Below are 81,014 nucleotides of genomic sequence, written 5' to 3'. Positions count from 1 at the left end.
AAATCATCGGCTATCTGCGGATGAAAATTGCAAAGCCGGCTCATCAATGCTTGATAGCGGCGGTTGACATGGCTCAACTTATGGCAATCGTCCTCGCTAAGTTGGGGATGGCGCCTCCATTCGAAAAATTGCAACGGGCACGGTTCTTGCTTTTAGCCAAGCTGCGTGTCACTTTCCTGTCGCACGAATTTGGTTTATGGCGCTATATCGGCCCGCAGGGGGAGAATCGCCATGTCCATCGAAATTTTGAATCGCGAAGCTCAGGGCGAAATGGTTCAGTCTTCAAAGGCAACGGTTGAGCCAGTTGCCAGCGATGTGCTTGGACGCATCGGAAATCTCGAAACGCGCCTTGCCCGCACGGCGCGCGAAATCGATGCCGCTCAGGCCGTCCGCTACCGCGTTTTCGTCGAGGAGATGAACGCGCAACTGCCGGCTGAGGCCATGCGTCGTCAGCGTGATGTCGACAGCTGGGACGACATTTGCGACCATCTTCTGGTGCTGGACCGCTCGCTTGAGGGCGATCCGGAAGACCAGATCGTCGGCACCTATCGCCTGCTGCGCCAGGAAGTGGCCATGGCCAATGGCGGCTTCTATTCCTCATCGGAATTCGACATCGATGCGCTGCTCGCCCGTCATCCCGATAAGCGCTTCATGGAGCTCGGCCGTTCCTGCGTGCTGCCGGATTACCGCAACAAGCGTACGGTGGAACTGCTCTGGCAGGGCAATTGGGCCTATGCGCTGAAGCATGGCATGGGCGCCATGTTCGGTTGCGCATCCTTCCCGGGCATTCTGCCGGAGCAGCATGCGCTGGCGCTTTCCTTCCTCTATCACAATGTTCTCGCCAAGGACGAATGGGCCGTCGGCGCGCTGCCATCGCTGGCACGCAACATGGATCTGATGCCGGTCGAGGCCGTCAATCCAAAGAAGGCGCTGATGTCGCTGCCGCCCTTGATCAAGGGCTATCTGCGTCTCGGCGCCATGGTCGGCTCGACCGCCGTGGTCGATCAGGCTTTCAACACGACGGACGTTCTGATCGTCCTGCCGATCGCCAGCATCTCCAACCGCTATGTGAACTATTACGGCGCGGATGCCGGTCGCTTCGCCAGCTGAGGACTATCAAGGGATCGCGAAAATATCGATCGCATCCGTGATGCCGCGCAGCGCGACATGATGTGATTGCGGCGTGAGGCCGCGCCTCGTCATCAGTTCGGCAGCGCGAGGATGATCGAGCACCGAGCTGGTGGCGAAGATCTCGCGTGACGTGGCGAGATGCTGGACGCGGGATGCGATATTGACCGTCTGCCCGAAATAATCCTGTCGTTCGTTCAGGCTCACGGCGATGCACGGCCCCTCATGGATGCCGATTTTCAGGAGAAGATCGTCATTGCCGCGCTCTTCATTGAGGCTGAGCATGGCCTCGCGCATCCGCATCGCCGCAGTGAGCGCCCGGTCCGGCGTCGGGAAGGTCGCCATGACCGCATCGCCGATCGTCTTGACGACCGCGCCCGCCTCCGCCGCCACGATCTCATGCAGGATACCGAAATGCGTCTTGACCAGATCGAAGGCCGCAAGATCGCCAACCCTTTCGTATAATTCCGTCGAACCGCGGAGGTCGGTGAACAGAAAAGTGAGGCTGGTGATCTTCAGCCGCTGATCGATGTCAATCGTGTCCGTCCGATAGATGTCACGGAAGGTCTGGTTGGAAAGCAGGCGCTTGGCGGTCAGAAATGGCCGGCGTTGTCCAAGCAGCGTGTGAAGGGCATCGTTGGCCACGCAGATCGATGGCAGCACGCGAAGGTCCGTGTGGTTCTCCATCTGGACGCGTAGCGGGCCGGGCCGCAATTCTATGGCCTCGCTATGGCGATGCATGCGATCGAAAACGAGCGAGAGAGCCTGCCGCTCCTTCGATGGTTCTCCCTTCACGTCGAGGAATTGCGCCGCATGCGTGACCGGCTCGAAGATGATGGTGAATTCCGCCGGCAATTGAAGCGATATGACCGCTTTCTCGCCCGGCGGCAGTTCCAGGGATTCCAAAACGAACTGATCGACTTTTTCTTCGTAACCCTCGTCGGGAAGGTCGATGCCTGAGCCCCAATAAATCTGGCGGAAATATTCGAGCGGCGGCAGGTCGTGCGGATTGTGCGCTTCTATGTGGCGCACGCGTGGACTGACGGTGAAGGTGACTTCGACCATCTCGTCGAGCGTCGGCTCGTATCCGGCTGCGCAAAGCGTGCAGTTATAGGTATCGCTCTGCACGGTTTTGAGTGAAGTATTAGCATCCAACACTCCGCCGCAGCCGGGGCAAAGAACATTCCACGACATCTCGAACAGGCCGAGGCGCGAGGCGTGCAGAAAGGCATTGACGGCCTGTTCTTCATCGAAGCCGTGGCCTGCCGCAAAGGCGAGCGCATTCACACGGTTGAGCTTGCGGTCGGGTGCCTCAAGAACGAGCCGCTCGATAGCATCGACAATGTCAGGCTGCGCTGAATGGCGCAGCACTCCGAACAGGACCTGAGCTTCACTCATCCCCCTATTTTACACCGAATTGATACGGCAGCCCATCACCTTTGTTGGGTCGCCGGCTCAGTCTTATGGGGTAGTGGTTACGAGCCCGCGCCATAAGCCGCGATGGCGGCCATGTTGACGATATCGGAATCCTTGGCGCCCATCGATGTGATCTGCACCGGCTTGTCGAGACCTACGAGCAGCGGCCCGATGACCGTCGAGCCGCCGAGCTCCTGCAGCATCTTGGTGGAGATCGCCGCAGAGTGGAAGGCGGGCATGACAAGCACGTTTGCCGGTCCGGAAAGTCGCGAGAAGGGATAGAGGTTTTCCATGAGCTTGCGGTCCAGCGCCACATCCGCCGCCATTTCGCCGTCGAATTCAAAATTGACGTATCGCTTGTCGAGAATATTAACCGCTTCACGCACCCGCTCGGAGCGTTCGCCTGGGGGATGGCCGAAGGTGGAATAAGCGAGCATGGCGACGCGCGGCTCATAGCCCATGCGCCGTGCGAAACCGGCAGCTTCCTCGGCGATATCGGCCAGTTCTTCGGAGGTCGGCATGTCATGCACGGCGGTATCGGCAACGAAGACGGTTCGGCCGCGGGCAAGCACGATCGATATGCCGATGACCCGGTGTCCCGGCTTGGCGTCGATGCAGCGGCGTACATCGCCGAGCGCAGTCGAATAGTTGCGCGTCACGCCCGTCACCATGCCGTCGGCATCGCCCAGTGCGACCATGCACGCGGCAAAATGATTGCGGTCGTTGTGGATCAGGCGCGTCACGTCACGATGCAGGTAGCCCTGGCGCTGCAGCCGGGCATAGAGATAATCGATATAGGCATCACCGCGCTTCGAGATGCGGGCATTGACGATCTCGAGGCCTGGGCGGTTGAGATCGATGCCGGCGCGCTCGGCGGTTGCCTGGATCAGGTCCTCGCGGCCGAGCAGGATTGCCGTGCCAAGCCCCTGATTGGCGTAGGAGAGGGCGGCGCGCATGACCTGCTCTTCTTCCGCCTCGGCAAAGACGATGCGCTTCTGGTGCCGGCGGACACGCTCGTAGAGCTGCGCCAGTGTTGAGGCGATCGGATCGCGCCGGGCAGAGAGTTCGCGCGCATAGGCGGCCATGTCGGCAATTTCGCGGCGTGCGACGCCGCTCTCGATCGCGGCTTTTGCGACAGCCACCGGGATTGCCGAGATGAGCCTCGGGTCGAAGGGCACGGGAATGATATATTGTGCGCCGAAGCGCGGCCGCGCGCCCTGATAGGCTGCCACGACATCGTCAGGCACGTCTTCGCGCGCAAGGCTCGCCAGCGCGTTGACGGCGGCGATCTTCATCTCGTCGTTGATGGTGGTGGCGCGCACGTCGAGGGCGCCACGGAAGATATAGGGGAAGCCGAGGACATTGTTGACCTGGTTCGGATAGTCCGAACGCCCCGTCGCCATGATGGCGTCGTCGCGGATGCGGGCGACTTCTTCCGGCGTGATTTCCGGATCCGGATTGGCCATGGCGAAAATGATCGGCCGGTCGGCCATAGAACGGATCATATCCTCGGAAAAGGCGCCCTTCTGCGAGAGGCCGAACACGACGTCGGCGCCCTTCATTGCTTCCGCTAGCGTGCGCTTGTCGGTCTTGACGGCGTGTGCCGACTTCCACTGGTTCATGCCTTCGCTGCGACCCTGGTAGATCACGCCCTTGGTGTCGCAAAGGACGATGTTGTCCGGGGCGAAGCCCATCGACTTGATCAGCTCGATGCAGGCGATGGCGGCAGCGCCGGCGCCGTTGCAGACGAGCTTGGTGGTCTTCAGGTCGCGGCCGGTCAGCTCCAGCGCGTTGATGAGGCCGGCAGCGGCGATGATGGCGGTGCCGTGCTGGTCGTCGTGGAACACGGGGATATCCATGAGCTCGCGCAGCCGCTGCTCGATGATGAAGCAGTCCGGCGCCTTGATGTCCTCGAGATTAATGCCACCGAAGGATGGGCCGAGATAGCGTACGCAATTGATGAATTCGTCGACATTCTCGGTGTCGATCTCGAGATCGATTGAATCGACGTCGGCGAAGCGCTTGAACAGCACCGATTTGCCTTCCATGACCGGCTTGGAGGCGAGTGCGCCGAGATTGCCGAGGCCGAGAATAGCTGTGCCGTTCGAAATGACGGCGACCATGTTGCCGCGCGAAGTATAGTCGTAGGCGGTGGCCGGATCTGCAGCGATCGCCTTTACGGGAACGGCGACACCGGGCGAATAAGCAAGGGAAAGATCGCGTTGTGTCGCCATCGGCTTGGTCGGATTGATCTCAAGCTTGCCGGGGCGCCCGTTCTTGTGGAAGTCCAGTGCTTCCTGATCGGTGATCCCCGTTCCCGGACGCGACTTGCTCTTGCTGTCAGCCATTGTTCCTCCAAACCTCCTGTGGGCGACCGGTCCCTCTTGTCCGATAGCTGTTGTCTTCTATAGCGGCGCGCGGATAGGGTGGCACCTCATTTTTTTGGAAAAACTGCACCTCCGTGAACGAACGTATTAACGCCAGCATCGATGCTTTCTCGGCCGCCGAGCTTGCCTCGGAGGAAAGCCGTGCCTCGGCCACTCCGATGATGGAGCAATATATCGAGATCAAGGCGAACAATCCCGGTTCGCTGCTGTTCTATCGCATGGGCGACTTCTACGAACTGTTCTTCGAAGACGCCATCGATGCGTCGCGTGCGCTCGGCATCACGCTGACGAAGCGCGGCCAGCACATGGGGCAGGACATCCCGATGTGCGGCGTTCCGGTTCACGCTGCCGATGATTATCTGCAGAAACTGATCGGTCTCGGCTTTCGCGTTGCTGTATGCGAGCAGGTGGAGGATCCTGCCGAAGCGAAAAAGCGCGGCGGCAAATCGGTGGTGCGGCGCGATGTCGTGCGCCTGGTGACGCCGGGTACGATCACCGAAGAAAAGCTGCTTTCGCCCTCGGAATCCAATTATCTGATGGCGCTCACCCGTATTCGCGGTGGCGCCGAGCCGCAGCTGGCGCTTGCCTGGATCGATATTTCGACAGGCGTCTTCCGTCTTGCAGAAACGGAGACGTCGCGGCTGCTCGCCGATATCCTGCGCATCGATCCGAGAGAACTGATCCTGCCGGATACGATGTTTCATGATCCGGAGCTGAAGCCCGTTTTCGATATCCTCGGCCGGACCGCTGTTCCGCAGCCGGCGGTGCTCTTCGACAGCGCCAGCGCCGAGGGACGGATCACGCGTTACTTCGGCGTGTCGACACTCGATGGTTTTGGCACGTTCAGCCGCGCCGAATTGGCTGCGGCTGCCGCTGCCATCGCCTATGTCGAAAAGACCCAGCTCGCCGAGCGGCCCCCGCTGGGGCTGCCGGAGCGCGAAAGCGGCGCCTCGACACTTTTCATCGATCCCGCCACGCGCGCCAATCTCGAACTGGTGCGCACGCTCTCCGGCGACCGCAACGGCTCGCTGCTGAAGGCGATCGATCGTACCGTGACCGGCGGCGGTGCCCGCCTTCTTGCCGAGCGGCTGATGTCGCCACTGACCGACCCTGCCCGTATCAACGAACGGTTGGATTCGATCGGCTTTCTGACCGAGGAGCCATCGCTCTGCAGCGATCTGCGTTCGGCATTGAAGCATGTGCCCGACATGCCGCGCGCCCTGTCGCGCCTTGCGCTCGATCGTGGCGGCCCGCGCGATCTCTGGGCGATCCGTCAGGGGCTGGCGGCGGCGGCCGATCTTGCCCGGCTTCTCGATGGCGCCTTGCTGCCGGAGGAGCTTGCCGCTGCATTGGCCGGGCTGAAAGCTTTGCCAGCCGATCTTGAAGCGATGCTGGCTGCCATGCTTGCCGACGAGCTGCCCCTGCTGAAGCGCGACGGAGGTTTCCTGCGGGAAGGTGCGAATGCCGAGCTGGACGAAGTGCGCGCACTGCGCGACCAGTCACGCCGCGTCATCGCCGGCCTGCAGCTGCAATATGCCGAGGAAACCGGCATCAAGTCGCTGAAGATCAAGCACAATAATGTGCTCGGCTACTTTATCGAGGTCACCGCCGGCAATGCCGGTCCGATGACGGACACCAGCGAAGCCAAGGCGCGCTTCATCCATCGCCAGACCATGGCGAATGCCATGCGCTTCACCACCACAGAACTTGCCGATCTTGAAAGCCGCATTGCCAATGCCGCCGACAAGGCGCTGGCGATCGAGCTCGAGGCCTTCGACCGCATGGTCGCAGCCGTGGTGGCTGCCGCCGAGGCCATCAAGACCGGCGCCCGCGCGTTGTCGGTGATCGATGTCGCGGCGGGGCTTGCACTGCTTGCCGAGGAGCAGGCCTATTGCCGGCCCGTCGTCGACGGCAGCCGCATGTTCGCGATCGAAGGCGGCCGTCATCCGGTCGTCGAACAGGCGCTGCGTCGCCAGGCCGGCGGGCCGTTCGTCGCCAACAATTGCGATCTCTCGCCGAAATCCGACGGCAAGGATGGCGCCATCTGGCTCCTGACCGGCCCGAACATGGGCGGTAAATCCACCTTCCTGCGCCAGAATGCTTTGATCGCTATTCTCGCGCAGATGGGTTCCTTCGTGCCCGCCGCTTCGGCTCATATCGGCATCGTCGACCGCCTCTTCTCGCGCGTCGGCGCTTCCGATGATCTGGCACGGGGACGCTCGACCTTCATGGTCGAAATGGTCGAGACGGCGGCGATCCTCAACCAGGCAACGGAACGCTCCCTCGTCATCCTCGACGAGATCGGTCGCGGCACCGCGACCTTCGACGGTCTTTCCATCGCATGGGCAGCCGTCGAGCATCTGCATGAAGCCAACCGATGCCGCGGTCTGTTCGCCACGCATTTCCACGAGCTGACCGTGCTCTCGGAGAAGCTCGGCCGACTTTCCAATGCCACCATGCGCGTCAAGGAATGGGATGGCGATGTCATCTTCCTGCACGAGGTTGGGCCGGGGGCTGCCGATCGCTCCTACGGTATCCAGGTGGCGCGACTCGCCGGTCTGCCGGCTTCCGTTGTGGCGCGCGCCCGCGATGTCCTGACGCGGCTCGAAGATGCCGACCGCAAGAATCCGGCAAGCCAGCTCATCGATGATCTGCCTCTCTTCCAGGTGGCCGTCCGCCGGGAGGACGCCGCTGGCCGGCGCGAGCCGTCCAAGGTCGAGGAACGGCTGAAAACGCTCGATCTTGACGATCTCACGCCGCGCGCCGCCCTGGATGTGCTCTATGAACTGAAGAAAACGCTTACCAAGACCAGTTGACCGCAGGCGATATTCCAAAGGCAATATGATGTATCTCGAAGTTCTTCTCGCCGAAGTCCGCACTCTGGGTGAGCGCTTCTCTCCGATCGCCGCGCGCGGCAAGATCTGCGGCGAGGGGGAGCCGCCGGATTGTGAATCCGATCGGGGCCTGCTCGATATCACGCTGTCCTGCAGCCGCATTTCCGATATCTGTTCGAAGATCGCCAAGGCCGGTTATTGGGAATGCGAGCGCGAAATGGTGACGCAGATCGGCGCTCAATCGCGAAACATACTATATAGTTTGAACGAGCTCAGACGGGCGCTTGAGCCGGCAAGGCCCTAAAACTGCCGATTTCTGCGTCGATGGCCGTCACGCTTCGTCAACCTTGGCCCGATAGAAATCTTGACGGATCATCGATTCGAGATGATCGGCTCCAGCTGGCTTTGGAGATGCGGGCGTAGAATGCCTGTGTCAATCGCTGGGCAAAGAGGCTATAGCGCATGCAGACGAAAAGACGGGCGCGCCGGCAACGGACCGCGGTCAGCGAAGAGAAAGCCGATCGGCAGAGCATGGAAACGCATCATATCGATTTTTCGACCATTCTCGATGTATCCGCGCTGAAGGCGGAGTGCGAGACCCTCGCCAAACGCGGCCTGGATAAGAATGAGGAGCGCTCCGCGCTGCTGGCGCTGTTGAAAAAGGCAAGCCAGGATGGACGGGAAGAAGCGCGGCGATTGCTGATCGCCGACGGCAGCGGGCTCAATTGCGCGCACCGGATTTCCTGGCTGCAGGACCAGATCATCACCGTCCTCTACGATTTCACCGTCCGTCACGTCTATGCGAAACAGGTAGGCGCTTTCTCCATCACCGCCGTCGGCGGTTATGGCCGCGATACCTTGGCGCCGGGCTCCGATATCGACCTTCTCTTCCTCTTCCAGCCAAAGCCGGCGAGCGAGACGCACAAGGCGGTCGAATTCATTCTCTATATGCTGTGGGACATGGGCTTCAAAGTCGGCCACGCCACGCGCACGGTCGAGGAATGCATCCGCGAGGCCAAGTCCGACATGACGGTGCGCACCGCCATTCTCGAGACCCGCTATATCTGCGGCAACATCGCGCTGGAGCGCGAGCTGCAAGCCCGCTTCGACAAGGAGATCGTCACCAATACCGGCCCGGAATTCATCGCCGCCAAGCTCGCCGAGCGTGACGAGCGCCACCGCAAGGCGGGCGACACCCGTTATCTGGTCGAGCCCAACGTCAAGGAAGGCAAGGGTGGCCTGCGCGACCTGCACACGCTGTTCTGGATCTCGAAATATTACTATCACGTCCGCGATCCAGCCGAGCTGGTGAAGCTCGGCGTGCTCTCGAAACAGGAATATCGTCTCTTTGAGAAGGCCGAGGATTTCCTCTGGGCCGTGCGCTGCCATATGCATTTCCTGACCGGCAAGGCGGAAGAGCGGCTTTCCTTTGATATCCAGCGCGATATCGCCGCAGCCCTCGACTATAACGCCCGCCCGGGCCTTTCGGCCGTCGAGCGCTTCATGAAGCACTATTTCCTTGTCGCCAAGGATGTCGGCGATCTCACCCGCATCCTCTGCGCCGCACTGGAGGACCAGCAGGCCAAGGCCACTCCGGGCCTCACCGGCGTCATCAGCCGCTTTGCCAACCGCTCGCGCAAGATCCCCGGCACCGTCGAATTCGTCGAAGACCGCGGCCGCATCGCGCTTGCCAATCCCGATGTCTTCAAGCGCGATCCGGTCAGCCTTATCCGGCTGTTCTTCGTTGCCGATATCAATGGGCTGGAATTCCATCCGGATGCGTTGAAGCGCGTCACCCGCTCGCTGAACCTCATCGACAACGATCTGCGCGAGAACGAAGAGGCGAACCGGCTCTTCCTCTCCATCCTCACCTCGAAGCGCGATCCTGCGCTGATCCTGCGCCGCATGAACGAAGCCGGCGTGCTCGGCCGCTTCATTCCGGAATTCGGCAAGATCGTCTCGATGATGCAGTTCAACATGTATCATCACTATACGGTGGACGAGCATCTGATCCGCGCCGTCGAGGTGCTATCGGAGATCGACAAGGGCAAGGCCGAGGATATTCATCCGCTGACCAACAAGCTGATGCCCGGCATCGAGGATCGCGACGCGCTCTATGTCGCCGTCCTGTTGCACGATATTGCCAAGGGCCGCGAGGAGGACCATTCGGAAGCCGGCGCCGCAGTTGCACGCAAGCTCTGCCCACGCTTTGGCCTTTCGCCCAAGCAGACGGAGCTGGTGGTCTGGCTGATCGCGGAACATCTGACCATGTCGATGGTCGCTCAGACGCGCGACCTGACCGACCGCAAGACCATTATCGATTTCGCCGACCGGGTGCAGTCGCTTGACCGGTTGAAGATGCTGCTGATCCTGACCGTCTGTGATATCCGCGCCGTTGGCCCCGGCGTCTGGAACGGCTGGAAAGGCCAGCTGTTGCGCACGCTCTATTATGAAACCGAGCTGCTGCTGTCAGGAGGTTTCTCCGAAGTCTCGCGCAAGGAACGCGCCGAAGCCGCTGCCGAAGCGCTGGAACACGCACTCGCGGATTGGAGCCAGAAGGAGCGCAAGGCCTACGTCAAGCTGCACTATCAGCCCTATCTGCTGTCCGTGCCGCTGGAAGATCAGGTCCGCCATACGCAGTTCATGCGTGAATCCGACAAGGCGGGCAAGGTCCTCGCCACCATGGTGCGCACCGACAGCTTCCACGCCATCACCGAGATCACCGTGCTCTCGCCTGACCATCCGCGTCTTTTGACCGTGATTGCCGGCGCGTGCGCTGCTGCGGGCGCTAATATCGCCGATGCGCAGATCTTCACGACATCGGATGGCCGCGCGCTCGACACCATCCATGTCAGCCGCGAATTTCCTGATGATGCCGACGAATTGCGCCGCGCCGGCACCATCGGCAAGATGATCGAGGATGTTCTAGCCGGCCGCAAGCGGTTGCCGGAGGTCATCGCGACGCGGACGAAGAACCGCCGCAAGAACAAGGCCTTCGTCATCCCGCCGTCGGTCATCATCACCAACAGCCTCTCCAACAAGTTCACGGTCATCGAGGTCGAATGCCTCGACCGCCCCGGCCTGCTGTCGGAAATCACGGCCGTTCTTTCGGACCTGTCGCTCGATATTCAGTCTGCCCGCATCACCACCTTCGGCGAAAAGGTCATCGATACCTTCTATGTCGCTGACCTGGTGGGTCAGAAGATTTCCAACGAGAACAGGCGAGCCTATATCACCGCACGCCTGAAAGCCGTCATGGCCGGCGAGGAAGATGAAATGCGTGAGCGCATGCCGTCAGGCATCATCGCGCCCGCCGCCACCCGCGGCGTCGCAGTCGAAAAGTCAGACACTGAGAAGAAAGCCGGTTCTGCCGCATGAGCCTAGTCAAGAAATTCATCACGGTCGGCGGCGCGACGCTCGGCAGCCGCATCTTCGGCTTCGCCCGCGAAACGCTGATGGCCGCCGCCCTCGGCACCGGGCCGATGGCCGACGTCTTCTACGCCGCGTTCCGCTTCCCGAACCTCTTCCGCCGTCTGTTTGCCGAAGGCGCCTTCAACGCCGCCTTCGTGCCGCTCTTTGCCAAGGAAATCGAGGCGAATGGCATCGACGGCGCCAAGCGGTTTTCCGAGGAAGTATTCGGTGTTCTCTTCTCGGTCCTGCTGCTGATCACTATCGTCATGGAACTAGCCATGCCGCTCCTGGTGCGTTGGGTCATCGCACCTGGTTTCGCCGACGATGCCGAGAAATTCGATCTGACGGTCCGGTTGGCCGCCGTGATGTTCCCTTATCTCATGTCGATGTCGCTGACGGCGATGATGAGCGGCATGCTGAATTCGCTGCATCATTTCTTCGCTGCCGCCGTGGCTCCGATCTTCCTAAACCTGGTGATGATCAGTGCGCTGTTCTATGCGATCTACTACGGCGCCGATCCGCTGAGCACGGCCTGGTATTTGTCCTGGTCGGTACTGGTGGCAGGCGTGCTGCAGCTGGCGGTCGTCTATATCGGCGTGCGTCATGCCGGCATCAGTATCGGACTGCGCTTTCCGCGCTTCACGCCCAATGTCAAACGGCTCCTGCTTCTTGCGATCCCGGCGGCCATCACCGGCGGCGTCACTCAGATCAATCTGGTGATCGGCCAGGCAATTGCCTCGGGCAAGGAAGGCGCGATCGCCGCCCTGCAATATGCAGACCGCATCTACCAGTTGCCGCTCGGCGTCGTCGGCGTCGCGGTCGGAATCGTGCTTCTGCCGGAACTAGCCCGCTCGCTGAAGTCAGGCCATATCAAGGAAGCTGCCAATATCCAGAACCGCTCGATCGAATTTGTGCTGTTCCTGACCCTGCCGGCCGCTATTGCCCTCTGGCTGCTCTCCGACGATATCATCCGCGTGCTTTATGAGCGCGGCGCCTTTAACTCGGAAAATACAAAGCTGGTCGGCTCCATCCTCGCAATCTTCGGCCTTGGCCTGCCGGCTTTCGTGCTGATTAAAGCACTGCAGCCCGGCTTTTATGCCCGCGAAGATACGAAATCGCCGATGCGCTACACGGCGGTCGCCGTCGCCGTCAATTCGGCGCTGTCCATCTTGCTTTTCCCGGTGCTGGCCGAACGCGGCATTGCGCTCGCTGAGGCGGTTGCCGGATGGTTGAACGCCGTGCAGCTCTTCGTCACGCTCTATCGCCGCGGACATCTCGCCTGGGAATGGTCGCTGGCGCGCCGCACTGTGATGCTGCTCGTATCCTCCGCCGTTATGGGCGGCGTTATCGTATATTTGTCTGATCGCTGGGAGCCGCTTCTGGGGGGGAGCTCGTCGCTGCTCATCAAAACCGGCATCCTGGGCTTGCTCATATTGATTGCGATGGCGGTGTATTTCATTGTCGCCTTCCTGATCGGTGGCGTGGATTTGGGCATGGTACGCCGCAATTTGAAGCGCAAGCGGGCAGCATCGGCGGCCCCGGATGCCGAGACGGTGAATGGGGAGTAGGGGCAAATCAGAGGGGGTAACGCACTCTCCGCATGCTCAAAATCTTTTTGCTCTCGGAGTTCTCCAATGCCCCAATCCCTCTTCCTCATCACCCTCGTCATCGATGATTACGACCGCGCCAAAGCCTTCTATTGCGATGCCCTCGGCTTCGAGTGCTTGGCCGACGAATTGCAGCCGGAGGGAAAGCGCTGGGTTGTCATCAAGCCGAAAGGCGGGGATGGAGCGGCACTCCTGCTCGCCCAGGCCGCCAGCGACAGCCAGCGCGCGGCGATCGGCAACCAGACCGGTGGCCGCGTCGGCTTCTTCCTCAAGACCGATGATTTCGCCTGCGATCATGCAGCTATGAAGGCAAAGGGCGTGCATTTTCTGGAGGAACCGCGCCATGAAGTCTATGGCACGGTCGCGGTCTTTGCCGATCCCTACGGCAACACCTGGGACCTGATCCAGCATTCTTCCTGAGACTGCCCATATAACCTCTTGATCCCAACCTATCCGCCGTGCATAAGCCGCTCGAAACCAGGGGTCGAGAGCCACTCGCCCAGGCCCTCCACAAGCCTTTTGAGGACGACATGACCGAATTCAAGCCGCTCGTATTCTCCGGCGTTCAGCCCACCGGCAACCTCCACCTCGGCAACTATCTCGGCGCAATCCGCAAGTTCGTGGCCCTGCAGGCCAATAACGACTGCATCTACTGCGTCGTCGACATGCATGCGCTGACGGCGCAGCTGGTCCATGAGGACATGCCGAACCAGACGCGTTCGATCACCGCGGCCTTCCTTGCCGCCGGCATCGATCCGGAAAAGCACATCGTCTTCAATCAATCGGCCGTGCCCGGCCATGCTGAGCTTGCCTGGATCTTCAACTGCGTCGCCCGTATCGGCTGGATGAACCGCATGACGCAGTTCAAGGACAAGGCCGGCAAGGACCGCGAGCAGGCTTCGCTCGGCCTTTACGCCTATCCGAGCCTGATGGCGGCGGACATTCTGCTCTATCGTGCCACCCATGTTCCGGTCGGCGACGACCAGAAGCAGCATCTGGAGCTGACCCGCGACATCGCCATGAAGTTCAATCTGGACTACATGGAGCATATTCGCCGCACGGGCTACGGCATCGACATCACCGTCGGCGACGAGCCAGTGCATGCTTATTTCCCGATGGTCGAGCCGCTGATCGATGGCCCGGCACCGCGCGTCATGTCGCTGCGTGACGGCACGAAGAAGATGTCGAAATCCGACGCATCGGACCTCTCGCGCATCAACCTGCTCGACGACGAGGAAAACATCTCGAAGAAGATCCGCAAGGCCAAGACCGATCCGGATGGCTTGCCGAGCGAAATCGCCGGTCTTGCCGGCCGGCCTGAAGCCGACAATCTGGTCGGCATCTATGCGGCGCTTGCCGACAAGTCGAAGGCTGACGTTCTCTCGGAATTCGGCGGTCAGCAATTCTCGGTCTTCAAGCCGGCACTCGTCGATCTCGCCGTGCATGTGCTTTCGCCGATCACGATGGAAATGCGCCGCTTGATGGCCGACCCTGGCCATATCGACGCCGTTCTGCGCGATGGCAGTGCCCGCGCCCGCGCCCGCGCCGACGTGACCATGAAGCAGATTCGCGACATTATCGGCTTTCTCTATTGATGATATCGTCATGCAAGCCTCTCGGTCCCAAACGGGGGCTTGCAAAACGCCGCCTTCGGGTGTCAGAGTCGCCGCATGGTTTCAAAACGTCTCTCACGGCTCGAAGGTCATCGCCGCAAGTTCATGGCGGTCATCGACGGCACGCCTGAATGCCAGCGTGCCGTCCATTATGCCGGCCGGCGCGCCAAGAATTCCAATGGCGGCCTCGTGCTGCTCTATGTGATCCCCGAGGGCGACTTCCAGCAATGGCTTGGGGTCGAGGAGATCATGCGGGCGGAAGCGCGCGAGGAGGCCGAGGCCGCAACCGCAAAGGCTGCGCAAACCGTGCGCGAAAACATCGGCATCGACGCGGAAATCGTCATCCGCGAGGGTGCTGCCGCCGAGCAGATCAATGCCGTGATTGAAGAGGATCGAGATATCGCTCTTCTCGTGCTTGCCGCCGGTTCCGCCAAGGAAGGTCCAGGCCCGCTCGTCTCGTCGATCGCCGGTCGTGCCGCTGCTTTCCCGATCCCGGTGACGGTGCTCCCGGATACGCTGAGCAATGAGGAAATCGACGCGCTGAGTTGATCGCGTGTGCCTTTTCTTGAGAAACACTCTCTTGAATAGAATGGCCAAAAGGCCTATTTTCTTTTGAAATATTCTAAAGTCGGAATCGGGTGTCTGCCCGCCGCATGGAGATCAAGATGTTCATTCAGACCGAAGCGACGCCGAACCCCGCGACCCTCAAGTTCCTGCCGGGCAGAGTGGTGATGGAAAACGGCACGGCCGAGTTCCGCAGCGCCGAGGAAGCCGAAGCTTCGCCGCTCGCTGCTCGCCTCTTCGAAATCCCGGGCGTGATCGGCGTTTACTTCGGCTATGACTTCATTTCCGTCTCCAAGGAAAATCAGGAATGGCAGCATCTGAAGCCCGCCATCCTCGGTTCGATCATGGAGCACTTCATGTCCGGCAAGCCGGTCATGGGCTCGGCATCCGTTCTCTCCGAAGTGCAGGATGCCGGTGGCGAATTCTTCGATGAAGGTGACGAGGCCATCGTGCTGACCATCAAGGAGCTGCTCGATACCCGCGTTCGTCCCGCTGTTGCCCAGGATGGCGGCGACATCACCTTCCGCGGCTTCCGTGACGGCAAGGTCTACCTCAACATGAAGGGATCGTGCTCGGGCTGCCCGTCCTCCACGGCAACTCTGAAGCATGGCGTGCAGAACCTGCTGCGCCATTTCGTCCCGGAAGTGCAGGAAGTCGAAGCCGTCTAATCCCGGCCTAGCGGAAAAATTGACATGATCGTACTGGCGCTCGACACGGCAGGTGTGGATTGCGCTGCCGCTGTGTATGATAGCGGCAGTGATTCTGTGATGGGGGAGGTCACGGAAACGATCGGAAGGGGGCATGCCGAGCATCTGATGCACGTTGTCGACGAGGCGCTGGCGAAAGCCGGTGTGGCGCTTTCGGCCATTGAGCGTGTTGTCGTGACCGTCGGCCCCGGTTCCTTCACCGGCATCCGCATTGGCGTTGCAGCCGCGCGCGGTTTTGCACTTTCCCTTAATGTTCCAGCGGTTGGCGTCACGACCCTCGAGGTCATGGCCGCGACCGCCAGAGCGCAGAATCCGGGCAAGTCGGTTCTGGCTGCCATCGATGCCAAGCGCGAGGAGATCTATCTCCAGAGCTTCGTTGCCGATGGCAACCCGCTGGACGAGGCTCGGGCCGTGACGATCGACGAAGCGCGGGCAATCGCCGGCGCATTCGATGGCGTCGTCACCGGAACGGCCGTCGCCCGGTTGAGCGACGCGCCGCCTGCGGAGCGGCCAGACGCATTTCCGATTGCCATCGTCGCCCGGCTGGGCGCTGGCAAGCCTGCTGGCGAAAAGCCGAAGCCGCTTTATCTTCGCGGACCCGATGCCAGACCGCAGGCCGGATACGCAGTTGCCAGGCAATAGACATGCTCGAATCCTATCTGACCTTGAAAGCCGAATACGAAATCGTCCCGATGGAACTGAAGGATTGCGCCGAAGTGGCGCTCCTGCATGGCGAACGCTTCCCGCGGGTATGGGACGAAACTGAATTTCAGGGTCTCCTTTCGCAGGAGACCACCTTCGGCTTCGTTGCCCGCCAGACCAATGCCATCCTCAAAAAGGCGCTTCCCGGCTTCGTGCTGGCCCGGCATGTGGCGGGCGAGGGCGAAATCCTGACAATCGCCGTCAATGCCAAACTCGGACGCTCCGGCCTTGGCTGGCGCCTCATGCAGGCGGCGTTGCGTGAAACTCGCAATCGCGGCGGCGAAACGATGTTTCTCGAAGTCGACGGCAGCAATCAGCCGGCCCTCGGCCTCTATCGCAAGCTCGGTTTCGAGACGGTCGGCGAGCGCAAGGCCTATTATGCCGGCGAAAACGGACAAAAATCGACGGCGCTTGTCATGCGCCGCGTTCTTCGCTAGTCCCTTGTCACAGTTCATTTGGACCGAAGACAGCGATTGATGGAAGACGCCGTAAAATCCCTGGAGGAGCTTTGCGCCGAGCGCGGCATGCGCATGACGGAGCAGCGCCGGGTCATTGCGCGCATCATCGAGAGCTCCGGCGATCACCCGGATGTCGAGGAGCTCTATCGCCGCTCGGTGGAAGTGGATGCGAAAATCTCGATCTCCACGGTGTACCGCACCGTCAAGCTGTTCGAGGACGCCGGCCTTCTTGCCCGCCACGATTTCCGCGATGGGCGCTCCCGCTACGAGACCGTGCCGGAAGAGCACCACGACCATCTGATCGATCTGAAGAGCGGTCAAGTGATCGAATTCCACTCGCCGGAGATCGAGGCGCTCCAGGAGCGCATCGCCCGCGAACACGGCTTCAAACTCGTCGACCACCGGCTGGAGCTTTACGGCATCCCGCTGAAGAAGGACGAAGGTTGACGTGAAGGCTTTCATGCAGGAGCGAGCGATTTGATGACCTGGCTGCGCATCGGCTGTGCCGCCGTGGTTATTTGTGTCGTCAGCGCGGTGATGCTGCCGCTGCAGATCCTCTGCCTGCGCTTTGACTGGAAGCTCCGGCGCTATCTGCCGCGCTACTGGCATCGCATCGTATGCTATTGGCTTGGTGTGCGCATTCATGTGATCGGCAAGATGGAGACGAGCCGGCCTCTCATGCTGGCCTCCAACCATTCGTCCTGGCTCGATATTCTCGTGCTTTCAGCAGTGGCCGATGTCTCCTTCATCGCCAAATCCGAAGTACGGGACTGGCCGATCTTCGGGCTTTTTGCGCAGTGGCAAAAGAGCGTCTTCGTCGAGCGCGAGCAGAAGCGCAAGACCGGTGAGCAGGTGAACGAAATCGCCGACCGTATGGCAGACGGCGAAATCATGGTGTTGTTCCCTGAAGGAACCACGTCCGACGGCAATCGCCTCCTCGAAGTCAAGTCCTCGCTGTTCGGCGCGGCCGCTGCCGCCCTGCCGAAAGCGCCCGACGCCGTCGTGCATGTCCAGCCGGTCGCGGTCGCCTATACCCGCGTCCATGGAACGCCGATGGGCCGCTATTATCGCCCGCTCACGGCATGGCCTGGCGATATCGAGCTCGTGCCGCACCTCAAGGGCATCATCCAGTGCGGTGCCATCGATGTCGACGTCTGCTTTGGCGAGGCGGTGGATTATCGCGCCGGCACCAATCGCAAGGAGGTCAGCGCCACCATCGCGCGGCGGATCCGCAATATGCTCGCAAGCCGCCTGCTCGGGCGCGAGATCGCCTGATTTCCAGGTGATTCCAACTTTTTCATTTTCTCCGAAAGCAAAAGCCACTACATAGCGGCCCATGACCAAGGACAGCCTAACCCTCGACGCCCCGGCGGCCGACGCTTTGCAGCTCGGTCCCCGCGATGGCTCCAACAGCCGCAAGGTTTTCATCAAGACCTACGGCTGCCAGATGAACGTCTATGATTCCACGCGGATGAGCGATGCGCTTTCCCGTGACGGCTATGAGCCGACGGAGGACATGGAAGAGGCCGATCTCGTCCTGTTGAACACCTGTCATATCCGCGAGAAGGCTGCCGAAAAGGTCTATTCCGCGCTCGGCCGACTGCGCGAAATGAAGAAGCGCAAAGCGGCCGATGGTCGCGAGATGATGATCGGCGTCACCGGCTGCGTCGCGCAAGCGGAGGGCGAGGAAATCCTGCGGCGCGCGCCTGCCGTCGATGTCGTCATCGGCCCGCAAACGTATCATCGCCTGCCGGATGCGCTTCGCCGCGCCAAGGAGGGCCAGCGCGTCGTCGACACGGAATATGCGATCGAGGACAAGTTCGAGCATCTGCCGATCGCCGAAAAGACGAAGATCCGCGCCCGCGGCGTCACTGCCTTTCTGACGGTGCAGGAAGGCTGTGACAAGTTCTGCACCTTCTGTGTCGTGCCATATACGCGCGGCTCCGAGGTCTCCCGCCCGGTCGCGCAGATCGTCGAAGAGGCCGAGAAACTGGTCGATGGCGGCGTGCGCGAAATCACGCTGCTCGGCCAGAACGTCAATGCCTGGCATGGCGCTGGCCCGAAGGGCAAGGCCTGGAGCCTCGGCGATCTCCTCTATCGTCTCGCCGAGATCCCCGGCCTCGCGCGCCTGCGTTACACCACCAGCCACCCGCGCGACATGGACGACCGCCTCATCGGCGCCCATCGCGACCTGCGGACGCTGATGCCCTATCTGCATCTGCCCGTTCAGGCGGGCTCCGACCGCATCCTGAAGGCGATGAACAGGCGGCATACGGCCGCGGAATATCTGACGCTCATCGAGAAGATCCGCACTGCACGCCCGGATATCGCTCTTTCGGGCGATTTCATCGTCGGCTTCCCGGGGGAGACAGACCAGGATTTTGAGGATACACTGAAGCTTATCGAGGAGGTGAATTATGCACAGGCCTTCTCGTTCAAATATTCCACGCGGCCGGGCACACCCGGCGCGGAATTGAAGGATCAGGTGCCCGAAGAGGTCAAGACCGAGCGGCTGGAGCGTTTGCAGGCATTGTTGCTGAAGCAGCAGCATGCGTTTGCCGAGGCCTGTGTGGGCAAAACAGTGGATATCCTTCTGGAAAAGCCGGGCCGGATGCCGGGCCAGTTGATTGGACGCTCTCCCTGGCTGCAGTCTGTGAATGTTGATGCAAAAGCATCGCAAATCGGTGACATTATTAACGTACGAATCACCGGAACCAGCACCAACAGCCTTTTTGCTGAATTGCTCTAGGTTCCGGACGGGCACAAGGAGCCGCACCGCTTGAACGGACAGGAATTGGTTTCTTCTTCATCGCGCCAGCCCCGCACCGCGAGCGACGCCAATCACTTCACCCTGACGTTCGAGAATAATCGGTTCGCCAGTGAGCTTTTCGGGCAGTTCGACCAGAATTTGAAGCTGCTTGAGGAGCGCCTCGGCATCGATGCGCGTGCTCGCGGCAATTCCGTCGTCATCACAGGCGATGTGCTGGCCACCAATCAGGCACGCCGCACACTCGATTATCTCTATGACAAGCTGCAAAAAGGCGGCAATGTGGAGCGTTCCGATGTGGAAGGGGCAATCCGCATGGCGGTTGCCGCCGACGATCAATTGACGCTGCCGACCATGGAGAGAAAAGCCAAGTTGACGATGGCGCAGATTTCAACGCGCAAGAAGACGATCATCGCGCGGACGCCGACCCAGGATGCCTATATGCGGGCGCTGGAGCGGTCCGAGCTCGTCCTCGGTGTCGGACCTGCCGGTACGGGCAAGACCTATCTCGCCGTCGCGCACGCCGCCCAGCTTCTGGAGCGCGGTGCCGTTGAAAAGATCATCCTGTCGCGCCCGGCCGTCGAAGCCGGCGAGCGCTTGGGCTTCCTGCCTGGCGACATGAAGGAAAAGGTCGATCCCTATCTGCGCCCGCTCTATGACGCGCTTTACGACATGATGCCCGGCGACAAGGTCGAGCGTGCTATCACTGCAGGCGTCATCGAGATCGCGCCGCTCGCTTTCATGCGTGGCCGCACGCTCTCCAATGCCGCCGTTATCCTCGATGAGGCGCAGAACACGACATCCATGCAGATGAAGATGTTCCTGACCCGTCTCGGCGAGAACTCGCGGATGATCGTGACTGGCGATCCGAGCCAGATCGACCTGCCGCGCGGCGTCAAATCCGGCTTGGTGGAAGCGCTGCAGCTGCTGGATGGCGTCGAGGGCATCACCATCGTCCGCTTCAAGGATACGGACGTCGTCCGCCATCCGCTGGTGGCGCGCATCGTCCGGGCCTACGATTCCACCTATGCCGCAAAGGCAGAGGAAAGCGATCCGCAGATCTGATCTGCGGTTACGAAAGATCATGGCCGAGCTCGATATACAGATCAGCGTGGAGGAAGGCGATTGGCCCTCCGAAGAGGTGTTGCAGTCGCTTGCCGAGCGGGTGCTGGGCGAAGCTGCAAATTATCTCAAGAAGCACGAGAAGCAGCCATTTCCAAAAATGGCCCCTGAATTGTCGCTGGTCTTTACCGACGACGCTTCGATCCGCGAGATCAATGCGGAATGGCGCTCTCAGGACAAGGCGACGAACGTTCTGTCCTTTCCGGCTTTCCCGCTGCAGCCCGGCGGCAAGCCCGGCCCGATGCTGGGCGATATCATCATCGCCAGGGAGACGGTGGAGCGTGAGGCGGTGGATCTCGAAAAAAGTTTTGACGACCATCTGACGCATTTGATGGTGCATGGTTTCTTGCATCTCTTCGGCTACGACCATATGAATAATAGCGAAGCCGAAAGAATGGAGGGGCTGGAGACTCGCATTTTGGCTAGTCTTGGCCTATCTGATCCCTATGCGGGACAAGACCCCATTTGATCTGAACCCTGTCTGACCAGGAACAATGAGCGACTTTACGACAAGATCGGCCCCCGAGGCCAAAGACGGAGCCGACGCAGCCTCCTCCGACGAGGTAGGCAGTAGTAGCAACGGCAAGCGATCCCACTCTTCATTCTGGGCACGTGCCGCGCGGATTCTGCGCCCGGCGCAGGACGCCGCCCGCTTGCGCGAGGACCTTGCCGACGCGTTGATGACCAACGCTGCCGGTGATGATGCCTTTTCGCCCGATGAGCGTGCAATGCTGCACAACATCCTGCGCTTCCGCGAGGTGCGCGTCGAGGATGTCATGGTGCCGCGCGCCGATATCGAGGCCGTGGATCAGAACATCACCATCGGCGAGCTGATGATCCTCTTCGAGGAAAGCGGCCGCTCGCGCATGCCCGTCTATGCCGACACGCTCGATGATCCGCGCGGCATGGTGCATATCCGCGACCTGCTGTCCTATGTCGCCAAACAGGCCCGCAACAAGCGCCGCAGCGGCAGTGCTAAGTCGGCGGCTGCTGCAACGGCTGCACCTGCAGCCGAAAAGCCGGCACGCTCGGCCAAGCCGAACTTCGATCTGTCGCGGGTCGATCTGCAGAAGACGCTGGTCGAGGCTGGTATCATCCGCAAGATCCTGTTCGTGCCGCCTTCGATGCTTGCCTCCGATCTCCTGCGCCGCATGCAGGTCAACCGAACGCAGATGGCCCTCGTGATCGATGAATACGGTGGCACGGACGGCCTGGCGTCGCATGAGGACATCGTCGAAATGGTCGTCGGCGATATCGATGACGAGCACGACGACGAAGAAGTGATGTTCAAGCGCGTCTCCGAGGATGTCTTCGTAGCCGACGCCCGTGTCGAGCTGGAGGAGATCGCAGCCGCGATCGGTCCGGATTTCGACATCGCCGAGCAGGTGGACGAGGTGGACACGCTCGGCGGCCTGATCTTCTCCGCGCTGGGCCGCATTCCGGTGCGTGGCGAGCTGGTGCAGGCGCTTCCAGGCTTCGAATTCCACATTCTCGATGCCGATCCGCGCCGCATCAAGCGGGTGCGCATCACGCGTAAGCGTCACGCCGCCCGTCGCCGCCCGACCGTCAAGCTGGAAGGCGATGCCGGTACGCCGGAGCGCGATTTGCCGGCACCGGAAACGATCGCCGAAGAAACGCGGGCCGAGCGTGACGCCGCCCGCCAATAAATGGCGTGAGAGCGGGACAAATCGCTGCATTTTTGAAAGACTGCGCCCAATTGATTCGCGATTGGACGGAGCTGACGCATGGAATGGCTTTCGGGCAGGGTGATCCTCGTCTGGGGTTTCAAACGTGCGTTGCTTACGATCTTGGCCGGTGCCATCGGCGTGCTGGCGCTGCCGCCCTTCGGCTTCTTCGCGGCAATGTTCGTCTCGTTCACGCTGCTCGTCTGGCTGTTGGATGGCGTTGCTGCCGGCCCGGATAGCGGTCTGCTCGGGCGCCTCTGGCCCGCCTTCTTCACCGGCTGGCTGTTCGGCTTCGGCTATTTTGTCGCCGGCCTCTGGTGGCTCGGCCATGCGCTGTTGATCGATGCCGATGAGTTCGCCTGGGCGCTGCCGCTGGCAATCCTCGGCCTGCCTGCCTTTCTGGCCGTCTTTTACGGCGTCGCGACCGTGCTTGCACGGATCCTGTGGTCCGACGGCATGGGGCGCATCGCCGCGCTTGCCTTCAGTTTCGGTATCCTGGAATGGCTGCGCAGCTTTCTTTTCACCGGCTTTCCCTGGAATGCAATCGGCTATGGCGCCATGCCCATTCCGCTGATGATGCAGTCGGCGCATGTCGTCGGCGTGCTCGGAGTGACCGTGCTTGCCGTCTTCGTCTTTGCGACACCTGCGCTGCTCGGCACGCGCCAGGGGCGGGTGCCGGCGATCGGCCTTGCTGTCCTCATCGCCGCCGCTCATTTTGGTTATGGTTATTACGCACTGGGCCAGCCGGAAGCGCCGTTGGCCGATGCCAAGACGGCACCTGTGGTACGTATCGTTCAGCCGTCCATCGACCAGGAAACCAAGATGGATACGGCCGCCGACCGTGCCGCCATCTTCGACAAGCATTTGGCGCTCTCGGTCCAGCCGCCTGCCAATGGCGGTAAACGGCCCGACATCATCGTCTGGCCGGAAACGGCCGTGCCCTTCATCCTCACCGATAACCGCGATGCGCTCGCCCGTATTGCCGATCAGCTCGAAGACGATCAGATCCTGATCACCGGCGCCGTCCGCGTCGAAGACATGGGGCCGGGAGTCGAGCCGCGCTATTACAATTCGATCTATGTCATCGACGGTCGCGGACAGATCATCGGTGCGTCCGACAAGACCCATCTCGTCCCCTTCGGCGAATACGTGCCCTTCGAGCACATTCTGAGCTATCTCGGTATCGAGAATGTCGTGGAACTGCCGGGAGGGTTTTCAGCGGCCGCCAAACGGGAATTGCTGAGCATGCCGGATGGCCTGAAATTCTATCCGCTGATCTGTTACGAGATCATTTTTCCGAACGAGATGACTCCGGAGATCTGGCAGGCCGACGCCATCTTAAACGTCACGAACGACGGCTGGTTCGGCGATACGCCTGGCCCATACCAGCATTTCCAGCAGGCAAGGGTGAGGGCGGTGGAGCAGGGGCTGCCGTTGATTCGAAGCGCCAATACCGGCATTTCAGCATTTGTTGATGCACACGGACGGGTGCTTTCCGGTATCGATTATAATCAGCAAGGCTTTATAGATACCACTTTGGGTGGCGCAACCGTATCGCGCATCGACGATAAAGCCAGAAAAACATACTTTTGGTTGATCATCGGAGCAGTCGGCATGATTGCCGTGATTTCGCGCATGGGTTTTATTTTCAGGGTGAATTGACCAAAAAACCCTAAAATTGCATAGTGCTAGATGTCCGCCTTTCGAACGTAGACTGGAGGCCTTGGGGGCGTCGGCTGCAACGTGGCGTTATAGGGGTGGTGAAGGGTACCGGGTGGCAGGTCCTGAATTCAACCTATGTTAGGGTAAAATGATGATTGAGAATAAAAAGAAGCCGAACCCCATCGACATTCATGTCGGTAGCCGCATACGCCTCCGCCGCACGATGCTTGGCATGAGCCAGGAGAAGCTCGGCGAAAGCCTCGGAATCACGTTTCAACAAATCCAGAAATACGAAAAAGGTACCAACCGCGTTGGCGCCAGCCGCCTCCAGAATATCTCCAGCATCCTCAATGTCCCGGTTTCCTTCTTTTTCGAGGATGCGCCGGGCGAGCACCCGGCCGGTGCGGGCGGCATGGCCGAGGCATCCAGCTCCAACTACGTCGTCGACTTTCTGTCGTCTTCCGAAGGATTGCAGCTCAACCGCGCCTTCGTGAAAATTTCCGATGGCAAGGTCCGACGCAAGGTTGTCGAGCTGGTCAAGGCGCTCGCGGCCGAGGCGGATGCCGAATAACCCTTCGAAGCGGGGTTAAACCGACAAAGTCGAGAGGCGGTCATTTTGGCCGCCTTTTCGCTATTTACGGCAAAATTTTATCACTTGAACGGGGATATAAAGATATATTTATGTCCTTGTGCGGCTTGTTTTTCGAGGCGGAGACGAATATCAAAAGCAGAGATTTGTTCTTTGAGGGGAATCCCGCATGCGCGCGAATTATCTGTTTACGAGTGAGTCTGTTGCCGAAGGTCACCCGGATAAAGTTTGTGACCGCATTTCCGATGAAATCGTCGATCTGGTTTACCGCGAGGCTGCAAAGACCGGCGTAAACCCATGGACCGTGCGCATTGCATGCGAGACCCTTGCCACCACCAATCGCGTCGTCATCGCCGGTGAAGTGCGTTTGCCGCCGAGCCTGATGAAGAAGGACAAGGATGGCAACGACGTCATCAATCCTTCGAAGTTCAAGGCTGCCGCACGCCGCGCCATTAAGGACATCGGCTACGAACAGGACGGCTTCCACTGGAAGAAGGCCCGCATCGACGTGCTCCTGCATTCGCAGTCTGCCGATATCGCCCAGGGCGTCGACAATGCCGCCGACCAGCAGGGCGACGAAGGTGCTGGCGACCAGGGCATCATGTTCGGCTACGCCTGCAAGGAAACGCCTGATCTCATGCCGGCGCCGATCTACTATTCGCACAAGATCCTGCAGCTGCTCGCTACCGCCCGCAAGAAGGGCGATGGTGAAGTTGCCAAGCTCGGCCCGGACGCCAAGAGCCAGGTGACGGTCCGTTACGTCGACGGCAAGCCGTCCGAAGTGACCTCGATCGTGCTTTCCACCCAGCATCTCGACGAGAGCTGGGATTCGAAGAAGGTTCGTGCCGTTGTCGAGCCCTATATCGTCGAAGCGCTCGGCGACCTGAAGATCGCTTCCGATTGCAAGTGGTACATCAATCCCACGGGCAAGTTCGTCATCGGCGGTCCGGACGGCGACGCCGGCCTCACCGGCCGCAAGATCATCGTTGATACCTATGGCGGCGCAGCCCCGCATGGCGGCGGTGCATTCTCCGGCAAGGACACGACCAAGGTCGACCGGTCCGCAGCCTATGCTGCCCGCTATCTGGCGAAGAACGTCGTTGCCGCCGGTCTTTCAGATCGCTGCACGATCCAGCTCTCCTACGCCATCGGCGTTGCTCAGCCGCTGTCGATCTATGTCGACCTGCACGGCACGGGCAAGGGCGTCACCGAGGATCAGGTCGAAGCGGCTATCCGCAAGAACATGGACCTCTCGCCAACAGGCATCCGCCGCCACCTCGACCTCAACAAGCCGATCTACGCCAAGACTTCGGCTTACGGTCACTTCGGCCGCAAGGCAGGCCGTGACGGCTCCTTCTCCTGGGAGCGTACGGACCTGGTGAAGGCCCTCAAGGAAGCCGTAAAGCTCCGGGAAGCCGCATGATCGATACCGAGCGCCGGTCGCGGGCGACGGAAGCATTCTTCGGCCGGCGCAAGGGTAAAGCCTTGCGCGGCCAGCAGGCTGAAAAGCTGGAAGCATTGCTGCCGCAATTCATCGTCGACCTTTCCGCCCCGGCGCCGCAGCCGCTGAACGACCTTTTCCCGGTGCCGACCGAGCGTCTGCGCCTTGAAATCGGTTTCGGCGGTGGAGAGCATCTGATTCACCGGGCGCTGGAGCAGCCAAAGACCGGCTTCATCGGCGTGGAACCTTTCGTCAACTCGATGCAGAAGTTGCTTGCTAGCGTCGACGACGCGGGTGCACGCAATATTCGCGTCTACAATGACGACGCGACGCAGGTACTGGATTGGCTGCCTGACGGCTGCCTAGATCAGATCGATCTGCTCTATCCTGATCCCTGGCCGAAGAAGAAGCACTGGAAGCGCCGTTTCGTCTCTCGGGTGAATCTTGCCCGCTTCCATCGCGTCCTGAAGCCGGGCGCGCTCTTCTGCTTCGCCTCCGATATCGACACCTACGTCAATTGGACGCTGCAGCATTGCCAGGCGCATGGCGGCTTCGAGTGGACCGCGCAGAACGCCGCCGACTGGCTGACGCCCTATGAGGGCTGGCCGAGCACGCGCTACGAAGCGAAGGCCAGGCGCGAAGGGCGCTCGTCGGCCTATCTGACCTTCAAGAGGGTCTGATCGCTCCAATTACGGGCGAGAATTTCAGATTGAAATATTCACACTATCCTGCGTGACGACCGCCGTTGGGCGGTCTGGATCATGCGCGCGCGTTGCCAGGTGGGGCCGGTTCGATGCGGTCCTTGCGGACGGTGACGTTCACCGTCGGGCGACGCTCATGGTCAGTGCAAGCTGACCGTCTTCAATTCGTCCTCGGCAGCACGATAGAAGGTGCTGGAGCGATTGTCCGTCAAGAGGATCGGGGTGCCGTCGGCGCCGAAAAGCGCCCAGAGATCGACATCCGGATCGATATCGGGCGCTTCCGGGAAGCAGCGGGATACTTCGGACCAATCCATTTTTCTGATGTAGGCGACCTCACCGGTGCCGATATTGGCAAGTTCGGATTGGGTCAGGCGGGCGGTGGCTTCTTTTAACAACATGCTCGTACCTCCAGTATGAGGGACCAACGGCTCCAGAGCATGATGACCAAAAGTGTGAGCGGCTTTTAGGTGACGTCGTGCTCTAGTTCTTTGATTCTAGAGCCGATTCAGACTTCGGACCGATTCGGCCTGAATCATGCGGCTCTAGGCCGTTGTTCTACTGTGAGACCGAAATGTTAATTTTCTTTACCACGCGGTCCGGTTCCGGCCGAATGAGATCGACGGAGAGCAGACCGTTCTTCAGCGTGGCGCCGAGCACCTGCATGCCATCGGCAAGGACGAAAACACGTTGGAATTGCCGGGCAGCGATGCCCCGGTAGAGATAGTCGCGCTCGCCCTGTTCCGTCTGGCGTCCGCGGATCAGCAGCTGGTTCTCTTCCGTGGTGACATCAAGCTCATCCTCGGAAAAGCCGGCGACCGCCAGCGTGATGCGCAGACGTCCCGGCTCGCCCGACAGGCGGTCCGCGCGCATTCTTTCGATATTATAGGGAGGGTAACCGTCGCTGACCTTGGCAATCCGCTCAAGCGTCTTTTCCATAGTATCAAAGCCCAGAAGCAGCGGGCTGGCAAAGGGAGTCGTCCGGCTCATCGTCTCAAAGTCCTTGTGTGTCAAGCGACCGTTCCGGACCTGATCTTCAGCACCCGGTTGTCCCTAATATGGGAGTACGCGTCTGGGAGTGCAAGCCATGAGGCCTTCGCATTTGCGAGATCGAAATCCGTGGTGAAAAATCGTTTTGTGACATGACGAGCGAGCGCTTGACAAAGCCGGACCGGACCCGCGACAAAGCCTGTCGATCTGCACCGGAGGAAAGTTGAAGACATGACCGAACCTAGAAAAATCATCATCGATACCGACCCCGGTCAGGATGACGCTGCGGCGATCTTTCTCGCCTTCGGCAGCCGCGAGGAGATCGAGGTGCTCGGCATCACGACGGTTGCCGGCAACGTGCCGTTGCGGCTGACCAGCCGCAACGCCCGCATCGTCTGCGAGCTCTGCAATCGCCGCGACGTCAAGGTGTTTGCCGGCGCTGATGCGCCGCTCAAACGCAAGCTGGTCACGGCCGAACATGTGCACGGCAAGACCGGACTTGACGGCCCCGAACTGTCCGAGCCGACAATGGAGCTGCAGCCGGGCCACGCCGTCGATTTCATCATCGACACGCTGCGCAAGGAACCGGAAGGCGCCGTGACCCTCTGCACGCTTGGGCCGCTGACCAATATCGCAATGGCTTTCCAAAAAGCGCCTGACATCGTCGGCCGCGTGCGCGAGCTCGTGATGATGGGCGGCGGCTTTTTCGAGGGCGGCAACATTACGCCGGCGGCCGAGTTCAACATCTATGTCGATCCGGAGGCGGCAGATGTCGTGTTCCGTTCGGGCGTTCCCATCGTCATGATGCCACTCGATGTCACCCACAAGCTGCTGACGCGAAAGGATCGCGTCGAGCGCATCGCCGCGGTCGGCACGCCTCCTGCCAAGGCCATGGTCGAAATGCTGCAATTCTTCGAGCGCTTCGATATCGAGAAATACGGTTCGGACGGCGGTCCGCTGCATGACCCGACCGTGATCGCCTACCTTCTGAAGCCTGAGCTCTTCAAGGGTCGCGAATGCAATGTCGAGATCGAAGTGACATCGGAACTGACCGTCGGCATGACCGTCGTCGACTGGTGGCACGTTACCGACCGCAAGCGCAACGCCAAGGTCATGCGCGATGTCGATGCCGATGGCTTCTTCGCGCTGCTGACGGAACGCTTCGCCCGGATCTGATCAGGATTCACGCAAAAGGCCGCCGGAGCGATCCGGCGGCCTTTGTATTTTATCCGCCCAAGGTGAGCTCAGAATTCTTCCCATTCGTCCTGGGCGAGCGCCGTGGCACCCTGTGTCTGCGGAATGGCCTTGCGTGCCGGTGCGGACGCGGGCGCGCGACGCGGCGTAACCGGAGCCCGCATCTGCTGAGCAGTCGCCCGCAATGCGCTGGCGTTGTCCTGGGCAGCACGGGCGGTGCGGAAGCGAGCAACGAGCGCTCTGAGCGATTGGGCTTCCTCGGCAAGCGCGACGCTCGAAGCGGTGGTTTCCTCGACCATCGCGGCATTCTGCTGAGTGACCTGATCCATCTGGTTCATGGCCGAGTTGATTTCCTTCAGGCCGATAGCCTGCTCGCTCGCGGAAGCCGAGATCTGACGGATCAAGCCGTTGATCTCCATGACCTGCTGGGCGATCTTGTGCAGGGCATCGCCCGTGCGGCCGACGAGATCGACACCTTCCTTCACCTGTCCCGCCGAGGCGTTGATCAAGGTCTTGATCTCCTTAGCGGCATTGGCCGAGCGCTGGGCCAGCTCGCGCACTTCCTGCGCGACAACGGCAAAGCCCTTGCCGGCCTCTCCGGCACGGGCCGCTTCCACGCCGGCGTTGAGCGCCAGGAGATTGGTCTGGAAAGCGATCTCGTCGATAACGCCGATGATGCGCGACACCTCCTGCGACGATTGCTCGATGCCGTGCATGGAGGCGATAGCCTTTTGCACGATCTCGCCGGAATGCTCGGCATCCTCTGATGCGGCATTGACGCTGCTGGCTGCCGTGCGTGCGTTTTCAGCGCTGGAATTGACCTGCGCGGTCAGCTCGTTGAGGGCTGCCGCAGTCTCTTCCAGGCTTGCCGCCTGCTGTTCGGTGCGGCGGGCGAGGTCCGAGGCACTGTTGCTGATTTCGCCCGTGCCACTGCCGATATTGCCGACGCTGACATTGACGGTATGAACCGTCTCCTCGAGGCTCGCCAGCGCGGAATTGAAGTCTTGCTTGAGCTGGGCATATTCGCCGGGGAAGTCGTCCGTGATCCGCTGAGTGAGGTTACCCCTGGAGAGCTCAGCGAGGCTTTGGCCGAGAATGCTGACGATATGGCGCTGCAGGGCGACGCTCTCGTTGCGTTCATTTTCCGAGCGGCGGCGTTCGCCCTCGGCAGCCAGGCGCTGGTCGTTGGCTTCACTTTCGAGACGCTTGGTGTCGGCAAGCGCAAAGCGGAAACCTTCCAGAGCCTTGGCGACCGAGCCAACTTCGTCTGCGCCGGCCTGGCCGGCGACCGGTTCGGCATAATTGCCGGTGCTGAGGCGATTGACGCTTGCGACAAGACCGGCAAGTGGCTTCTGAACGAAGCCGCGCACGGCGGCATAGAGCGCCAACATGACTGCAGCCAGCACGATGAAGCCGGAGACGATCATCATATAGGTCTGATCCCGGACCGGCGCTGCAATTGCGCTGTGCGGAACGTCGATCAGAACGACCCAGGTGGCGTTCAGGCCAGGAACGGCGAAGGGATAGACGACACGGTCGAATTCTTCGCTACCGTCTTCGGAGAGGTTTCTGAGGATGCTTGCGGACGAGGAGGTCAGCGCGGCCTTGATGGTGTCGGCGCCGGAACCATTATAGTCCTTCATCAGCAGGTTCGCGTTCGGCGCAACCAACCACTTGTTATCCTGCGAAACGAGCAGCACGCGGCCGGTGCCGAACGGCTGCAGCTTCTGAAGCTTAGTGGAAAGCGAAGCAAGGGAGATGTCGACACCTGCGACGCCGATCAGCTTGCCGCCCGACATGACGGGGTAGGCGATCGAGCTCATGGTCGTCGGAACGTCTGTGCCTTCGGCCATATAGGGCGGGGTGATTGCGCCCTTGCCGCTCGTGGCGGCGAGCTTCCACCAGGCAGCGGTATAATCATTGTCGAACGTGGAGAATTGGATGCCGCCATCCTTGGTCTTTGACCAATAGGGTGTAAAGGCGCCTTTGTCGTTGACACCCTGATCCTTGTTGTTGGCAAGCTCCGTCGTTTTACCGTCGAAGGTGCCGAGCTGTTCGCAGAACCAGCTGCCGAAGGCAAAAGCATTCTGTTCGACATTCGCCTTGAGGATATTGATGATGCCTTTGCGATCGAAGGTGTGACCTTCGTGACCGCGGCCGAGGATACCAGCCATGGAGCGGGCGGCGCTCGCCAGTTCGCCGACATTTGCCGCAATCTCATTGGAAATGGACTTGGCCTCGGTATTCGCCTGATCCATCGTCAGCGTCTCGACGCGATCGCGGGTTTGAGAAATCAGCAGAAAATTGGAAATCAGCAGAACGAGTGCGATCGCCAGTCCAGTGACCAAGATGAGTTTGGCCGCAAGCGACTTCATACGAAAGATGAACATCATTTCCTCGAAAAAGCGATGCGTCGGATACACATTATCCGAATGCAAGGTCGGCGCAGGATGGCCCTGTCATGGAGCCGCCGTGAGAATTCCTGCCGCGTGTGGAAGGTCATGCGCGCCAGGCCAGAGGAGAATGATGCGGAAGCGCAAAAATTTAATTAATTGCGCTTCGCAATGCTTATGGAATTTTAGCTTTAAAGCTTTTCGGCGACTTCGCTGGCAACCGGTATGGAAGGCTGTGCGCCCGGCTTCAGGCAGGCCAGCGAACCGGCAACGGCGGCACGGCGCAGGCTGGCGTGGAAATCCAGGCCCTGATCGAGGCTTGCGGCAAAATAGCCGCAAAAGGTGTCGCCGGCACCGACGGTGTCCACCGGCTCGATCACGAGACCCTTGGCGCGAGAAAGCTCGCCGTCGCGGATGGCGATGACGCCGTCGCCGCCGAGCGTGACGATTAGCGTCTGGCCGGTTTCGCCGTGCAGGCGAACGAGGGCAGCCTCGCGCTCGGATGCCGACATGTTGTCCTGGCCGGCCAGTCTCTCGAATTCGGTCTCGTTGGCGATGACGATATCGGCAAGGCGGCCGAGGCGGGCAGCCTCCGGGATCAGAGGAGCAAGATTGAGCACTGTGCGCACGCCCTTTGCCTTCGCGGCGTTGAGCGCGGTTTCGACGGCTGCGACCGGGATCTCAAACTGCAGCATCAACGTATCGCCGGGGTTCAGGGCCGCCACGGCGGCTGTTGCGTGTTCGGCCGTATTCGTGCCGTTGGCACCGGGAATGACAGCGATCATGTTCTCGCCGTCGCCGCCGACGAGAATGAGAGCAGTACCGGTCGGCTCGGACACCCGCCGGACAGTGGAAAGATCCGTGCCTGCCGCCTGAAGCAGGTCCAGTGCGGGCTCCGCAAAGCCGTCATTGCCGACGGCACCGCTCATGCGCACTGTCGCGCCGGCCCGCCGGGCAGCCAGCGCCTGATTGGCGCCCTTGCCGCCGGCGGCCGTGGAAAAGCCGTTGCCGGCAACCGTTTCGCCCGGCTTCGGCAAACGATCCGTGGTGGCGATGAGGTCCATGTTGATGGAGCCGAAAATAGTGATCATGCGATATCCTGCCCTGGGTGTTGCGTCTGCATGATCCTGCCCGAAGGCTGCCTTTGTCTTTTCGGATCATGCATCGATTGGGCGCGACACTGCCGAAGCGATCAGTCTTCGTCAACCACCCTGAGCTTGAGTTGGCTCGTGCGGTTGTCGACCGGCTTGGGCCGTTCTTCCGCGCGTGTCTTGGCAGGCTCTTTCGCCGTCTCGAATTCCAGCGCTTCTATGCGCTCTCCGCGCCTTGCCAGCTTGTCGGCCGAGGTGACGATCATGTCGACATCCTTCTGTGCCATGGCGAAATGACCCTGCAGCTTGCGCACGCGTTCATCCAGGCGCGAGAGGTCGTCCATCAAATGCGCCACTTCGCTCTGGATGACATGAGCCTGCTCGCGCATGCGCTGATCCTTCAGCACGGCTTGAATGACTTGGATCGACAGCATCAGCAGCGAGGGCGAGACGATGACGATGCGGGCGCGCTGGGCCTTCTGCACGATCGCCTCGAAATTCTCGTGGATCTCGGCGAAGATCGACTCGGACGGCACGAAGAGAAAGGCCGTATCCTGCGTCTCGCCGGGAATGAGGTATTTCTCGGCAATGTCGCGAATATGCAGCTCCAAATCCCTACGGAATTGCTGGGCTGCGATCCGGCCTTGATCGGGATTGGCGGCGGCACGAATGGCGTTCCAGGCCTCCAGCGGGAACTTGGCATCGATGACGAGCGGCGGCGAGCCATTGGGCATGCGAACAGTGCAGTCCGGCCGAGAGCCGTTCGATAGCGTCGCCTGGAATGCATAGGCGCCCATCGGCAGTCCATCGGCGATGATGGTTTCCATGCGTGCCTGGCCGAAGGCGCCACGCGTCTGCTTGTTGGAAAGGATGGCCTGCAGGCCGACGACATCCTTTGCCAATGTCTGGATATTGGTCTGCGCGGCATCGATGACGGCGAGCCGTTCCTGCAGGCGGCGCAGATTCTCATGGGTCGCGCGCGTCTGCTCGCCGATGGTCGCCGTCATCCGCTGCGACATCCCGTCGAGACGCTGGCCGATGGCCTGATTGAGCTCGGCCTGTCTGGAGCCGAAGACTTCCGCCATGGTGGCAAGCCGTCCCTGCATCTCCGCCTGCGACCGCAGCAGCGCCGCCATCGTATGCTCGGCATCGAGCTCATCGTCTTCCGCCTGCGCCCTGCCGCGGACGAAAAGGACGATGACTGCGATCGCAAGCAGGAAAACGAGGCCGGTCAGAAGCTGGACCGTGGAAATGGCTTGGCCGAAGATGATGAAAGACATGAAACCTGGCGCGCTGATGAAGTTCTTCGCGCAAGCATAGCAAAATCGTTGTGAATATCCAGATCAAACCGTGAACAAAATTTCGAGGCCATCCGTGGCCGTTTGGATCGCTGCCGTTGAAAAAACACTGCCTCACCGCCATCTTGGCGATTCCATCGCACAACAAGATGCGTTATGGGAAACGTCATGACGATCAAGCCACTTATCATTTTGCCCGACCCGCTGCTCCGCCAGGCTTCGAAGCCCATCGAGCAGATCGATACCGAAATTCAGCGCCTCGCCGACGACATGCTGGAAACCATGTATGACGCGCCGGGCATCGGCCTTGCGGCGATCCAGATCGGCGTTCCCCGCCGCATGCTCGTCATCGATGTCGCGCGCGAGGGCGAAGAGAAGAAGCCGCTGGTGTTCATCAATCCGGAGATCGTCGCGTCTTCGGACGAACGTTCAATTTACGAGGAAGGCTGCCTCTCGATTCCGGATTACTACGCCGAGGTGGAGCGCCCGGCACGCGTCACCGTCAAGCATCTGGACCGCGACGGCAAGGAGCAGCTCACCGAGGCCGATGGTCTGCTGGCGACCTGCGTGCAGCATGAGATCGACCACCTGAACGGTGTGCTCTTCATCGACTATATCTCGCGCTTGAAGCGTGAGATGGTGATCAAGAAGTTCACCAAGGCCGCCAAGTCGAAGGCTCTATAGTCCCCGGCCATTGAAAGATCGAGTTGAGACGCCTATGATATCATTGATATCAAATGGAGGCGCGAATGGGCGATCTGTTGTTGCGCGGCATCGAGGACAGCTTGAAGAAGCAGTTGCAGGCCAATGCCAGCAGGCATGGCCGCAGCCTCTCGGATGAGGCGATCGAACTGCTGCGTCAGTCGCTCGGGCGCGAGCGGGATGGAAGCGAGTCGGCGGGGCAGCGATTGAGAGTTGTTCTCGGCGTAGAAAAGCTGAGCGAAGAAGAAATTGAGGCGATCAACACGTTTCGAAATGCGCCGGATCGCGAACCGCCCCATTTCGACTAGCCCCGTGGCGTGCGCATGATCGTTCTGGACACGAATGTCGTATCGGAGCTGCAAGGGCGGCTGCATAGTGAACGCATATTGTCCTGGCTTGATAGCGTCGCCATCGAGGCCGTTTTTCTGACAACCATCACCATCGGCGAGATCCGGTTCGGACTGGAGCTCCTGGCTGACGGGAAGCGCAAGGCGGCGTTGATTGCGGAGCTGGACGCGATAGAGGCAGAGTTTTCGGGCCGCGTTCTGGGATTTTCGAGCAATGCTGCCCATCAATACGGAGTAATCTCCGCTCAGCGCCACAAGATTGGGCGAAGGATGGAAACGAAGGACGCCATGATCGCCGCCATCTGCCTTGCGAACGGCGCGACATTGGCGACGCGCAACACAAAAGACTTCGAGGGGCTTGATCTCAAGCTCATAAACCCGTTTGAAGGCGGCTAGCGTCTGACCCCGATGACGCGTGCCATCACCGCGGGGTCATTCGAAACCCGATATCTTAGCCGGATGGATCGCATGTCGCTCAATATCATCTTCATGGGAACGCCCGAATTCTCCGTGCCGACATTGCGGTCCCTGATCGATGCCGGACATAAGATTCGCGCCGTTTACACGCAGCCACCGCGCCCCGGCGGCCGGCGCGGGCTGGACCTGCAGAAATCGCCGGTGCATCAGGCGGCCGAATTGCTGGGCCTGCCGGTCTTTACGCCCGTCAACTTTAAGGATCCCGACGAACGCCAGCGCTTTCGCGATCTGAACGCCGATGTCGCCGTCGTCGTCGCCTATGGCCTGCTGCTGCCGGAGGCAATCCTGACCGGTACGCGCCTTGGCTGCTATAATGGTCATGCCTCCCTGTTGCCGCGCTGGCGTGGTGCGGCCCCCATCCAGCGGGCGATCATGGCTGGCGACGCCAAGACCGGCATGATGGTGATGAAGATGGACAAGGGGCTGGATACCGGCCCGGTCGCGCTGACACGCGAAGTCGAGATCGGTGACACCATGACCGCGGGTGAACTGCATGACAAGCTGATGCTCGTCGGCGCAAAAGCCATGGCCGAGGCCATGAACAAGCTGGAGCACGATGAACTGCCATTGACCGCGCAGCCATCCGAGGGTGTTCTTTACGCCGCAAAGATCGACAAGGGTGAAACGCGCATCGATTTCGGCAAGTCAGCAGCCGATGTTCACAATCATATTCGCGGCCTGTCGCCTTTTCCCGGCGCCTGGTTCGAGGCCGAAATCGCCGGTCGTCCCGAGCGCATCAAGGTGCTGGGTTCGGAATTGGCCGATGGTAATGGAGCGCCTGGCCAGGTGCTGACAGAGGATCTCGTCATTGCCTGCGCCTCCGGCGCCATCAGGCTCACGAAGTTGCAGAAGGCCGGCGGCAAGCCTTTGGCGGCGGCGGATTTCCTGCGCGGCACGCCGATCTCGCTGGGCACCGTGCTCGCCTCGGAGCAAGCCTGATGCCGCGTTACAAAATGACCGTCGAATATGACGGCGTTCCCTATGTCGGCTGGCAGCGCCAGGAAAACGGGTCCTCTGTGCAGGGCGCGATCGAAGGCGCCATCCTGTCCTTGACCGGCGAAACCGTTTCGATCCGCGGCGCAGGACGCACCGATTCCGGCGTCCATGCCATGGGTCAGGTCATGCATGCCGACCTCTCCAAGGAATGGAAGACGTATACGCTGCGCAATGCGCTCAATGCCCATCTGAGGATGGCCGGTGACCGCATCGCCATTCTCGATATCGTCGAGGTCGACCAAAGCTTCGATGCACGCTTCTCGGCCATCCGCCGCCACTATCTTTACCGTATCATCGCCCGCCGTGCGCCGCTTGCATTGGAAGCCGGACGCGCCTGGTGGGTGCCGAAGGATATGGATCATGAGGTCATGCACGCCGCGGCGCAGACCCTTGTGGGACGGCATGATTTCACCACCTTTCGCTCCGCGCATTGCCAGGCAAACAGCCCGGTGCGTACTCTCGACCGGCTGGACGTGATGCGCAGCGGCGAACTGATCGAGATCCGAGCCACGGCGCAAAGCTTCCTGCACAATCAGATTCGCTCCTTCGCCGGTACGCTGAAGCTTGCAGGCGAGGGCAAATGGACACCCGAGGATGTGCGCGCGGCGCTGGAAGCCAAGGATCGCAAAGCCTGTGGCCCTGTCGCCCCGCCGGATGGGCTCTATTTCATGCAGGTGGATTATCGTGACGGTGCCGGTTCGGCCGGCAACGAAGGGGAGGATATCGATGACGGTGACGATCTATCATAATCCCGCCTGCGGCACATCGCGCAACACGCTGGCGATGATCCACCAGTCCGGCGAAGAACCCGTCGTTACAGAATATCTGAAAACGCCGCCCAGCCGCGAACGGCTGTTGGAGCTCATTGCCGCCATGGGCCTAACGGCTCGCGATATTGTCAGGCAGAAGGGAACGCCCTATGACGAACTCGGTCTCGGCAATCCCGATCTCACCGACGATCAGCTGCTTGACGGGATGATCGAGCACCCGATCCTGATCAACCGCCCGATCGTGGTGACGGAGAAAGGCGTGCGTCTCTGCCGCCCCTCCGAACTCGTGCTCGATATCCTGCCGAACCCGGACATCGGCCCTTTTACCAAGGAAGATGGTGAGGTCGTCAACCGTTAGAACGCGACTGCCTCAGCCCGGCGGATAGACGCCGAGGAAGCGCTGCAGGAAGTCCGTCAGCAGCATGGTCGGAATGAGCAGCACCAGCGTCAGCGTGCCGATGAAGAGCGGATGCGTACCGCAGATCATTCTGAGCATGCGCGCCAGCGAAAAGATGATCGCCATCATCAGTGCCAGCCACAGCAGCGCCGCCAACCCGCTGGACCCGGGAACGAAGGCGATCAAGGCGATGAGCAGCGCATTGAGGTAGGATGTCGGCACGCCAAGCCAGTTCACGACGACAACGATCGGCGTGAACTTGTCGCCGAAGCGAAAAATCAGCAGCAACACGCCAGCAAGCACGAGCGGGATCAACCAGTTCGCAAATTCGACCAAGGCCAGGCGCAGAAAAAAAGCAAGGCCCGTCGATGTCTCCGGCGGCATGGCAGTTAAATAGGCCTTCTGCCACCACAGCCATGAAATGCCGATCGACGGCAAGCACCAGAGGATTGCCCAGAAGGAACGCATCATGCCGCGGTCCGATATGTCCAGATACTGGAAGCCGCGTGCATCCATCCGGATCAGCAGCCACAGGCCGGACAGGTAGTATTGGACTTCCTTAAAGCTCGGCATTCTCGAACCAGCGCTGGATGAAGGTCTGGTAGATCCCGGTCAGCGTTTCGAGATCCGAGAGCGCCACACGCTCGTCGATCATATGCATGGTCTGGCCGACAAGCCCGAATTCCACGACGGGGCAGTAGTCCTTGATGAAGCGGGCATCGGACGTGCCGCCGGTGGTCGACAGCGCCGGCCTTTGACCGGTGATGTTTTCGATGGCAGAGGAGAGCGAGGCGATTAGCGCATTGTTTCGCGTCAGGAAGACTTGGCTCGGGCGCTCCGACCAGACGATGTCGTATTTCGCCGGCGGACGCCCGGGCCGCAACGTCTGGTCGGCGGCGGCCGCATCCAGGCGCGCCAAGATTTCCGCCTTCAGCGTATCGGCGGTCCAGGTGTCGTTGAAACGGATGTTGAAGGCAGCAGTCGCCTTGGCGGGAATGACATTGGTGGCGGTATTGCCGACGTCGATCGTCGTCACTTCGAGGTTCGACGGCTGGAAATTGTCCGTGCCGGCATCGAAGGGGGGATCGAGCAGCGATTCCGTCAGCTTGATAATGCTTCGCACGGGATTGTCGGCAAGGTGCGGATAGGCGGCATGGCCCTGAACGCCGTGGACGGTGATGGTGCCGGAAATCGAGCCGCGGCGACCGATCTTGATCATGTCGCCGAGCCGGTCAGGATTGGTCGGCTCGCCGACGAGGGAGGCATCCCATGTCTCGCCGCGCTCGGCCGCCCATTGCAGCAGCTTCACGGTGCCGTTGATCGCGGGTCCTTCTTCGTCACCGGTAATCAAGAAGGAGATTGAGCCGGCGGATCTGCCATGCTTCTCGATGTGACGCGCAACCGCTGCCACGAAGCAGGCGATGCCGCCCTTCATGTCGACGGCGCCACGGCCGAAAAGCTCGCCATCGGCGATTTCAGCGGCAAAGGGCGGGTGGCTCCACGAAGCGGCATCGCCGACCGGCACCACATCCGTATGCCCGGCAAACATCAGATGCGGTCCGTCCGTGCCGAGCCGCGCATAGAGATTTTCGATATCGGGCGTTCCCGGCTCGCTCGCCGTCATGCGCTCGATCTTGAAGCCGAGTGGCTGCAGCATGCCGGCAAGCGCGGTCAGCGCGCCGCCCTCGGCTGGGGTGACGGAGGCGCAGCGGATCAGGGTCTGCAGGTTCGTAATGGGATTGGTAACAGTCATCGGAGGCAACTTATCCGGCGGGAAATGGCAAAGCGATGGCAAAGGATCGGTGACGACTCGAAAATCTTTGCCGCGATTCCAGCAATCGCACAGGCATGCTCACCCGGCAAGCATGAGGGAAGCGCGATATAGCAACCGCGCTTCCGAAATTTTGCGAGATTAGTCGCGCAGCAGCTCGTTGATGCCGGTCTTCGAGCGGGTCTTTTCATCGACGCGCTTGACGATGACGGCGCAATAGAGGCTCGGGGCCGGCTGGCCGTTTGCCATGGTGTTGCCGCTCGGCAGAGAGCCGGCGACGACGACCGAATATGGCGGAACTTCGCCATAGGTGATCTCGCCGGTGGCGCGATCGACGATCTTGGTGGACTTGCCGATGAACACGCCCATGCCAAGCACGGAGCCTTCGCGGATAATGCAGCCTTCGACGACTTCGGAGCGGGCGCCGATGAAGCAATTGTCTTCGATGATGGTCGGGCCGGCCTGCATCGGCTCCAGCACGCCGCCGATGCCGACGCCGCCGGAAAGATGCACATGCTTGCCGATCTGGGCGCAGGAGCCGACGGTTGCCCAGGTATCGACCATGGTGCCTTCGCCGACATAGGCGCCGAGATTGACGAAGGACGGCATCAGGATGGCGTTGGGGGCAATATAGGCGGAGTGACGCACGACGGCGTTCGGCACGGCGCGGAAGCCGGCTTCGCGGAAGCGGTTTTCACCCCAGCCTTCGAACTTCGAGGGAACCTTGTCCCACCAGGTGGCGCCGCCGGAGCCACCTTCGACAATCTTCATGTCGTTGAGGCGGAAGGAGAGCAGAACCGCTTTCTTGAGCCACTGGTTGACGATCCAGTTGCCATCGGCACCACGTTCGGCCACGCGAACCTTGCCGCTATCGAGGAGATTGAGCGCCGTTTCGACGGCATCGCGGACTTCGCCGCGCGTCGACGTGTTCACATTGTCGCGATTGTCGAAGGCAGCCTCGATGGACTTTTCGAGGGAGGCGAGATCGGTAGCGCTCATGGGAATTCCTTACAACGTCAGGGCCTATCGTGATTTCCGGATAAAGCTCCGGATGCGGTCGATTGGTCCTATAGCATGCATGCCGAAAATGGAATGTCTTTTCCGCGCCGATTGAGCTTGGATTCAAGGCGTTGTAGGGGCATATGCAAGAGCTTGGCTATTTCCGTTCGCGGACGGAAACTGCCCGTCATGATCGATTTGAAAGGCATGAATAGATGAGCAAGGCGAAGAATGGCAGGCTGAGGCGCAAGGACGGGGTTTGGGACCCGTTGAAGACGAGCTCGGCGGACAAGCAGCGGGCCGAGTCGGTGCCGCGCACGCCGCAGTCGATGTCGCCTTCCTACCGGCTTGCCTATGCCGATGAGGATTTCCTCTGCCGCGAGGAATTGCGGCCCATCCGCCTGCAGCTGGAATTGCTGAAGACCGAAATGTCGCTGACCGAGCGCGGCATCAAGTCGACTGTCGTGATGTTCGGCGGCGCACGTATTCCCGCCCCCGGCACCAATGCCTGGGCTGCCCGCAATGACGTGCAGCGCGCCAATCTCGAAGCCGCATCGGTCTATTACGAGGAGGCGCGCAAGTTCGCCCGACTCTGCTCCCGTTATTCCGCCGGCTTCGATTACCACGAATATGTCGTCGTCACCGGCGGCGGTCCAGGCGTCATGGAAGCAGGCAATCGCGGCGCGGCAGAAGAAGGCGCGCCCTCGATTGGCCTCAACATCGTGCTGCCGCACGAGCAGGCGCCGAACGCCTATGTGACGCCGGAGCTCAGCTTCAACTTCCATTATTTCGCGATCCGCAAGATGCACTTCATGGTGCGAGCCAAGGCGATCGCGGTGTTCCCGGGCGGCTTCGGCACGCTCGACGAACTGTTCGAATGCCTGACGCTCATCCAGACCGGCCGCATGGAGCGCCTGCCGCTCATTCTCTTCGGTGAAAAGTTCTGGCGCAGCATCATCAATTTCGATGCGCTGGCGGAGTTCGGCACCATCGCGCCAGACGATGTGAACCTCATCAGCTTCGTCGATACCGCCGACGAGGCCTGGAAGATCGTCGCCGATTTCTACGAGCACGACAACGGCCACCACGACAACGGGCACTGATAACGAAAGGCCCGCCGTCGCTTGGGCGAGGGCGGGCCTTTGTTCATGGGTTTGTTGCCGGAGCGATCGGCTTAGAGCAGCGGGCGGCCCGGCATGTCGTCAAGGTTGACGACGCCATCATGATTGCGATCCAGCCGGTCGAAGAGCTTGTTCATGGCGTCTTCGGCCTCCTTCTTGCTGATCTGGCCGCTTTGATCGGTATCGGCAAAGCGGAAGACCATAGCTTCGTGCATGAAGCGGCCATGCGGTCTGTGATGGCGATGGGCTTCGCCACCCTTGTCGTTGTCATTGTCGTTTTGAGCCTGATCGCTCTTGGACTGGTCGGCCGGAGCCTGATTGCTCTGCGCCTGATTGTCTTGGGTCTGATTACCCGGGGACTGATCGCCGCCCGAAGCCTGGCCATTTTGAGCCTGATTATCATCGGCTTTGGCATGCTCGGCTCGCCACTGCTTCATCTGCTCCTGGCGGTAGGCGCGATATTCGCCGGGGGTGATCTCACCGTCGTGGTTGACGTCGATCTGGTCGAAGATCTTGTCGACGCCAGCCTTGACCTCATCCTTGGTGAGCTTCGTGTCACCGGGATTGCCGAATTCCTTCAGCATGCGCACGTAAAGGACTTCGGGCGAAATATGCGGTCTGTGCCAGCGGCCGTGATGATGCCTGCCCCCACGGTCGCCATCATGCGAAGCGGCGAGCGCCACCTGTGCAGCACCGCCGAGAAGCAGGGTTGCGGAAAGTCCGGCCAGAAGAAGTTTTTTCCCGTTCATCGTTTTTCCTTTCGTGTCGAGGAATGATCAAACGATACGGTTGGCGGTCGAAAACGACCAATTAAACCTCTGTAAGGCGCATGAAACTTTGGTAACCACGTCCTAATGAACAGTTAAACCAGCGCTTTCAGAAAGGTAGTGAGGTCGTCGGTCACGTAGTCGATGTGGTCGTCTTCGCCGGTGGTCCGTTCCCACCATTCGACGACCGTCGTCTCGAGATTTTGCGGTACAAGAAGTACCGTCTTCATGCCGAGCGCTTTGGGTACCGTGAGATTGCGCGGCAGGTCCTCGAACATGACCGCCTTCTTCGTATCCACCCGATGAAGGCTCATGAACTTGTCATAGGTGCTGCCGGCGGGTTTTGGCACGTAGTCGGCCGCGACGATATCGAAAATATCGTCGAAGCCATCGAGGATGCCGAGTGCGCCGGCCGTTGCCTGGGCGTGTTTGACGCTGCCATTGGTGAAGATGAACTTGCGTCCCGGCAGTGCCTTGATGGCGGCGGCGAGCTCCGGCTGCGGCGTCAGCGCCGAATAGTCGATCGCGTGCGCTTTCTCCAGGAAGTCGTTGGGGTCGATGCCGTGATGGATCATCAAACCCTGCAGCGTCGTGCCGTGATCGAGATAATATTGCTTTTGCAGCTTGCGGGCCTCTTCGCGCTCCATGTGCAGAAGGGCGGAGACGTAAGCCGTCATGTTCTTATCGATCTGCGCGAAGAGATCGACATGATGCGGATAGAGCGTGTTGTCGAGATCGAATACCCAATCACGGATGTGGGAGAAATCGGCTGGCTCGGATAGCGTTTTTGTCTGGCTCATGCCTGTCTTATGGCACGCCCGCTCCGGACGGGGGAAGGGAAATATTCATGCTGCCGCATCTCAGCCATTTTGGGGAGATTGCCGTGCGATCTAATGCCGGCTATGATTTTACCATTGATTTCCGGGGTTTTACTCTATTTGCCATGTGAGGGAGAGCTTACGCTCTTTTGGGTCGCGGAGGAGAAATCACCCGGCCGGGCTTTTCGGAGGGGATGCGATGAGTCAGGTGGAAAAGGCGCAGGAATTCGCGCGGCTGCACAAGAAGGGTGAGCCGCTGATCCTTTTCAATATTTGGGATGCGGGTTCTGCCAAGGCGGTCACGGAGGCGGGCGCCAAGGCGCTGGCAACGGGGAGTTGGTCGGTCGCCGCTGCCAATGGTTTCGGGGACGGCCAGGCAATCCCGCTATCGCTGCTGGCGGTGACCGCCAGGCTGATTTCGGTGACGAGCCCGTTGCCTCTGTCGGTCGATTTCGAGGGCGGTTATGCCGTCGAGCCTGAGGAAGTCGCCGCCAATGTCGAAAAGATCATGGATCACGGCGCCATCGGCATCAATTTCGAAGATCAGGTGATCGGCGGCCAGGGTGTTCATCCTATCGAAACGCAGGCAGCACGCATCCGCGCCATCCGCGAGATGGCCGATCGCCGGGAAATGCCCTTGTTCATCAACGCTCGTACCGATCTTTTCCTGCAGGAAAGCGATACGGCGCATCATCAGCTGCTGCTGGACGATGCCTTTCAGCGCGCCGATGCTTTTGCCGAGGCCGGTGCCAGCGGTTTCTTCGCGCCGGGCCTGGTCGAACCGGATCTGATCGGCGCCCTCTGCGAACGCTCGCCTTTGCCTGTTAACATCATGGTGCGGCCGACCACGCCGGACAATGAGACCATGGCAAGACTGGGTGTCAGCCGCATCAGCTATGGGCCGGCTCCCTATCGTTCGGTCATGGGAATGCTGAAAAGCGAGGCTGAAGCGATCTATCGGCCGTCCTGACGAGCCCCTCGGCGCTTCGCAATCTCGTTTGCAGAGCGCCTGAATTTTCTCAATGAGTGTGCCCTATCAGGGAACGATCAACGTGCCCGCACCGCGCTCGGTGAAGATCTCGAGCAGCACGGAATGGGCCGTCTTGCCGTTGAGGATAACGACGCCCTGAACACCGGCCTTGATGGCGTCGATGCAGGTTTCGACCTTCGGAATCATGCCGCCGGAAATCGTGCCGTCGGCAATCAGCGCATGGGCCTGGGCGACGGACAATTCCTTGATGAGCTGGCCCTGCTTGTCGAGGACGCCGGGAACATCCGTGAGGAAAAGCAGGCGCGTGGCACTGAGCGCACCGGCGATCGCGCCGGCAAAGGTATCGGCGTTGATGTTATAGGTCGCGCCGTCGCGGCCGGGGGCGACCGGGGCAATGACCGGAATCATCTCGGACTTGGCAAGCAGATCGAGCAGCGTGCGATCGACTTCGACCACTTCGCCGACGAAACCGAGATCGAGTACGCGTTCGATGTTGGAATCGGGGTCCTTGATGGTCTTGCGCGCCTTTTCGGCGAAGACCATGTTACCGTCCTTGCCGCAAAGGCCGATCGCCCATTCGCCGGTTTGGTTGATCAGCGCGACGATTTCCTTGTTGATCGAGCCGGCGAGCACCATTTCGACGATCTCGACCGTCTTCTGGTCGGTGACGCGCAGCCCGCCTTCGAACTTCGATTCGATTCCCATCTTTGTCAGCATGGCACCGATCTGCGGGCCGCCGCCATGGACGACGATCGGATTGACGCCGGACTGCTTCAGGAGCGCGATATCGGCCGCAAAGGCCTTGCCAAGTTCGACATTGCCCATGGCATGACCACCATATTTCACGACGATGGTCTTGTTTTCGTAACGCTGCATATAGGGCAACGCCTGTGCGAGCAGGTTGGCTTGGAGTTCGCTTTGGGCTTCGGACATGGTGCACCCTTCGAAATTGATCGCGGCCTTTTATCTCAAGTTTTTGACAGAGGGAATAATGATCTCGGGATTAAAGCATGTCGCGCAAAGGTGTTCAGCGGTTTTGCGACAACGATATGCGAAAAATCAAAGACCTACAGCGCGAAAAGTGCATCTGAAAGATCGCACTGCACTTTCGTTGACGCTATGTCACATTAGCGTCGCCGAAATTGATGGTGCGGATGCGTTTGCCGAAGCGGAGTTTTCTTCTAAAGATGGTGCAGGCGTTTGTACCCCGGGGATTTGGATGGCGAGCGAGGAGACGGAAGCGCTAATCGGCCGCATTGCCATGCGCGACCAGAAAGCCTTTGCCGTACTCTACAAGCGTACCAGCCCGAAACTTCTCGGTGTTTGCCTGCGCATCGTTGGCAACAAGGCGGATGCTGAAGAGGTTTTGCAGGAGGTCTATATCAAGGTCTGGCAGCGGGCCGAGCAATTTGCTGTTGCGGAAGGGCCGGCAATGGCCTGGCTGATGACGATCGCGCGCAATCGCGCCATCGATTTCGTCCGTGCCCGCAAGCCCGTAGCTGACGAAATAGACAGCGCTTACGATCTCGCCGACCTGGAACCCGGCCCCGAAGAGCAAGCAATCGTGAAGGGAGAGGGAAGGCGGATTGACAGGTGCATGGAAGAGTTGGAAGCTGATCGTGCGCGGGCTGTTCGCAGCGCCTATGTCGAGGGCTTGAGCTACCAGCAGCTCGCCGACCAACACGCTGTGCCATTGAATACTATGCGCACCTGGCTGCGCCGAAGCCTAATCAGACTGAGAGAGTGCATGGACCGATGAGTACGCCCGATCAAAGCAAGGGAGGCCGCTCCCGCGATGAAGTCCTGGCCGGAGAATATGTGCTTGGCGTGCTTTCCCTGGAAGACCGGCAGAAGGTCGAGCGCCGCATGCGCAGCGACCGGCAGTTCGCCGCAATCGTCAGCCGCTGGGAGCAGAATCTCTCGGAATTCAACGAGGAATATGAGGCGGTGACGCCTGCGGCCGCCGTATTTCCGAAGATCGAAAAGCGGATTTTCGGCGAAGCGGCGTTCGGCGCCCATCTCTGGAATTCGCTGATGCTGTGGCGCTCGGTCGCCTTCGGCTCGCTGTTCTTGGCGGCCGGCGTACTCGTCTTCGCCATCACGAATGAAGGCGGCTTGCGCACGAGCCCGGGCAAGCAGCTCACCGCATCCCTTTCCGGCCAGAACAGTCCCTTCAATCTCCTCGCCAATTACGACGTCGCCAATGGGCGCCTGAAAATTACGCCGGTCGCCGCCGGCAAACCCGAGGAGAAATCGCTGGAGCTCTGGCTGATTCGCGGCAGCGATCCCGCCGAGGCGCTGGGCATACTGCCACCGACCGGCGATGGCGAAATCGTCTTGTCGCCGGAGCTTCACGCCAAATTGACTGAAGGCGCCATCATCGCCGTCAGTGTCGAGCCCTTTGGCGGCTCGCCGACCGGCAAACCAACGGGCGATGTGGTTGCTTCCGGCACGATCCATTTGCCCTGAGGAATTTCGCCTCCCGAAAAACGATCGCGGCTGAAACTCTCTGACAGCATGCTCCGTATCTTCTTCCGACCCCGCCTGATCGGGGCACCAGAGAGGAAGAGGTACGTTATGATCAAGACTGTGTTTCGCATTGCCGCCGCTGCCGCAATCCTGTCGGCCGCAAGCAGCCTAGCCTATGCCAAGGACCCGATGGTGGGCGGTGCTGCGATGTATGCCAGCAAGAACATCATCCAGAATGCCGTCAATTCCAAGGATCACACGACCCTGGTCGCAGCCGTCAAGGCGGCCGGCCTCGTCGATACCCTCGAAGGCAAAGGCCCATTCACCGTCTTTGCTCCGACCAATGAAGCGTTCAAGCAGCTGCCAGCAGGCACGGTCGAAACCCTGCTGAGGCCTGAGAACAAGGAGAAGCTGGTCAAGGTGCTGACCTGCCACGTCGTCGCCGGTGATGACATGGCCGCCGCCATCAAGAAATGGGCAATGAGCAAGGGCGGCGAATACGATCTGAAGACGGTCGGCGGCTGCACGATCAAGGCCGTGGACAAGGGCGGCAAGCTGACGTTGACCGACGAAGCCGGCGGCATTGCCCATATCCGCATCGCCGACGTCAAGCAGTCGAACGGTGTGATTCATGTCGTCGACAAGGTGTTGTTGCCGAAGATGTAATCCTTAGCGGCAACACGGTCGCCGTCGCCTTATGCGGGGTCGGGGGCGGCGGCCTCATTCGACCGGTCGGTCTTCAGACCTGGATGCCGACCGTCAGGCCAATGGCCTCGCGCAATTCCTGAAGGCCAGCGCCTTTTTCCGATGAGGTGGCGAGGATGCCGGGATAAGCGGCGGGGCGCTTGCGGATTTTTTCAGCGGTATCGGCTAGCAGCTTCGGTATGCCTGCTTCCTTGATCTTGTCGGTCTTGGTCAGCACGATCTGATAGGAAACGGCAGCTTTGTCGAGAAGGTCCAGGACCTCCGCATCGTTCTTCTTGATACCGTGGCGGCTGTCGATCAGCACATAGACGCGCTTCAGCGTCGTGCGCCCGCGCAGATAGTCGAAGACTAGCTTCGTCCAGGCGTCGACCTGATCCTTCGGCGCTTCGGCATAGCCGTAGCCCGGCATATCGACCAGAGCCATCGGCGGCAGATCGCCGCCCTCGCCGGAAAAGCCGTCGGGAACGAAATAGTTGAGCTCCTGCGTGCGCCCCGGCGTATTCGAGGTACGCGCCAGGCCCTTATGCCCGACCAGGGCATTGATCAGCGACGACTTGCCGACATTGGAGCGGCCGGCAAAGGCAATTTCCGGCGGCCCTTCCGGCGGCAGAAATTTCATCGACGGCACGCCGCGGATGAAAATCCACGGACGCCCGAAAAGCGGCTTGTCGTCTTTTGTCGTCTGATCTGCCATTTACTCAGTCTTTTGCTTGAATGAGTGGATTGGCTTCGAGGTTTTATCCGCGAAAGTCAAGTTTGGATCGGCATTTGGCTTCGTGCCGCCGGGCTTCGATGCCGCCTCAAAGAGTCGGTAATGGCTAACCGCAACACGTGACGGCATTTGCTGGGCCACAGCAAGCGGCCGCTTGAGCGACCAGCCACCGGTCACGTGGCTTGCAGCTAGCTGCGCGGGGAATGAGGTTGACATGCACCGCACCGTTACCGATAGCGGGAGTCGATGCGCAGTAGAGCTGCATCGGCTGCACCCCGTCGCTTACCTCAAAGGTCAGCCTTGCGGAACCGTCGAGCTGGACGTGCTCGGAAACTTTGCGGATGATAGCGGCGAATTTGCCCGCTGGCATATGCGTGCGGTTGCCTTCATCGATATCCCAAAGCTGCACGAAAATCTCCGCCCATGTTTCCGGATTGGCCCCGCAGTCCAGTGCCGAAAACTGCCCGGCTTTGACTTCTGTGACATGATAGCCTGGCCTCACCGGCCGTCCGTTATAGCGGAATACAAGGGGCAGATCGTGGGAAGCGGCCAAGGTCTCAAGCAGAAAGCCGATGCTGATATCCGAAGCTGGGGTCTTGTCGATCGCATTCATTTGAGGTACTCCATATTTCAACATTTCAAGGATTATTGAAATATGGATGAAGGTCAAGCCCTCGCTTCGTTCGGCGCTCTCTCTCAGGAGACCCGCCTGCAGATCGTCCGCATGCTCGTCGTTGCTGGACCTGACGGCATGGCTGCGGGCGCGATTGCGGAGAAGCTCGGCGTATCGCCCTCGAATGTCTCATTCCATCTGAAGGAACTGGAGCGGGCCGGCCTCATTGGCCAGCAACGGGAATCCCGCTCTATCGTCTACACCGCCAACTACCATGTGCTCGGAGGTCTCGTCCGCTTCCTGATGGAGGACTGTTGCGCGGGGCACCCGGAGGTCTGCGCGCCGGCGACGCAAGTCGCTGCCTGCTGCGCACCAGCTGCGAGAAACGTTCCATGAATATGCTGATCTCGGGCCTGAAACCATGACATCTTTTCCGCTTTCGCGCCGTCTTGTCTCTGAGGCCTTGGGCACGGGTCTTCTGGTCACGACGGTGGTCGGTTCGGGCATCATGGCGGACAGGCTGACGACCGATACGGCGCTTGCGCTGCTCACCAATACGCTGCCTACGGGTGCGATCCTCGTCGTGCTGATCACCGTCCTGGGGCCGATATCCGGCGCTCACTTCAACCCGGCCGTATCGCTGGTCTTTGCGATACGGCGCGAACTCACCGCGATGTCGGCTTTGGGCTATGTCGTCGCCCAGATCCTTGGCGGGATTTTCGGAACGATCCTTGCGCATGCCATGTTCGAACTGCCGTTGCTGCAGGCCTCGATCACCATTCGCAGCGGCGGCGCGCAATGGCTGGCCGAGGTGACGGCCACCTTCGGCCTTGTCTTCGTCATCCTCGCCGGCCTGCGGTTTCGCGCCGACGCCGTGGCATGGCTGGTCGGCCTCTACATCACGGCTGCCTACTGGTTCACCGCTTCCACCTCTTTCGCCAATCCGGCTGTCGCAATCGCCCGCTCGCTGACGAACACCTTCGCCGGCATCCGTCCTGTCGATCTGCCGGGTTTCATCGTCGCGGAAATCCTCGGCGCATTGCTGGCGGTGTTGCTCGCGAGCTGGCTGCTGATGGAAGCCCGCAATCCTCAAACTCTCGCTGAAACGGAACTTGCCCCATGACCATGGATGTCACGATCTACCACAATCCAGACTGCGGCACCTCGCGCAACACGCTGGCGATGATCCGTAATGCCGGCATCGAGCCCACCGTCATCGAATATCTGAGCAATCCCCCAAGTCGCGATGATCTCATCAAGATGATAGCCGATGCGGGTTTGACTGTCCGGCAGGCGATCCGCCAAAACGGCACGCCCTATGCCGAACTCGGCCTCGACAATCCGGACCTGACCGATGCCCAGTTGCTCGATGCCATGTTGAAGGATCCGATCCTGATCAACCGCCCGTTCGTCGTCACGCCCATGGGCACGCGTCTGGCCCGGCCTTCGGAAGTCGTCCTGGATATCCTGCCCGATACGCATAAAGGCCCGTTCGCCAAGGAAGATGGCGAACAGGTTCTCGATGCTGACGGCAAACGCCTTGTCTGAACGGGTGCCTCTTCTTGCAGTGCTTGCGCTCGGCATCACGCAGATCATCGGGTACGGCACTCTCTACTACAGCTTCAGCATCCTCGCGCCCGATATGGTCGCGCAGTTCGCGTGGTCGAGTGAATGGGTTTTCGGTGCGCTGTCGGTCGCGCTTCTGATCGGCGGCCTCACCGCACCGTGGCTCGGCGTGCTTTTCGACAGGCTCGGCGCCGCCCGGGTGATGACGATCGGCTCCCTCATGGCGGCTGTCGCCCTGGCCGCCTGTGCCTTTGCGCCCAACAAGGCAGCCTATGTCGCTGCACTTGTTGCGATCGAAGCTTCCGCCAACCTGGTCCAGTATGGCGCGGCCTTTGCGCTGCTCGTGCAAATCCGACCGCAGGTCGCCTCCCGCAGTATTACCTATCTGACGCTGATCGGCGGATTCGCCTCGACAATCTTCTGGCCGATGACCACGGCACTTCATGCGCATCTCACATGGCAGAACGTCTATTTGGCTTTCGCCGTGCTCAACCTCTGTATCTGCCTGCCAATCCACGCCTGGTTGTCGCGTCAGGGAACCACGCACGGGTCGAAGGCAGCGACCGTAGCCCCTCGCGTCGAGGGTGTGTTGCCACCTGCTCGCCGTCGCCTTGGCTTTGCAATCATGGTTACGGGTTTTTCGCTGATGTCGCTGGTCAGTTCGGCCGTTCTGGTGCATCTGGTGCCGCTGCTGTCCGGCCTTGGTCTTAGTGCGACCGCGGTTCTCGTAGGGACGCTCTTCGGCCCATCGCAGGTCGGCAGCCGCCTCACCAATATGATGTTCGGCAAGAACCTGCCAGCACTCCATCTGGCCGTGATCGCTTCGACGCTGATTCCGGGCGGGCTGCTGGTGCTTCTGCTTTCGGCTCCCTCCGTGCCCGGCGCAATGGCCTTCGCGATAATCTTCGGCATGGGCAACGGCCTCCTCAGCATCGTCACCGGGACGCTGCCTCTGCATCTTTTCGGCAGTGACGGCTACGGGAAGCTTCAGGGGAAGATGATGGCGGCGCGGCTGATCCTTTCAGCTCTTGCCCCGTTCGCTCTGGCCTTTGCGATGGAGAACATCGGCATCACGCCGTCACTCGCCGTCACGGCCGCTCTCGGCGGGCTTTCCATCGTTGCGCTATCTTCGATCGCAGCATTGCGATGACCATTATGGGCGGCGCATCGGTGCTGGGGGTGGCGTCGATCGCACCTGCCGCTGGATAAAGAAAAGCCCCACCGAAGCAGGGCTTTTGTCGTCATTTCGATGGTGCCGGTTTTCGTTTGAAGAGGCCCTTCAGATTGTCGAAGAGCTCCACCTTCACGCCGTGGCGCTTCATGATAATCGACTGCTGGATGACCGAGAGCGTGTTGTTCCAGGCCCAGTAGATCACGAGTCCGGCCGGGAAGCTTGCCAGCATGAACATGAATACCAGCGGCATCCAGTTGAAGATCATCGCCTGGGTCGGATCGGGAGGCGTCGGGTTCATGCGCATCTGCAGGAACATGGTGACGCCCATGATCAGCGGCCAGACGCCGAGATGCAGGAAGGTCGGAGCCGCGAACGGCAGCAGGCCGAACAGGTTGACGATCGAGGTCGGGTCCGGAGCCGAAAGATCCTGGATCCAGCCGAAGAACGGCGCATGGCGCATCTCGATGGTGATGTAGATCACCTTGTAGAGCGAGAAAAAGATCGGGATCTGCAAGAGCACCGGCCAGCAACCCGCGATCGGATTGATCTTCTCTTCCTTGTAGAGCTGCATGGTCGCCTGCTGCAGGGCCATGCGGTCGTCGCCGAATTTGGCCTTCAGCTCCTCCATCTTCGGCTGCACGCGCTTCATGTTCGCCATGGAGGCATACTGCCGGCTGGCGAGCGGGAAGAAGAGCGCCTTGACGACGATGGTCGTGCAGAGGATGGCGACGCCGAAATTGCCGAAGTAGCGGAAGAAGAAATCCATCAGCTTGAACATCGGCTTGGTGATGAAATAGAACCAACCCCAGTCGATCAGGCGGTCGAAGCGCGGGATCGAATAGCTGGTCTCATAGCGGTCGATGACCGGAACTTCCTTGGCGCCGGCGAAGACGAGGTTCTTCAGGTCAATCGACTGGCCGGGGGCTACCGTGATCGCATCCTGCTTGTAGTCTGCCTGATAACGCGGCGTGCCATCCGCGAAGTGCGAGAAGCGGGCGTCATAAGCGGTCGACTGCGGCGGCACGATGGTTGCAGCCCAATACTTGTCCGTCATGCCGAGCCAGCCGCCGGTCGCCTTGGCGGGCGTCGTGGCTTCCTTTTCGGTAGACGCATATTTGGTCTCGATCAGGCCGTCATCGCCGATAACGCCGATGAAGCCTTCATGCAGGACGTAGGCGGAAGGCGTCTCGGGCTTGTTGTAGCGGGTGACGCGGCCATAGCTCGACAGCGCAATCGGCGCCTGGCTGGCGTTGGCGATCTTGTCGGTGATCGTGAACATATAGCGATCGTCGACGGAGATCGTGCGGCTGAAGGTGATGCCCTTGTCATTGGTGTAGGACAGTGTCACCGGCGTCTTGTCGGTCAGCTTGTCGCCGCTCGTGAGCTTCCACAGGGTCGAAGGGCCTGGGACTGCGCCGGTCGCATCGCTGCCAACATAGCCGAGTTCGGTGAAATAGCCGTCCTTGGTGTCGGCCGGGCTGAACAGGGTGATGATCGGGCTGCTCTTGTCGACCGTCTCGTGATAGGCCTTCAGACGGAGATCGTCGAGGCGAGCGCCTTCCAGGTTGATGGAGCCGGCAAGGGCCGGCGTATCGATGACAATGCGCGCGGATGCGGTCTTTTCGACGGACTGGTCACGGGTGAGGACCGCCGAGGTCGTCTGGCCATTCGCCGGCAGCGAACCGTTGACCGCAGTGCCCGCGGGAGCTGGCTGCGTCGTCTGGGCCTGCTGCGCCTGCTGGTGCTGCTTGGCGGCTTGCTCGGCCTGACGCTGCGCTTCAAGGCGCGGGTTCATGTAGAAAAACTGCCAGCCGAGAACAATCAGCACAGACAGTGCAATTGCAATGAAGTAATTGCGGTTGTTTTCCATCATACTTTCCTGGAGCGGTCCTTTTCCGACCGCCGGTGTTTCGGCCTGGTTTCGATGCGGCTTACGAGTTCGCTCGCCAGTTTTTCGAAAGGCGCGGTCAGCACCTCGCGTCGCGCGACAACCACATAGTCGTGTCCGGGCTGCATTGCAAATCCGGCGTGAAGCCGCACGGCTTCTTTCAGCCTGCGCCGCATGCGGTTGCGCTCCACCGCGTTGCCATGTTTTTTGGTGACGGTAAAACCGACGCGGGGTTCGGCGTCGGCGGTCTTGCGATCCAGCATTTCGATGAGAAAGAAGCTGCCTCTGCGCTTCTCGCCTTCGCGGACTGCAAGAAACTGCGGCCGGCTTTTCAGCCGCCCGACAGTCTTTTTGGGTCGTTCATTCGTCAATTTGCCCGCCATCCTGGATTATCGGGCACTTCGGCCCTTAGGCCGAAAGACGCTTGCGGCCGCGGTTACGGCGAGCGGAAAGAACCGCACGGCCGCCCTTGGTGGCCATACGCGCACGGAAGCCGTGACGACGCTTGCGGACAAGCTTGGATGGTTGGTAGGTACGCTTCATTTATTTAAACACCGCGGAGTGCGGCCCTTCTTGAGCTTTGCTTTGAATAGCAAGGAGCGTTGTTGATTATGGCGAACGGACTTGGCCCGCAAAAGCAGGCTCCATGACCGGACGTGCGCGGGCTTATACGGATCAAGGCCCCGGAAGTCAATTATAGGAGCGCAGATTCCTCGAAATCAGGCAAATTCGCGCCAATCGGCCGCGGCAACGTGCTTGGGCGGCAATGCTCGCCGGAATGTGTGCGCAACTTTAAATATAGATTGAGGATATTCTAAAATATATGGAAAGTATAGTTAGGAATGCCGTACGTTTAGATTTAAAATACTTCAATATAACGTTAATGATTTTAGCCGATATCTAGCTCTATGTCGTAAAACCCATCGATTTATGGGGGATGGGATCTGCGCCGGAGGGGTATTGTGAAAATTCGCGGCAAAATAAATCTGCTTGTATCTGTCATGGCCGGGGCGGCGCTTCTGATTGGCGCCACTGCCCTCTATGCATTGCATCAATATGACCAGAAATTACAGAGCTATGAGCAGACGGCGAGCCGCGCTTACATGGGCGAGCGCCTGAATCGCTACGTGACCGCAGTGGTCATGGAGGCGCGCGGCATCTATGCCGCTGCCGCGGCAAAGGATTCCAAACCCTTTGCCGATGGGCTGATGGCCGATCTCGACGAAATCGACAAGGTGCTGACGAGCTGGGCGCCTCTGGTGCCGGAGACGCAGAAGCCCGAATTCACCAAGCTGCAGGCCCGCGCCCAGGAGTTCCGCGTCTTTCGCACGGAAACGGCCAGGCTCGGCGTGACCGATGGCCCGGACGCCGCCGGCAAGCAGGGCAACAACGAGGCGAACCGCGCCAACCGCAAGGCTTTCCAGGCCGAGATCGATGCGATCGTCCAGACCGACAAGGCGGAGCTGGCGAAAGCCGAAGCCGAGATTGCAGCTTTTCATAGCAACGTCTTGTGGGTCGTCCTCGGCATCATGATTGCCGGTATCGTGGCGGGCGTCGGCCTCGGAGCCTATATCGGAACCGTCCACCTGAGCCGCCCGATCCGCAAGGTGACGGATGCGATAAAGAATGTCGCCAACGGCCAGTTCGATATCGAGGTGCCGTTTGCCGGCCGCCGGGACGAAATCGGCGAGATGGCCGCGGCCGTCGACGTCTTCAAGGAAAACGGCAATGCCGTGCGCCGCATGAATGCCGAAGAAACAGCCATGCGCGCCAAGAGCGACGAGCTTCAATCGAGCATGTCTCTCGCAGTTTCTGCCGCGGCAGCCGGCGATTTCAGCCAGCGCATCGAGAAGGACTACGGTGACGTCAATCTCAACCGCTTCGCGCGCAACGTCAACGAGCTCCTGATCAGCGTCGACACGGGAATCGGCGAGGTCCGCCGCGTCATTGCAAGCCTGGCTGACGGAGATCTGACCCAGGCGATGAAGGGCGAATTCCAGGGCGCCTTTGCCGAGCTGCAGCAGAACGTCAATACGACGCTTGCGACGCTGAAGAGCACCATGAGCGAGGTACGCGCGACCACTGGTTCGATCAACTCCAACACCAACGAGCTCCGCCACGCCAGCGACGACCTCTCCAAGCGCACCGAACAGCAGGCGGCCGCCCTGGAGGAGACCTCGGCGGCGCTCGATCAGATCACCTCCGTCGTGCAGAATTCCACGGAGCGGGCGCGCGAAGCCAGTGTCATGGTGAGCGAGGCCAAGGACGATGCGGCCCGTTCCGGCACGGTCGTTCGCAATGCCATCGACGCCATGGGACGCATCGAGCAGGCATCGGGCGAGATCAGCCAGATCATCGGCGTGATCGACGATATCGCCTTCCAGACCAATCTTCTGGCATTGAATGCGGGCGTCGAGGCCGCACGTGCCGGCGAGGCAGGCAAGGGCTTCGCGGTAGTTGCCCAGGAAGTACGCGAGCTTGCGCAGCGCTCCGCAACAGCTGCCAAGGATATCAAGGCCTTGATCGGTAAGTCCGGTGGCGAGGTGCAGATCGGCGTCAAGCTTGTGCAGGCGACCGGCGAGGCGCTGTCGTCCATCGAAGCGCGTGTCCTCAAGATCAACGACCACATACACTCGATCGCAACGGCGGCGCGCGAGCAGGCTACTGGCCTGTCCGAGGTCAACAACGCCGTCAACCAGATGGACGAAGTCACACAGCGCAACGCCGCCATGGTCGAGGAGACTTCCGCCGCGACCCATCGATTGGCAGCCGAGGCGGATGGGCTTGTCCACCTCGTTTCGCGCTTCAAGGTCGACGCAGCCAATGTTTCCGCTCCCGTTCCAGCGCGCCCCGAGACGCATCGCCCGGCTGCTTCGCCGGCCCGGCGCATGATCGACAGGGTCGCGACTGCATTTGGCGGAGGAGCGCTTGCTCCGGCTGCCGCTGCGCAGGGCTGGGAAGAGTTCTGATCCTGCCGATCTGATCTCACCGATATGAGGCTGGCTGCGGCGCTTGGGCGTCGTTGCCGGCCTTCGTCTTGCGTCAAAATCCGGAGCCGATTGGAAAAAAGCCGACAATCGCCTATTATCTAGTTTCGATCAGGTCGCATCAGATCGCTTTGCGGCGAAGCGGGACAATTGAAATGGACAGTGGGCAGGACAAGGGTGCCGTAAAGGACGGCAAGGTTGAAAAAAGCCGCCTGTCCCAGCTTTGCCGTCCCACAGGCATTTTCGGCGGCCTCTCCGGCAAGCTTCTCATTCTCACCGTCGTTTTCATTTCGTTGGCGGAAGTGCTGATCTTCGTGCCGTCGGTCGCCAATATGCGGCTGCGATGGCTGGAGGATCGGCTGAACACCGCCGCTGCCGCCGCCATCGTCATCGACGGCCTGCAGCCGGCCGAGTTGCCGCGTGCTCTGCAAAAGGAGACGCTGATGGCGACTGGCACGCGGGCCATCGTCCTGCGCAAGGACGGCACGTCGCGCTTGCTGGCGACGGCCGAGATGCCAGCCTCCGTCGATGAGAAATACGATCTCAGCGACGTGTCGCAGCTCACCGCCATCAAGGATGCGCTCGATACGCTGCTGTTCGGCGGCAATCGCATCATCCGCGTTTTCGGCCCTGTCGGCGGCGATGCCAACACCGGTATCGAGGTTGTGCTGAAGGATACACGTCTCCGCAATGCGATGCTTGCCTATTCGACCAGCGTCTTCTTCGTGTCCATCCTCATCTCGCTGTTCACCGCAACGCTGATCTTCTTTGCGATCAACCGCATGATGATCCGGCCCATTCGCCGGCTGACGGACAGCATGCAGGCCTATTCCGATGATCCGGAGGATCCCGGTCGCGTTCTCGTTCCCGATAAGGGCGGCGATGAGCTTGCTGTTGCCGGACGCCATTTGGCCTCGATGCAATCGCAGCTGCAGAAGACGCTGAAGCAACAGAAAAATCTTGCCGCCCTCGGCCTCGCCGTGTCGAAGATCAACCATGACATGCGCAATATTCTCTCGGCCGCGCAGCTGATGTCGGACCGCCTGGTCGATGTCGATGACCCGATGGTCAAGCGCTTCGCCCCGAAGCTGCTGCGCACCATCGATCGTGCCGTCGGCTATACGACCGAAGTTCTTTCCTTTGGCCAGACCTCCGAATCGGCGCCGCGCCGGCGCAAGATTCGCATATTCGAGCTTGTCGAGGAGGTCCGCGATATTCTGGCGATCGATCCGGATAGCGGCATCGAGTTCATCGAACAGCTCAGCCCCGACCTGGAGGTCGATGCCGACAGCGAGCAGCTGTTCCGCGTCATTCATAATCTCTGCCGCAACGCCCATCAGGCGCTGATCGCTTTCGGCGAGGCGGAGCCCGACAGCGTCAGGCGGATCACGGTTTCGGCGCATCGAATCGGCAGTGTCGTCAGCATTACCGTCGACGATACGGGGCCGGGCATGCCGCAAAAGGCGCGAGAGAACCTGTTCACGGCTTTCCGTGGTTCAGCCCGCTCGGGCGGCACCGGCCTTGGCCTGGCAATCGCCCGTGAACTCGTCCTTGCCCATGGCGGCACCATTGCGCTCGTCGAAAAACCGGCGGCCGGCACGCAGTTTCGCATCGAAATTCCCGACCGCCCGGTATCCCTCGATGACTACCGCAGCAGAAGCCTCCAAGAAAACTGATTGTTTTCAGCTGCTTGGCGTCAATATGCACGAAAATCGCGATCTTTTTCAGAAATCCACTTGCATTCCCTCAAGGGAGGCTTTAGAGAACCGCCCACGCCAACGGTTTCTTCCGTTTCGGCCACGCACCCGTAGCTCAGCTGGATAGAGCACCAGACTACGAATCTGGGGGTCAGGAGTTCGAATCTCTTCGGGTGCGCCATTTTTTCACTATTCCAGAACAAGCTTGGCATCTTCTTATCTAAAGCGTATCGCGATCCTTGAGATTCGCTTCTCGCGCGTTGGGTCTTTGATATTGCGCAGTCGCTGCAGCAAAGCCGCCGAACACTTCTGCGCGACATGTCTTAGCTTCGACCTGCGCAAGCATTCGCAATAGCCTGTGATGTCCATGCCGCTGCGCGGTCGGCGCTGTCAGCGATGTTGCGCCGCCTGAATATCTGCCTGCTTCTTTGCCTTAACGAATTCTGGGCTGTATGTCCTCCTTTGCCGCGATGGTCCGCAGGGCGGTGCGCAATATCTGATAGGCTTGCTCTCCCAACAGCTCACGATATTGCCGTTCGATCCCGTCGTTAAATTCGTGAACGATTTGCATCACCTGCCGCGCCTCCGGCCTGGCGGTGACGAGCTTGGCGCGCCTGTCCGTAGGAACCGGCACCCGCTTGACATAGCCAAGACGTTCCAAGTCATCGATCAGTTCGCCCATTGCGGCCTTGCCCATGCCCGCCCTTTCGGCAAGTAGGCTGGCTCTGGTTCCTTCTTCATCAATATTGGCAAAGACTGCGCCATGCTTCGGTCTGATGGCTGGATGACCGCGCTCGTGCAGTGTCTGGATGAGCGCCTGTGCGGAAGCCTGGTAGGCGTAGAGCAGAAGTGATTGCGTGTAGGGTGTTACCATATTTCCAAATAAGTCCGGTTGCCATATAGTATGGTATTCATACTAAAGGAGGGAGTGTGAGATGTCACTGCATCCGGACGTTGGACAGGCCGCGCAACAAATCGTTGATGCGTTCGTTGCCGCATGGAATAGCCACGATGCCAGCGCCTTTTCCGCGATATTTGCGCAAGACGCCGATTTCACGAACGTATTTGGAATGAAGGCAACGGGCCGATCATCGATCGAGCAGTTTCATAGGCCCATATTCGAGACGATGTTCAAGGACAGTCAGCTCAAAGCCACCAAAACCCAAATGCGTCCTATCCGCTCCGATGTTGCCGCACTCGACATTCACTGGAGCATGACGGGCGCGCGCGATCCGCAAGGGAATGAATGGCCTGAACGCCATGGGCTGATCAACATGGTGATCGTGCGCGAACACGATGTCTGGTCGATCGCCGTCATGCACAACATGGACCTGCCCGAGGACGGCAAAGCGGAAGCTCAGCGTAAGCTGCAGAGTTGACGCACTCTTCAGAACCCAGCGAAGCGGGCGTCCCTGCGAATAAGCATGGGGACGCCGGACTACTGCTTCCGTGGCCATATTGTGCGCAGCTCAGCTTGGGCGTGCCTTTTCCAGCCCATGCTCCATCTTCAGCGGCAATTCCGGCAGAAACAACAGCACGATCAGCGCCAGCGCCACGATGGCTGTTCCCGTTGCGAAGGTCATGGCGATCGCGTGACGATAGAGTGCTATCGCGGCGGCATGAGCCTCGGGAGAGACCGTAGCGAGCTGTTTCATGCCAGCCTCGGTCAAGGACGATACATGCATCCCATCCAGCGCGCCGCCAGCGTTCTGAACGCGATAGGCAAGGATGGCGCCGGAGCCGGTAACGCCGATAAGGCCGCCAAGCGAGCGGAAGAAGGCGAGCGTCGCCGTCCCCACGCCGCGATGGGCTAGGGGCAGGGCATTCTGCACCGCGATCGTCATTGTGGGCATGACGAGGCCAAGACCGAGGCCGAGCGCAAAGACCGTCGGCTCGATGATCCAGAAGCCCTGGCTGGTGGCGGCCGCCCAGGCGAGCACGGCGAAGGCGGCGGTTGCGAGGCTGAGACCGCAGAGCTGCGCCGGCTTGTAGCGCCCGAAGCGATGCAGCAGCACCCGCCCGTTGACCATGGAGGAGATGACGACGCCGATCATCAGCGGGCCGGTGAGCAGGCCGGAATGCGATGGGCTGACCCCCATGACCATCTGAAAGAACAGCGGAAAGAAGAGGCTTGCGCCCAGCATTCCCATGAAGGTCAGGGCGAGCACGGTGCAGGCGACGACGAAGAGCCGGTTGCGGAAGAGATCGGGCGGCAGCACCGGCTCTGGTTCACGCCGGATGTGCAGAATGAAAAAGACGAAGAGAACGAACGCAAGGGCGGAAAGCCCGAAAATCTCAGGCGAATTCCAGGCCCATTCATTGCCGCCGAGGGCCAGCACCAGCAGGAAGCTGGTCGTACAGCTGGTCAGCAGCGCCGCGCCGAGATAGTCGATGCGGCGGCTGCGCGCCTGATGTGGCCGCTTCAGCGCCCGGCCGATCATAACGAGCGCGACGGCGCCGATCGGCAGGTTGACGTAGAAGATCCAGTGCCATGACAGGAGATCGGTGATGACGCCACCGGCGATCGGGCCGATGACGCTGCAGATGGCGAAGACGGCTGCGATCGAACCTTGATTGCGGCCGCGTCTGGCTGGCGGCACGATATCGCCGATGATGATCTGGGCCAGCGGCAGCAATCCCCCGGCGCCGATGCCCTGGATCGCCCGGAATATGATGAGCTGCGGCAGCGTCTGCGCCATGCCGCTCAGCACAGAGCCGAGAAGGAAGATGAGGATCGCCGCATAGATCATCGGCTTCCGGCCATATTGGTCGCTGAGCTTGCCGTAGAGCGGCATGGTGCTGGTTGAGGCGAGCACATAGGCGCTGACCACCCAGGAGAGGTGCGTCAGCCCGCCGAGATCGCTGACGATACGCGGCAGCGCGGTCGCGACGATGCTCTGGTCTATGGCACCGAGGCCGAGAACGATCATCAGTCCGAGGATGACGGCGCGAATCTCGCGACGATCGGGCGGGTCGCCTGTCGCCGGAGCGGATGGTGGGACAACATTCGGGCGAGCGGTATTCATTGTCCGATCTCCATGAGCGGTTCGATTGCGGCACGAATGGCGTCACGCTGCTGCGGCGACAGTTTGGCGAGTTCGGAGGCGAGCCAGTCGGTTCTCCGCCGTTTCAGGCTGCGGATGATGTCCTCACCTTTCTCCGTCGCCACCAGACCATTGCGGCGCCGGTCGCTCGGGTCCGGTTCCGAACGGGCGATGAGGCCATCCCGCTCCATGGCTTTCACATGCCCTGAAATCGTCGGTCCGCGCAGCTTCTCCATCCGCGCCAATTCGGCGACGCCGATGCCCGGTTGGCGCATGATGGCGACGAGCAACAAGGCATGCAGCGGCGACAGTCCGGCCTCGTCGCTCTCGCGCCGCAATTGTCGATGCAGGCGATGGAGGGCAGGACGCAACACCTCGGCCAGCGCGTAGGCTTCCTCGATTCCGTGATGACGGTCGGCTTTGCTCATCGATAGACTCGTTCACATCTAGATAGATAGGCTTCCTATCTATATACCTATCGTGCAGCATGTACTTGCGCAAGCAATAATATTGTGAAAGATTTTCAATCATTGCGCGTTGTTCATCAGTATTACGACTCGATAGGAGGAGAAGAGCTGTGAAACGATTCCTGACAACCGTAACAGTGACTGCCCTGAGCGCCCTGCTTGCGGTAGCGTCTTTCGACCCCGCGGCCGCTGCACCGATTCAGCCGCTGATCCAGCCGGCAATCCAGCAGACCGACAATCAGCCCGCTGGCCTGACCGAAGTTCAATATCGCCACAACAACAGGCACTATCGCGGGCGTCACCGTCCGCATTATCGTCCTCACTACCGTCCGCATCATCGCCCGGGTTATTGGCATGGCCATCGCGGCTATCGCTATCACCGTCCGGGCTACCGGCGCCATGGGGGCTGGTGGTATCCGATGGCCGCCTTCACCGCTGGCGCGATCATTGGCGGAGCCGTTTCGCAGCCGCCGCGCGGCAGTGCGCATGTCCGCTGGTGTGCAAGCCGCTACAAGACCTATCGTGCATCGGACAATACCTATCAGCCGACCAATGGTCCGCGCCGCCAGTGCGTCAGCCCGTAATGCGAAATAGATCGAAATCCCTCTCCGTTTCGCGGAGAGGGATTTCTTTTCAGACCGTCGCGGGAAGGGGTGTCTTCAACCGGTCAACTGTTCGGAGACGTCCCACAACCGCCGCCAGATCGCCTGATCACGGGCATGAGCGGCAATCTTGGCACGCACCGGCGGACCTTTGAGCTCATAGAAACCGTTCGGACCATACATGGCGCCGCCTTCCGCCGTAGGCGAGGTGGCCGCAAAGAGGGTCGGGAGGGCGCCGGCTGCTGCCGTATGCGATAGAAGCGGCCCCAGCAATTTTGTCGCGATTTCGAAACTGCCGGCCCGATCACGGCCCATGCGCGGACCCGTGGTCTGCAGGCCGGTCGCGGCATAGCCGGGATGAGCGGCAACGCTTTTCAGCTTCCAGCCTTCGGCGCGGGCGATGCGATCGAGCTCCAGGCTGAACAGCAGCGTTGCCAGCTTCGATTGGCAATAGGCGGGCCAGGGACGATAGCGCTTGCGCCACTGCAGATCGTCGAAATTGATCCTGCCGCTGCGATGCGCCAGGCTGCTGACCGTGACCACTCGCGGATTTTCCGCCGCAGAAACCTTTGGCAGCAGCCGCATCGTCCAGGCGAAATGGCCGATATAATTGGCGCCCATCTGCATTTCGAAACCATCTTCGGTCTCATGCCGGTCCGGGATGGCCATGACACCGGCATTGTTGATGAGCAGATCGATATGCGGCAGTCTATCGGCAATGCGGGTTGCCGTGCGCGCGACGGAATCGAGGCTGGCAAGATCAAGCGCTTCAAATGTCACGTCTGCGCCCGGTGTCGCCGCACGGATCTTGGCGAGTGCCTCATTGGCTCTGGCCTCGTTTCGTGAGGCGATGACGACCTTTGCGCCGGCGCCTGCCAGAGCCTTTGCTGCTTCGTAGCCTATACCGCTGTTGGCGCCTGTAATGACTGCGATGCGGCCCGTCTGCGGCGGAATATCTTTTATTGTCCAGTCTGGCATTGCGGAGCTCCTGTGAAGAGATTTTGGCATTGCCCATTGTATCTGGTGATTTCTACACTAAATGCAAGTTTGCAATAAGTGAAAATATGTAAGCGCAAAATATGCGATGATGCTTGCATATCAATGGCTTTCGACGGTCTAATGGCGTGGCATGCCTTCGAATTGCCACGCTGTTCGGCCCTCATAAAATTATGTGACCGAAGATTGGATTTGCGGAATGACGACAAAGACCTCATGCGCTGATTTTGTGCAGTTCTTCCGCTCCTGGGTCAGCGATCCCCTGCGTGTTGCGGCTGTGGCGCCCTCCGGTGAGAGGCTGGCAAGGCTGATGACCCAGGAGATCGAGCCGTTCGATGGTCCGATCCTCGAACTCGGTCCGGGCACCGGCGTATTCACGCGGGCGCTGCTGGCGCGTGGCGTCCCCGAAAGTGCGCTGACACTCGTCGAATTCGGCGAGGAGTTCGCTGTCCGCCTGCGGGAGCGTTTTCCGGCGGCGCGGGTGGTGCATATGGATGCGGCGCAGCTCGGCCGATGCGGACTTTTCGATGACGCGCCTTTCGGCGCCGTCATCAGCGGCCTGCCGCTGCTGTCCATGCCGCCCTCCAAGGTCGTGGCCATTGTCGGTGGCGCCTTTGAAACGATGAAGCCGGGAGGAGCTTTCTATCAGTTCACCTACGGCCCGCGCTGTCCGGTGCACAAACCGATCCTTGAAAGCCTGGGGCTTACGGCAAAGCGCATCGGCGGTACGGTGCGCAACATTCCGCCGGCCGGCGTCTACAGGATATCGCGGCAAAATCCTCTGGAGCTCTCGATTGCTGGCTCCAAATATCGTAGCACCGGAGAGAATGCCGGAATCAGCGCTTAGGCGCCGGAAGCCGGCAAGGCCGATTTGGGGCGGCCCGAAGTGAGTTCCGGGGGTAGCGGATGGCGAAAAAGCCGGATGTCGATAGCGCGGTGAAGGAAGGCCGGCGCGAACGCAAGCGTCGTCAAACCCGCGAACGCATCGAATCCGCCGCCTTGCGGCTGTTCCTCGAGCGTGGCTTCGAGGCCACCACCATCGAGGACATCACGGAAGCTGCCGATGTTTCCAAGCGCAGCTTCTTCGATTATTTCCCCAGCAAAGAAGATGTGGTCACCGCCTGGCAGGATGGTTTTGCCCGCGAGCTGATCGGCGCGGTCGCGGCGCAGCCCGAAGATGTTTCGATCGTCGACGTCATCGAGAGGGCTGTTAATTCTGCCCTTCGTGCTGCCATCGCCGATCCGCAGAGCCTTGCTCTGGCTGCCCTGATTCACAATACGCCGACGCTTCAAGCACGCGACCAACTCAAATATGCCAAGCTGGAGAAGAAGCTTGCGGATGCACTGTTTGCCCGTGGCAGCGGCAGCGAGGAGGAGCGTCTTCGTCTTGGCATGCTTGCGGCGGCGGTCGTGACGATGCTGCGCATCGGCAGCGAGCGCTGGATGCAATCTCCGCAGGATGTTTCCGTAGAGCAGTTCGCTCGTAACCTCTTCGATGAGCTTTGGGCCACGCTTGCCGATCTCGGCAAACAGGTGCAACGGCGTACATGACGGCACCTGGCTAGACTAAGGGAAACCGTCCTGATCGGTCGCAACGCATCGCGTATCGATACATTGCATATGCCGCGATGCAGACCCATCTAGTATCGGATCGCGACTGTATCTCTCCCTCGCGAAACCCTCGATTTGCCCCTCGAATCTCGGCTCCCCTCGGATGCCGGAAACGCCAGCCACATTTCAGATCAGCAAAAGGGACTATAACCATGTCAGAATTCGACGCAGCCAAGTCCGGTCAGTTCAAGATCGGCGGTGACCTTCCCGTTCATCGTCTCGGTTTCGGCGCCATGCGCATTACCGGCGCCGGTATCTGGGGTGAGCCAGAGGATCATGACGAAGCCGTCCGTACGCTGAGACGCCTGCCGGAACTCGGCATCAATTTCATCGATACGGCCGATTCCTATGGTCCGGATGTTTCCGAACGTCTGATCAAGGAGGCTCTCCATCCCTACGGTCACGGCCTCGTGGTCGCGACCAAAGGCGGTTTGACCCGAACCGGCCCGAATGTCTGGGTGCCCGTGGGTCGCCCTGAATATCTGATCCAGCAGGCGCACAAGAGCCTGCGCAACCTCGGCGTCGATCGCATCGATCTCTGGCAACTGCATCGCATCGATTCCAAGATACCGGCGGCGGAGCAATTCGACGCCGTGAAATCGTTGCTAAGTGACGGCATCATCCGTCATGCAGGCTTGAGCGAAGTCTCTGTTGCCGACATCGAAGCCGCATCGAAGCATTTCAAGGTCGTGACGGTGCAGAACCGTTACAATCTGGTCGATCGCACCAGCGAAGACGTGCTCGACTATTGCGAAAAGCACGGCATCGGCTTCATCCCATGGTTCCCGCTGGCCGCCGGCGACCTTGCCAGGGAAGGCTCGCTGCTCGATACCATCGCGAAGAAGCACAATGCCGCTCCGAGCCAGATCGCACTTGCCTGGGTGCTGAAGCGCAGCCCCGTAATGCTGCCGATCCCTGGAACCGGCAAGGTCAAGCATCTTGAGGAAAATACCGCAGCGGTCGATATCGTTCTGTCCGACGAGGAGTTTGCTGCGCTCGATGCCGAGGGCAAGAAAGCCTTCAAGGCCGCATAAGCCGAAATTCGTTCGTCCGGTCGGCGGTTGCTGACCGGACAAGCGTCGGCGAGGGTGCTTTCCCATGCAGAAACGCCGATCACGATCACGTGAATCTCAGGATTTACCTCGATAACGACTGCAAAATAGGCGTTGGAACCTCGGAAATGCCGGTGCTATGCGATATTTTTGGAATCTGCGGAGAAAGCAATGCGCTCATTGCATTGCTGCAATGCGAAAGATGATCTGTTCATGCTGTCGCGAACATTATATCTACTCCCTCGAAGGCAGCGCACTCCTCCTCCCAGCGCTCCTTCAATGATTGGCAACACTCCTCCTCCTCCCAGTTGCCAATCCGGATCAAGAGCCCGATGCATCCTCCTCCCGCATCGGGCTCTTTTTTTATTTCCAGTCGGATCATCAGTTAGCGGTGTTGGATGATTGCGTTGCGCCTTTGCAATGCTGTCGCGAATTAGCATTGCGTCATGAGCCAAAGAACCGCTGGAGTCGCTTGCGCCGTGGACATGCATGCGTAGAGTGGCGCGACGTTACGGCGGTAAGGAAGGGTTGCATGATGCAGCGCATGGCGGGTTCGGACCGATGGGGGAAGCTGTTTTTCCGAACTGTAGCTGTCGTTGCCACATTGTCGCTGGCCGGATGCGGCCGTCCCATCGGGGTTATGCAGCCCATCAGTGAAAACGTGCCTGGCACATCCAAGGTCGATCTCCTCGTCGCGACGACACGCCTGCCGGACAAGGACCCGGCCATTCTGTTTTCCGGCGAGCGCGGGCCGGGGCTCAAGGTGGATGCCGTCAGTGTTTCCATTCCGCCGGAGGCCAATCGCAAGGTCGGTCAGGTGCAGTGGCCGAGCCGTCTGCCAGGCGATCCGTTGAAGAATTTCGTCACGACGGCCGTCAAGCCTTTGGCGACGGAGGCGGACGGGCGAGCCTGGGTGCATGCGGAACTGCCGAAAAACAAGCGTGTGCTGATTTTCGTGCATGGCTTCAACAACCGCTACGAGGATGCCGTCTACCGCTTCGCGCAGATTGTTCACGATTCGCACGCCGACGTCGCGCCGATCGTGTTCACCTGGCCGTCGCGCGCCAGCATTTTCGATTATGCCTACGACAAGGAGAGCACCAACTATTCCCGCGACTCGCTTGAGGAATTGTTGCGTCGCGTTGCGGCCGATCCTGCCGTTGGTGATATCACTGTCATGGCGCATTCGATGGGCAGCTGGCTCGCGGTCGAATCGCTGCGGCAGATGGCGATCCGCAATGGCCGCGTCGCGCCAAAGATCAAGAACGTCATCCTGGCGTCGCCCGATCTCGACGTCGATGTTTTCGGGCGGCAGTTCGCCGCACTCGGCAAGGACAAGCCGCATTTCACCCTGTTCGTCTCGCGGGATGACCGCGCGCTTTCCCTCTCAAGGCGCATCTCCGGCAATATCGATCGCCTCGGTCAGATCGATCCCACGGCCGAGCCCTATCGCAGCGAGCTGGAAAAACAGGGCATCACCGTGCTCGATCTCACCAAGCTCAAGACCGGCGATGGCCTCAATCACGGCAAGTTCGCCGAAAGCCCGGAAGTGGTGAAGCTGATCGGCGCGCGGCTGATTGCTGGCCAGACGATCACCGATTCCGATGTCGGCATCGGCGATGCCGTCGGCGCAGTTGCTATGGGTGCTGCCCAGACCGTCGGCAGTGTCGCGGGTGCTGCCGTCAGCGCCCCGATTGCCATTTTCGATCCTCGGACGCGGGCGAATTACGGCGAGCAATGGCGTCGTGTCGGCGCGTCGGCGAACAATACCGTCGGCTCGCTCGGCGATAGCGTCGAGGCGACCGGCAACAATGTCGGCGACGCATTGAAGCAATAGCGCTCTCGCGGCATCTCCCTCAGCGGAGGTGTTTCAGCGCCGCCGCAAAATGCCATAGCCACGCCGCTCGATCTGATATATCAGAGAACTGTGCATGGCGCTCGGTTCACCCGCCAGAATGCCCGCGTTGGCGGCGACATGACGCAACACGTCCGATGGGAGCCTGTGAAATGAGATGGAAGCGCACGATCCAGCTGCTGGATGTCCACTGCGAAGGTGAAATCGGCAAGGTTGCCATCGGCGGCGTCCCGAAAATCCCCGGCAACAGCATTGCCGAGCAGCTGCATTGGCTGAACACGGATCCGAAGGGTCAGGAACTGCGGCGCTTCCTTGTGCTGGAGCCGCGCGGTGCGCCGATCGGCTCCGTCAACCTGCTGTTGCCGGCTAAGCATCCTGAAGCCGATGCCGGTTTCATCATCCTGCAGCCGGATCAGGCACATGCAAGCTCCGGCTCGAACTCCATCTGCGTGACCACCGCTTTGCTCGAATCCGGCATTGTCGAGATGAAGGAGCCTGAAACCGTCGTCACGCTCGATACGGCCGCCGGTCTCGTGCGCGCGACTGCGACCTGCCGCGACGGCCGCTGCGAAAAGGTGCGTCTGACTATGGTGCCGTCCTTTGTGCATGAGCTGGATGTCGAGCTTGAGACGCCGCAATGGGGCAGGATCAAGCTCGATCTCTGCTATGGCGGGATTTTCTATGCGCTCGTCGATGTCGGCCAGATCGGATTGAAGATCGAAAAGGCCAATGCAGCCGCCCTCGTGCAGGCCGGCATGATCCTCAAGGAAGCGATCAACCGGGCGATGACCGTGGTCCATCCGGAAATCCCGGCGATTTCGGGCGTCGCCTATGTCATGTTCCGCGATATCGACGCCGATGGCGCGATCCGCACCTGCACGACCATGTGGCCCGGCCGCGCCGACCGTTCGCCCTGCGGCACCGGCAATTCCGCCAATATGGCGGCGCTGCATGCCCGCGGCAAGGCCAAGGTCGGCGATGTCTTTAAATCCCGCTCGATCATCGGTTCGGAGTTCGAGGTAGGCCTGCTGGCGGAGACCGAAGTTGCCGGCAAGCCGGCCGTCATCCCGACCATCACCGGCCGCGGCTTCACCTTTGGCTTGAGCCAGGTGGCGCTCGATCCCTTCGACCCGATGGCGGAAGGTTTTGCCATGACGGATGTCTGGGGACCTTCGGCGGGGGATATTTGAGGGATCGCGAAGAGATTGTTGTAACATCGTTCCGAGAATATTGCCCCTCACCCTAACCTTCTCCCCGCAGGCGGGGAGAGGGGATTAGTCCTGTATTCTCGTCTGAGTAAAGTGTGGGAAGGAAGGCTGCGGTTGCGCCCATCTCCTTCTCCCCGCATGCGGGGAGAAGGTGGCCGAAGGCCGGATGAGGGGCCTTTGACCATGAACCGGATCTATCCCTTCGGATAAATCACACCCTTGCGCAGAATGATGTTCCCATAGAGCCGGGGCTCGCTGGTCTGGATCAGCGCATGTGCCTGCTGTACCCGTTCATAGAATTCCGCCGGCAGTAACGGCACGACATTCATATCTGGCACATGCCGGGCACAGCACTCGATCATCTCCGCATGAACGGGGTCGACGGCCTCGCGGTCCTGCTTGACGGTTGCCCGGAAAATCGCCTGCGGCACGAAATCGTCGATCGGCAGCACGCTTAGCACTGCATCGAGCACGGGAATGACGCCATGGCCGTCGAGGCGGATGAGGCGGCGTCCATGTTCGAGACCGGGATAATTGCCGTCGACAAGGGCGATCTCGTCGCCGTGGCCCATGGCGCGTAGCGTCGCCAGAAGTTCCGGGCTCAACAGCGGGTCAATGCCCTTCAGCATGCTCAATCTCCTTGAAAAGAACGTTTTGGTCGATGAGGTAGCGCGCGAAGATCGGCAGGCTGGCGCCGCCGATGGCGCGGGCCTGCGGCCCCACGGCGCCCTCGATGATCTCGGGCATGACGACACCTTGAAGATCCAGTTCCGCCGCTGCCTTGATGGTTGCGCGCACCACGCGTTCCCGCACCCAGCCGGGAAAGCCGCCATCGATGACGGCGGCGCTGAAATCGAGAACCGAGGCGGAGGCAACGATCGCTTGTGCCAATGCCTTGGCTGTATCCTGGATCCAGATCTCCAGCGGCTCGCCGAAATCGATCCAATTATCCGCCGAATACCAAAGAGGGCGTGGATCGAAACCATGATCCCGCAATAGGTTTTCCAGCACGAAGATCGAGGCGATTTCCAGAAGCTGCCGGTTCTCGCCGTTGCGGCCGCGCACGGGCAGAGGGCCGAGCGCGCCGGCCGTCCCGGTCCGGCCAACAAAGACGGATGAATTGAGGACGATGCCGCCGCCGATGAAGGAACCGATGAAGAAATAGACGAAATCAGGATAATGCGGGCCGACGCCGAAGACCAGCTCGGCACCGCAGGCGCTGGTGGCGTCGTTCTGCAGGAAGACGGGATAAGCGACGCGCGAGGCGATTTCGGTTCTCAGATCGAAGCCGCGCCAGGCATCCATCGCACCGGGCGGGGCGCCTACCTGCTCGGCCCAATTCCAGAGCTCGAAAGGTGCCGCGACACCCATTCCGGCGATCTTACGGCGCTGATCATCATGGAGGCGTCCCTCCAATTCCTTGATGCCGACCGTGACGAAGGCGATGATGTCTTGTGGCAGCGGATATGGGTAGGTCTGATGCAGCTGCATCCTGATGCCGCCGACAAAATCCATCAGCACGAGGTCGGCGCTGCGCCGACCGATCTTGACGCCGAAGGAGAGCACCGCATCCGGGTTGAGTCGCATGGGAATGGATGGCTGGCCGACACGGCCGCGCACCGGAGCATCGCGGGACAGCAGCCCGTCCTTCTCCAGCGCGCGCATGATGACGGAAACTGTCTGGGCCGAAAGCCCGCTGCGCCGCGCGATATCGGCCTTCGACAGCGCGCCGTGACGGCGAACGAGCGAAAGCACGAGCCGCTCGTTATGGGCGCGCACGCCAAGCTGGTTCGCGCCCCCGGAGGGGTCGAGAATCGCCGGTGTTGTGGGTGTGTCCTCCGGGTCCTGCACGAGAGACATGGGCCTGCTCCTTCCATCATGGCCATGCCTGATTTTTTTCAAGAATGCCACATCGAATTAATAATTCAATCCGATTTATTTATTGACAGCTGGAAATCTTTAGGTTCAGATATGGGAGTAGGAGATGCGCATATGGCCGTGGAGGAGGTCCACTGGAAATAATCCGACAGGCATGGCGCGTCTTCAAGCCGGGTTGAGGCCCGGGACTGCCGGAAGGTCCGGCTTTAAACATCGGGAGGATTGAATGAAGAAATCTGTTATTTCCGCAGCCGTTGCCGCTCTGGCGTTCGGCGTTGCTTTTGCCGCACCTGCGAAGGCTGCCGGCGTATCCGCCTGCCTCATCACCAAGACCGATACCAATCCCTTCTTCGTCAAGATGAAAGAGGGCGCGACCGCCAAGGCCAAGGAACTCGGCGTGACGCTGAAGTCCTATGCCGGCAAGATCGACGGCGACAGCGAAAGCCAGGTCGCCGCGATTGAGAGCTGCATCGCCGACGGCGCGAAGGGCATTCTGATCACCGCTTCCGACACCAAGGGCATCGTCTCCACGGTCAAGAAGGCGCGCGACGCCGGCCTGCTGGTCATCGCGCTCGACACGCCGCTGGAGCCGGCCGATGCCGCCGACGCCACCTTCGCCACCGACAACCTGCTCGCTGGCAAGCTGATCGGCCAGTGGGCCAAGGAAACGCTGGGCGACAAGGTTAAGGATGCCAAGGTCGGCTTCCTCGATCTGACGCCGTCGCAGCCTTCCGTCGACGTTCTGCGCGACCAGGGCTTCATGATCGGCTTCGGCATCGACCCGAAGGATCCGAACAAGATCGGCGACGAAACCGATCCGCGCATCGTCGGTCATGACGTGACCAACGGCAACGAAGAGGGCGGCCGCAAGGCCATGGAAAACCTTCTCCAGAAGGATTCCAGCATCAACGTCATCCACACGATCAACGAGCCAGCTGCTGTCGGTGCCTACCAGGCACTCAAGGCCGTCGGCCTCGAAAAGCAGGTGCTGATCGTGTCCGTCGACGGCGGCTGCCCAGGCGTCAAGTCGGTCAAGGAAGGCGTGATCGGCGCCACCTCGCAGCAGTATCCGCTGATGATGGCCGCCCTCGGCGTCGAGGCGATCAAGAAGTTCGCCGACTCGGGCGAAAAGCCGAAGCCGACGGAAGGCAAGTCCTTCTTCGACACCGGCGTCTCGCTGGTCACCGACAAGCCGGTTTCCGGCCTGAAGTCGATCGACACCAAGGAAGGTCTCAACAAGTGCTGGGGCTAAGCCCCGCACGGGATGTGATATAGTCCCTTCGAGAGCTGCGTCATGCGCTTAGGCGGCGCGGCTCTCCTCATAGGGAGCAGACAATCGCAACAGTCACGTCGGTCAGAGTTTGATCCTGGCTGATCCCAACAGCCGGCGGTTTCCGCGCATGCAGCGCGGTGGCGGAGGAATAATATGTCCGGAGCACAGGAATTCGAACGTGTTCTCGACGGTAGCGACAAGAATGTCGCCTCGTTCGAGCATCAGAATGTCTCTCTTCTCAAGCGGGTGCAGCATTTCCTGCATTCGACGCAGGCAGCCGTGCCGCTGATCGTGCTGGTGCTGGCAATCGCAGCCTTTGGCATCGCCATCGGCGGGAAGTTCTTTTCTGCCTACACGCTGACGTTGATCCTACAGCAGATCGCCATCGTCGGCATTCTCGCTTCGGCGCAGACGCTCGTCATCCTGACCGCCGGTATCGATCTTTCGATCGGCGTGATCATGGTGATAGCCTCGGTCGTCATGGGCAATTTCGCCGTCACTTACGGCCTACCGGCGCCGATTGCCATTATCGGCGGTTTTATCGCGGGCGGCCTCTGCGGCTTGCTCAACGGTTTTCTCGTTGCCAACATGAAGTTGCCGCCGTTCATCGTGACGCTCGGCACCTGGAAGATCGTTGCGGCGATCAATTACATCTATTCAAGCAATAACACCATTCGCGACACCGACGTCGACCAACAGGCGCCGATGCTGCATCTCTTTGCCGCCAGCTTCCGCGTCGGCGGTGCCGTGCTGACGCTCGGTGTCATCGCCATGGCGCTGCTGGTCGTCGGCCTCTGGTACGTGCTCAATCATACCGCCTGGGGCCGCCACGTTTACGCAGTTGGCGACGATCCGGAAGCAGCGAAACTTGCCGGTATCCAGACCAAGAAGGTGCTTCTCGCTGTCTACGGCGTTTCGGGGCTGATCGCCGCCTTCGCCGCCTGGGTGTCCATCGGCCGCAACGGCTCTGTCTCACCCTCTTCGGCCGAGACCGATTTTAATCTTCAGGCCATCACCGCGACCGTGATCGGCGGCATCTCGCTCTTCGGTGGCCGTGGCTCGATCCTCGGCAGCTTGTTCGGCGCCATGATCGTCGGCGTCGTCTCCATGGGCCTCAACATGCTCGGCGCCGACCCGCAATGGAAGGTGCTCCTGACCGGCGTACTCATCATCGGCGCCGTTACGATCGACCAATGGATCAGAAAGGTATCGGCATGACCACGACCGTCGAACCCATTCTCACCGCTCGCGGTCTCGTCAAGCGCTATGGACGCGTAACCGCCCTCGACAATGCCGATTTCGATCTCTATCCCGGCGAAATCCTCGCCGTGATTGGCGACAACGGCGCGGGCAAGTCGTCGCTCATCAAGGCGATCTCCGGCGCAGCCATCCCCGATGAAGGCGAGATCAAGCTCGACGGGAAAACCGTTCAGTTCCGCTCGCCGATGGAAGCGCGCGAGGCCGGCATCGAGACCGTCTATCAGAACCTTGCTCTGTCGCCGGCGCTGTCGATCGCCGACAATATGTTCCTCGGTCGCGAAATCCGCAAGCCTGGTGTTCTAGGCTCGGTGTTCCGCATGCTCGACCGGTCGGCGATGGAAAAGCGCGCCCGCGACAAGCTCACCGAGCTTGGCCTGATGACGATCCAGAACATCAACCAGGCGGTGGAAACGCTCTCCGGAGGCCAGCGTCAGGGTGTGGCTGTGGCACGCGCCGCAGCCTTCGGTTCGAAGGTCGTGATCATGGACGAGCCGACGGCGGCCTTGGGTGTCAAGGAAAGCCGCAAGGTGCTGGAACTGATCCTCGACGTCCGTGCCCGCGGCCTGCCGATCGTATTGATCTCGCACAACATGCCGCATGTCTTCGAGGTGGCGGACCGCATTCACGTCCATCGCCTCGGACGTCGGCTGACCGTGATCAATCCGAAGGAATACACCATGTCCGATGCCGTTGCCTTCATGACCGGCGCCAAAGCTCCGCCGGTTGAGAACGTCGCTGCATGAGTGCTTCTCTTGACGATGTTGCCAGCGAGATCATCGCGCGCGCCGGCAACGCGAAACGCTTCCTGGTTGCGATCGCCGGTCCTCCCGGTGCCGGCAAGTCCACCCTGGCCGACAATGTCGTAAAGGCCTTGAAGGCGAGGGGCGAGAGCGCCGAAGTCCTGCCGATGGACGGCTTTCATATGGACAATGCCGTCCTGATCGAGAAGGGACTTTTGAAGCGGAAGGGCGTGCCTGACAGTTTCGATGTGCGCGCCTTCCTCGATATCGTCAAGGCCGTGCGTGCCGCCGATCAGGAGGTCCTCGTGCCGGTCTTCGACCGTTCGCGGGAGATTGCGATCGCCTCTGCCCGCATCGTCTCGGCCGATCATCGCTTCATCGTCATCGAGGGGAATTATCTGCTGTTCAGCCAGGGAAAATGGGCTGAGCTGGAAGGCATGTTCGATTATTCGATCATGCTCGCCCCACCGATGGAAGTGCTGGAAGAGCGGCTATGGGCACGCTGGCGGGGCTACAAGCTCGATGAGGAGGCCGCTCATGCCAAGGTCTATGGCAACGACCTGCCAAATGGCCGGCTGATTCTGGAGAACCGCCGCCCGGCCGACGTTACCATCGACATCGTGCAGGATTGACCATCTATCATTTAAGCGCCGTCGCGGATTGTTTTGCGGGGGCGTATGGTGCTATCGAAGCGCGATATCAAAGAGCGCGATCCCGAAGAAGCCGAGACGGTTTCCTGACGAGATTGCGCTCACATTTCCAGAGGTCGCGCCCATGCAAAAGCTCACCATCCGCCGTCCTGACGACTGGCATCTGCATTTGCGTGACGGAGCCATGCTGGAGGGTGTGATTGCTGATACCTCCAGGCATTTCGCCCGCGCCATTATCATGCCCAATCTCGTGCCGCCTGTGGTAACGACGGCGGATGCGACTGCCTATCGCGAGCGCATCCTGAAGGCATTGCCGGCGGGCGATCGGTTCGAGCCGCTGATGACGCTTTATCTTACCGAGCATACCAGCCCCGACGACGTCGAAGAGGGCAAGAAGAGCGGCCTTATCACCGCCGTCAAACTCTATCCGGCCGGCGCGACGACCAACTCGCATGGCGGCGTGCGCGATCTGAACAAGGCAATGCCGGTGCTGGAGCGCATGGCAAAGATCGGTCTGCCGCTCTGCGTTCATGGCGAGGTCACGACGCCCGAAGTGGATATTTTCGATCGCGAGGCCGTGTTCATCGAAACCGTGCTTGATCCCTTGCGCCAGCGCTTGCCGGAATTGAAGGTCACGATGGAGCATGTGACCACGTCGGATGGCATCAACTACATCAAATCGGCAAAGGCCAACCTCGCCGGCTCGATCACGACGCATCACCTGATCATCAACCGCAACGCCATCCTCGTCGGCGGCATCCGCCCGCATTATTATTGCCTGCCGGTCGCCAAGCGCGAAAGCCATCGTCTGGCGCTGCGTGCGGCCGCAACCAGCGGCGATACCAGATTCTTCCTCGGCACGGATTCGGCTCCGCATGTCGATCCGCTGAAGGAATGCGCCTGTGGCTGCGCCGGCATTTATACATCGATCAACACCATGAGCTGTCTTGCCCATGTCTTCGAGCAGGAAGGCGCGCTGGACAGGCTCGAAGCCTTTGCTTCGCTGAACGGCCCAGCCTGGTACGGCCTGCCGGTCAACGAGGACAGTATTACCCTCGTGCGCCGGCCCGAGGCTGTAACCTTCCCGGCAAAGATCGAAACTGGCGCCGGTCCGGTCACCGTCTTCGACCCGATGTTCCCTTTGCACTGGGACGTCGAGATTTAATTTCAGACTAATCTACATAAGTAAATATAAATATATAAGACGTATTGCGACACTCCATTGGTGTATGCCGGGATTTGAAACGTATATTTTGTTGAAATACATTTTCTTTATTATTTGACGTAACTAATTTGATACCCCTGACGGCCTAGCGTGGCAGCAATCCCCTGCGGTAGAAACCAAACCGTTGAAAGAGCATGATGCTGGTCGATTACAACTCGCTTCTTCTGGCCCTCGGCGTTTCCGCCTCATGCCTGGCGGTCACGTTGGTCGGAAGCTGGTTTTCGCGTCGGCCCGATACCTTCCTCCTGACGTGTTCTGCCGGTCTTGTGCCTATCGTCGGCGGCATCTTCACCTATGGCGCCTATGTTGACCATCCCAGGCCGATTTTCGCCATTTTGACGTTCGTCTTATTCTTCCTCGGCTTCGCGACGATATGGGTGGCGGGTTATCAGTTTCGCAAGGGTCGCCTTTCCAAGATCCGCTTTGCCCTTGGTTGCTTGTCTGGCATGACAGTATCGATCGGACCGATGCTTGTCGGTTACGACGGTCTGGCTTTCATCGCTGATAATCTTGTTATCTGCGTGCTGCTGCTTCTCACGGCACGCGAATATTGGCTCAGCCGGCGCGAGGCGCCGACGCCGCTTTACGGCATTACGGCGCTTTACACGCTGACGGCGATTTCCTTTGCCTTATGCGCGGCCGTGCTGATTGCCGATGGTAAGCTCGTGCTTGGTCATGCGCCGGATAACTGGGCGGAGGATGTCAGCCTCGCCGTCTGCATCGCTGGAATGACCGGGATCGGGGCTCTATCCCTCGCTTTGCACCAGTGGCGCCAAGCAGCATTTCATCGTCAGGAGGCGATCACCGATGCCCTGACCGGGCTGCTCAATCGCCGCGCGCTGTTCGATCTCTACGGCCGCCGGTCCTTCGGTCCCTCGATGGCTGTCATCATTTTCGATATAGACCGCTTCAAGACGATCAACGATCAGCATGGCCATGCCGCCGGCGATCTTGTGCTTAAGCTTTTCGCGGAGGAGCTCTCCTTCGGCCTGCGGTCGTCCGACACTGTGGCCCGCCTCGGCGGCGAGGAGTTCGCGCTCGTGCTTGACAATATGCTGCCGGGCCGGGCCGAGCAGGTCGCCGAGCGGGTGCGCGATGCCTTTGCAGCGCGAGCGATCAGCATCGAAGACAAATCTCTCGCCTGCACCGTCAGTGCCGGTATCGCGACCGGTACTGCCAAAGGGCTCGGCTTCGACGATGTGTTACGTGCCGCCGACAAGGCGCTTTACGAAGCAAAGCGAAACGGCCGCAACCGTGTGGAGGTCGCGGCCTATCTGCGAGCTGTCTAGCCGGCCGTTTTGGCTGGCGCCCCATCATTTCCAGGCTTTCAGAACATGGCCTTCACGAAGGCGCATGCGGCGAGCAGCGAGGCGACCGTGCGCACATGGTTCCATCGCATCCAGTCGCTGAGATAGGTCGACCAAAATTGTACCGCCTCGGCTGAATGGCCATCGATCTTGTCGAGCGCGTCGTTCAGCGGCACGTTGAACACCATGGTCGAAAGAAAGCTCGCGACGATATAGAGCGCGGCGCCCGTCAGCATCATCACGCTCACGCTGCCCCGCCAATGGATGATGGCCATAACGGCGATGAAGACTGACAGCGCTGCCGTCAGCAGGAACAGCACGATGAAGGGCGAACGCACGATCGTAACGTTGATCGATTGCATGGCAGCAATCCCTTGATCGACCGGAAGGCGGGCGAGGGACTGCATAACGAACGTCGAGAAGGCGAAATAGACGCCGGCGAGAAGACCGCTGCTAAGCGCGGCGATGATGAGAGCGATATTCATGATCGGAAAGGTCATGACTGGATACTCCAGATGCCGGTTGCGGCGGTTTCACGGGCGTAATCGGAAAAATCTTTAGGCTGCCTGCCGAGAATCTGCCTTATGCCGTGCATGACAGGTGAATTGCGGCCATCAAGAACCTGCGTGAAAAGCTCATGCAGAAGGTCCGTCGTCTCTCGCGGCAGGCCGTAGGCGCTCATCTCGGCGATAAAGGCGTCGATCGGAACCGTTTCGTATTCTATGGGCCTGTTCGAAGCCGTCGCGATTTCGGAAACCGCCTGACGGAAGGTTAAAGCGCGGGGTCCCGTCAGTTCGTAGGTTTGGTTGCGATGACGCAGATCGATAAGACATTCGACGGCCGCATCCGCGATGTCGTCTGCGTCGATGAAAGGCTCAGGGACATCGCCGGCCGGTAGAGCGAGCTTGCCCTGCAAAAGGCCGTCCACGAAGGCGCCCTCACTGAAATTCTGGTTGAACCAGCTGGCGCGCAGCACCGTATAGCCGATGCCGGTGGCCTTGAGTTTTTCCTCGCTGCGAACGGCTCCGTCTTCACCACGCCCGGAAAGCAGCACGATGTGTTCCACACCAGCCTCGATAGCGGCTTTTGCCAGAGCGCCGATGGTTTCTGCCGCCCAATCGACCGAAAGGTCCGGCTGGAACGTGACGTAAGCGGCAGAAGCGCCTTCCAGTGCCTGCCGCCATGTGCTGCGGTCCTGCCAATCGAAGCGTGGTGTCGTTGAGCGGGAGGCTGCGCGAGCCGCGATGCCGCGCTCTTTCAGCCGCTCGGCGACCCGGCCGCCGGTTTTTCCCAATCCACCGATGATGGCAATTGTCGAGATCTGCATTTCAAGCTCCTCCGGTGCAAAATGTGATAAATTCTCTCATTTGCGAAATGTGATAAACTCTCTTATATTGCCTGTCAACAGGCACAGGCGGGGAATGGTATGGCGCAGGAACTGATCGCGAGACGCAGGCGCAACAAGGATGAGGCGGGCACACCACGGCGCATACCCAGCCAGCAGCGCGGCCGCGAGCGCGTCGACCTCATCCTTTCGGTGGCATCCGAGCTGATTGCGAAAAACGGCAGCGATGCGCTGCGCATGGGCGAGATCGTCGAAAAGGCAGGCGTCTCCTTCGGTTCGCTCTACCAATATTTCCCCGACAAGACGGCGATCATCCGCGTGCTGGCCGAGCGCTTCAACGAGCAGGGCCGTCAATGCGTCGAAGACGAGTTGGCGACGATCAAGAGCCGCGATCAACTCCAATCCGCTCTTGGCCGCATTGTCGATGGCTACTACGCCATGTTTCTCAATGAGCCGGTCATGCGCGACATCTGGCATGCCACTCAGGCCGACAAGCTGCTGCAGCAGGTCGATGCTGAAGACATGGAATGGCATTCGCAGGCGTTTCTGACCGTCCTAAAACGCCTATGGCCGGAGCGCGACAATTCCGAACTTGCAAGAACGGCCCGATTGACCATGCAGCTCGTCGCGGCCGCGGTGCGCTATGCGATTTCGATCGAAAGAGAAGAAGGCGATAAGGTCATCGAGCTGTTCAAGGCCATGCTTCCTGCCGATCTTGGTATACTGCGCTGATTGCTTCGGCTCGCCCTGCGGGCGCCAGCCGAGAGGATATTGGCAAAAGCTTTCATACGTCTGGAAACTCGGGCCGCTTGCTGCTATTGCCGCTGGAACATTAGCGCTCGCGAAGGAGGCCCCTGCATGACCCAGATGATATTCACCGATCGCACTGTCATGGCTGAGCTGATGGCCAGGATGCTTTGGGAAATTAAGGCGGTTCACTTCAATGCCGATAAGCCCTACAAGTTCGCGTCCGGCATGGCGAGCCCGGTCTATATCGATTGCCGCAAGCTGATTTCCTATCCGCGCATCCGCTCGACAGTCATGGATTTCGCCGCAAGCCTCATCGTTCGCAATGTCGGCTTCGAGCAGTTCGATTGCGTCGCCGGCGGCGAGACGGCGGGCATCCCCTTTGCCGCCTTCCTGGCCGAGCGCCTGAACCTGCCGATGATCTATGTGCGCAAGCAGCCGAAGGGCCATGGCCGCAATGCCCAGATCGAAGGCGACATGAAGGAGGGCGCCCGCGTGCTCGTCATCGAGGATCTGACGACGGCTGGCGGCAGCATGTTCACCTTCATCGACGCGATCCGCGCAGCCGGCGGCATTGTCGATCATGGCATGGCGCTGTTCTATTACGGCATCTTTCCCGAGGCGGTCGAACGCTTTGCCAACCGGAAAGTCAGCCTGCAATACATCACGACCTGGCGCGAAGTGCTCGCCGTCGCCAAGGAGCAGAAGCTGTTCGACGACAAGACGCTGGAAGAAGTCGAGGCCTTTCTCAATGCGCCGCTCGCCTGGTCCGGCTGGAATGGCGGCATTTCGGAGCTGCCGACAAACTGACACTTTGCTTTTGCATTGAATCTATCTAATCGATTTATGTAACTGGATAAGACAGACGCGCTCTTTGGGAGGCCGGAATGATATTGTGCTGTGGCGAAGCTTTGATCGATATGCTGCCGCGGGATACGACGCTGGGTGAGAAGGGCTTCGCCCCTTACGCCGGCGGCGCGATCTTCAACACTGCGATCGCGCTTGGTCGTCTCGGCATTCCCACGGGCTTCTTCACCGGCATTGCCGATGACATGATGGGCGAAATCCTGCGCGACACGTTGTCGGGCGCCAAGGTGGATTTCAGCTATTGCGCCATCACGCCGCGTCCAAGCACGATTGCTTTCGTCAAGCTCGTCAATGGTCAGGCGACCTATGCCTTCTACGATGAAGGCACGGCTGGCCGCATGATCACCGAGGCGGATCTCCCGACGCTCGGTACTGATTGCGAAGCTCTGCATTTCGGTGCGATCAGCCTCATCCCCGATCCCTGCGGCGCGACCTATGAGGCGCTGATGAAGCGCGAGCACCAGAGCCGCGTCATCTCGCTAGATCCGAACATTCGTCCGGGCTTCATCAAGGACAAGGCGGCTCATATGGGTCGCATCAGCCGGATGGCTGCCATGTCCGACATTCTCAAATTCTCCGATGAGGATCTGGAATGGTTCGGTATTGCTGGCAATCACGACGAACTCGCCGCCCATTGGCTGAACCAGGGCGCCAAGCTCGTCGTCATCACCAAGGGTGCCGAAGGCGCAACCGGCTATACGAAGTCGCTGAAGGTCTCGGTGCCGAGCGAGCGCGTCACGGTCGTCGATACGGTCGGGGCTGGTGATACCTTCGATGCCGGCATCCTGGCATCGCTGAAGATGAACAATCTGCTGACCAAGGCGCAGGTGGCATCGCTGAACGAGAAGGCGTTGCAGGATGCGCTTGCTCTGGGCGCCAAGGCTGCGGCGGTGACGGTATCGCGCGCGGGTGCAAATCCGCCCTGGGCACATGAGATCGGGCTGTAATCGTTTATCGGCTTTCGGAAGCGGGGAGAGTGCTGCACCCCCTCTGTCAGCGAAGCTGACAGAGGGGGTACTTTCACGACATATTCGGATAGAGCGTTCAGCCAGCAAAACCCTCCCCTTGAGGGGCAGGGCTATCGCATATGGAGGCGGATGAGCACCATAAGCTCCTTCTCCCCTTGGGGAGAAGGTGGCCCGAAGGGTCGGATGAGGGGGTTA

General features: G+C 60.3%; 82 protein-coding genes and 1 tRNA gene. 57 read left to right on the top strand and 26 right to left on the bottom strand.

Going from position 1 to position 81,014, the window contains the following annotated elements:
• On the top strand, positions 1 to 299 hold a 299-nt coding region (locus AC13RC_RS31055; protein WP_488559515.1), incomplete at its 5' end, for a hypothetical protein.
• A complete protein-coding gene (gene olsB, locus AC13RC_RS31050) occupies positions 232 to 1,110 on the top strand; it encodes a l-ornithine N(alpha)-acyltransferase (RefSeq protein ID WP_113390004.1) in 879 nt (292 codons plus the stop codon). The genes AC13RC_RS31055 and olsB, both read left to right, overlap by 68 nt.
• 6 nt (positions 1,111 to 1,116) lie before the next feature.
• Here the strand turns inward: olsB and AC13RC_RS31045 are convergent, their stop codons facing one another.
• Both AC13RC_RS31045 and AC13RC_RS31040 read right to left on the bottom strand, forming a co-directional pair.
• Positions 1,117 to 2,526: an adenylate/guanylate cyclase domain-containing protein gene (locus AC13RC_RS31045; RefSeq protein ID WP_113329986.1), complete on the bottom strand. Its 1,410-nt coding sequence runs from the start codon at positions 2,524 to 2,526 to the stop codon at positions 1,117 to 1,119.
• 77 nt (positions 2,527 to 2,603) lie between these two features.
• Positions 2,604 to 4,892 (bottom strand): NADP-dependent malic enzyme, encoded by a 2,289-nt coding sequence (locus tag AC13RC_RS31040; RefSeq protein ID WP_183810368.1) that lies wholly within the window; start codon positions 4,890 to 4,892, stop codon positions 2,604 to 2,606.
• A 197-nt stretch (positions 4,893 to 5,089) separates the two neighbouring features.
• Between AC13RC_RS31040 and mutS the strand changes: the two genes are divergently transcribed.
• From mutS to trmB, 20 genes are all read left to right on the top strand, one after another.
• Positions 5,090 to 7,747, top strand: a complete 2,658-nt coding sequence (gene mutS, locus AC13RC_RS31035) for a DNA mismatch repair protein MutS (RefSeq protein ID WP_488559519.1) — start codon at positions 5,090 to 5,092, stop codon at positions 7,745 to 7,747.
• A 25-nt stretch (positions 7,748 to 7,772) separates the two neighbouring features.
• Positions 7,773 to 8,069: a hypothetical protein gene (locus AC13RC_RS31030; RefSeq protein ID WP_488559514.1), complete on the top strand. Its 297-nt coding sequence runs from the start codon at positions 7,773 to 7,775 to the stop codon at positions 8,067 to 8,069.
• 158 nt (positions 8,070 to 8,227) lie between these two features.
• Positions 8,228 to 11,143, top strand: a complete 2,916-nt coding sequence (locus AC13RC_RS31025) for a [protein-PII] uridylyltransferase (protein ID WP_113390007.1) — start codon at positions 8,228 to 8,230, stop codon at positions 11,141 to 11,143.
• Positions 11,140 to 12,744, top strand: coding sequence for a murein biosynthesis integral membrane protein MurJ (gene murJ / locus AC13RC_RS31020; protein WP_488559513.1), 1,605 nt, complete (start codon positions 11,140 to 11,142; stop codon positions 12,742 to 12,744). The genes AC13RC_RS31025 and murJ overlap by 4 nt, the downstream gene beginning before the upstream one ends.
• Positions 12,745 to 12,810: 66 nt before the next feature.
• Complete coding sequence (locus AC13RC_RS31015; RefSeq protein ID WP_488559512.1) at positions 12,811 to 13,203, top strand: VOC family protein; 393 nt, start codon at positions 12,811 to 12,813, stop codon at positions 13,201 to 13,203.
• A 110-nt stretch (positions 13,204 to 13,313) separates the two neighbouring features.
• A complete protein-coding gene (gene trpS, locus AC13RC_RS31010; RefSeq protein WP_112722011.1) occupies positions 13,314 to 14,378 on the top strand; it encodes a tryptophan--tRNA ligase in 1,065 nt (354 codons plus the stop codon).
• A gap of 75 nt (positions 14,379 to 14,453) precedes the next feature.
• Complete coding sequence (locus AC13RC_RS31005) at positions 14,454 to 14,945, top strand: universal stress protein (protein ID WP_095433804.1); 492 nt, start codon at positions 14,454 to 14,456, stop codon at positions 14,943 to 14,945.
• A 116-nt stretch (positions 14,946 to 15,061) separates the two neighbouring features.
• Positions 15,062 to 15,628 (top strand): NifU family protein, encoded by a 567-nt coding sequence (locus AC13RC_RS31000; RefSeq protein ID WP_113330048.1) that lies wholly within the window; start codon positions 15,062 to 15,064, stop codon positions 15,626 to 15,628.
• 24 nt (positions 15,629 to 15,652) lie between these two features.
• A complete protein-coding gene (gene tsaB, locus AC13RC_RS30995) occupies positions 15,653 to 16,309 on the top strand; it encodes a tRNA (adenosine(37)-N6)-threonylcarbamoyltransferase complex dimerization subunit type 1 TsaB (RefSeq protein WP_152095580.1) in 657 nt (218 codons plus the stop codon).
• A gap of 2 nt (positions 16,310 to 16,311) precedes the next feature.
• On the top strand, positions 16,312 to 16,806 hold the full coding sequence (locus AC13RC_RS30990; protein ID WP_113329994.1) for a GNAT family N-acetyltransferase: 495 nt from the start codon (positions 16,312 to 16,314) through the stop codon (positions 16,804 to 16,806).
• 39 nt (positions 16,807 to 16,845) lie between these two features.
• Positions 16,846 to 17,274: a Fur family transcriptional regulator gene (locus AC13RC_RS30985; protein WP_095433808.1), complete on the top strand. Its 429-nt coding sequence runs from the start codon at positions 16,846 to 16,848 to the stop codon at positions 17,272 to 17,274.
• A 30-nt stretch (positions 17,275 to 17,304) separates the two neighbouring features.
• Complete coding sequence (olsA, locus tag AC13RC_RS30980) at positions 17,305 to 18,102, top strand: lyso-ornithine lipid O-acyltransferase (protein WP_113329996.1); 798 nt, start codon at positions 17,305 to 17,307, stop codon at positions 18,100 to 18,102.
• Positions 18,103 to 18,163: 61 nt separating this feature from the next.
• Positions 18,164 to 19,576, top strand: coding sequence for a tRNA (N6-isopentenyl adenosine(37)-C2)-methylthiotransferase MiaB (gene miaB / locus AC13RC_RS30975; protein ID WP_152095579.1), 1,413 nt, complete (start codon positions 18,164 to 18,166; stop codon positions 19,574 to 19,576).
• A gap of 30 nt (positions 19,577 to 19,606) precedes the next feature.
• Positions 19,607 to 20,659: a PhoH family protein gene (locus AC13RC_RS30970; RefSeq protein WP_069611161.1), complete on the top strand. Its 1,053-nt coding sequence runs from the start codon at positions 19,607 to 19,609 to the stop codon at positions 20,657 to 20,659.
• A 19-nt stretch (positions 20,660 to 20,678) separates the two neighbouring features.
• The gene (gene ybeY / locus AC13RC_RS30965) at positions 20,679 to 21,185 is read left to right on the top strand and encodes an rRNA maturation RNase YbeY (RefSeq protein WP_145322271.1); all 507 of its coding nucleotides are present in this window, start codon (positions 20,679 to 20,681) and stop codon (positions 21,183 to 21,185) included.
• A 25-nt stretch (positions 21,186 to 21,210) separates the two neighbouring features.
• Complete coding sequence (locus AC13RC_RS30960) at positions 21,211 to 22,383, top strand: hemolysin family protein (RefSeq protein WP_269245548.1); 1,173 nt, start codon at positions 21,211 to 21,213, stop codon at positions 22,381 to 22,383.
• 78 nt (positions 22,384 to 22,461) lie between these two features.
• Complete coding sequence (lnt, locus tag AC13RC_RS30955) at positions 22,462 to 24,063, top strand: apolipoprotein N-acyltransferase (protein WP_488559511.1); 1,602 nt, start codon at positions 22,462 to 22,464, stop codon at positions 24,061 to 24,063.
• Between the two features lie 151 nt (positions 24,064 to 24,214).
• Positions 24,215 to 24,634 (top strand): helix-turn-helix domain-containing protein, encoded by a 420-nt coding sequence (locus AC13RC_RS30950; RefSeq protein ID WP_488559510.1) that lies wholly within the window; start codon positions 24,215 to 24,217, stop codon positions 24,632 to 24,634.
• Between the two features lie 187 nt (positions 24,635 to 24,821).
• A complete protein-coding gene (gene metK / locus AC13RC_RS30945) occupies positions 24,822 to 26,075 on the top strand; it encodes a methionine adenosyltransferase (protein WP_095433815.1) in 1,254 nt (417 codons plus the stop codon).
• Positions 26,072 to 26,773: a tRNA (guanine(46)-N(7))-methyltransferase TrmB gene (gene trmB, locus AC13RC_RS30940; protein ID WP_113330001.1), complete on the top strand. Its 702-nt coding sequence runs from the start codon at positions 26,072 to 26,074 to the stop codon at positions 26,771 to 26,773. The genes metK and trmB overlap by 4 nt, the downstream gene beginning before the upstream one ends.
• A 161-nt stretch (positions 26,774 to 26,934) precedes the next feature.
• Here trmB and AC13RC_RS30935 read toward each other — a convergent pair whose 3' ends face one another.
• Positions 26,935 to 27,192 (bottom strand): BQ00720 family protein, encoded by a 258-nt coding sequence (locus tag AC13RC_RS30935; RefSeq protein WP_069611167.1) that lies wholly within the window; start codon positions 27,190 to 27,192, stop codon positions 26,935 to 26,937.
• A 157-nt stretch (positions 27,193 to 27,349) separates the two neighbouring features.
• Entirely contained in the window at positions 27,350 to 27,781 is a 432-nt protein-coding gene (locus AC13RC_RS30930; protein WP_488559509.1) for an Hsp20 family protein, read from the bottom strand.
• A gap of 231 nt (positions 27,782 to 28,012) precedes the next feature.
• Between AC13RC_RS30930 and AC13RC_RS30925 the strand changes: the two genes are divergently transcribed.
• The gene (locus AC13RC_RS30925) at positions 28,013 to 28,957 is read left to right on the top strand and encodes a nucleoside hydrolase (protein WP_113330002.1); all 945 of its coding nucleotides are present in this window, start codon (positions 28,013 to 28,015) and stop codon (positions 28,955 to 28,957) included.
• Between the two features lie 68 nt (positions 28,958 to 29,025).
• Here the strand turns inward: AC13RC_RS30925 and AC13RC_RS30920 are convergent, their stop codons facing one another.
• The 3 genes from AC13RC_RS30920 to AC13RC_RS30910 form a co-directional block, all read right to left on the bottom strand.
• Entirely contained in the window at positions 29,026 to 31,365 is a 2,340-nt protein-coding gene (locus AC13RC_RS30920) for a methyl-accepting chemotaxis protein (RefSeq protein WP_488559518.1), read from the bottom strand.
• 194 nt (positions 31,366 to 31,559) lie between these two features.
• On the bottom strand, positions 31,560 to 32,459 hold the full coding sequence (locus tag AC13RC_RS30915) for a ribokinase (RefSeq protein ID WP_488559508.1): 900 nt from the start codon (positions 32,457 to 32,459) through the stop codon (positions 31,560 to 31,562).
• Positions 32,460 to 32,560: 101 nt separating this feature from the next.
• Positions 32,561 to 33,739 carry a DNA recombination protein RmuC gene (locus AC13RC_RS30910; protein ID WP_488486852.1) on the bottom strand — a complete coding sequence of 393 codons (1,179 nt, stop codon included), beginning with the start codon at positions 33,737 to 33,739 and terminating at the stop codon, positions 32,561 to 32,563.
• A gap of 186 nt (positions 33,740 to 33,925) precedes the next feature.
• Between AC13RC_RS30910 and def the strand changes: the two genes are divergently transcribed.
• The 6 genes from def to arsC (AC13RC_RS30880) all read left to right on the top strand — a co-directional run bounded on the left by def (position 33,926) and on the right by arsC (AC13RC_RS30880) (position 37,407).
• Positions 33,926 to 34,441 carry a peptide deformylase gene (gene def / locus AC13RC_RS30905; RefSeq protein ID WP_488559507.1) on the top strand — a complete coding sequence of 172 codons (516 nt, stop codon included), beginning with the start codon at positions 33,926 to 33,928 and terminating at the stop codon, positions 34,439 to 34,441.
• A gap of 65 nt (positions 34,442 to 34,506) precedes the next feature.
• Complete coding sequence (locus AC13RC_RS30900; protein WP_113351303.1) at positions 34,507 to 34,767, top strand: FitA-like ribbon-helix-helix domain-containing protein; 261 nt, start codon at positions 34,507 to 34,509, stop codon at positions 34,765 to 34,767.
• A gap of 15 nt (positions 34,768 to 34,782) precedes the next feature.
• Complete coding sequence (locus AC13RC_RS30895; RefSeq protein ID WP_113330006.1) at positions 34,783 to 35,202, top strand: type II toxin-antitoxin system VapC family toxin; 420 nt, start codon at positions 34,783 to 34,785, stop codon at positions 35,200 to 35,202.
• Positions 35,203 to 35,274: 72 nt separating this feature from the next.
• Positions 35,275 to 36,222: a methionyl-tRNA formyltransferase gene (gene fmt, locus AC13RC_RS30890; protein WP_488559506.1), complete on the top strand. Its 948-nt coding sequence runs from the start codon at positions 35,275 to 35,277 to the stop codon at positions 36,220 to 36,222.
• A complete protein-coding gene (truA, locus tag AC13RC_RS30885; protein WP_488559505.1) occupies positions 36,222 to 37,028 on the top strand; it encodes a tRNA pseudouridine(38-40) synthase TruA in 807 nt (268 codons plus the stop codon). The genes fmt and truA overlap by 1 nt, the downstream gene beginning before the upstream one ends.
• Complete coding sequence (gene arsC, locus AC13RC_RS30880; RefSeq protein ID WP_488559504.1) at positions 37,006 to 37,407, top strand: arsenate reductase (glutaredoxin); 402 nt, start codon at positions 37,006 to 37,008, stop codon at positions 37,405 to 37,407. The genes truA and arsC (AC13RC_RS30880) overlap by 23 nt, the downstream gene beginning before the upstream one ends.
• A 12-nt stretch (positions 37,408 to 37,419) precedes the next feature.
• On the opposite strand, the gene AC13RC_RS30875 is transcribed toward arsC (AC13RC_RS30880), so the two are convergent.
• The 3 genes from AC13RC_RS30875 to dapD all read right to left on the bottom strand — a co-directional run bounded on the left by AC13RC_RS30875 (position 37,420) and on the right by dapD (position 40,216).
• Positions 37,420 to 38,019, bottom strand: a complete 600-nt coding sequence (locus tag AC13RC_RS30875) for a hypothetical protein (protein WP_069611175.1) — start codon at positions 38,017 to 38,019, stop codon at positions 37,420 to 37,422.
• Complete coding sequence (gene dapE / locus AC13RC_RS30870; RefSeq protein WP_488559503.1) at positions 38,006 to 39,199, bottom strand: succinyl-diaminopimelate desuccinylase; 1,194 nt, start codon at positions 39,197 to 39,199, stop codon at positions 38,006 to 38,008. The genes AC13RC_RS30875 and dapE overlap by 14 nt, the downstream gene beginning before the upstream one ends.
• Before the next feature lie 159 nt (positions 39,200 to 39,358).
• Positions 39,359 to 40,216 (bottom strand): 2,3,4,5-tetrahydropyridine-2,6-dicarboxylate N-succinyltransferase, encoded by an 858-nt coding sequence (gene dapD, locus AC13RC_RS30865; RefSeq protein ID WP_145633480.1) that lies wholly within the window; start codon positions 40,214 to 40,216, stop codon positions 39,359 to 39,361.
• Positions 40,217 to 40,431: 215 nt separating this feature from the next.
• Between dapD and AC13RC_RS30860 the strand changes: the two genes are divergently transcribed.
• Complete coding sequence (locus AC13RC_RS30860) at positions 40,432 to 41,319, top strand: LOG family protein (RefSeq protein WP_145322300.1); 888 nt, start codon at positions 40,432 to 40,434, stop codon at positions 41,317 to 41,319.
• Between the two features lie 71 nt (positions 41,320 to 41,390).
• Here the strand turns inward: AC13RC_RS30860 and AC13RC_RS30855 are convergent, their stop codons facing one another.
• Together AC13RC_RS30855 and AC13RC_RS30850 are read right to left on the bottom strand one after the other, a co-directional pair.
• Positions 41,391 to 42,086: an EF-hand domain-containing protein gene (locus AC13RC_RS30855; protein WP_145322302.1), complete on the bottom strand. Its 696-nt coding sequence runs from the start codon at positions 42,084 to 42,086 to the stop codon at positions 41,391 to 41,393.
• 113 nt (positions 42,087 to 42,199) lie between these two features.
• Positions 42,200 to 42,904: a pyrimidine 5'-nucleotidase gene (locus AC13RC_RS30850; protein WP_145322304.1), complete on the bottom strand. Its 705-nt coding sequence runs from the start codon at positions 42,902 to 42,904 to the stop codon at positions 42,200 to 42,202.
• Between the two features lie 217 nt (positions 42,905 to 43,121).
• Between AC13RC_RS30850 and AC13RC_RS30845 the strand changes: the two genes are divergently transcribed.
• A complete protein-coding gene (locus AC13RC_RS30845; protein WP_095433830.1) occupies positions 43,122 to 43,892 on the top strand; it encodes an isocitrate lyase/PEP mutase family protein in 771 nt (256 codons plus the stop codon).
• A gap of 66 nt (positions 43,893 to 43,958) precedes the next feature.
• Here the strand turns inward: AC13RC_RS30845 and argB are convergent, their stop codons facing one another.
• A complete protein-coding gene (argB, locus tag AC13RC_RS30840; protein WP_015338657.1) occupies positions 43,959 to 44,846 on the bottom strand; it encodes an acetylglutamate kinase in 888 nt (295 codons plus the stop codon).
• A gap of 286 nt (positions 44,847 to 45,132) precedes the next feature.
• On the opposite strand from argB, the gene AC13RC_RS30835 reads away from it, so the two are divergent.
• The 3 genes from AC13RC_RS30835 to AC13RC_RS30825 all read left to right on the top strand — a co-directional run bounded on the left by AC13RC_RS30835 (position 45,133) and on the right by AC13RC_RS30825 (position 47,048).
• The gene (locus AC13RC_RS30835; RefSeq protein ID WP_488559517.1) at positions 45,133 to 45,672 is read left to right on the top strand and encodes a sigma-70 family RNA polymerase sigma factor; all 540 of its coding nucleotides are present in this window, start codon (positions 45,133 to 45,135) and stop codon (positions 45,670 to 45,672) included.
• Positions 45,669 to 46,382 (top strand): anti-sigma factor, encoded by a 714-nt coding sequence (locus AC13RC_RS30830; protein WP_092715039.1) that lies wholly within the window; start codon positions 45,669 to 45,671, stop codon positions 46,380 to 46,382. Before AC13RC_RS30835 ends, AC13RC_RS30830 begins: the two co-directional genes overlap by 4 nt.
• 108 nt (positions 46,383 to 46,490) lie before the next feature.
• Positions 46,491 to 47,048, top strand: a complete 558-nt coding sequence (locus AC13RC_RS30825) for a fasciclin domain-containing protein (protein ID WP_488559502.1) — start codon at positions 46,491 to 46,493, stop codon at positions 47,046 to 47,048.
• A gap of 73 nt (positions 47,049 to 47,121) precedes the next feature.
• Here AC13RC_RS30825 and yihA read toward each other — a convergent pair whose 3' ends face one another.
• Entirely contained in the window at positions 47,122 to 47,781 is a 660-nt protein-coding gene (gene yihA, locus AC13RC_RS30820; RefSeq protein WP_113231905.1) for a ribosome biogenesis GTP-binding protein YihA/YsxC, read from the bottom strand.
• 124 nt (positions 47,782 to 47,905) lie between these two features.
• Complete coding sequence (locus tag AC13RC_RS30815; protein WP_145322759.1) at positions 47,906 to 48,412, bottom strand: DUF6428 family protein; 507 nt, start codon at positions 48,410 to 48,412, stop codon at positions 47,906 to 47,908.
• Between the two features lie 42 nt (positions 48,413 to 48,454).
• On the opposite strand from AC13RC_RS30815, the gene AC13RC_RS30810 reads away from it, so the two are divergent.
• Genes AC13RC_RS30810 through arsK form a run of 4 tightly spaced genes read left to right on the top strand, consistent with a single transcriptional unit; the run spans position 48,455 to position 51,128 of the window.
• Positions 48,455 to 48,808, top strand: a complete 354-nt coding sequence (locus AC13RC_RS30810) for an ArsR/SmtB family transcription factor (RefSeq protein WP_488559501.1) — start codon at positions 48,455 to 48,457, stop codon at positions 48,806 to 48,808.
• A gap of 25 nt (positions 48,809 to 48,833) precedes the next feature.
• A complete protein-coding gene (locus AC13RC_RS30805; RefSeq protein WP_488559500.1) occupies positions 48,834 to 49,535 on the top strand; it encodes an aquaporin in 702 nt (233 codons plus the stop codon).
• Entirely contained in the window at positions 49,532 to 49,960 is a 429-nt protein-coding gene (arsC, locus tag AC13RC_RS30800; RefSeq protein WP_113330021.1) for an arsenate reductase (glutaredoxin), read from the top strand. Before AC13RC_RS30805 ends, arsC (AC13RC_RS30800) begins: the two co-directional genes overlap by 4 nt.
• The gene (gene arsK / locus AC13RC_RS30795) at positions 49,917 to 51,128 is read left to right on the top strand and encodes an arsenite efflux MFS transporter ArsK (RefSeq protein ID WP_488559499.1); all 1,212 of its coding nucleotides are present in this window, start codon (positions 49,917 to 49,919) and stop codon (positions 51,126 to 51,128) included. Before arsC (AC13RC_RS30800) ends, arsK begins: the two co-directional genes overlap by 44 nt.
• A gap of 91 nt (positions 51,129 to 51,219) precedes the next feature.
• On the opposite strand, the gene yidC is transcribed toward arsK, so the two are convergent.
• Genes yidC through rpmH form a run of 3 tightly spaced genes read right to left on the bottom strand, consistent with a single transcriptional unit; the run spans position 51,220 to position 53,583 of the window.
• Complete coding sequence (gene yidC / locus AC13RC_RS30790; RefSeq protein ID WP_488559516.1) at positions 51,220 to 53,022, bottom strand: membrane protein insertase YidC; 1,803 nt, start codon at positions 53,020 to 53,022, stop codon at positions 51,220 to 51,222.
• Positions 53,022 to 53,423, bottom strand: coding sequence for a ribonuclease P protein component (rnpA, locus tag AC13RC_RS30785; protein WP_015338668.1), 402 nt, complete (start codon positions 53,421 to 53,423; stop codon positions 53,022 to 53,024). Before rnpA ends, yidC begins: the two co-directional genes overlap by 1 nt.
• A gap of 25 nt (positions 53,424 to 53,448) precedes the next feature.
• Positions 53,449 to 53,583, bottom strand: coding sequence for a 50S ribosomal protein L34 (rpmH, locus tag AC13RC_RS30780; RefSeq protein ID WP_041677194.1), 135 nt, complete (start codon positions 53,581 to 53,583; stop codon positions 53,449 to 53,451).
• 419 nt (positions 53,584 to 54,002) lie between these two features.
• On the opposite strand from rpmH, the gene AC13RC_RS30775 reads away from it, so the two are divergent.
• The 3 genes from AC13RC_RS30775 to AC13RC_RS30765 all read left to right on the top strand — a co-directional run bounded on the left by AC13RC_RS30775 (position 54,003) and on the right by AC13RC_RS30765 (position 57,905).
• Positions 54,003 to 56,009: a HAMP domain-containing methyl-accepting chemotaxis protein gene (locus tag AC13RC_RS30775; protein ID WP_113330023.1), complete on the top strand. Its 2,007-nt coding sequence runs from the start codon at positions 54,003 to 54,005 to the stop codon at positions 56,007 to 56,009.
• Positions 56,010 to 56,182: 173 nt separating this feature from the next.
• Entirely contained in the window at positions 56,183 to 57,703 is a 1,521-nt protein-coding gene (locus AC13RC_RS30770) for a sensor histidine kinase (protein ID WP_113390017.1), read from the top strand.
• A 125-nt stretch (positions 57,704 to 57,828) separates the two neighbouring features.
• Positions 57,829 to 57,905 (top strand) — tRNA-Arg (locus tag AC13RC_RS30765).
• Between the two features lie 252 nt (positions 57,906 to 58,157).
• On the opposite strand, the gene AC13RC_RS30760 is transcribed toward AC13RC_RS30765, so the two are convergent.
• The gene (locus AC13RC_RS30760) at positions 58,158 to 58,598 is read right to left on the bottom strand and encodes a MarR family winged helix-turn-helix transcriptional regulator (RefSeq protein ID WP_113330024.1); all 441 of its coding nucleotides are present in this window, start codon (positions 58,596 to 58,598) and stop codon (positions 58,158 to 58,160) included.
• 61 nt (positions 58,599 to 58,659) lie between these two features.
• Here AC13RC_RS30760 and AC13RC_RS30755 point away from each other — a divergent pair, with 61 nt between their 5' ends.
• Positions 58,660 to 59,103, top strand: a complete 444-nt coding sequence (locus AC13RC_RS30755; RefSeq protein WP_113330025.1) for an SgcJ/EcaC family oxidoreductase — start codon at positions 58,660 to 58,662, stop codon at positions 59,101 to 59,103.
• Positions 59,104 to 59,193: 90 nt separating this feature from the next.
• Here AC13RC_RS30755 and AC13RC_RS30750 read toward each other — a convergent pair whose 3' ends face one another.
• Complete coding sequence (locus AC13RC_RS30750; protein ID WP_488559498.1) at positions 59,194 to 60,750, bottom strand: MDR family MFS transporter; 1,557 nt, start codon at positions 60,748 to 60,750, stop codon at positions 59,194 to 59,196.
• The gene (locus AC13RC_RS30745; RefSeq protein ID WP_113330027.1) at positions 60,747 to 61,196 is read right to left on the bottom strand and encodes a MarR family winged helix-turn-helix transcriptional regulator; all 450 of its coding nucleotides are present in this window, start codon (positions 61,194 to 61,196) and stop codon (positions 60,747 to 60,749) included. The genes AC13RC_RS30750 and AC13RC_RS30745 overlap by 4 nt, the downstream gene beginning before the upstream one ends.
• Positions 61,197 to 61,345: 149 nt before the next feature.
• Between AC13RC_RS30745 and AC13RC_RS30740 the strand changes: the two genes are divergently transcribed.
• Positions 61,346 to 61,819, top strand: a complete 474-nt coding sequence (locus tag AC13RC_RS30740; protein ID WP_488559497.1) for a BA14K family protein — start codon at positions 61,346 to 61,348, stop codon at positions 61,817 to 61,819.
• Positions 61,820 to 61,894: 75 nt separating this feature from the next.
• On the opposite strand, the gene AC13RC_RS30735 is transcribed toward AC13RC_RS30740, so the two are convergent.
• Positions 61,895 to 62,815, bottom strand: coding sequence for an oxidoreductase (locus AC13RC_RS30735; RefSeq protein WP_488559496.1), 921 nt, complete (start codon positions 62,813 to 62,815; stop codon positions 61,895 to 61,897).
• 217 nt (positions 62,816 to 63,032) lie between these two features.
• On the opposite strand from AC13RC_RS30735, the gene AC13RC_RS30730 reads away from it, so the two are divergent.
• From AC13RC_RS30730 to AC13RC_RS30710, 5 genes are all read left to right on the top strand, one after another.
• The gene (locus AC13RC_RS30730) at positions 63,033 to 63,680 is read left to right on the top strand and encodes a class I SAM-dependent methyltransferase (protein WP_488559495.1); all 648 of its coding nucleotides are present in this window, start codon (positions 63,033 to 63,035) and stop codon (positions 63,678 to 63,680) included.
• A 59-nt stretch (positions 63,681 to 63,739) separates the two neighbouring features.
• Positions 63,740 to 64,384 carry a TetR family transcriptional regulator gene (locus tag AC13RC_RS30725; RefSeq protein ID WP_145633471.1) on the top strand — a complete coding sequence of 215 codons (645 nt, stop codon included), beginning with the start codon at positions 63,740 to 63,742 and terminating at the stop codon, positions 64,382 to 64,384.
• 212 nt (positions 64,385 to 64,596) lie between these two features.
• Positions 64,597 to 65,478, top strand: a complete 882-nt coding sequence (locus AC13RC_RS30720; RefSeq protein ID WP_488559494.1) for an aldo/keto reductase — start codon at positions 64,597 to 64,599, stop codon at positions 65,476 to 65,478.
• Between the two features lie 562 nt (positions 65,479 to 66,040).
• A complete protein-coding gene (locus AC13RC_RS30715; protein WP_371865516.1) occupies positions 66,041 to 67,333 on the top strand; it encodes an alpha/beta hydrolase in 1,293 nt (430 codons plus the stop codon).
• Positions 67,334 to 67,503: 170 nt separating this feature from the next.
• Positions 67,504 to 68,541, top strand: coding sequence for a 4-hydroxyproline epimerase (locus AC13RC_RS30710; protein WP_488559493.1), 1,038 nt, complete (start codon positions 67,504 to 67,506; stop codon positions 68,539 to 68,541).
• A 212-nt stretch (positions 68,542 to 68,753) separates the two neighbouring features.
• Here the strand turns inward: AC13RC_RS30710 and AC13RC_RS30705 are convergent, their stop codons facing one another.
• Together AC13RC_RS30705 and AC13RC_RS30700 are read right to left on the bottom strand one after the other, a co-directional pair.
• Positions 68,754 to 69,188, bottom strand: coding sequence for an RbsD/FucU family protein (locus tag AC13RC_RS30705; protein ID WP_488559492.1), 435 nt, complete (start codon positions 69,186 to 69,188; stop codon positions 68,754 to 68,756).
• Positions 69,172 to 70,419 (bottom strand): ROK family transcriptional regulator, encoded by a 1,248-nt coding sequence (locus AC13RC_RS30700; RefSeq protein WP_488559491.1) that lies wholly within the window; start codon positions 70,417 to 70,419, stop codon positions 69,172 to 69,174. Before AC13RC_RS30700 ends, AC13RC_RS30705 begins: the two co-directional genes overlap by 17 nt.
• 244 nt (positions 70,420 to 70,663) lie before the next feature.
• Between AC13RC_RS30700 and AC13RC_RS30695 the strand changes: the two genes are divergently transcribed.
• The 6 genes from AC13RC_RS30695 to AC13RC_RS30670 all read left to right on the top strand — a co-directional run bounded on the left by AC13RC_RS30695 (position 70,664) and on the right by AC13RC_RS30670 (position 76,874).
• Positions 70,664 to 71,689 carry a substrate-binding domain-containing protein gene (locus tag AC13RC_RS30695; protein ID WP_488559490.1) on the top strand — a complete coding sequence of 342 codons (1,026 nt, stop codon included), beginning with the start codon at positions 70,664 to 70,666 and terminating at the stop codon, positions 71,687 to 71,689.
• Positions 71,690 to 71,863: 174 nt separating this feature from the next.
• Positions 71,864 to 72,928: an ABC transporter permease gene (locus AC13RC_RS30690; RefSeq protein WP_488559489.1), complete on the top strand. Its 1,065-nt coding sequence runs from the start codon at positions 71,864 to 71,866 to the stop codon at positions 72,926 to 72,928.
• Entirely contained in the window at positions 72,904 to 73,713 is an 810-nt protein-coding gene (locus tag AC13RC_RS30685) for an ATP-binding cassette domain-containing protein (RefSeq protein WP_488559488.1), read from the top strand. Before AC13RC_RS30690 ends, AC13RC_RS30685 begins: the two co-directional genes overlap by 25 nt.
• A complete protein-coding gene (locus AC13RC_RS30680) occupies positions 73,710 to 74,342 on the top strand; it encodes a nucleoside triphosphate hydrolase (RefSeq protein ID WP_488559487.1) in 633 nt (210 codons plus the stop codon). Before AC13RC_RS30685 ends, AC13RC_RS30680 begins: the two co-directional genes overlap by 4 nt.
• A gap of 142 nt (positions 74,343 to 74,484) precedes the next feature.
• Positions 74,485 to 75,525 carry a dihydroorotase gene (gene pyrC / locus AC13RC_RS30675; RefSeq protein WP_488559486.1) on the top strand — a complete coding sequence of 347 codons (1,041 nt, stop codon included), beginning with the start codon at positions 74,485 to 74,487 and terminating at the stop codon, positions 75,523 to 75,525.
• Between the two features lie 197 nt (positions 75,526 to 75,722).
• Positions 75,723 to 76,874 carry a GGDEF domain-containing protein gene (locus AC13RC_RS30670; RefSeq protein ID WP_113332086.1) on the top strand — a complete coding sequence of 384 codons (1,152 nt, stop codon included), beginning with the start codon at positions 75,723 to 75,725 and terminating at the stop codon, positions 76,872 to 76,874.
• Between the two features lie 38 nt (positions 76,875 to 76,912).
• Here the strand turns inward: AC13RC_RS30670 and AC13RC_RS30665 are convergent, their stop codons facing one another.
• Together AC13RC_RS30665 and AC13RC_RS30660 are read right to left on the bottom strand one after the other, a co-directional pair.
• The gene (locus AC13RC_RS30665; RefSeq protein ID WP_442966480.1) at positions 76,913 to 77,392 is read right to left on the bottom strand and encodes an anthrone oxygenase family protein; all 480 of its coding nucleotides are present in this window, start codon (positions 77,390 to 77,392) and stop codon (positions 76,913 to 76,915) included.
• Complete coding sequence (locus AC13RC_RS30660; RefSeq protein WP_488559485.1) at positions 77,389 to 78,219, bottom strand: NmrA family NAD(P)-binding protein; 831 nt, start codon at positions 78,217 to 78,219, stop codon at positions 77,389 to 77,391. Before AC13RC_RS30660 ends, AC13RC_RS30665 begins: the two co-directional genes overlap by 4 nt.
• A gap of 99 nt (positions 78,220 to 78,318) precedes the next feature.
• On the opposite strand from AC13RC_RS30660, the gene AC13RC_RS30655 reads away from it, so the two are divergent.
• The 3 genes from AC13RC_RS30655 to AC13RC_RS30645 all read left to right on the top strand — a co-directional run bounded on the left by AC13RC_RS30655 (position 78,319) and on the right by AC13RC_RS30645 (position 80,798).
• Entirely contained in the window at positions 78,319 to 78,969 is a 651-nt protein-coding gene (locus AC13RC_RS30655; protein ID WP_488559484.1) for a TetR/AcrR family transcriptional regulator, read from the top strand.
• 126 nt (positions 78,970 to 79,095) lie between these two features.
• Positions 79,096 to 79,794, top strand: coding sequence for an orotate phosphoribosyltransferase (locus AC13RC_RS30650; protein ID WP_113331999.1), 699 nt, complete (start codon positions 79,096 to 79,098; stop codon positions 79,792 to 79,794).
• Positions 79,795 to 79,871: 77 nt separating this feature from the next.
• A complete protein-coding gene (locus tag AC13RC_RS30645) occupies positions 79,872 to 80,798 on the top strand; it encodes a carbohydrate kinase family protein (RefSeq protein WP_488559483.1) in 927 nt (308 codons plus the stop codon).
• Positions 80,799 to 81,014: the final 216 nt, after the last annotated feature.

The sequence above is a fragment of the Martinezella sp. CNPSo 3890 genome (genome assembly GCF_057784455.1).
Note: the sequence above shows the minus strand (reverse complement) of the source record. Positions and strands in the feature narration are given on the sequence as shown.

Excerpts from the sequence above, each read along its gene's own strand:
- AC13RC_RS30680 (WP_488559487.1), top strand. The coding sequence starts at position 73,710 with ATGAGTGCTTCTCTTGACGATGTTGCCAGCGAGATCATCGCGCGCGCC.
- AC13RC_RS30985 (WP_095433808.1), top strand. The coding sequence starts at position 16,846 with ATGGAAGACGCCGTAAAATCCCTGGAGGAGCTTTGCGCCGAGCGCGGC.
- AC13RC_RS30735 (WP_488559496.1), bottom strand. The coding sequence starts at position 62,815 with ATGCCAGACTGGACAATAAAAGATATTCCGCCGCAGACGGGCCGCATC.
- AC13RC_RS30760 (WP_113330024.1), bottom strand. The coding sequence starts at position 58,598 with ATGGTAACACCCTACACGCAATCACTTCTGCTCTACGCCTACCAGGCT.
- AC13RC_RS30705 (WP_488559492.1), bottom strand. The coding sequence starts at position 69,188 with ATGCTGAAGGGCATTGACCCGCTGTTGAGCCCGGAACTTCTGGCGACG.
- AC13RC_RS31045 (WP_113329986.1), bottom strand. The coding sequence starts at position 2,526 with ATGAGTGAAGCTCAGGTCCTGTTCGGAGTGCTGCGCCATTCAGCGCAG.
- olsB (WP_113390004.1), top strand. The coding sequence starts at position 232 with ATGTCCATCGAAATTTTGAATCGCGAAGCTCAGGGCGAAATGGTTCAG.
- miaB (WP_152095579.1), top strand. The coding sequence starts at position 18,164 with ATGACCAAGGACAGCCTAACCCTCGACGCCCCGGCGGCCGACGCTTTG.
- AC13RC_RS30655 (WP_488559484.1), top strand. The coding sequence starts at position 78,319 with ATGGCGCAGGAACTGATCGCGAGACGCAGGCGCAACAAGGATGAGGCG.
- AC13RC_RS30650 (WP_113331999.1), top strand. The coding sequence starts at position 79,096 with ATGACCCAGATGATATTCACCGATCGCACTGTCATGGCTGAGCTGATG.
- fmt (WP_488559506.1), top strand. The coding sequence starts at position 35,275 with ATGTCGCTCAATATCATCTTCATGGGAACGCCCGAATTCTCCGTGCCG.
- AC13RC_RS30875 (WP_069611175.1), bottom strand. The coding sequence starts at position 38,019 with ATGCCGAGCTTTAAGGAAGTCCAATACTACCTGTCCGGCCTGTGGCTG.
- AC13RC_RS30660 (WP_488559485.1), bottom strand. The coding sequence starts at position 78,219 with ATGCAGATCTCGACAATTGCCATCATCGGTGGATTGGGAAAAACCGGC.
- AC13RC_RS30720 (WP_488559494.1), top strand. The coding sequence starts at position 64,597 with ATGTCAGAATTCGACGCAGCCAAGTCCGGTCAGTTCAAGATCGGCGGT.
- AC13RC_RS30645 (WP_488559483.1), top strand. The coding sequence starts at position 79,872 with ATGATATTGTGCTGTGGCGAAGCTTTGATCGATATGCTGCCGCGGGAT.
- AC13RC_RS30755 (WP_113330025.1), top strand. The coding sequence starts at position 58,660 with ATGTCACTGCATCCGGACGTTGGACAGGCCGCGCAACAAATCGTTGAT.
- AC13RC_RS30825 (WP_488559502.1), top strand. The coding sequence starts at position 46,491 with ATGATCAAGACTGTGTTTCGCATTGCCGCCGCTGCCGCAATCCTGTCG.
- AC13RC_RS30805 (WP_488559500.1), top strand. The coding sequence starts at position 48,834 with ATGACATCTTTTCCGCTTTCGCGCCGTCTTGTCTCTGAGGCCTTGGGC.
- AC13RC_RS30750 (WP_488559498.1), bottom strand. The coding sequence starts at position 60,750 with ATGAATACCGCTCGCCCGAATGTTGTCCCACCATCCGCTCCGGCGACA.
- yidC (WP_488559516.1), bottom strand. The coding sequence starts at position 53,022 with ATGGAAAACAACCGCAATTACTTCATTGCAATTGCACTGTCTGTGCTG.
- AC13RC_RS30860 (WP_145322300.1), top strand. The coding sequence starts at position 40,432 with ATGAGCAAGGCGAAGAATGGCAGGCTGAGGCGCAAGGACGGGGTTTGG.
- AC13RC_RS31015 (WP_488559512.1), top strand. The coding sequence starts at position 12,811 with ATGCCCCAATCCCTCTTCCTCATCACCCTCGTCATCGATGATTACGAC.
- AC13RC_RS30810 (WP_488559501.1), top strand. The coding sequence starts at position 48,455 with ATGGATGAAGGTCAAGCCCTCGCTTCGTTCGGCGCTCTCTCTCAGGAG.
- AC13RC_RS30690 (WP_488559489.1), top strand. The coding sequence starts at position 71,864 with ATGTCCGGAGCACAGGAATTCGAACGTGTTCTCGACGGTAGCGACAAG.
- AC13RC_RS30855 (WP_145322302.1), bottom strand. The coding sequence starts at position 42,086 with ATGAACGGGAAAAAACTTCTTCTGGCCGGACTTTCCGCAACCCTGCTT.
- arsK (WP_488559499.1), top strand. The coding sequence starts at position 49,917 with ATGGCGAACAGGTTCTCGATGCTGACGGCAAACGCCTTGTCTGAACGG.
- AC13RC_RS30815 (WP_145322759.1), bottom strand. The coding sequence starts at position 48,412 with ATGAATGCGATCGACAAGACCCCAGCTTCGGATATCAGCATCGGCTTT.
- AC13RC_RS30665 (WP_442966480.1), bottom strand. The coding sequence starts at position 77,392 with ATGACCTTTCCGATCATGAATATCGCTCTCATCATCGCCGCGCTTAGC.
- AC13RC_RS30745 (WP_113330027.1), bottom strand. The coding sequence starts at position 61,196 with ATGAGCAAAGCCGACCGTCATCACGGAATCGAGGAAGCCTACGCGCTG.
- AC13RC_RS30725 (WP_145633471.1), top strand. The coding sequence starts at position 63,740 with ATGGCGAAAAAGCCGGATGTCGATAGCGCGGTGAAGGAAGGCCGGCGC.
- AC13RC_RS30710 (WP_488559493.1), top strand. The coding sequence starts at position 67,504 with ATGAGATGGAAGCGCACGATCCAGCTGCTGGATGTCCACTGCGAAGGT.
- AC13RC_RS30930 (WP_488559509.1), bottom strand. The coding sequence starts at position 27,781 with ATGAGCCGGACGACTCCCTTTGCCAGCCCGCTGCTTCTGGGCTTTGAT.
- rnpA (WP_015338668.1), bottom strand. The coding sequence starts at position 53,423 with ATGGCGGGCAAATTGACGAATGAACGACCCAAAAAGACTGTCGGGCGG.
- AC13RC_RS31040 (WP_183810368.1), bottom strand. The coding sequence starts at position 4,892 with ATGGCTGACAGCAAGAGCAAGTCGCGTCCGGGAACGGGGATCACCGAT.
- AC13RC_RS30730 (WP_488559495.1), top strand. The coding sequence starts at position 63,033 with ATGACGACAAAGACCTCATGCGCTGATTTTGTGCAGTTCTTCCGCTCC.
- AC13RC_RS31000 (WP_113330048.1), top strand. The coding sequence starts at position 15,062 with ATGTTCATTCAGACCGAAGCGACGCCGAACCCCGCGACCCTCAAGTTC.
- AC13RC_RS30700 (WP_488559491.1), bottom strand. The coding sequence starts at position 70,419 with ATGTCTCTCGTGCAGGACCCGGAGGACACACCCACAACACCGGCGATT.
- AC13RC_RS30935 (WP_069611167.1), bottom strand. The coding sequence starts at position 27,192 with ATGTTGTTAAAAGAAGCCACCGCCCGCCTGACCCAATCCGAACTTGCC.
- AC13RC_RS30695 (WP_488559490.1), top strand. The coding sequence starts at position 70,664 with ATGAAGAAATCTGTTATTTCCGCAGCCGTTGCCGCTCTGGCGTTCGGC.
- AC13RC_RS30925 (WP_113330002.1), top strand. The coding sequence starts at position 28,013 with ATGACCGAACCTAGAAAAATCATCATCGATACCGACCCCGGTCAGGAT.
- dapE (WP_488559503.1), bottom strand. The coding sequence starts at position 39,199 with ATGACTGTTACCAATCCCATTACGAACCTGCAGACCCTGATCCGCTGC.
- AC13RC_RS31025 (WP_113390007.1), top strand. The coding sequence starts at position 8,228 with ATGCAGACGAAAAGACGGGCGCGCCGGCAACGGACCGCGGTCAGCGAA.
- AC13RC_RS30850 (WP_145322304.1), bottom strand. The coding sequence starts at position 42,904 with ATGAGCCAGACAAAAACGCTATCCGAGCCAGCCGATTTCTCCCACATC.
- AC13RC_RS30910 (WP_488486852.1), bottom strand. The coding sequence starts at position 33,739 with ATGTCTTTCATCATCTTCGGCCAAGCCATTTCCACGGTCCAGCTTCTG.
- AC13RC_RS30835 (WP_488559517.1), top strand. The coding sequence starts at position 45,133 with ATGGCGAGCGAGGAGACGGAAGCGCTAATCGGCCGCATTGCCATGCGC.
- AC13RC_RS30915 (WP_488559508.1), bottom strand. The coding sequence starts at position 32,459 with ATGATCACTATTTTCGGCTCCATCAACATGGACCTCATCGCCACCACG.
- AC13RC_RS30900 (WP_113351303.1), top strand. The coding sequence starts at position 34,507 with ATGGGCGATCTGTTGTTGCGCGGCATCGAGGACAGCTTGAAGAAGCAG.
- rpmH (WP_041677194.1), bottom strand. The coding sequence starts at position 53,583 with ATGAAGCGTACCTACCAACCATCCAAGCTTGTCCGCAAGCGTCGTCAC.
- AC13RC_RS31030 (WP_488559514.1), top strand. The coding sequence starts at position 7,773 with ATGATGTATCTCGAAGTTCTTCTCGCCGAAGTCCGCACTCTGGGTGAG.
- AC13RC_RS30715 (WP_371865516.1), top strand. The coding sequence starts at position 66,041 with ATGGCGGGTTCGGACCGATGGGGGAAGCTGTTTTTCCGAACTGTAGCT.
- AC13RC_RS30960 (WP_269245548.1), top strand. The coding sequence starts at position 21,211 with ATGAGCGACTTTACGACAAGATCGGCCCCCGAGGCCAAAGACGGAGCC.
- AC13RC_RS30670 (WP_113332086.1), top strand. The coding sequence starts at position 75,723 with ATGCTGGTCGATTACAACTCGCTTCTTCTGGCCCTCGGCGTTTCCGCC.
- arsC (WP_488559504.1), top strand. The coding sequence starts at position 37,006 with ATGACGGTGACGATCTATCATAATCCCGCCTGCGGCACATCGCGCAAC.
- AC13RC_RS30685 (WP_488559488.1), top strand. The coding sequence starts at position 72,904 with ATGGATCAGAAAGGTATCGGCATGACCACGACCGTCGAACCCATTCTC.
- arsC (WP_113330021.1), top strand. The coding sequence starts at position 49,532 with ATGACCATGGATGTCACGATCTACCACAATCCAGACTGCGGCACCTCG.
- argB (WP_015338657.1), bottom strand. The coding sequence starts at position 44,846 with ATGTCCGAAGCCCAAAGCGAACTCCAAGCCAACCTGCTCGCACAGGCG.
- mutS (WP_488559519.1), top strand. The coding sequence starts at position 5,090 with ATGATGGAGCAATATATCGAGATCAAGGCGAACAATCCCGGTTCGCTG.
- lnt (WP_488559511.1), top strand. The coding sequence starts at position 22,462 with ATGGAATGGCTTTCGGGCAGGGTGATCCTCGTCTGGGGTTTCAAACGT.
- AC13RC_RS30830 (WP_092715039.1), top strand. The coding sequence starts at position 45,669 with ATGAGTACGCCCGATCAAAGCAAGGGAGGCCGCTCCCGCGATGAAGTC.
- yihA (WP_113231905.1), bottom strand. The coding sequence starts at position 47,781 with ATGGCAGATCAGACGACAAAAGACGACAAGCCGCTTTTCGGGCGTCCG.
- murJ (WP_488559513.1), top strand. The coding sequence starts at position 11,140 with ATGAGCCTAGTCAAGAAATTCATCACGGTCGGCGGCGCGACGCTCGGC.
- pyrC (WP_488559486.1), top strand. The coding sequence starts at position 74,485 with ATGCAAAAGCTCACCATCCGCCGTCCTGACGACTGGCATCTGCATTTG.
- dapD (WP_145633480.1), bottom strand. The coding sequence starts at position 40,216 with ATGAGCGCTACCGATCTCGCCTCCCTCGAAAAGTCCATCGAGGCTGCC.
- ybeY (WP_145322271.1), top strand. The coding sequence starts at position 20,679 with ATGGCCGAGCTCGATATACAGATCAGCGTGGAGGAAGGCGATTGGCCC.
- metK (WP_095433815.1), top strand. The coding sequence starts at position 24,822 with ATGCGCGCGAATTATCTGTTTACGAGTGAGTCTGTTGCCGAAGGTCAC.
- truA (WP_488559505.1), top strand. The coding sequence starts at position 36,222 with ATGCCGCGTTACAAAATGACCGTCGAATATGACGGCGTTCCCTATGTC.
- AC13RC_RS30920 (WP_488559518.1), bottom strand. The coding sequence starts at position 31,365 with ATGTTCATCTTTCGTATGAAGTCGCTTGCGGCCAAACTCATCTTGGTC.
- trmB (WP_113330001.1), top strand. The coding sequence starts at position 26,072 with ATGATCGATACCGAGCGCCGGTCGCGGGCGACGGAAGCATTCTTCGGC.
- tsaB (WP_152095580.1), top strand. The coding sequence starts at position 15,653 with ATGATCGTACTGGCGCTCGACACGGCAGGTGTGGATTGCGCTGCCGCT.
- trpS (WP_112722011.1), top strand. The coding sequence starts at position 13,314 with ATGACCGAATTCAAGCCGCTCGTATTCTCCGGCGTTCAGCCCACCGGC.
- AC13RC_RS30950 (WP_488559510.1), top strand. The coding sequence starts at position 24,215 with ATGATTGAGAATAAAAAGAAGCCGAACCCCATCGACATTCATGTCGGT.
- AC13RC_RS30895 (WP_113330006.1), top strand. The coding sequence starts at position 34,783 with ATGATCGTTCTGGACACGAATGTCGTATCGGAGCTGCAAGGGCGGCTG.
- AC13RC_RS31005 (WP_095433804.1), top strand. The coding sequence starts at position 14,454 with ATGGTTTCAAAACGTCTCTCACGGCTCGAAGGTCATCGCCGCAAGTTC.
- def (WP_488559507.1), top strand. The coding sequence starts at position 33,926 with ATGACGATCAAGCCACTTATCATTTTGCCCGACCCGCTGCTCCGCCAG.
- AC13RC_RS30845 (WP_095433830.1), top strand. The coding sequence starts at position 43,122 with ATGAGTCAGGTGGAAAAGGCGCAGGAATTCGCGCGGCTGCACAAGAAG.
- AC13RC_RS30990 (WP_113329994.1), top strand. The coding sequence starts at position 16,312 with ATGCTCGAATCCTATCTGACCTTGAAAGCCGAATACGAAATCGTCCCG.
- AC13RC_RS30770 (WP_113390017.1), top strand. The coding sequence starts at position 56,183 with ATGGACAGTGGGCAGGACAAGGGTGCCGTAAAGGACGGCAAGGTTGAA.